This window comes from Streptomyces sp. NPDC053367 (assembly GCF_044545925.1).
Lineage (GTDB): Bacteria > Actinomycetota > Actinomycetes > Streptomycetales > Streptomycetaceae > Streptomyces.
Genome location: NZ_JBITYN010000002.1, coordinates 26,870 through 139,353, shown reverse-complemented (window position 1 = coordinate 139,353; position 112,484 = coordinate 26,870). Strand labels below are relative to the sequence as shown.

General features: G+C 73.9%; 99 protein-coding genes, 4 pseudogenes and 1 riboswitch (1 of these 104 cut by a window edge). Of the genes and pseudogenes, 49 read left to right on the top strand and 54 right to left on the bottom strand.

The features are described 5' to 3' along the window. A protein-coding gene (locus tag ACIGXJ_RS07105) for a protein kinase (RefSeq protein WP_399642279.1) crosses the window boundary here: on the top strand, positions 1-559 show its final stretch. 911 nt of this gene lie to the left of the window's left edge; the window shows 559 of its 1,470 coding nt (coding positions 912-1,470); its start codon lies beyond the left edge, outside the window; its stop codon occupies positions 557-559. 22 nt (positions 560-581) lie between these two features. Here ACIGXJ_RS07105 and ACIGXJ_RS07100 read toward each other — a convergent pair whose 3' ends face one another. Both ACIGXJ_RS07100 and ACIGXJ_RS07095 read right to left on the bottom strand, forming a co-directional pair. Beyond that, positions 582-1,370 carry an aquaporin gene (locus ACIGXJ_RS07100; RefSeq protein ID WP_399642781.1) on the bottom strand — a complete coding sequence of 263 codons (789 nt, stop codon included), beginning with the start codon at positions 1,368-1,370 and terminating at the stop codon, positions 582-584. Positions 1,371-1,625: 255 nt separating this feature from the next. Then, the gene (locus ACIGXJ_RS07095) at positions 1,626-2,813 is read right to left on the bottom strand and encodes a CaiB/BaiF CoA transferase family protein (RefSeq protein WP_399642278.1); all 1,188 of its coding nucleotides are present in this window, start codon (positions 2,811-2,813) and stop codon (positions 1,626-1,628) included. 154 nt (positions 2,814-2,967) lie between these two features. Here ACIGXJ_RS07095 and ACIGXJ_RS07090 point away from each other — a divergent pair, with 154 nt between their 5' ends. Next, entirely contained in the window at positions 2,968-3,375 is a 408-nt protein-coding gene (locus ACIGXJ_RS07090; RefSeq protein WP_399642277.1) for a DUF6336 family protein, read from the top strand. Between the two features lie 607 nt (positions 3,376-3,982). On the opposite strand, the gene ACIGXJ_RS07085 is transcribed toward ACIGXJ_RS07090, so the two are convergent. The 4 genes from ACIGXJ_RS07085 to ACIGXJ_RS07070 form a co-directional block, all read right to left on the bottom strand. After that, positions 3,983-4,456, bottom strand: coding sequence for a carboxymuconolactone decarboxylase family protein (locus ACIGXJ_RS07085; protein WP_399642276.1), 474 nt, complete (start codon positions 4,454-4,456; stop codon positions 3,983-3,985). Positions 4,457-4,587: 131 nt separating this feature from the next. Further along, positions 4,588-4,911, bottom strand: a complete 324-nt coding sequence (locus tag ACIGXJ_RS07080; RefSeq protein ID WP_399642275.1) for a hypothetical protein — start codon at positions 4,909-4,911, stop codon at positions 4,588-4,590. A gap of 97 nt (positions 4,912-5,008) precedes the next feature. Continuing rightward, complete coding sequence (locus tag ACIGXJ_RS07075; RefSeq protein WP_399642274.1) at positions 5,009-5,332, bottom strand: DMT family transporter; 324 nt, start codon at positions 5,330-5,332, stop codon at positions 5,009-5,011. Further along, positions 5,329-5,982, bottom strand: coding sequence for an FMN-dependent NADH-azoreductase (locus ACIGXJ_RS07070; RefSeq protein ID WP_399642273.1), 654 nt, complete (start codon positions 5,980-5,982; stop codon positions 5,329-5,331). Before ACIGXJ_RS07070 ends, ACIGXJ_RS07075 begins: the two co-directional genes overlap by 4 nt. A 310-nt stretch (positions 5,983-6,292) precedes the next feature. Between ACIGXJ_RS07070 and ACIGXJ_RS07065 the strand changes: the two genes are divergently transcribed. Both ACIGXJ_RS07065 and ACIGXJ_RS07060 read left to right on the top strand, forming a co-directional pair. Next, positions 6,293-6,808 carry a TetR/AcrR family transcriptional regulator gene (locus ACIGXJ_RS07065; protein ID WP_399642780.1) on the top strand — a complete coding sequence of 172 codons (516 nt, stop codon included), beginning with the start codon at positions 6,293-6,295 and terminating at the stop codon, positions 6,806-6,808. Positions 6,809-7,062: 254 nt separating this feature from the next. Beyond that, positions 7,063-7,626 (top strand): YciI family protein, encoded by a 564-nt coding sequence (locus tag ACIGXJ_RS07060; protein WP_399642272.1) that lies wholly within the window; start codon positions 7,063-7,065, stop codon positions 7,624-7,626. Between the two features lie 106 nt (positions 7,627-7,732). Here ACIGXJ_RS07060 and ACIGXJ_RS07055 read toward each other — a convergent pair whose 3' ends face one another. Continuing rightward, positions 7,733-8,656: an RNA polymerase sigma-70 factor gene (locus ACIGXJ_RS07055; protein ID WP_399642271.1), complete on the bottom strand. Its 924-nt coding sequence runs from the start codon at positions 8,654-8,656 to the stop codon at positions 7,733-7,735. Positions 8,657-8,853: 197 nt separating this feature from the next. On the opposite strand from ACIGXJ_RS07055, the gene ACIGXJ_RS07050 reads away from it, so the two are divergent. The 5 genes from ACIGXJ_RS07050 (at position 8,854) to ACIGXJ_RS07030 (ending at position 14,614) form a co-directional block, all read left to right on the top strand. Next, positions 8,854-10,602, top strand: a complete 1,749-nt coding sequence (locus tag ACIGXJ_RS07050; protein ID WP_399642270.1) for a sigma-70 family RNA polymerase sigma factor — start codon at positions 8,854-8,856, stop codon at positions 10,600-10,602. 88 nt (positions 10,603-10,690) lie between these two features. Further along, a complete protein-coding gene (locus tag ACIGXJ_RS07045; protein ID WP_399642269.1) occupies positions 10,691-11,953 on the top strand; it encodes a glycosyltransferase family 4 protein in 1,263 nt (420 codons plus the stop codon). Next, the gene (locus ACIGXJ_RS07040) at positions 11,950-12,756 is read left to right on the top strand and encodes a transferase (protein WP_399642268.1); all 807 of its coding nucleotides are present in this window, start codon (positions 11,950-11,952) and stop codon (positions 12,754-12,756) included. The genes ACIGXJ_RS07045 and ACIGXJ_RS07040 overlap by 4 nt, the downstream gene beginning before the upstream one ends. Before the next feature lie 80 nt (positions 12,757-12,836). After that, positions 12,837-13,538 (top strand): RNA polymerase sigma factor, encoded by a 702-nt coding sequence (locus tag ACIGXJ_RS07035; protein WP_399642267.1) that lies wholly within the window; start codon positions 12,837-12,839, stop codon positions 13,536-13,538. Next, a complete protein-coding gene (locus ACIGXJ_RS07030) occupies positions 13,535-14,614 on the top strand; it encodes a CU044_5270 family protein (protein WP_399642266.1) in 1,080 nt (359 codons plus the stop codon). The genes ACIGXJ_RS07035 and ACIGXJ_RS07030 overlap by 4 nt, the downstream gene beginning before the upstream one ends. Before the next feature lie 50 nt (positions 14,615-14,664). On the opposite strand, the gene ACIGXJ_RS07025 is transcribed toward ACIGXJ_RS07030, so the two are convergent. The 5 genes from ACIGXJ_RS07025 to ACIGXJ_RS07005 all read right to left on the bottom strand — a co-directional run bounded on the left by ACIGXJ_RS07025 (position 14,665) and on the right by ACIGXJ_RS07005 (position 21,266). Then, entirely contained in the window at positions 14,665-15,504 is an 840-nt protein-coding gene (locus ACIGXJ_RS07025; protein WP_399642265.1) for a carbohydrate ABC transporter permease, read from the bottom strand. Further along, positions 15,501-16,847 (bottom strand): ABC transporter permease subunit, encoded by a 1,347-nt coding sequence (locus ACIGXJ_RS07020; protein WP_399642264.1) that lies wholly within the window; start codon positions 16,845-16,847, stop codon positions 15,501-15,503. Before ACIGXJ_RS07020 ends, ACIGXJ_RS07025 begins: the two co-directional genes overlap by 4 nt. Positions 16,848-16,852: 5 nt before the next feature. Then, positions 16,853-18,175, bottom strand: coding sequence for an ABC transporter substrate-binding protein (locus ACIGXJ_RS07015; RefSeq protein ID WP_399642263.1), 1,323 nt, complete (start codon positions 18,173-18,175; stop codon positions 16,853-16,855). Between the two features lie 67 nt (positions 18,176-18,242). Then, entirely contained in the window at positions 18,243-19,859 is a 1,617-nt protein-coding gene (locus ACIGXJ_RS07010; RefSeq protein ID WP_399642262.1) for a glycoside hydrolase family 13 protein, read from the bottom strand. Between the two features lie 138 nt (positions 19,860-19,997). After that, positions 19,998-21,266, bottom strand: a complete 1,269-nt coding sequence (locus ACIGXJ_RS07005) for an ABC transporter substrate-binding protein (protein ID WP_399642261.1) — start codon at positions 21,264-21,266, stop codon at positions 19,998-20,000. Positions 21,267-21,387: 121 nt separating this feature from the next. Here ACIGXJ_RS07005 and ACIGXJ_RS07000 point away from each other — a divergent pair, with 121 nt between their 5' ends. The 3 genes from ACIGXJ_RS07000 to ACIGXJ_RS06990 are packed head-to-tail and all read left to right on the top strand — an operon-like array spanning position 21,388 to position 25,001. After that, complete coding sequence (locus tag ACIGXJ_RS07000) at positions 21,388-21,903, top strand: PadR family transcriptional regulator (RefSeq protein ID WP_399642260.1); 516 nt, start codon at positions 21,388-21,390, stop codon at positions 21,901-21,903. Further along, positions 21,900-22,655 carry an ABC transporter ATP-binding protein gene (locus ACIGXJ_RS06995; RefSeq protein ID WP_399642259.1) on the top strand — a complete coding sequence of 252 codons (756 nt, stop codon included), beginning with the start codon at positions 21,900-21,902 and terminating at the stop codon, positions 22,653-22,655. Before ACIGXJ_RS07000 ends, ACIGXJ_RS06995 begins: the two co-directional genes overlap by 4 nt. A 48-nt stretch (positions 22,656-22,703) precedes the next feature. Then, a complete protein-coding gene (locus tag ACIGXJ_RS06990; RefSeq protein WP_399642258.1) occupies positions 22,704-25,001 on the top strand; it encodes an FtsX-like permease family protein in 2,298 nt (765 codons plus the stop codon). A 118-nt stretch (positions 25,002-25,119) separates the two neighbouring features. On the opposite strand, the gene ACIGXJ_RS06985 is transcribed toward ACIGXJ_RS06990, so the two are convergent. Then, positions 25,120-25,680, bottom strand: a complete 561-nt coding sequence (locus ACIGXJ_RS06985; protein ID WP_399642257.1) for a TetR/AcrR family transcriptional regulator — start codon at positions 25,678-25,680, stop codon at positions 25,120-25,122. Between the two features lie 98 nt (positions 25,681-25,778). Here ACIGXJ_RS06985 and ACIGXJ_RS06980 point away from each other — a divergent pair, with 98 nt between their 5' ends. Next, entirely contained in the window at positions 25,779-26,381 is a 603-nt protein-coding gene (locus ACIGXJ_RS06980; protein ID WP_399642256.1) for a DUF2867 domain-containing protein, read from the top strand. Positions 26,382-26,438: 57 nt separating this feature from the next. After that, entirely contained in the window at positions 26,439-26,768 is a 330-nt protein-coding gene (locus ACIGXJ_RS06975; RefSeq protein WP_399642255.1) for an antibiotic biosynthesis monooxygenase family protein, read from the top strand. A gap of 512 nt (positions 26,769-27,280) precedes the next feature. Here ACIGXJ_RS06975 and ACIGXJ_RS06970 read toward each other — a convergent pair. The 3 genes from ACIGXJ_RS06970 to ACIGXJ_RS06960 form a co-directional block, all read right to left on the bottom strand. Beyond that, complete coding sequence (locus tag ACIGXJ_RS06970) at positions 27,281-27,883, bottom strand: discoidin domain-containing protein (protein WP_399642254.1); 603 nt, start codon at positions 27,881-27,883, stop codon at positions 27,281-27,283. Positions 27,884-28,168: 285 nt separating this feature from the next. Next, a complete protein-coding gene (locus tag ACIGXJ_RS06965) occupies positions 28,169-29,179 on the bottom strand; it encodes a LacI family DNA-binding transcriptional regulator (protein WP_399642253.1) in 1,011 nt (336 codons plus the stop codon). Between the two features lie 150 nt (positions 29,180-29,329). Further along, positions 29,330-30,250, bottom strand: a complete 921-nt coding sequence (locus tag ACIGXJ_RS06960) for a zinc-binding dehydrogenase (RefSeq protein WP_399642252.1) — start codon at positions 30,248-30,250, stop codon at positions 29,330-29,332. A gap of 213 nt (positions 30,251-30,463) precedes the next feature. On the opposite strand from ACIGXJ_RS06960, the gene ACIGXJ_RS06955 reads away from it, so the two are divergent. Both ACIGXJ_RS06955 and ACIGXJ_RS06950 read left to right on the top strand, forming a co-directional pair. After that, positions 30,464-30,856 carry a winged helix-turn-helix transcriptional regulator gene (locus tag ACIGXJ_RS06955; protein ID WP_399642251.1) on the top strand — a complete coding sequence of 131 codons (393 nt, stop codon included), beginning with the start codon at positions 30,464-30,466 and terminating at the stop codon, positions 30,854-30,856. Beyond that, positions 30,856-31,434, top strand: coding sequence for a hypothetical protein (locus tag ACIGXJ_RS06950; protein WP_399642250.1), 579 nt, complete (start codon positions 30,856-30,858; stop codon positions 31,432-31,434). The genes ACIGXJ_RS06955 and ACIGXJ_RS06950 overlap by 1 nt, the downstream gene beginning before the upstream one ends. Before the next feature lie 23 nt (positions 31,435-31,457). Here the strand turns inward: ACIGXJ_RS06950 and ACIGXJ_RS06945 are convergent, their stop codons facing one another. After that, positions 31,458-31,901, bottom strand: coding sequence for an Lrp/AsnC family transcriptional regulator (locus ACIGXJ_RS06945; RefSeq protein ID WP_399642249.1), 444 nt, complete (start codon positions 31,899-31,901; stop codon positions 31,458-31,460). 102 nt (positions 31,902-32,003) lie between these two features. Between ACIGXJ_RS06945 and ACIGXJ_RS06940 the strand changes: the two genes are divergently transcribed. Beyond that, the gene (locus tag ACIGXJ_RS06940; protein WP_399642248.1) at positions 32,004-32,942 is read left to right on the top strand and encodes an SMP-30/gluconolactonase/LRE family protein; all 939 of its coding nucleotides are present in this window, start codon (positions 32,004-32,006) and stop codon (positions 32,940-32,942) included. A gap of 123 nt (positions 32,943-33,065) precedes the next feature. Further along, positions 33,066-34,310 (top strand): cytochrome P450, encoded by a 1,245-nt coding sequence (locus tag ACIGXJ_RS06935; RefSeq protein ID WP_399642247.1) that lies wholly within the window; start codon positions 33,066-33,068, stop codon positions 34,308-34,310. 156 nt (positions 34,311-34,466) lie between these two features. Here the strand turns inward: ACIGXJ_RS06935 and ACIGXJ_RS06930 are convergent, their stop codons facing one another. Next, positions 34,467-35,429: a D-2-hydroxyacid dehydrogenase family protein gene (locus ACIGXJ_RS06930; protein WP_399642246.1), complete on the bottom strand. Its 963-nt coding sequence runs from the start codon at positions 35,427-35,429 to the stop codon at positions 34,467-34,469. 102 nt (positions 35,430-35,531) lie between these two features. Between ACIGXJ_RS06930 and ACIGXJ_RS06925 the strand changes: the two genes are divergently transcribed. Next, positions 35,532-36,326, top strand: coding sequence for a class I SAM-dependent methyltransferase (locus tag ACIGXJ_RS06925; RefSeq protein ID WP_399642245.1), 795 nt, complete (start codon positions 35,532-35,534; stop codon positions 36,324-36,326). Positions 36,327-36,372: 46 nt separating this feature from the next. Here the strand turns inward: ACIGXJ_RS06925 and ACIGXJ_RS06920 are convergent, their stop codons facing one another. Continuing rightward, on the bottom strand, positions 36,373-37,062 hold the full coding sequence (locus tag ACIGXJ_RS06920) for an HAD family hydrolase (RefSeq protein WP_399642244.1): 690 nt from the start codon (positions 37,060-37,062) through the stop codon (positions 36,373-36,375). A 169-nt stretch (positions 37,063-37,231) separates the two neighbouring features. On the opposite strand from ACIGXJ_RS06920, the gene ACIGXJ_RS06915 reads away from it, so the two are divergent. After that, positions 37,232-38,818 carry a carbohydrate-binding protein gene (locus tag ACIGXJ_RS06915; RefSeq protein WP_399642243.1) on the top strand — a complete coding sequence of 529 codons (1,587 nt, stop codon included), beginning with the start codon at positions 37,232-37,234 and terminating at the stop codon, positions 38,816-38,818. Between the two features lie 102 nt (positions 38,819-38,920). Next, entirely contained in the window at positions 38,921-39,649 is a 729-nt protein-coding gene (locus tag ACIGXJ_RS06910; RefSeq protein ID WP_399642242.1) for a hypothetical protein, read from the top strand. Between the two features lie 9 nt (positions 39,650-39,658). On the opposite strand, the gene ACIGXJ_RS06905 is transcribed toward ACIGXJ_RS06910, so the two are convergent. Then, positions 39,659-42,001 carry a collagenase gene (locus ACIGXJ_RS06905; protein ID WP_399642241.1) on the bottom strand — a complete coding sequence of 781 codons (2,343 nt, stop codon included), beginning with the start codon at positions 41,999-42,001 and terminating at the stop codon, positions 39,659-39,661. Between the two features lie 220 nt (positions 42,002-42,221). On the opposite strand from ACIGXJ_RS06905, the gene ACIGXJ_RS06900 reads away from it, so the two are divergent. From ACIGXJ_RS06900 to ACIGXJ_RS06850, 11 genes are all read left to right on the top strand, one after another. Then, the gene (locus ACIGXJ_RS06900) at positions 42,222-43,367 is read left to right on the top strand and encodes an NAD(P)/FAD-dependent oxidoreductase (RefSeq protein WP_399642240.1); all 1,146 of its coding nucleotides are present in this window, start codon (positions 42,222-42,224) and stop codon (positions 43,365-43,367) included. A gap of 148 nt (positions 43,368-43,515) precedes the next feature. Then, a complete protein-coding gene (locus tag ACIGXJ_RS06895; protein WP_399642239.1) occupies positions 43,516-43,836 on the top strand; it encodes a (2Fe-2S)-binding protein in 321 nt (106 codons plus the stop codon). Then, positions 43,817-45,244: an FAD-dependent oxidoreductase gene (locus ACIGXJ_RS06890; RefSeq protein WP_399642238.1), complete on the top strand. Its 1,428-nt coding sequence runs from the start codon at positions 43,817-43,819 to the stop codon at positions 45,242-45,244. The genes ACIGXJ_RS06895 and ACIGXJ_RS06890 overlap by 20 nt, the downstream gene beginning before the upstream one ends. Positions 45,245-45,346: 102 nt before the next feature. Continuing rightward, entirely contained in the window at positions 45,347-46,258 is a 912-nt protein-coding gene (locus tag ACIGXJ_RS06885; RefSeq protein ID WP_399642237.1) for a dihydrodipicolinate synthase family protein, read from the top strand. 32 nt (positions 46,259-46,290) lie between these two features. Then, positions 46,291-47,295 (top strand): proline racemase family protein, encoded by a 1,005-nt coding sequence (locus tag ACIGXJ_RS06880; protein WP_399642236.1) that lies wholly within the window; start codon positions 46,291-46,293, stop codon positions 47,293-47,295. Between the two features lie 90 nt (positions 47,296-47,385). Beyond that, positions 47,386-48,126, top strand: a complete 741-nt coding sequence (locus tag ACIGXJ_RS06875) for a GntR family transcriptional regulator (protein ID WP_399642235.1) — start codon at positions 47,386-47,388, stop codon at positions 48,124-48,126. Positions 48,127-48,386: 260 nt separating this feature from the next. Then, positions 48,387-48,574: riboswitch (cobalamin riboswitch) on the top strand. Between the two features lie 29 nt (positions 48,575-48,603). Continuing rightward, the gene (locus tag ACIGXJ_RS06870; protein ID WP_399642779.1) at positions 48,604-49,293 is read left to right on the top strand and encodes an energy-coupling factor ABC transporter permease; all 690 of its coding nucleotides are present in this window, start codon (positions 48,604-48,606) and stop codon (positions 49,291-49,293) included. Continuing rightward, positions 49,290-49,694 carry an energy-coupling factor ABC transporter substrate-binding protein gene (locus tag ACIGXJ_RS06865; RefSeq protein ID WP_399642234.1) on the top strand — a complete coding sequence of 135 codons (405 nt, stop codon included), beginning with the start codon at positions 49,290-49,292 and terminating at the stop codon, positions 49,692-49,694. The genes ACIGXJ_RS06870 and ACIGXJ_RS06865 overlap by 4 nt, the downstream gene beginning before the upstream one ends. Before the next feature lie 6 nt (positions 49,695-49,700). After that, a complete protein-coding gene (cbiQ, locus tag ACIGXJ_RS06860; protein ID WP_399642233.1) occupies positions 49,701-50,450 on the top strand; it encodes a cobalt ECF transporter T component CbiQ in 750 nt (249 codons plus the stop codon). Next, positions 50,447-51,331, top strand: coding sequence for an energy-coupling factor ABC transporter ATP-binding protein (locus ACIGXJ_RS06855; RefSeq protein ID WP_399642232.1), 885 nt, complete (start codon positions 50,447-50,449; stop codon positions 51,329-51,331). Before cbiQ ends, ACIGXJ_RS06855 begins: the two co-directional genes overlap by 4 nt. Before the next feature lie 206 nt (positions 51,332-51,537). Continuing rightward, positions 51,538-52,434, top strand: a complete 897-nt coding sequence (locus tag ACIGXJ_RS06850; RefSeq protein WP_399642231.1) for a S1 family peptidase — start codon at positions 51,538-51,540, stop codon at positions 52,432-52,434. 40 nt (positions 52,435-52,474) lie between these two features. Here the strand turns inward: ACIGXJ_RS06850 and ACIGXJ_RS06845 are convergent, their stop codons facing one another. From ACIGXJ_RS06845 to ACIGXJ_RS06810, 8 genes and pseudogenes are all read right to left on the bottom strand, one after another. Next, positions 52,475-52,984 carry a GNAT family N-acetyltransferase gene (locus tag ACIGXJ_RS06845; RefSeq protein WP_399642230.1) on the bottom strand — a complete coding sequence of 170 codons (510 nt, stop codon included), beginning with the start codon at positions 52,982-52,984 and terminating at the stop codon, positions 52,475-52,477. Between the two features lie 100 nt (positions 52,985-53,084). Next, on the bottom strand, positions 53,085-53,807 hold the full coding sequence (locus ACIGXJ_RS06840; RefSeq protein ID WP_399642229.1) for an alpha/beta fold hydrolase: 723 nt from the start codon (positions 53,805-53,807) through the stop codon (positions 53,085-53,087). A gap of 18 nt (positions 53,808-53,825) precedes the next feature. Then, entirely contained in the window at positions 53,826-54,797 is a 972-nt protein-coding gene (locus ACIGXJ_RS06835) for an alpha/beta hydrolase (RefSeq protein WP_399642228.1), read from the bottom strand. 156 nt (positions 54,798-54,953) lie between these two features. Then, positions 54,954-55,874: a helix-turn-helix domain-containing protein gene (locus tag ACIGXJ_RS06830; protein WP_399642227.1), complete on the bottom strand. Its 921-nt coding sequence runs from the start codon at positions 55,872-55,874 to the stop codon at positions 54,954-54,956. Positions 55,875-55,976: 102 nt separating this feature from the next. Next, a complete protein-coding gene (locus tag ACIGXJ_RS06825) occupies positions 55,977-57,827 on the bottom strand; it encodes a BTAD domain-containing putative transcriptional regulator (RefSeq protein WP_399642226.1) in 1,851 nt (616 codons plus the stop codon). Next, on the bottom strand, positions 57,824-61,210 hold the full coding sequence (locus tag ACIGXJ_RS06820) for a BTAD domain-containing putative transcriptional regulator (protein ID WP_399642225.1): 3,387 nt from the start codon (positions 61,208-61,210) through the stop codon (positions 57,824-57,826). The genes ACIGXJ_RS06825 and ACIGXJ_RS06820 overlap by 4 nt, the downstream gene beginning before the upstream one ends. A 128-nt stretch (positions 61,211-61,338) precedes the next feature. Further along, complete coding sequence (locus ACIGXJ_RS06815; protein ID WP_399642224.1) at positions 61,339-61,677, bottom strand: GNAT family N-acetyltransferase; 339 nt, start codon at positions 61,675-61,677, stop codon at positions 61,339-61,341. 83 nt (positions 61,678-61,760) lie between these two features. Next, positions 61,761-62,419, bottom strand: a pseudogene (locus ACIGXJ_RS06810) (pirin family protein); the annotation flags it as partial. A gap of 99 nt (positions 62,420-62,518) precedes the next feature. Here ACIGXJ_RS06810 and ACIGXJ_RS06805 point away from each other — a divergent pair. The 3 genes from ACIGXJ_RS06805 (at position 62,519) to ACIGXJ_RS06795 (ending at position 66,550) form a co-directional block, all read left to right on the top strand. Beyond that, positions 62,519-62,992, top strand: a complete 474-nt coding sequence (locus tag ACIGXJ_RS06805; RefSeq protein WP_399642223.1) for a carboxymuconolactone decarboxylase family protein — start codon at positions 62,519-62,521, stop codon at positions 62,990-62,992. A 142-nt stretch (positions 62,993-63,134) separates the two neighbouring features. Next, positions 63,135-65,390 (top strand): ATP-binding protein, encoded by a 2,256-nt coding sequence (locus ACIGXJ_RS06800; protein WP_399642222.1) that lies wholly within the window; start codon positions 63,135-63,137, stop codon positions 65,388-65,390. Positions 65,391-65,581: 191 nt separating this feature from the next. Further along, entirely contained in the window at positions 65,582-66,550 is a 969-nt protein-coding gene (locus tag ACIGXJ_RS06795; RefSeq protein ID WP_399642221.1) for a helix-turn-helix domain-containing protein, read from the top strand. Between the two features lie 21 nt (positions 66,551-66,571). Here ACIGXJ_RS06795 and ACIGXJ_RS06790 read toward each other — a convergent pair whose 3' ends face one another. Further along, entirely contained in the window at positions 66,572-67,135 is a 564-nt protein-coding gene (locus tag ACIGXJ_RS06790; RefSeq protein WP_399642778.1) for a chloramphenicol phosphotransferase CPT family protein, read from the bottom strand. 517 nt (positions 67,136-67,652) lie between these two features. Here ACIGXJ_RS06790 and ACIGXJ_RS06785 point away from each other — a divergent pair. From ACIGXJ_RS06785 to ACIGXJ_RS06775, 3 genes are all read left to right on the top strand, one after another. Continuing rightward, the gene (locus tag ACIGXJ_RS06785; protein ID WP_399642220.1) at positions 67,653-68,108 is read left to right on the top strand and encodes a Fur family transcriptional regulator; all 456 of its coding nucleotides are present in this window, start codon (positions 67,653-67,655) and stop codon (positions 68,106-68,108) included. A gap of 32 nt (positions 68,109-68,140) precedes the next feature. After that, positions 68,141-70,369 (top strand): catalase/peroxidase HPI, encoded by a 2,229-nt coding sequence (katG, locus tag ACIGXJ_RS06780; protein ID WP_399642219.1) that lies wholly within the window; start codon positions 68,141-68,143, stop codon positions 70,367-70,369. Positions 70,370-70,657: 288 nt separating this feature from the next. After that, a complete protein-coding gene (locus tag ACIGXJ_RS06775) occupies positions 70,658-71,155 on the top strand; it encodes a lamin tail domain-containing protein (RefSeq protein ID WP_399642218.1) in 498 nt (165 codons plus the stop codon). Between the two features lie 150 nt (positions 71,156-71,305). Here the strand turns inward: ACIGXJ_RS06775 and ACIGXJ_RS06770 are convergent, their stop codons facing one another. Beyond that, a complete protein-coding gene (locus tag ACIGXJ_RS06770) occupies positions 71,306-75,235 on the bottom strand; it encodes a CHAT domain-containing protein (protein ID WP_399642217.1) in 3,930 nt (1,309 codons plus the stop codon). 296 nt (positions 75,236-75,531) lie between these two features. On the opposite strand from ACIGXJ_RS06770, the gene ACIGXJ_RS06765 reads away from it, so the two are divergent. Continuing rightward, positions 75,532-75,921, top strand: a complete 390-nt coding sequence (locus tag ACIGXJ_RS06765; protein WP_399642216.1) for a hypothetical protein — start codon at positions 75,532-75,534, stop codon at positions 75,919-75,921. Beyond that, the gene (locus ACIGXJ_RS06760; protein WP_399642215.1) at positions 75,918-76,835 is read left to right on the top strand and encodes a hypothetical protein; all 918 of its coding nucleotides are present in this window, start codon (positions 75,918-75,920) and stop codon (positions 76,833-76,835) included. The genes ACIGXJ_RS06765 and ACIGXJ_RS06760 overlap by 4 nt, the downstream gene beginning before the upstream one ends. A gap of 171 nt (positions 76,836-77,006) precedes the next feature. On the opposite strand, the gene ACIGXJ_RS06755 is transcribed toward ACIGXJ_RS06760, so the two are convergent. From ACIGXJ_RS06755 to rpmG, 4 genes are all read right to left on the bottom strand, one after another. Beyond that, positions 77,007-78,188, bottom strand: a complete 1,182-nt coding sequence (locus ACIGXJ_RS06755; protein WP_399642214.1) for a tetratricopeptide repeat protein — start codon at positions 78,186-78,188, stop codon at positions 77,007-77,009. Between the two features lie 141 nt (positions 78,189-78,329). Then, a complete protein-coding gene (locus ACIGXJ_RS06750; RefSeq protein WP_399642213.1) occupies positions 78,330-80,009 on the bottom strand; it encodes a lysyl oxidase family protein in 1,680 nt (559 codons plus the stop codon). A gap of 306 nt (positions 80,010-80,315) precedes the next feature. After that, the gene (locus ACIGXJ_RS06745; protein WP_399642212.1) at positions 80,316-80,576 is read right to left on the bottom strand and encodes a type B 50S ribosomal protein L31; all 261 of its coding nucleotides are present in this window, start codon (positions 80,574-80,576) and stop codon (positions 80,316-80,318) included. 43 nt (positions 80,577-80,619) lie between these two features. Then, positions 80,620-80,787: a 50S ribosomal protein L33 gene (gene rpmG, locus ACIGXJ_RS06740; RefSeq protein WP_399642211.1), complete on the bottom strand. Its 168-nt coding sequence runs from the start codon at positions 80,785-80,787 to the stop codon at positions 80,620-80,622. Between the two features lie 413 nt (positions 80,788-81,200). On the opposite strand from rpmG, the gene mgrA reads away from it, so the two are divergent. Further along, complete coding sequence (mgrA, locus tag ACIGXJ_RS06735) at positions 81,201-82,244, top strand: L-glyceraldehyde 3-phosphate reductase (protein WP_399642210.1); 1,044 nt, start codon at positions 81,201-81,203, stop codon at positions 82,242-82,244. 4 nt (positions 82,245-82,248) lie between these two features. On the opposite strand, the gene ACIGXJ_RS06730 is transcribed toward mgrA, so the two are convergent. Continuing rightward, the gene (locus tag ACIGXJ_RS06730) at positions 82,249-82,704 is read right to left on the bottom strand and encodes a hypothetical protein (RefSeq protein ID WP_399642209.1); all 456 of its coding nucleotides are present in this window, start codon (positions 82,702-82,704) and stop codon (positions 82,249-82,251) included. Positions 82,705-82,798: 94 nt separating this feature from the next. Between ACIGXJ_RS06730 and ACIGXJ_RS06725 the strand changes: the two genes are divergently transcribed. Next, a complete protein-coding gene (locus tag ACIGXJ_RS06725; RefSeq protein WP_399642208.1) occupies positions 82,799-83,191 on the top strand; it encodes a MerR family transcriptional regulator in 393 nt (130 codons plus the stop codon). On the opposite strand, the gene ACIGXJ_RS06720 is transcribed toward ACIGXJ_RS06725, so the two are convergent. The 8 genes and pseudogenes from ACIGXJ_RS06720 to ACIGXJ_RS06685 all read right to left on the bottom strand — a co-directional run bounded on the left by ACIGXJ_RS06720 (position 83,149) and on the right by ACIGXJ_RS06685 (position 93,291). Next, complete coding sequence (locus ACIGXJ_RS06720) at positions 83,149-83,742, bottom strand: hypothetical protein (protein WP_399642207.1); 594 nt, start codon at positions 83,740-83,742, stop codon at positions 83,149-83,151. The genes ACIGXJ_RS06725 and ACIGXJ_RS06720 overlap by 43 nt on opposite strands. A gap of 62 nt (positions 83,743-83,804) precedes the next feature. Then, positions 83,805-86,564 (bottom strand): hypothetical protein, encoded by a 2,760-nt coding sequence (locus tag ACIGXJ_RS06715; protein ID WP_399642206.1) that lies wholly within the window; start codon positions 86,562-86,564, stop codon positions 83,805-83,807. Beyond that, positions 86,561-87,673 (bottom strand): AAA family ATPase, encoded by a 1,113-nt coding sequence (locus ACIGXJ_RS06710; RefSeq protein WP_399642205.1) that lies wholly within the window; start codon positions 87,671-87,673, stop codon positions 86,561-86,563. The genes ACIGXJ_RS06715 and ACIGXJ_RS06710 overlap by 4 nt, the downstream gene beginning before the upstream one ends. A 22-nt stretch (positions 87,674-87,695) precedes the next feature. Then, positions 87,696-89,273, bottom strand: coding sequence for a VWA domain-containing protein (locus tag ACIGXJ_RS06705; protein WP_399642204.1), 1,578 nt, complete (start codon positions 89,271-89,273; stop codon positions 87,696-87,698). 44 nt (positions 89,274-89,317) lie between these two features. Next, on the bottom strand, positions 89,318-90,754 hold the full coding sequence (locus ACIGXJ_RS06700; RefSeq protein WP_399642777.1) for a hypothetical protein: 1,437 nt from the start codon (positions 90,752-90,754) through the stop codon (positions 89,318-89,320). After that, positions 90,731-91,240: pseudogene (locus tag ACIGXJ_RS06695) on the bottom strand (hypothetical protein); the annotation flags it as partial. The gene ACIGXJ_RS06700 and the pseudogene ACIGXJ_RS06695, both read right to left, overlap by 24 nt. Before the next feature lie 246 nt (positions 91,241-91,486). Next, positions 91,487-92,191 (bottom strand): type 1 glutamine amidotransferase domain-containing protein, encoded by a 705-nt coding sequence (locus ACIGXJ_RS06690; RefSeq protein ID WP_399642203.1) that lies wholly within the window; start codon positions 92,189-92,191, stop codon positions 91,487-91,489. 167 nt (positions 92,192-92,358) lie between these two features. Continuing rightward, positions 92,359-93,291, bottom strand: a complete 933-nt coding sequence (locus tag ACIGXJ_RS06685; RefSeq protein ID WP_399642202.1) for a LysR family transcriptional regulator — start codon at positions 93,289-93,291, stop codon at positions 92,359-92,361. A gap of 278 nt (positions 93,292-93,569) precedes the next feature. Here ACIGXJ_RS06685 and ACIGXJ_RS06680 point away from each other — a divergent pair, with 278 nt between their 5' ends. Next, positions 93,570-93,992: a heme-binding protein gene (locus ACIGXJ_RS06680; RefSeq protein ID WP_399642201.1), complete on the top strand. Its 423-nt coding sequence runs from the start codon at positions 93,570-93,572 to the stop codon at positions 93,990-93,992. A gap of 292 nt (positions 93,993-94,284) precedes the next feature. Next, positions 94,285-95,022, top strand: coding sequence for a carbonic anhydrase (locus tag ACIGXJ_RS06675; RefSeq protein WP_399642200.1), 738 nt, complete (start codon positions 94,285-94,287; stop codon positions 95,020-95,022). Positions 95,023-95,079: 57 nt separating this feature from the next. On the opposite strand, the gene ACIGXJ_RS06670 is transcribed toward ACIGXJ_RS06675, so the two are convergent. The 8 genes and pseudogenes from ACIGXJ_RS06670 to ACIGXJ_RS06635 all read right to left on the bottom strand — a co-directional run bounded on the left by ACIGXJ_RS06670 (position 95,080) and on the right by ACIGXJ_RS06635 (position 102,067). Continuing rightward, positions 95,080-95,532, bottom strand: coding sequence for a flavodoxin family protein (locus tag ACIGXJ_RS06670; RefSeq protein ID WP_399642199.1), 453 nt, complete (start codon positions 95,530-95,532; stop codon positions 95,080-95,082). A gap of 175 nt (positions 95,533-95,707) precedes the next feature. Then, positions 95,708-95,821: pseudogene (locus ACIGXJ_RS06665) on the bottom strand (SGNH/GDSL hydrolase family protein); the annotation flags it as partial. A 75-nt stretch (positions 95,822-95,896) separates the two neighbouring features. Continuing rightward, on the bottom strand, positions 95,897-96,757 hold the full coding sequence (locus tag ACIGXJ_RS06660; protein ID WP_399642198.1) for an STM4011 family radical SAM protein: 861 nt from the start codon (positions 96,755-96,757) through the stop codon (positions 95,897-95,899). 10 nt (positions 96,758-96,767) lie between these two features. Next, positions 96,768-98,090, bottom strand: coding sequence for an STM4012 family radical SAM protein (locus ACIGXJ_RS06655; protein ID WP_399642197.1), 1,323 nt, complete (start codon positions 98,088-98,090; stop codon positions 96,768-96,770). Next, complete coding sequence (locus ACIGXJ_RS06650) at positions 98,087-98,899, bottom strand: STM4013/SEN3800 family hydrolase (protein ID WP_399642776.1); 813 nt, start codon at positions 98,897-98,899, stop codon at positions 98,087-98,089. The genes ACIGXJ_RS06655 and ACIGXJ_RS06650 overlap by 4 nt, the downstream gene beginning before the upstream one ends. A gap of 106 nt (positions 98,900-99,005) precedes the next feature. Beyond that, a complete protein-coding gene (locus ACIGXJ_RS06645; protein WP_399642196.1) occupies positions 99,006-100,169 on the bottom strand; it encodes an STM4014 family protein in 1,164 nt (387 codons plus the stop codon). Next, positions 100,150-101,097: an STM4015 family protein gene (locus tag ACIGXJ_RS06640; RefSeq protein ID WP_399642775.1), complete on the bottom strand. Its 948-nt coding sequence runs from the start codon at positions 101,095-101,097 to the stop codon at positions 100,150-100,152. The genes ACIGXJ_RS06645 and ACIGXJ_RS06640 overlap by 20 nt, the downstream gene beginning before the upstream one ends. A 10-nt stretch (positions 101,098-101,107) precedes the next feature. Continuing rightward, the gene (locus ACIGXJ_RS06635; protein WP_399642195.1) at positions 101,108-102,067 is read right to left on the bottom strand and encodes an STM4015 family protein; all 960 of its coding nucleotides are present in this window, start codon (positions 102,065-102,067) and stop codon (positions 101,108-101,110) included. Between the two features lie 173 nt (positions 102,068-102,240). On the opposite strand from ACIGXJ_RS06635, the gene ACIGXJ_RS06630 reads away from it, so the two are divergent. Together ACIGXJ_RS06630 and ACIGXJ_RS06625 are read left to right on the top strand one after the other, a co-directional pair. Further along, positions 102,241-102,567 (top strand): hypothetical protein, encoded by a 327-nt coding sequence (locus ACIGXJ_RS06630; RefSeq protein WP_399642194.1) that lies wholly within the window; start codon positions 102,241-102,243, stop codon positions 102,565-102,567. 54 nt (positions 102,568-102,621) lie between these two features. Continuing rightward, positions 102,622-103,665: a DUF6745 domain-containing protein gene (locus ACIGXJ_RS06625; protein WP_399642774.1), complete on the top strand. Its 1,044-nt coding sequence runs from the start codon at positions 102,622-102,624 to the stop codon at positions 103,663-103,665. A gap of 15 nt (positions 103,666-103,680) precedes the next feature. On the opposite strand, the gene ACIGXJ_RS06620 is transcribed toward ACIGXJ_RS06625, so the two are convergent. Beyond that, a complete protein-coding gene (locus ACIGXJ_RS06620; protein WP_399642193.1) occupies positions 103,681-104,970 on the bottom strand; it encodes a phytase in 1,290 nt (429 codons plus the stop codon). Positions 104,971-105,144: 174 nt separating this feature from the next. On the opposite strand from ACIGXJ_RS06620, the gene ACIGXJ_RS06615 reads away from it, so the two are divergent. Continuing rightward, positions 105,145-105,558, top strand: coding sequence for a DUF4440 domain-containing protein (locus ACIGXJ_RS06615; protein WP_399642192.1), 414 nt, complete (start codon positions 105,145-105,147; stop codon positions 105,556-105,558). A 15-nt stretch (positions 105,559-105,573) separates the two neighbouring features. On the opposite strand, the gene ACIGXJ_RS06610 is transcribed toward ACIGXJ_RS06615, so the two are convergent. Then, entirely contained in the window at positions 105,574-106,953 is a 1,380-nt protein-coding gene (locus tag ACIGXJ_RS06610) for an FAD-binding oxidoreductase (RefSeq protein WP_399642191.1), read from the bottom strand. A 133-nt stretch (positions 106,954-107,086) separates the two neighbouring features. Then, positions 107,087-107,659 (bottom strand): annotated as a pseudogene (locus ACIGXJ_RS06605) (hypothetical protein). Positions 107,660-107,856: 197 nt separating this feature from the next. Between ACIGXJ_RS06605 and ACIGXJ_RS06600 the strand changes: the two are divergent. After that, positions 107,857-108,732: a fructosamine kinase family protein gene (locus ACIGXJ_RS06600; RefSeq protein ID WP_399642190.1), complete on the top strand. Its 876-nt coding sequence runs from the start codon at positions 107,857-107,859 to the stop codon at positions 108,730-108,732. A gap of 639 nt (positions 108,733-109,371) precedes the next feature. Continuing rightward, entirely contained in the window at positions 109,372-112,095 is a 2,724-nt protein-coding gene (locus ACIGXJ_RS06595) for a SpoIIE family protein phosphatase (protein ID WP_399642189.1), read from the top strand. Positions 112,096-112,484 lie beyond the last annotated feature (389 nt).

Here is a 112,484-nt window from a genome sequence, read left to right as displayed (position 1 = left end):
GTTCGCCGCCGCCCCGCCGGAGCGGGGGTTCGCCGCCGCCCCGCCGGAGCAGGGGTTCGCCGCCGCCCCGCCGGAGCAGGGGTACGCCGCCGCACGGCAGGCGCGTGGGTTCGGCGGCACGCCACCGGCTCACACCCTCCCTGCCGCCGCCTCGGCGCACACCCTCCCCGCGGCCTCGCCGGAGCCCGCCTCCGGTGCGGTCCCGCCCGTGCCGTCACCGGGGGACCGGTCGGCCCGGCCGGCCGGGGGGCGACGGCGTCCCGCCCGGCCGCGCGCGGGCCTCTCCCCCAAGGTGCTGTTCGCCGTCGGCGGCGTCCTGGTGTTCGGCGCGTCGGCGGCTCTGGGTGCCAGCCTGTCCTCCGGTGACAGCGACGACGCCTCCCCCGCCGGCCCGTCCGCGTCATCCTCCCCCTCCTCCCCGGACCGGCCCGCCGCCGAGACCCCGGAGCCGACGCCGACGGCGTCCGTCGTCATGAGCGACGAGAAGGACACGGAGGACGGCAAGGAGGACGGCAAGAAGCACAAGAAGTCCGAGGAGGAGGACCGGGAGGACGACTGAGGCCGTCAGGGCCCGGCCGGGCTCACCCCGAGGTGCGGTTGCGCCCCGGAGTGAAGACCAGGGCCACCAGGGCGAGTCCTACGACGGTCCCCGCCAGCTGCATACCGACGAACCCGGCGACCGAGCCGGGCGCGATGCCCGCCGGGGTGTCGGTGAAGGCGCGGCCGATCGTCACCGCCGGGTTGGCGAAGGACGTGGACGAGGTGAACCAGTACGCGGCGCCGATGTAGGAGGCGACGGCGACCGGGGCGAAGCGCAGCCGGCCGGTACGGGCCAGGCCGAAGACCAGCAGGATCAGGCCCGCGGTGGCGACGGCCTCGCCGAGGAGCACGGGCCCGCCGGAACGGTCGTGCGTGGACGCTCTCACCAGCGGCTCGCCGAACATCGCGTCGGCCAGCACACTGCCCGCGAAGGCGCCGGCGACCTGCGCCGTGACGTACACGGCCGTCTCCCGCAGCGTGACCCCGACGCCGAGGCTGCGGCCGGTCCACCACTCGGCGAGGGTGACGGCGGGGTTCAGGTGCGCTCCGGAGACCGGCCCGAACAGGGTGATGAGGACGCCGAGGCCGAACGCGGTCGCGAGCGAGCAGGCCAGCAGTTGCAGACCCGCGTCGTCGGTCAGCCGGCCGGCCTGGATGCCGGCCCCCACGGCGACCGCCACGAGGGCGGCGGTGCCGAGGAGTTCGGCCGCCGCTCTCGCACGCAGCGGCGGGGGGACGGGCAGGGCCGGCCGCGGCGCGTGCGGCGTCTCGGCACCGGTCGGGGCGGCGGTCACGGACTCCCCGGCTCTCTCGTGCCGGGTGGCCTCCATGGACGTCAACAGTTCTCCTCGACAGAGTTCGCCACGAGGGCGATGGGACAGGGCAGAACCGCTGGACGTTGGTCCGGCGGTGGTGCGCACGGTCTCCGCGAGGTCTGCGAACCGACCGGCAGGTGAGGAAGGACGTCCACCTCGCGCGGGGTACGGGCGTGGGACCGACGTCGTCCGCACCGATAGTGGCACATTGCCGGTGACGCCTAAGCCCCTGGTGGCCGCGGCCACCGGCCAGGCCCGGTGCCGTGGCCGTCAGGAGTCCAGCCAGGCCCTGAGGTCGTCGGTGTGCTCCCCGAGCGCGGGCGGGCGGCGGGTGTGGTGCGGGGGTGTGGCGGACAGGCCGATCGGGTTGGCGACGAGGTCCATCGGCCTCCCGTCGGCCGCGGGGACGGTGGCGCGGGGCGCGAGCCCGAGCCGTTCGGCGAGTTCGAAGGCCTGGGCCAGGTCGTTCACCGGGCCGCAGGGCACGCCCAGCGGGGTGAGCAGGTCGAACCACTCGGACGCGGTGCGCCGCGCCAGCAGCGCGCCGATGAGCCGGGCCAGGTCCTCGACGTGCGCCACGCGGTCGGTGTTCGTGGCGAACCGCGGGTCGCCGGCGAGCTCGGGCGCGTCCAGGCCGCGGCACAGCGCGGCGAACTGCCGGTCGTTGCCGACCGCGAGCACGAACGGCCGGTCCCGCGCCTGGAACACCTCGTACGGCGCGATCGACGGGTGCCGGTTGCCGAGGATGCCGGGCACGCGTCCGGTCAGGGTGTGGGCGGCGGCCTGGTTGACGAGGCTGGACAGCAGACAGGACAGCAGGTCGACCTGGACGTGCTGGCCCTGCCCGGTCGCGTCGCGGTGCCGCAGCGCGGCGAGCGCGCCGACGACGGCGTGCAGTCCGGTGAGCACGTCCACCACGGCGACGCCGGTCTTCACCGGCTGCCCGGGGGCCGGGCCGGTCACGCTCATCAGCCCGCCGACCGCCTGGATCAGCAGGTCGTAGCCGGACAGCGCGGCCCCCGCGCCGGCCCCGAAGCCGGTCACCGAGCAGTAGACGAGACCGGGGTTGAGTTCCCGCGCGGACGCGTAGCCGATTCCGTACTTGTCCATCGTGCCGGGCCGGAAGTTCTCGAACAGCACATCGGCGCGGCGCACCAGCTCCCTGGCCCGCCGCAGGTCGTCGGTGTTGCGCAGATCGAGCGTCAGGGAGCGCTTGTTGCGGTTCACGGACAGGTAGTAGGTGGCCTCACCGTGGGCGTACGGCGGCCCCCACGCGCGCGCGTCGTCGCCGGTGCCGGGCTGCTCCACCTTGATCACGTCGGCGCCCAGATCGGCGAGCAGCATCGTCGCGTACGGGGCGGCCAGCACGCGGCCGAAGTCGGCGACGAGCACCCCCTCCAGCGGCAGGCGCACCGCCGGGGTCCCGCCGTCCCGCGCGTCGCCGCTTCCCGGGCTCATCCGCATCGCGTGTCCCCTTCAAGCCGTTCCCGCCTGCCAGGGACGTCATTGTGGGGACGACCCGCGGCACGGGACATTGGACACGGTGTACAGGCGCCACCCCCGCGGGCAGGCCGTTTCGTCCATGGTGTCGGGGCGGCGCTACTGTGCCCGCATGCGACGGGACGACGAAGGTGTGCTGTCGCCGCGTCTGCGGCTGGGAAGCGTGGTGCTGCGCGGGGCGATGTTCGGGGTGGTCGGCGCGACGGTGGCGGCCGTGGCGGCGCTGGCCGAGGGCGACCACGACGAGCGTCTTGAGTTCCTGGCCGGCGTCAGCGGGATGTGCCTCATCGGCGGGGGCTTCCTGCTGCTCATCGGCCTGTACTTCTGGTCCGCGTGCGACGGTGACCTCCGGCGGGTGAGGGACTGGCGCAGCGTCACGAGCCAGTGGGAGGGCCCCACCGTGGTCACCCCGGTCTTCGTGCGGCTCGGCGCGCTCGCCCTGGTCGTCGCGCCCGCCGCGATCGGGCTGTACCAGCTGGTGGACGGGGCGCCGTACGGCAGTTGGCTGTACAGCCACTGACCCTGCGGGCCGGTCCTCGGGTGGGAAGGCCGTGGGGTTCTTCGGCGGTGGCCCGTCGGCGAGGGCTGGGCGGCGGACGGGCTGGAGGAGCAACCGTCCGGCGGTGGTGGCCGAGTTACCGGGCGCTTCCCGCACGGCTTCGAGGGGGTGCCCGGGGGGGGTGCCCCTGGCCGGCCCGTGGCCGGCCATGAGGCGTCGCCGGGCCGGACTCACGGTCCGGTCGGTGCGCCTCCCGTCCAGGTCTCCGCCGGGCGGTGCTGCTGCTGGTGGTGGTGATGGGGAGGGCCCGCGGGGGGCGCGGGTGGTATCACTCGCGCCAACTCACGGCGCAGCCGGTCGGCTTCACCGCTCACCTGGGCGGGGATGTCGCCGCGTTCGGCCACGAGGCGGCTGTAGATGGGAGTTTCGAGGAACACGGTGGGATCTGCCTGCCTTCTCGGTCAACGGGAACCAGCGGGGTCGGACGGCGCTGCAGGACAGCGTAGGGACCACCACTGACAACCACCGACTCCCCCGTCCACAGATAGTGCCAGGCCGCCGCGCGCGCCACGCCGCCGGGAGGGGATCAGTCGTGAACCGTCCCCTCCCGGCCGGATCCGTCTGTAGGTCAGCCGAACTGGCCGGGCCGGTAGTCGCCGGCCGGCTGCCGGACGATGACGTTCATCCGGTTGTAGGCGTTGATCAGCGCGATCAGCGACACCAGGGCCGCCAGCTGGTCCTCGTCGAAGTGCTTCGCCGCGTCCGCCCACGCCTCGTCGCTCACCCCGCCCGCCGCGTCGGCGATCCGGGTCCCCTGCTCGGTCAGCTCCAGCGCGGCCCGCTCGGCCTCCGTGAACACCTTCGCCTCCCGCCACGCCGCGACCAGGTTCAGCCGCGTCTGCGTCTCCCCCGCGTGCGCCGCGTCCTTGGTGTGCATGTCCGTGCAGAAACCACAGCCGTTGATCTGGCTCGCACGGATCTTCACCAGCTCCTGCACCGCCCCCGGCAGCGCCGAGTCGGAGACGGCCTTGCCCGCCGAGTTGACGTACTTCGCGAACTTCTGCGCGACCGCGTTGCCGTAGTAGCCGAAACGGGCTTCCATCGTGATCTCCCTCGCATGCCGTCGTTTGCCTCACCTCACTGACGCGCCGCGGAGGAACGATGTGACAGACACCGGCATGTGACCCGCGTCACCCGAGGGGGGCGGCGTCACCGGGACCGGCAGGCCGGCCGCTACTGCGCGGCCCGTACCGCCGCGCCCGCCGCCGCGATGTCCAGGTCGACCAGGACGGCCCCGCCCTCGCGGCGGCCCCGCTCGGAGATGGCGAGGCCGATCAGCGCCAGCTCGGCGGCGTGATCGCGCAGCCGGTGCCGTTCGGGCGTCTCCCGGACGGGCGCCCGCCGTTCGTCGCGCTCCCACGCGGCGACCGCCGCGTCGGCGAGGTCCTGGGGAAGTCGCACGGTGACCCGGGCGGTCTGCGCTTCGACACGCGCCCCGATCGCTGCGAGCACCGCCGCGTCGTCGCGGTACCGGCCGTATGGCGAAAGGTCGTTCACGCGTCGAGGGTAGCGGCGCCGCCGAGAGCGCCGAGGCCCGGCTCGCGGGTGTGTCGGGGCACTCGGACGGCGCGCACCCGGGCCGGCGCCCGGCCCCTCACTCGGCCGGGGCCGTCGCGTGGGACAGCGCCACCCCGCCGATGATCAGGGCGAGGGCGAGGAGGCGGCCGAGGGTCACCGGGTCCTTGTGGACGACGACGCCCAGCGTGATGGCGCCGGCCGCGCCGATGCCGGTGAAGACCGCGTAGGCCGTGCCCACCGGCAGTCCCCGCATCGCCAGGGACAGCAGATAGACGGCGACGGCGGCGAGCGCGAAGCAGAGCAGGGTGGGCAGCGGACGGGTGAAGCCTGCCGTGGGCCTGATGCTCTGCGACCAGCCGACCTCCACCAGGCCGGCGGCGATGAGGAGCAGCCAGTTCACAGGGACTCTCCTGTCTTGCGGGCGGCCTCCAGCGCGGCCGCGCGGGACGCTTCGTGCGCGCCGCGCCGGTCGGCGAGGGCCGGATCGACGAGGGAGTTGACCAGTTCGGTGCCGAGGAAGGTCATGTCCTCCTCGGGCACGGCGAAGTGGCCGGCGAAGAAGTCGCGCAGATAGCGCTCCTGGTGGTCGTACGGGTGGCGCGGGGCGCCCGGGCCGTACGCCCCGCCGCGCGCGTACGCCACGGCGAACCGCCGCCCGGCCAGGGACATCCGCGGGAAGGTGACCTGGTCGATCCATGCCTTGAGGGACGCCGGGATCGAGTAGTTGTACATCGGCGTGGCGATCAACACGGCGTCGGCGGCGACGAGTTCGGACAGCAGCGGCTCGACGACCGCCCAGGCCGCCTCCTGCGCGGGCGTGCGCACGGCCTCCCGGTAGCGCGCGGTGTCGGTGATCCCGTGCTCCAGCACGTAGTCGCACAGCTCGGTCCACGCCTCGCCGATCTGCGGGACGGGCGTACGGGCGAGGTCGCGGTGGACGTAGGTGCCGCCGGGGTGGGACGCGCGCCAGGCGGCGGCGACGGCGTCGCCCACCTCCCGGCTGAAGGACTGGCGGCGGGCACTGGCGTCGATGTGCAGCAGCGTGGTCATGACGGGGTCCTCTCGGAATCGGCCGGAACAGTAACCGGACACAGCGTCCAGTTATACCGGACGAGAGGCTCAACCGGACAGGGCGTCCAGTTATTCCGGTAGGCTGTACCCCATGGACACGAAGGGCGGTCACGAAGAGAAGCAGGGCCGCATCGAGATCACGAGCCGCACGGAGACGGCCGCGGACGCGTCGTCGGCCGGGCAGGGGTTGCCCACCGGGCCCGGGTACGAGCCGCCGACCGGGCACGGGGAGACGGCCGGGCGCGGGAAGGGTAAGGAGCGCGCGGACGCCGCCCGGAACCGGGCCAAAGTGCTTTCCGCCGCCGCGGAGCTGTTCGCCGCCAGTGATCCACGGTCGGTCACGATGGAGGACGTCGCCCGCGCGGCGGGCATCGGCCGGGGCACGCTCTACCGCCGCTACCCGGACGTCGCCTCCATCGCGGCGGCCCTCCTCGACGAGCACGAACACCGCCTCCAGGAGGAGTTGCTGCGCGGCGCTCCCCCGCTGGGCCCCGGCGCGCCCGCCCCGGAGCGGCTCGCCGCGTTCTACGCCGCCATGGTCGACCTGCTCGACGCCCACAGCCATCTGGTCCTGGGCGCCGAGACCGGCGAGAAGCGCTTCACCGTCGGCGCGTACGGCTTCTGGCGGGCGCACGTCCTGGTCCTGCTGCGCGAGTCCCGTGCCGCGGACCCGGAGGCGCTGGTGGACGGCCTGCTCGCGCCGCTGGCTCCGGAGGTGTTCCTCCAGCAGCGGGCGCAGGGAGTGGCACCGGACCGGATCAAGGCCGCGCTGGGACGGCTGGCGAGGGCGGCGACGGCCGGCTGAAGCGGCCGGCCGCGCGGTGACGGGAAGCCTCCGGGAACCGCGCGGCAGGCCACGGACGCCTCCCCCCAGCCGCCGTACGGGCAGCCCCTCATGGGTCCCCCGGCGCCGTCGCCCGGGTCCGCCGCCGCGACGGCGGACCGAGGTTGCGGGGAGCGGGTGGCGCGGTTCGAGTGGGTCCGCCCCCCTCCCGCGTCCAGGAGCAACTGGCGAAAACCCGTTGAGCCCGGGCCGCGAGTGGGCGAGGGTCCGGGCCTATGGAGTTCTTCTGCTTCCACCGTGACCGGCCCGGATCCCTCCCCCTGCGCGAGAGACTGCTGGAGGAGCACTGGTCCTACATGGACCGCTACGCCGACCGCATGATCGCCCGCGGCCCGCTCTTCGCCGGGGACGGCGACGACGACCCGCTCGTCGGCAGCGTGCACATCCTCGACCTGCCGGACCCCGCGGCGGCGCGCGCGTTCGCGTTCGACGAGCCGACGTACCAGGCCGGCGGATACCGGGACGTCATGCTGCGGCGGTGGCGCGATCGGCTGGGCCGGACGATGTGGGAGTTCCCGGGCGGCCGTGCCGGCGGCAACCGCTACCTGGTCCTCGGGCTCGGCTCCGGACAGGGCGAGGCCGCCGACCTCGCCGTACCGCCCGGCCGGGAGGACGACCTGATCGCGTACGGACCGCTGCTGTCCGACGACGGCACGGCGTGGCTGGGCACGGCGGCGCTGCTGCGCGCACCGGACGCCGCCGCGGCACGCGCCCTGCTCACCGCCGACGGCTACGCCGCGATCGAGGTGTACTCCTGGGAGTTCGGCGGGCGCAGGTAACACCCACGCCCCCTCCACGGAAAGGCGACCGCGTCGGCCGTCGCGCCACGCGGACCGCCCCATGGGAACCCCGCCCGCAGGGCACGGCCGATCACGCGGGCACCGTTCACTCCCGGCCCCGCCACGCGCGGTGCAGCTCGTGGAAGACGGCCCACGGGTCGGCCACCGGGCCGACGTGGTGGAGCTTCTCCGGGTTGCTGACCGCGCGGACGGTCTGGATGCGGCCGTCGAGGACGTCGAGGGCCCAGGTGCCGAGGACCTTGCCGTCGCGGTCGCGGAAGACCGCGCCGGGCTGGCCGTTGATCTCGCGCTGTTCGCCCGTGACGCCGATCCGTACCAGCGCGGGGAAGAGGAAGGCGAAGTGGCGGGCCACCCGCTCGGCACCGAGGACGCCCGCGCCGGCCTGCGGGGCCCGGCCGCCGCCGTCGCCGACGACCTGCACATCGGCGGCGAGCAGTTCGCGCAGCGCGTCCACGTCGCCCTCGCGGACCGCGTCGAAGAAGCGGGCGGCGAGTTCCTCGCGCTCACGGCGGTCCGCCTCGAAGCGGGGGCGCCCGGCCTCCATGTGCCGGCGGGCACGCACCGCGAGCTGGCGGCAGGCGGCCTCGGAGCGGCCCACCGCGGAGGCGACCTCGGAGAAGCCGAAGCCGAACACCTCGCGCAGCACGAACACGGCCCGCTCCAGCGGGCTGAGCCGCTCCAGCAGCAACAGGGCCGCCATCGACACCGAGTCGGCCAGCTCCGCCGAGCGCACCGGGTCCTCGTAGGTGTCGGTCAGCAGCGGCTCGGGCAGCCACGGGCCGACGTACGCCTCCCGGCGCACGCGCGCCGAGCGCAGTACGTCGATGGAGATCCGGGTGACCACCGCCGACAGGAACGCCCGGGCCGAGGCGGGCCGGGTCGTGGAGGCGTCCCAGCGCAGCCAGGTCTCCTGGACGGCGTCCTCGGCCTCGCTGACGCTGCCCAGGATGCGGTAGGCGATGGAGAACAGCAGGGGCCGCAGCTCCTCGAACTCCTCGGTCCGGTTCATGCCGGTTCCTCCTCGACGTCCCTACGAAATCGGCTCTCCTGTCAAGGACGAGACAGCACCCCTCCGTTGTGACATGCACCATCCGTACCGTCGAAAAATTGTGTTATTCCCGCGCCCGGCGCAGGGTCTCCCCTGTGACGGGCCGCGCGCGGTGGGAGCCGCACGCGGGCAGGAGCGAGGAAAAGAGTGGTCGTAGCGTGAGCAGCCGAGGCGAAGCGGCGCTGGTGAAGGCGGCGCAGCAGGGGGACCGACGGGCCCAGCAGGAACTCGTCACCGCCTACCTGCCGCTGGTCTACAACATCGTCGGCCGGGCCCTGGACGGGCACGCCGACGTGGACGACGTGGTCCAGGAGACGATGATCCGCGCCCTGGGCGGGCTCGGCTCGCTGCGCGACCCCGCGGGTTTCCGCTCCTGGCTGGTCGCCATCGCCATGAACCGCGTCCGCAGCCGGCACCGGGACCACCACGCCGCGCTGCACGAGGCGTACGACGTGCCCGACCCCGGCGCCGACTTCGAGGCGCTGACCATCCTGCGGCTCGGCCTGTCCGGGCAGCGCCGCGAGGTCGCGGAGGCGGCCCGCTGGCTGGACCCCGACGACCGGGAACTGCTCGCGCTGTGGTGGCTGGAGGCGGCCGGGCGGCTCACCCGGGCCGAGGTCGCTGCCGCGATGGAGCTGACCCCGCAGCACACGGCCGTGCGCGTGCAGCGGATGAAGGAACGGCTCGAGGCGGCCCGCCTGGTGGTGCGCGCCCTGGCGACCGTGCCCCGCTGTGTGCTGCTGGACGACCTGGTGGCCTCCTGGGACGGGGTGCCGTCGGCGCTGTGGCGCAAGCGGCTGGCCCGGCACACCCGTGACTGCACGGTCTGCGGCGGCCTGGGCACGGGCCTCGCCCCCGCGGAGGGACTCCTCGTCGGCCTGGCCCTGGTCCCGCTCGGCGCCACCCTGGCGGCGATGCGGCCCGAGGAGTACGTGGCGCCGGCAGCGAACGCCTGGACGCCCGGGTCGTACGGCGACCCGCACGGCCCCGCCGGGTACTCCACCGACGCGCACGGAACCACCGCGTACGGCGACCCGCATGACGCCACCGCGTACGGCGACCCGCACGACACCGCCGTACAGCCCGCCCACGGCGCCGGCGACCCCCTCGTGACCTCCGCCCCCGCCGACGCGGCCGGCCCGCACACCAGCCGTGTCCACCAGCGCCACAGTCTGCGCCGCAGGCGTCGGCGGCGGGTCGCGGTCGCGGCCGTGGCGGCGCTGGTCGCGGGCGGCGGCAGTGCGGCGCTGCTGATACCGGGCGACGGCGACGACGTACGGCGGACGCCGACCGCGCTGGAGACCTCCGAGCGCACCACCGCGCTCGCCGCCCCCGCCCCCTCGGCGACGAGCGCCTCCCCCTCCCCCAGCGCGTCCCCCTCGCGCAAGGTCTCCGCGTCGCCCAGCGCGAAGCCGAGCCCCTCCCGGAAGCCCACGTCCCAGCCGCGGCCCACGCGCACCACCGCACGCCCCACCCCCACGCCGACCCCCACCCCGACCGAGGTGGAGACGACGGCGCCGGCCGGGTCGACCGCCGAGCAGGTACTGGCGCTGGTCAACGCCGAGCGGGCGAAGGCGGGTTGCTCGCCGGTCCGGCAGAACGCCACGCTGGACACCGCGGCGCAGCGGCACTCCGACGACATGGCCGCCCGGGACTTCTTCGACCACACCAACCCCGACGGCCAGGACCCGGGCGACCGCATCACGGCGGCGGGCTACCGGTGGAGCACGTACGGGGAGAACATAGCCCGCGGCCAGCAGACGGCCGCCGAGGTGATGCAGTCCTGGATGAACAGCCCCGGACACCGCGCGAACATCCTCAACTGCTCGGTCGAGGAGACCGGTCTCGGCGTCCATCGGGGCGCGGGCGGCCCGTGGTGGACACAGGTGTTCGGCACCCAGATGTGAGCCGTGCCCGCCGGCCGGGCGAGAACGATCACGCCACGATGCGGTAACGGCGGGCAACCGGCGCGGGGGTCCCGCAATCTGAACCCTCATGAAGATCTCTTTCCTCCTGCACAACGCCTATGGCATCGGAGGCACGATCACCACGACGTTCAATCTGGCCCAGGCCCTGGCTGACCGGCACGAGGTGGAGATCGTCTCCGTGCTGCGGCACCGCGAGCGCCCCAACTTCGCGCTGGACCCCCGGGTCTCGCTCAGGCCACTGGTGGACCTGCGGAAGGAGAGAGACCATCCGCTGCACAGGAGACCGGCGCGCGTGTTCCCGGTGGCCGAGTACCGCTACCGGCAGTACAGCGAGCTGACGGACCAGCGGATCGCCGAGGCGCTCGCGGACACGGACGCCGACGTGCTCATCGGCACCCGGCCGGGCCTCAATGTGCATCTCGCGTCGCAGGGCCCGGACCGTGCGCTGCGGGTCGGGCAGGAACACCTGACCCTGGACAACCACCCGCCCCGGCTGCGGACCGCGCTGCGCCGGGCCTACCGCAGGCTGGACGTGCTGACCACGGTCACGGAGGCCGACGCGGCCGCGTACCGGCGCAAGATGCGGCTGCCCGGGGTGCGGGTGGCGGCGCTGCCGAACAGCGTCCCGGACCCGGCGCTCCCGGTCGCCGACGGCAGCGCGAAGGTGGTGATCGCGGCGGGCCGGCTCGTCCCGGTCAAGCGCTACGACCTGCTGATCGAGGCGTTCGCGCTGGTGGCGGCCGAGCGTCCGGACTGGCGGCTGCGGATCTACGGCAAGGGGGACGAACAGCCCCGGCTGCGGCGGCTGGTCGAGGAGCTCGGGCTGTACGAGAACGTCCTGCTGATGGGTGCGGCGGCCCCGATGGAGGCCGAGTGGGTGAAGGGCTCGATCGGCGTGGCCACGTCCGACTTCGAGCCGTTCGGCATGACCATCGTCGAGGCGATGCGGTGCGGCCTGCCCGTGGTGAGCACCGACTGTCCCTTCGGGCCCGGTGAGATCATCCGGGACGGACAGGACGGCCGGCTGGTGCCGGTCGGCGACCGCGACGCGCTGGCCGCGGCCCTGCTGGAGCTGGTCCGCGACGACGAGCGGCGCCGCCGCATGGGCCGTACGGCGGTCGAGAACGCGCACCGGTTCGCGCCCGGGCCCGTCGTCGCGAGGGCGGAGCGGCTGTTCGAGGAGGCGCTCGCGGCCCGCGGCGGCGGGTCGGGGGCGGTGGACGCCGGCGGACTCGGCCGCGTCCTGGTCAGTCAGGGATTCGCCGTACGGGACGTCGCGTACGGTGCCGCGGGCCGGGCCCGTCAGATGGTGCGCAGGGGGCAGCGATGAGCCGGGACCACATCAGCGAGCCGCGGGTCGACTGCACGGTCGACAGCGCGGGGCGGATCGACTTCGTCGTCACGGCGCCGCCGGCCGAGCACCCCCGGCTGCTGCTGCGGCTGCGCCCGCCGAAGGGCCGGCCGGAGACGGCCGTACGGCAGCTGGAGCTGGAGCCCGGGGGCGACGGGCGGTTGGGCGCCGTGCTGGAGGAGGCGCCCGCGCTGGAGGACGGGCGCTGGGATCTGTACCTGGTCGCCGGGCCGGGTGACGAGCGGCAGCGGCTGCGGCACGGGCTGCGGGATCTGCGGGCGCTGGTCGACGGGGAGACCCGTGACCGGCCGTCACCGGTGGCGGTCCGGGTGCCCTACGCGACCACCGACGGCTTCCTCGCCGTACGGGCCTGGCTGCGCACCGCGCACGCGGAGGCCGGCCGCGTCGAGGTGACGGACCGCTCGACGCGGGTCACGGCCCGGCTGCACGGGGCGTCGCTGGCCGAGGGCGCGGCCGTGGTGGCGCGTCTGCGGGGCGGGGCGGGCACCGAGCGGACGGTGGGCCTGCGCGCGGAGGCCGACGGGCGGGGGTTCGCCTTCGATGTGGAGCACGCGGAGGTGAGCGGCGGGCGCGGCATGTGGGACCTGTTCGTACGGCCCGCCGCGGACGGCCCGTCGGTGCGGGTCGGGCGGCTGCTGGACGACGTGGCCGGGCGCAAGGAGATCTGCGTGTACCCGGCGGCCGCGGTGGGCGCCGCCACGGTGCGCCCGTACTTCACCGTGGACAACGACCTCGCGCTGGAGGTCGGCCGCGCCGGGTGACGGCCCGGCCGCCGTCATGTGACACAGGTCACGGGAAGGCGGTGCCGGGTGCCGGACAGCTCGAAGAGGTGAGCACTCAATTGCGTACCCGGATACGGGCCGGGGATCCGAGCGCGTTCGCGGAGCTGTTCGACGGCTATGCGCGCGCGGTGTACAACCACGCCTTCCGGCTGACCGCCGACTGGGCGACGGCCGAGGACGTGATGGCCGCGACGTTCATGGAGGCGTGGCGGCTGCGGGACAGGGTCGACGCCGAGGGCGGGTCGCTGCGGCCGTGGCTGCTCGGCATCGCCACGAACACCGCGCGCAACCAGTACCGCAGCAACCGCCGTTACCGGGCGGCGGCCGTCGCCGCGGCGGCCGCCGAGCTGTCGGTGCCCGACCACGCCGACGCGGTGGCCGATCGGGTCGACGACCGCCGCCGCCTGGCCAGGGCCCTGACGGCGCTCGCGACGCTGCGCCGCACCGAGCGCGAGGTGGTGGCCCTGTGTCTGGGTGAGGGCCTGGAGTACGAGGCCGCCGCGGAGGCCCTCGGCATCCCCGTCGGCACGGTCGCCTCCCGGCTGTCGCGGGCCCGCGGGAAGCTGCGCCGGCTCGCGGCGGACGAGCCGGCGGAGGCGCCCGGCGGGACGTCCTCGGCGCCCGGCGGGGCGTCCGCCGCGGGCGGAACCGGCGGGCCCGCGGAAAAAGTCGCCGGAAACCGGGAAGCCGGCCGCCTCACCCGACAGACAAAGGGTGATCACACACCTGTGGTCCGGCCCGCGCAGGGAGGAAACCGATGAACGCGCACTCGTCCCGGAGGCGTCCCGCCGAGCAGGAGGACGGCACCGAGCTGTTCTCCGGTACGGCACGCGACCTGCCGGCGGGCCGTCACCAGTTCCACAAGGAGCGTCTGATGGCCCAGATCCAGCAGGAACGGCACGACCGTCACGTCCCGGCGAAGCCCCGGCGCGGCCGGCTGACCCGCCCGGCCGTGCTGCTGCCGGCGCTCGCCGCCACGCTCGCCGGCACGGTCGTCGCCGTGTCGGCGCTGCACGGCAGGGAGCAGACCGGCGACGGGGTCGGCACGGGACCGGTGCTGACCACCCCGGTGGGCGCCGCGAGCACACGGGGCGTGCCCCAGCTGCTCGACCGGATCTCACTGGCGGCGGCAGGCACCGGCCACCCGGACCTGAAGCCCGGCCAGTACGTCTACATCGAGTCGCAGACAGCTGAGACGTTCGTGCGGACCGTCGGCGACGAGAGCAGTCTGGCCAGCCACGAGCTGCACCGCCGGCAGGTCTGGCAGTCGGCCGACGGCACCGAGGGCTGGCTGATCGACCCGGCCGTCAACGACAGCCCCGAGGGCGAGACCCTCAGCCTGCCCGACGAGCAGGGCAACACCCCGAAGGCCACCCTCAACGCCCCGTCGTACGACTATCTGGCCAAGCTGACCACGGACCCCGACCAGTTGCTCGCCACGATCTACAAGGAGACGGCGGGCATGGGCAATTCGCCCGACCAGGAGGCGTTCACCACCATCGGGGACCTGCTGGGCGAGAGCTATCCGCCGGCCGGCCTCTACCCGGCGCTGTTCAAGGCGGCCGCGAAGATCCCGGGTGTCGTGGTGGTGAACGACGCGGTGGACGCGGTGGGCCGGCACGGCGTGGCGGTGGCCCGGCTGGACGAGACCAGCGGGCAGCGCGAGGAGTGGATCTTCGACCGCAAGACCCATGTGTTCCTCGGCGAGCGCACCGTGCAGGTGAAGCGGGTCAGCGGTGAGGAGCCGGTGATCGAGCCGGGCACGGTCATGTACACCAGCGCCGTGCTGCGGCGGGCGATCGTGGACGGCCTCCGGCAGACGCCCTCGGACGGCTGAGCGGACGGACGGCCGGCCCCGTGACGCACGGGACCGGCCGTCCGGCGGGCTCACTTGACCGAGCCCGCCATCACGCCCTGCACGAAGTGCCGCTGGAAGGCGAAGAACACCGCCACGGGCACGATCAGGGACAGGAACGCCCCGGGTGCCAGGACGTCGATGTTGCTGCCGAACTGGCGGATCTGCGACTGGAGTTCCACGGTCAGCGGCTGCGAGGCGCTGTCCGCGAACAGCAGGGCGACCAGCATGTCGTTCCACACCCACAGGAACTGGAAGATGGCCAGGCTCGCGATGGCCGGGCGGCCCACCGGAAGGACGAGCCGGGTGAAGATGCGCCACTCGGTGCCCCCGTCCATCCGGGCCGCCTCCAGCATCTCCTTCGGGATCTCGGCGAAGTAGTTGCGCAGCAGGAACACCGCGAACGGCAGGCCGTACGCCACGTGGAAGAGCACCACTCCGGGGATCGTGCCGAACAGGCCCAGCTGGCCGAAGAGTTTGGCGACCGGCAGCAGGCCGATCTGCACCGGCACCACCAGCAGGGCGACCACCAGCAGGAAGACGGCGTCCCGCCCGGGGAAGTCCAGCCAGGCGAAGGCGTATCCGGCGAGTGCCGCGATGACGACGACCAGCAGGGTGGCGGGCACCGAGATCAGTACGGTGTTCCAGAAGGCGCGGGTGATGCCGGCGTTGTCCAGCAGCGCCGAGTAGTTGTCGAAGGACAGCTGGCCGGGACTGGTGAACACGGTCCACCAGCCGCCCTTCGCGGTGTCCTCGGCGGACCGCAGCGAGGACAGCAGCAGTCCGGCCAGCGGTGTCATCCAGACCAGGCCGACGATCAGCAGGAAGGCCTGGACCGCTCCGTTGCCCAGGTAGCGGCGGGCGGCGTTCATCGCTGACTCCTTCGGAAGCGGCGTACGTTGAAGACCATCGCGGGGACCACGAGCAGCAGGAGCAGCACCCCGAGCGCGCTGCCGAGGCCCTGGTCGTTGCCGCCGCCGAACGACACCAGCCACATCTGGGTGGCGAGCACGGTCGCGTCCTCCTGCACCGGTCCGGGCGCGATGATGTAGACGAGGTCGAAGACCTTCATCACGTTGATCACCAGCGTCACGAACACGACCGTCAGGACGGGCGCGAGCAGCGGCACGGTGATGCGCCGGAAGATCTGCCACTCGTTCGCCCCGTCGATGCGGGCCGCCTCCAGCGCGTCGCGGGGCAGGGTGGCGAGGCCCGCGCCGATGAGGACCATGGCGAAGCCGGTCCAGATCCACAGGTAGGCGCCGATGATCGCGGGGGTGACGAGGGCGGGGCCGAGCCAGGAGACGCCCTCGTAGGGTGCGGAGAAGTTGGCGGCGGGCAGCCGCACCGTGTACGGGCCGTCGGCGAGGTCCGTGAATCGGAAGGAGCCGTCGGATGCGGTCGTCGTCGAGGCGACCGTCCTTCCGTCGCGGACCGCCTCGACGCTCATCTCGGGCAGGCCGTTCTCCTTGGGGTCGACCCGGCCCTGCCGCCCTCCGCCGCCGGGGGTGAAGTCCAGGTAGACGACACCGCGCAGTTCACCGGGCGCGGCCGTGGCCGCCCGGGCGGGCTCGGCCCCCTCGGGCAGGTCCTTCGGCTGGACGCCGACCAGGCCGAGGGTCAGGGTGTCGCCGGGCGAGACGGCCGCGGTGGTGCGGTAGCCGCCGTCCGACTCGGCGAGGCCCTGTCCGTCGCGGGCGCGGGCCGTCGGGTAGGAGGAGGTGCCGGTGAAGGCGTCGTGGACGGTGACGGCCGCGGCGTTGAGGACGCCCTTGTCGGGGTCCTCGTCGTAGGCGAGGCGGAAGATGATGCCGGCGGCGAGGAAGGACACGGCCATCGGCATGAACAGCAGCAGCTTGAAGGCGGTGGCCCAGCGGATCTTCTCGACCAGCACGGCCAGGATCAGGCCGAGGCCGGTGAGCAGGGTGGGGGCGACGACGACCCAGATGGCGGTGTTGCGCACGGCCTTGAGGGTGGCGGGGTCGCGGAACATCTCGGTGTAGTTGTCGGCGCCCACGAAGCGCGTGCCGGAGGCGTCGAAGAAGCTGCGGCCGACCGAGAACAGCACCGGGTAGACGACCAGGGCGCCCAGCAGGAGCAGCGCGGGCAGGACGAAGAGCAGGGCGACGGTCCGGCCGCGCCGCCGCGGGCGCCGGGCGGGCCCGGCACCTGCGGCGGACGGGGGGCTCGTCTCTTTCACGAGCGTGGCGGTCATGTCCGTCAGTCCTTGTAGGCCTTGGCCGCGGCGGCTTCCAGCTGCTCCGCCGTCTTCTTCGGGTTGGACGGGTCGCGCAGGAAGTCCTGGAGGATCTTCCACTCACCGGCCCCCTTGGTGCCGCCGAAGGCGGCGGGGGCCTGGTCGGACATGTCGAAGCGGACGGAATCACCGGCGGCGATCAGCGACTTGGCGGTGGCGCGGGTCGTGACGTCGCTGTAGGCGTTGGGGTCGACCTTCTTGTTCGGCGACAGGAAGCCGCCCGCCCCGGCCCAGACCTCCGCGGCCTCGGGGGTGGCGAGGTACTCCACGAACGCCATCGCCGCCTCGGCGTTCTTGCCGTCCTTCAGGACCACGGCCGCGTCGCCGCCGCTGACCACGGGCGCGGTGCCGCCGTCGACCGCGGGGAACGGGTAGAACTTGGCGTCCTCGCCGATGGCCTTGCCGTACTGGTCCTTGGCGACACCGGCCACGAAGTCGCCCTCGTAGACCATGGCGGCCTCGGGTTCGGGTCCGAAGACCTTCTCCACCGAGCCGGGGAAGTCGGTGTTCAGGGCGCCCTTCTGGCCGCCGGCGAGCAGCTGCTTGTCCTTGAACAGCTCGCCGAGCGTGGTGAGCGCCTTCACCACCGACGGGTCCGTCCACTTCAGCTCGTGGGCGGCGAGGGCGTCGTACTTGTCGGGTCCGGCCTGGGAGAGGTAGACGTTCTCGAACCAGTCGGTGAGGGTCCAGCCGTCCTGGCCGGCGACGGAGAACGCGGCGAGCCCGGAGTCGGCGACGGTCTGCCCGGCCTCCAGCATCTCCTGATAGGTCGAGGGCTGGCCGACCCCGGCCTGGGCGAGTGCGTCGGGGCTGTACCAGACCGTCGACTTGTGGGCGGCCTTGAAGTACAGGCCGTAGAGCTTGCCGTCGACGCTGCCGTAGTTCTTCCACACCGGCGCGAAGTTGGCGTCGACGGACTTCTGCGCGGCCGGCGACAGCGGCTTGAGCCAGCCGCTCTGCGCGAACTGCTTCAGCACGCCGACCTGCGGGACCATCACCACGTCGGGTGCGTTGCCGCCCTCGATCTTGCTGCCGACGACGGTGGAGACGTTGTCGCCGGTCGAGACGAACTGCGCCTTGGCGCCGGTCTGTTCGGCGAAGGCGTCGAGCACCTTCTGGAAGTTCTTCTGCTCGCTGCCGGTCCACACACCGGCGACGGTGAGGGTCTTGCCGCCGAGCGCCTTGTCGCCGCCGCCGGCCGTGACGTCGCCGCCGCCGCAGGCGGTGGCGCCGAGGGCGAGGACCAGGGCCGTGCAGCTGAGCAGGGTGGTACGTCGTCGCATCATCGTTGATGTCCTCTTCAGTCAGGTTCAGTCAGGTCTAGTCAGGTTCGGTCAGGTTCGTCGGTCGGGTTCAGTCGGTGAGTGAGTCGTCGATCCACCAGGCCGCCGTCGAGCCGGGGAGCATCCCGGGCGGACAGGCGCCACTGGCGAGCAGCGGGGTGCCGGAGACCGGCGCGGGTACGGGCGCGGTGCCGAAGTTGACCGCGCAGACCAGGTCGTCGCGGGTGAAGGCGAGCACCCCCGGCGGGGCGTCCAGCCAGCGCAGGCCGCCCTCGCCCAACTGGGGCAGCGCGGCCCGCAGTTGGAGGCCGTCGCGGTACAGGTGCCAGAAGGAGCGGGTGTCGGCGAGGGCGCGGTCGGTGGCGTACTCGGCGAAGTACTCCGGCTGGGGCAGCCAGGGCTTGGCGCTCTCGGCCCCGGAGGTGAAGCCGAACGGGGAGGCCTGCCCCGACCAGGGCAGCGGCACCCGGCAGCCGTCACGGATGCGGGCGCGGTCGCCGGTGCGGCGGAAGATCGGGTCGGTGAGGACGTCGTCGGGCAGGTCGACGACCTCCGGCAGGCCCAGTTCCTCGCCCTGGTAGATGTACGCGGCTCCGGGCAGGGCCAGCATCAGCAGGGCCGCGGCACGGGCGCGGGCGGCGCCGAGGCCGCTGCCGTGCGGGTCGTGCTCGCCGTAGCGGGTGACGGTGCGGACCTGGTCGTGGTTGTTGAGGACCCAGGTGACCGTGGAGCCGGTGCCGGCGATGTCCTGCATGGCCTCGGAGATGACCTTGCGGAAGGCGTCCGCGTCCCAGGGCGCCCCGAGCAGGTCGAAGAAGAACGCCTGGTGCAGTTCGTCGGGGCGGACGTACTGCGCGTGCTCACGGGCGGTGGGCACGGACACCTCGCCGACCAGGAGGCGCTCGCGGCCGTCGCGTTCGGCGTACTCCTCGCACACGGCCCGCCACCGGCGCCACACGTCGTGCACCTCGGGCTGGTTCCAGGCGAGCGGGTTGACCGAGTCGCGGGTGCGGGCGTCGGCCTCCGGGTCGTCGGAGTCGGGCAGCTCGGGGTGCTTGAACAGGCCCGCGGCGACGTCGATGCGGAAGCCGTCGACGCCCCGGTCGAGCCAGAAGCGCAGGATGCGGTCGAACTCGGCGGCGATCTCCGGGTTGCGCCAGTTCCAGTCGGGCTGCTCGGGCGTGAACATGTGCAGGTACCACTGGCCGTCGGGGAGACGCGTCCAGGCCGGGCCGCCGAACATGGCGTGCCAGTTGTTGGGCGGCTCGGCGCCGTCGGGGCCGCGCCCGTCGGCGAAGTGAAAGCGGGCCCGGGCCGGGCTGCCGGGCGCCGCGGCGAGCGCCTCGCGGAACCACGGGTGCTCGCTGGAGCAGTGGTTCGGGACGATGTCCAGCAGCACCTTGATGCCCAGGCTGCGGGCGGCGAGCACGAGCCGGTCGAACTCGGCGAGGTCGCCGAAGAGCGGGTCGACGTCGCAGTAGTCGGCCACGTCGTAGCCGTGGTCGTGCTGCGGCGAGGGATAGAAGGGGCTCAGCCAGATCCCGTCGACGCCCAGTTTCTTCAGATACGGCAGCCCGGCGCGGACCCCGGCGAGATCGCCGACCCCGTCACCGGTGCTGTCCAGGAAGCTGCGGACGTAGACCTGGTAGATCACCGCGTCCCGCCACCAGCGGTACTTACTCAACATGCATGCATGTTAGGTATCTGTTTCCAGGGGGTGTCAATGAACTGGACACAAGCTACTGAGGAGTTGGCACACTAAATCGGGACACACAGGGGCATGCCGAAGGCAGATGAGACGTTGGCGTTACTTAACAGGTAACTATCAGCCGGTGAGGGCGTCGAGCTCGCGCGCCAGCCGGCGCACGGCGGCCTCGGGCGTCTGCCGCCCGGTCATCGCGTCGTGCACCACCGCCTGCACGACCAGGCTGACCTGGTCGTAGCGCGCGCTCTTGGGCCGCGGCGCGGCGGCCAGCACGCTCTCGCGCAGGGTGGGCAGATACGGGAACCGCCTGATCAGACCGGGGTCCCGGTAGAGGTCGGCGCGCACCGGGGGCAGCGCGCCGCGGGTGAGGACCTGGCGCTGCACGCGCTCGCCGGTGAGGTAGGCGAGCAGGCGCGCGGCCGTGTCGGGGTGCCGGGCGTGGGTGCTGACGGCCAGGTTGGAGCCGCCCAGGACGCTGGTGGCCGGGCCGTCGGGGCCCGGCAGGGGCACGGCGCCGACCCGTCCGGCGACCCGTGAGCCCGGCTGTGAAGCGGCGACATAGGCGTAGGGCCAGTTCCGCAGGAAGAGCAGCCGGCCGTCCTGGAACGCCTGCTTGGACTCCTCCTCCTTGTACGTCAGCGCCTCGCGCGGTATCCAGCCCTCCCGTACGCCGCGCACCAGGAAGCCGATGCCCTCGCGGGCCGCGGCCGAGTCGACGGTGACGCGGGCGCCCTCGTCGCCGAGGATCGTGCCGCCCGCCGAGTAGACGGCCTCGGCGGCGTTCACCGTCAGGCCCTCGTAGGGCAGGAACTGTCCGGCGTACCCGTCGAGCCCGTACTCCGGGGCGATCGTCTCGGCGTACTTCTCCAGCTCCGCCCAGGTGCGCGGGGGCGCCACACCCTCCTTGTCCAGGATGTCCTTGCGGTACAGCAGCAGTCCGGCGTTGGTGACGTAGGGGACGGCGTACAGGCGGCCGTCGTAGGTCGCCGTGTCCACGACCGGCGGCAGGAAGGTGCCGAGCGGGAAGCGGGAGCGCTCCAGCGGGCGGATCCAGCCGGCCGCGGCGAACTCGGACGTCCAGTTGACGTCGATGTTCAGCACGTCGAACCGGCCGCGGCCCGAGCCGCTGAGGTCGGTGATCATCTGCGCGCGGGACTCGTCGGTGGAGTCGGGCAGTTCGACGAGCGTGACCCGCTCGCGGGGGTGCGCGCGGTTCCAGCCCTCCAGGAGCGGGCCGAGATAGCCGGTGAGGTCGCCCGCGGTGGCGAGGGTCAGCGGACCGCGCCCGCCCGCGCCGGCCTCCCGCGCCTGCACTCCGGAGGTGACATATCCGGTCAGGACGATCAGCAGAACGAGGAGGCCCCTACCCGCGGCATGTGTCCACCGCATAGGTTCCTCCCTGTACACCGGCACCGGGCACCCTCGCCCGGGGACAAAGGCCATGTATACCTGTTAGGCATGGGCGATACTAGGGCCTGGCACACATCACCAGGACAGGAGGACAGCACGCGTGCGCCTGCCCCTCCTGGCACTCCTCGCCCGAGGCCCCGCCCACGGCTACGAGCTGAAGCAGGGCCTTGAGCAACTGCTGGGCTCCGCGTACCCTCAGCCGAACGTCGGCCAGATCTACGTCACCCTCGGCCGCCTGGAGAAGCAGGGGCTGATCGAGGGCGAGGACGTCGAGCAGTCGAGCCGGCCCAACAAGAAGGTCTACCACCTCACCGAGGACGGGCGTGAGGCGCTGCGCGCCTGGTTCGCGGAGCCCGAGGACGAGCCGCGGGTACGGGACGAGTTCTTCATGAAGCTGGCCCTCGCCCCGCAGACCGGACTCGCCGACCAGATAGCCCTGATCAACACCCAGCGGCGCCAGTATCTGAACACCATGCGCCAGCTGTCGAAGCTGGCCGCCGCCGAAGACCGCGACAACCGCATCGCCCACCTGCTGATAGAGGGCGCGATGCTGCACCTGCAGGCCGACCTCGACTGGCTGGAGCGGTGCCAGGAAGAGCTGGAGGAGCTGGAGTGAGCGACCGTCCCGCTCCCGTGCTGCGCGCCGAGGGCCTGGCCAAGACCCACCACGGCGAGGGCGCGCCCGCCCGTGCCGTGCGCGGAGTGGACCTGAGCGTCACCCCGGGCGAGTTCGTCGCGATCACCGGCCCGTCCGGCGCCGGGAAGTCGACCCTGCTGCATCTGCTGGGCGGACTGCAGCGGCCCGACGCGGGCAGCGTCTGGCTGGACGGGGAGCGCACGGACGCGTGGAGCGAGGCCCGCTGGGCGGTGGAGCGGCGCAAGCGGATCGGGATCGTGTTCCAGTTCTTCAACCTGGTGTCGAACCTGTCCGTCGCCGACAACGTCGAGCTGCCCGCGCTGCTCGCCGGGGTCGCGCCGAAGCGGGCGCGCGCCGAGCGGGAGGAGCTGCTGGCCGAGCTGGGCCTCACGGGCAAGGAGCGCAGCATGCCGGGCGAACTGTCCGGTGGCGAGCAGCAGCGCGTCGCGCTGGCCCGCGCGCTGGTCAACCAGCCGCCGCTGCTGCTCGCCGACGAACCCGCCGGCAGCCTCGACAGCAAGGGCACCCGCGAGGTGATGCGGCTGCTGTCCCGCTTCCATCAGCGCGGCCAGACGATCCTGCTGGTCACGCACGACGCCCGGCTGGCGAGCGCCGCGGACCGGGTGATCAGCTTCTTCGACGGGCGGATCGCCGACGACGCCGAGCTCGGCGGCGACACCCGGCCGCCGCGGCGCACCGGGACCTCCGGGGTGCTGGAGCTGAGGGACTGACATGCGGCGGGACGACGTACGCAGGCGCGCGAGGAAGGGCTGACGTCCGTGCGAGCGACTCTGCGCTGGGCGCACTCCGATCTGCGCACGCACCGCGGCGAGGCGCTGTTCCTGGTCCTCGCGACCGCGGGCGTCGTCCTGTCGCTGCTGCTGGCCGCCGCCCTGTTCGGCTACGCCACCAACCCCTGGCAGCGGGTGTTCGCGCAGGGCGGCGGGGCCCATGTCTGGCTGCACACCTCCAGGTCCGCGGACCCGGGGAAGCTGTCCTCGCTGGACGGCGTGGACGCGGTCGCGGGCCCCTATCCGGCGGCCTCCGCGACCGTCGCCACGCGTGGCGCCCGTGCCTCGGTGGAGCTGCGCGGCACCCCGGAGCGGCCCGAGGTGGGCCGGCCACTGCTGACCTCGGGGAACTGGCTGGACGCGGCGACGCCCGACGGTGTCGTCCTGGAGACCCGGCTCGCCCGGTCCCTGCTGGCCGAGCCCGGTGACACGCTGACCGTGCCCGGCGGCACGCGCCGCTTCACCGTCGTCGGTGTCGCCGACAGTGCCGAACCGCCCTACCGTGCGGGCGAGCGGCCGGGGCTGGTGTGGGCGTTGCCGTCCGCGCTGCCCGACGCCGACAGCCAGGTCGTCGGGCTGCGGCTGCGGGACCCGGACGACACCGGGTACGCCGTCCAGCGCGCGGTGACCGTGCTGGGGGCCGGCGCCATCGGCGAGGTGTCCACCTGGCAGCAGGCCCGGGCGGAGGCGCAGGGCGAGAACCGGCTGCTCGGGCAGGTCCTCGGCCTGTTCGGGCTGGGCGCGCTGCTGGCCGCGGGCTTCGCCGTGCACGGGGCGATCGGCACCCGTATCCGCGGACATCTGCGGGACATCTCCGTACTGAAGGCGATCGGGTTCACCCCCGCCCAGGTCGTGCGCCTGTTCCTGCTCCAGCATCTCGCCTACGCGCTGCTGGGCGCGGTGGCCGCCGCCGCGCTCACCGGGGCGCTGGGCAGCCGCTTCCCGGGGCGGCTCGGGGACGCGGTGGGGGTGTGGCAGGGGCTGCCCGGGCAGACGGTGACACTGTTCGTGGTACCGGTCGCGGCGGTGCTGTTCATCGGTGCGACCACGGGTCTCGCCGCCTGGCGCGCGGGGCGGGTGCCGCCGGTGCCGGTGCCCAGGCCCGCCGCGTCACGGGGCGGCCGGCTGTCCGGGGCGGCCCGCTGGGCGCTGGGGCCGGGCGTGCGCGGGGTGCGGGTGCCGCCCCCGCTGGTCCTGGGCTGGCACCGGGCGTTCGCGCGCGGTCCGCGTTCGCTCACGGCGGTCGGCCGGCTGGCGCTGCCGCTGCTGCTGATCGTGGTCGCGATGAGCGCGTGGACCACCATGGACCGCTTCCACAGCAGGCCCGAGCAGATCGGCCTGCCCGCCGCGCTCACCGTCCACGCCGACGCCTCCCTCGACGCCCGCGGCACCCGGACGGTCCTCGACGGGGACCCGCAGGTCGCGGCCGCGTACCCCGGTGTGGAGGTGGCCGCGCTGGTGCCGGGCCAGACGGAGACGATCGCCCTGCGCGGCCTCGGCACCCGCCGGGAGCCGTACCCGTACGCCCTCGCCGAGGGGCGCGCGGCCCGCGGGGCCGACGAGGCGGTTGCCGGGCAGGGGCTGCTCGACCTGCTGGACGTGCGGGTCGGCGACTGGGTGCGGATGACGGTCGGCGACCAGCCGCAGATCCTGCACATCGTCGGCCGCAGCATCGAGCCGGACAACGCCGGCCGGGTCATCTCCACGTCCCTCGACACGCTGCGCGAGAACGACCCCGGCCTGCGTCCGTCCCTCTATCAGGTCCGCCTCACCCCGGGCGCCGATCCGCACGAGGTCGCCGACCGGCTCGCCGGGGCCGGGCACGGCCGGCTGGACGTGCACGCGGTGACGAACCCGGTCGACGGCCTCTCCCCGCTGCGCGCCGTCGTCCTCGGCCTGATCGCCGTGCTCGCCCTGATCGGTCTGGTCGAGCTGCTCACCGCGATCGGCGGCACGGTGCGGGAGTCCGAGCGGGACCTGCTCGCCTGGAAGGCGATCGGCCTCTCCCCCCGCCAGATCACCGCGATCACCGTCGTCGCGACCGGCTGCACGGCGCTGACGGCCGTCCTCCTCGCCCTGGTGCTCGGCCTGCCGCTCGCCCACTGGCTGATCGACGCGCAGGGCCGTTCCAGCGGCATCGGCGCCGGCATCGCCCAGGGCCCCTCCCCCGTCCTGCTGCTGCTCCTCGGGGCGGGCGCCGTGCTCGGTGCGGCGGCCCTCGCGACGCTGCCCGCGACCCGCGCGACCCGGCGTCGCCTCGCGGACACGCTGAGCGCGGTGGCGTGAGGGGACGCGCCGCTCAGGCCGCGTGGCAGGCCAGTTCCCAGGGGTCACCTGCGCCCGCCGGGCCGGCTTCTCCCTCGCCGAGACCGTCCGGACGCCCACACGAGGCGAACGACAGGTCCTAGCGCAGGAGCCACTTGCGGGTCAGTTCCAGTACCTCGGCGCGTGACCGGGTGCCGTGTTCGGCGGCGATGTGGTGGTTGCCGATGCGCAGCGAGAAGGTGATGAAGCAGCGGACCTCGACGTCGTCCTCGTCGGCGCAGATCTCGCCGTAGAGGGAACGCAGGTACGCCATACGGCGGTTGTCGACGCGGCGCAGGCGTTCGGCGACGGAGGCGTCGCGGCGGGCCCAGTCGCGGACGGCGAGTTCGGCGGCCGTGCCGGTCATGGGCGTGTCCCCGGAGCCGGCGAGGGTGAAGAGGGTGCCGAGCTTGGTGCGGGCGTCTCCCCCGGCGCTCTCGACGCGCTCGATGACGGCCTCGGTGACCTCGCGCTCCCAGGTGTCGAGGATCTCCTCGAGCAGCGCGCCCCGGTTGGCGAAGTAGCCGTAGAAGCCGCCCTTGGTGACGCCGAGCGCCTGGGCCAGCGACTCGATCCTGACGGCTTCCGGGCCTCCGGCCGACAGGGCGCGCAGGCCCTCCTCGATCCACTTGCCGCGCGGGGTCCGGGGCGTGGCCGCCATGGTGTGTCTCCTGTCACGTCCGCGTGTCCATCTATACGCCACCGTATAACGGGTCTACGCTCGATCTGTACGGCATCGTATAGAACAGGGGCTTGCTCATGAGACTCCCCCGCACGGCACACACCTCCCGCCCGTGGCGCATCCACGAGATCGCGGGGGACTTCCACGTCGAGGACGTCTGGGACCTGCCGACCCCCGGCGGTCCGGACGACCTCCGGCACCTGGTCCGGCAGATCACCGAGGGCGCAGGCGACGGCATCGCGGCCGACGCGCCCGCGTATCGCGCGCTGTTCGCGATCCGATGGAAGCTGGGCGCCCTGCTCGGCTGGGACAAGCCCGGCGCGGGCGTCGGCGGCCGGGTGCGCTCGCTGCGCGACCGGATGCCGCCGGACCTGCGCGAGGCACCTCGGGGCCCCGACCCGCGCGCCATCCCGTTCCGCTCGCTCTACCAGCTGCACGACGAGTGGGCCGCCGAGATGGCCAACCGGACCGTGCACGCGGTCATGCACATCGGCTGGGTCCCGGACGGGAAGGGCGGCCACCACGGCCGGATGGCCGTCCTGGTGAAGCCCAACGGCCCGTTCGGCGCCGTCTACATGGCCGGCATCAAGCCCTTCCGGTACGTCGGCGTCTACCCGGCGCTGCTGCGCGGGATCGGCCGGGCCTGGCAGGCGAACGCCGCCGCGCGCAGCGCCGGATGAGGGCCGTGGCCCCATGTCGGCCACGGGCTCGCGGCCGGCGTACGGCAGGATGAGGACATGAGCGTAGTCAAGATCAACGTACTGACCGTGCCCGCCGAGCAGCGCGAGACGCTGGAGAAGCGCTTCGCCTCCCGCGCCCACGCCGTGGAGAACTCCGACGGCTTCGAGTGGTTCGAGCTGCTGCGGCCGGTGGAGGGCACCGACACCTACCTCGTCTACACGCGCTGGCGGGACGAGGAGTCCTTCCAGGCCTGGATGGAGGGCCCGATGAAGTCCGCCCACCAGGGCGGGGGCGGCGAGGGCGGGGAGCGTCCCAAGCCCGCCGCCAGCGGCTCCACGCTGTGGTCGTTCGAGGTCGTCCAGCAGGCGGCACCGAAGGGCGAGTAACGGCACAGCCGTTGGTGATCATCTTGTGTGGTCGTGGTGTCCCCCGCCCGGGCCGCTGCCGTAGCTTGGCGCACGGCAGAGACCAGCCGTTTCAGGGGAGAGCCGTGTCGCGTCAGGACACCGCCACGACCGCGCCACCGCACAGCGCCGAGCGTCCCGCTCCGCCCGCCCGGTCGCGGGGCGCCGCGATCGCCGGCTGGACCCTCACCCTCGCGTTCAACGTCGTCGCGCCGATCCTGACGTACAACGCGCTGCGGGATCACGGCTGGAGCGAGTTCACCGCGCTGCTGGTGAGCGGCGCGTGGCCGGTGCTCGACAGCGCCGTGCACGTGGTGTGGCGGCGCCGCCTGGACGAATTCGCCGTCGTGACCCTGATGTTCCTCCTCATCACGGCCGTGGCGTCACTCGTCGGGGCGCACTCCGCGCGCCCTGCTGATCAAGGACTCGGGCATCACGGGCCTGTTCGGCCTGCTGTGCCTGGGGACGCTGCTCACGCCGCGCCCCCTGATGTTCTACTTCGGGCGCAAGTTCGCCACCGACGGCACCCCGGAGAGCACCGCGTGGTGGAACGGCAGGGAGAAGGCGTAGTCGGTCCGGGCCCTGAGGGAGGTGAAGCCGGACGCGGTATGCGCGCGGCCGAGCACCTCGACGGGCTTGTTGCACGCGAGGTTGGTGCCCTGGGTGGGCGGGTCACCCGGGCCGCCGTCGCCGTAGACCTCCAGCTCGGACAACTGGGCGGCGCTCCAGCCGGAGTTGGCGCTCACCTGTACACGCAGGCAGCGGGTCGTGGGGCCGTCGAGGGTGAGGGTGACGGTGCTGGCCTGGGCCGGGGTGAAGGTGCGGTCGGCAGGGGCGGCGAGTGCGGTGAAGGCGCTGCCGTCCGTGCTGCCGAGCACGGCGAGGCGCTGGGTGCTGGCCTCCCAGGTGGTGGGGAGCTTGAGCACCACACGGCCGACGCGCACGCCTGTGCCGAGGTCGACCTGCACGAGGTTGGTGTCCTGCGCCGCGGCCGCGCCCGGTTCCTCGGCGGCGTGGGCGCCGAGGGGCAGCAGGGCCAGCAGTACGGATATCAGTACGCCGACGGACAGCCGTCGGCCCGGATGGTTACCTCTCATGGTGGACTCACCTGACACTGTGCACGAGTTTTTGAGTGATGCCGTCCATCTTTTGCGTCGCTGGGGGACAGGCTTCCGCCGGCTCACGGCTTTGTAACGGACGTGACCGCACGGGAAGTCGAGGATCAAGGGACGCGGGCGCCGGGACGGACGCTGGGCGGGGAAGCGCGGCGGCCGGGAAAACAGCCCCCGGGGAAAAGCGATCGGCACCGGCCGGGGTGACCCGGTGCCGGTGCCGATGAAGGGATGCGAGAATGCGGGGCTGCGGGGCTGCGGGGCTGACGGTCAGCCGGCGGGCGCCTGGGCGGTGGAGCCGCGCACCACCAGCTCGGGCTCGAACAGCAGCTCGCCCGGGTGTGCCTGGGTGCCCTGGATCTGGGCGCACAGCAGCTCGACGACGGCGCGGCCCATCGCCTCGATGGGCTGGCGGACGGTCGACAGGGGAGGCTCGGTGCAGCTCATGAACGCCGAGTCGTCGAAGCCGACGACCGACACGTCCGCGGGCACGGACAGCCCCCGCCGGCGCGCGGCCCGGATCGCGCCGAGCGCGAGGGGGTCGCTCGCGCACACGATGCCGGTGACGCCCCGCTCCAGCAGCCGCGCGGCCGCGGCCTGGCCGCCCTCCAGCGAGAAGATCGACCGTACGACGAACTCCTCCGGCAGGCTCCCGCCGGACGCCTCCGCCACGGCCCGCGCCGCCTCGAGCTTGCGGCCCGAGGGGACGTGGTCGCCGGGGCCGAGGACCAGGCCGATGCGCTCGTGGCCCAGGGAGGCCAGGTGCCGCCAGGCCTGCTCGACGGCCACGGCGTCGTCGCAGGCGACGCACGGGAAGTCGAGGCCGTCGATGGAGGCGTTGATCAGCACCACGGGGATGTTGCGCTCGGCCAGCTGCCGGTAGTGGTCGTGCGGCGCGTCGGCCTGGGCGAACAGACCGCCGGCGAACACCACGCCGGACACCTGCTGCTGGAGCAGGAGCTCCACGTAGTCGGCCTCGGAGACCCCGCCCTGCGTCTGGGTGCACAGCACCGGCGTCAGCCCCTGCTGGGCCAGCGCGCCGCCGATCACCTCCGCGAACGCCGGGAAGATCGGGTTCTGCAGCTCCGGCAGCACCAGGCCCACCAGTCGGGCGCGCTCACCGCGCAGCTGGGTCGGCCGCTCGTACCCCAGCACGTCCAGCGCGGTCAGCACGGACTGCCGGGTCGCCTCGGAGACACCGGGCTTGCCGTTGAGGACGCGGCTGACCGTGGCTTCGCTGACTCCCACCTTCTTGGCCACCTGGGCAAGTCGTCGTGTCATGCACGCAAGGCTAGCGCAAGTCACGCAAGCGGGTTGCGTGAATGCCCGCCCGGTCCGGGGCCGGCTACGCAAGCCGTTGCAATGGAGCGCAAGCCGTGGGCCGCGTTGCCCGCGTCTGTTCGGCGGGCCGTTCCCCCACGGGCGCTCCGCTCAGCCGCCGGTGACCTCCAGCACCGCCTTCCCCGGGACCCGGCGGCCGTGCAGTGCCTCGGCGGCCTCGGCGAAGCGGTCCCAGGAGCCCTGCCAGCCGATGTCGACGGTGAGGGCGCCCTCGGCCGCGAGGCCGGCGAGGGTGGCGAGGTCGGCTCCGGCCGGGCTGTCGATGACGAAGGACGTCAGGGACTTGGCCGGGCCGACCGTGACGTACGGGGGCAGGACGGCGGGCTCGCCGGAGGTCCAGCCGACGCTCTGGAGGCTGCCCCCGGGGGCCAGGAGCTGCCATGCGGCGACCAGCTGAGGGCCGCCGACGCTGTCGATGACGATGTCGACCGGCTGCTCGAGCCCCTCCAGACCGACGAGCACCTCGTCGGCACCCGCCTGGCGAAGTCCCGCTCCCCGCGCGGCGGACCCCACGGACGCGATTACCCGCGCGCCGGCCCGGGCCGCCAACTGCACGGCGAACCGGCCGACTCCGCCGGAGGCGCCGGTGATCAGCACGCGCTTGCCCGCGGCCAGTCCGGCCGCGCGCAGCGAGCGCAGCGCAGCGACTCCGGCGACGGGCAGACCGACCGCACGAGCGGGGTCCAGCTCCTCGGGAAGTTCGGCCAGTTCGGTCACGCCGACGGCGACCCGCTCGGCGAACGCCCCCGACGTGAGGGCCACGACCCGGGCGCCCACCGCGGGTCCGGTGCCGTCCGCGGCGGCCTGGACGACCACCCCCGCGGCGTCCGAGCCGAGCACCGCTCCGGGCGGCACCCGGCCGGATCGGGCGTCGTTGAGGTCACCGTGGTTCAGCGAGGCGTGCGACACCTCCACGAGCACCTGATCAGCAGCGGCCACCGGCCCGGGGACGTCCGCGAGGCGCACGGCGGCCGGGGCGGACGGGTCGACGACGAGGGCACGGACGGACATGGCATCTCCCTTGAGGGCACGGGTCGTTGCGGTATGCGAGGCACGGTCGTCACCTCGCCGGGTGCACGGTTCGTCACAGCGCCCGGTGCGCAGTCACGGCGACCCGTGCACAGTCACGGCGGCCGGCGCACGGTTGTCCACGGCGTCCGGAGCGCGGTGCGTCACGGCATCCATGATCGGTAACCTTGCCGGTCGGCGGAAGGAGGCACATTGATGTCACGGAGTCACACCCGTGTCACCGACGCGGTCCGGGACGAGGCGTGCCCGGTCACCGAGGTACTCGACCGAGTCGCGGGGAAGTGGAGCGTCGGCATCCTGATCGCCGCCGCCCACGGTCCGGTCCGCTTCACCGAGCTGGAGCGCGCCGTCCGGGGGATCAGCCGCCGCATGCTCACCCTGAACCTGCGCCGGCTGGAGCGGGACGGACTGCTGGTGCGCACCGTGTATCCCACGGTTCCCCCCAAGGTCGAGTACACCATCACGCCCATGGCCCGGGAGCTGTACGTGTCGCTGACCGGCCTGGTGGACTGGGCCGAGCGCCATCGCTCCGCGATCAGCGAGGCGCGGGCGGCGTACGACGCCGAGGCGCGGACGGAAGGGTCCTGATGCCGTCTCCGTACCAGCGGGAGCTGCGCGACCGGCTGCTGTCGGTGCCGGAGGTCGAGGCGCCCGCCCCGTGGCGGCGGGTGTGGGACCGCGGTACGGCGGTCGGCGGTCTGCTGGGCGTCGGCTTCGCCACCGGTCCGGCCGATGGCCGGGACCTCGTGCTGGTGGAGTCCACGGCGGGGCTGGGGCTGTTCGACGCGGAGACCGGGGAGAGGCTGGCGCGTGACCGTGACCCCGACCACGACGGCCCGGAGTGGGAGCGGGACCTGACCTGCCCGGGCATCGGGCCGCTCGCCGGGACCCCGGTGCGGATGGCGGGTCTCTACGGCGGCGGCCTGCACTCCGGTGCGTCCGGCGGCTGGGTGGTGGAGGTCGTCGGCCCGGAGTGGCCGCATCACCGGGTGCTGCTCTCCCGCGGCACCTCGATGCCCTACCGCGTACCGCACGGCGAGGGCTGGTGGCACGTCTTCGACGCGAACCGCTCCGAGCTGCGCGCCGCCGGCTTCTCCCCCTCGGGCCGCACCCTCGCCGTCGCCACGAGCAGCGACCTCATCCTGTGGACCCGCCCGGCACCGTAGGCCGGGGCCCGGCTCCGGCCCGGTCACGGCTCCAGCGGTGCGACCGGCCGCTCGAAGAACGTCTCCAGGACGACCGTGGCCTCGGTGCCGCTCACTCCGTCGATCGCGTGCAGGCGCCGCAGCACGTCCTGGAGTCCGCGGGTGGTGGCCGTCCTGACCTTGACGAGCACCGAGGCGCTGCCCGCGATGACGTGGGCCTCCTGGATCTCGGGCAGCGCGGCGAACCGGTCGGCGGAGTCGCCGATCCAGGCGGTGGAACGGACCTGGACGTAGGCGAGGACGCCGCCGCCGACGGCCTCGGGGTCCACGTCGACGGTGGTCCGGCGAATCACGCCCCGCTCGCGCAGCTTGCGCACCCGCTCGTGCGCGGCGCCCGCCGAAAGGCCGACGGCCCGGCCGAGGGCGGCGTACGACTGGGCGGCGTCCTGCTGGAGCAGGGCGATCAGCTGTCGGTCGATGTGATCCACATCCCATCCTTTCATTCAGTCGATCAGGGTCAAGACCATACAGCGTCCTGCCATACTCCATTCCGACCGAACAGCATTCACCGTTCCGGGATGTGACGCTCCATGACCTTCACCGAGCCGTACGAGATCCTCGACGACCGTTTCCGCACCGGCCGCTGCACGGCGGGCGACTCACGCCTCGAAATCCTCCACGACGGCTGCCGCTGGGCGGAGGGCCCGCTCTACGTGCCGGCCTGGCGGCAGCTGATCTGGAGCGACATTCCCAACGACCGCATGCTGCGCTGGGACGAGGCCACCGGGGCCGTGAGCGTCTTCCGCTCCCCCGCCGGCTACCCCAACGGCAACACCCTCGACGGCCAGGGCCGGTTGGTCACCTGCGAGCAGGGCAACCGCAGGGTGACCCGTACCGAGCACGACGGCACGGTCACCGTGCTCGCCTCCCACTGGCGGGGCAAGCGGCTCAACAGCCCCAACGACGCCGCCGTGAAGTCGGACGGGGCGATCTACTTCTCCGACCCGGACTTCGGCATCACCAGCGACTACGAGGGCCACCGCGCCGAGTCGGAGATCGGCTCCTGCAACGTGTACCGGATCGACCCGGTGACCGGTGACGTCGACCTGGTCGCCGACGACGTCGAGGCCCCCAACGGGCTGGTGTTCTCCGCCGACGAGCGGCAGTTGTACGTCTCGGACACCCGCGGCGGCAGGATCCGCGTGTACGACGTGCGGCCCGACGGCACGCTGTCGCGCGGGGACGTCTTCGCGGAGATCCCGCCCGGCGGAACCGGCCGTTTCGACAACCTCCGCTTCGACGACGGCGGACGGCTGTGGGCCGCCGCGATGGCGGACGGGGTGCACTGCTACGACCCGGACGGCACACTCATCGGCCGGTTGAACGTGCCGGGTGTGGTGGCGAACATCGCGTGGGGCGGCGCCAAGCGCAACCGGCTGTTCATCGCCGCCGACACCACCCTCTACTCGATCGTCATGGGTGTCACGGGCACCCACCCGGCCGGTCCGGGCCACCGCCCCTGGCGGTGACCCCCAGCCTCTCCGCGTGCGGGCGGCCGGATCCTTGCGCTCCGGCCCGAGGCGCCCTCGTCACGCGCGCCGGCTCCCCGTAGCGTGACGGGGCCACGGCCCTTCGAGCCTCCGGGAGCCCTGATGGACCACGCGCGACCTCTGGTGATCGACCCCACCGGCCGCGACATCCACGGCGAGGCCGCCCGTATCCGCGCCCGCGGCCCCGCCGCCCTCGTCGAACTCCCCGACGGCGTCGAGGCCTGGGCGGTCGGCAGCCCCGAACTGCTCCGGCGGCTGCTCACCGACCCACGGGTGTCGAAGAACCCGCGGCTGCACTGGAAGCGCTGGATCGACGGCGAAGTGTCGCCGGAATGGCCGCTGTTCACCTGGGTCGCGGTGCAGAGCATGTTCACCGCGTACGGCAGCGAGCACAAGCGGCTGCGCCGGCTGGTCGCCAAGGCGTTCACCGCCCGCCGCACCGCGGCGCTCCAGCCCCGCGTCGAGCAGATCACCAAGACGCTGCTCGACGCGGTCGGGGAAGCCGGCCGGCGCAGTGAGGTGGTCGATCTGCGCGAGGAGTTCTGCTATCCGCTGCCGATCCAGGTGATCAGCGAGCTGCTGGGACTGCCGGAGGAACTCGGCGCGGAGCTGCGGGCCGTGGTGGACGGCGTCTTCCACACCTCGGCGTCCCCGGAGGAAGTCACCGACATCTACCAGCGGTTCTACGCCGTACTGGGCGAACTCGTCGCGCTGAAAAGGCGCCTGCCGGGCGACGACCTCACCTCGGCGCTGATCTCCGCCCGCGACGACGAGGACGCGTCCCGCCTGAGCGAGCAGGAACTGCTGGACACTCTGATGCTGGTGATCGGCGCGGGGCACGAGACCACCGTCAACCTCATCGACAACGCCATCCACCTGCTGCTCACCCATCCCGGCCAGCTCGACCACGTGCGCTCCGGGCGGGCCGGCTGGCAGGACGTCGTCGAGGAGGCGCTGCGCGTGGAGGCGCCGGTGGCCAGCCTGCCGCTGCGGTACGCCGTGGAGGACCTGGTGCTGAGCGAGTTCGGCGGCCCGGAGGGGGTGGTCATCGCCGAGGGAGAGGCCATCCTCGCCTCGTACGCCGCCGCCGGGCGGGATCCGGGCCGCTACGGCGCCGACGCCGACGCCTTCGACGTCACCCGGGCCGACAAGGAGCACCTCGCGTTCGGGTACGGCGTGCACTACTGCCTGGGCGCGCCGCTGGGCCGGCTGGAGGCGACCGTCGCGCTGCCCGCCCTGTTCGGCCGCTTCCCCGGCCTGCGGCTCGCCGTGCCGGCCGGGGAACTCCGGCCGGTGGACTCCTTCATCTCCAACGGTCACCGCAGTCTGCCGGTCCGCCTGGCCTGATCAGCGCTCACGGCCCTCGCGGCCCGCGGGGGCGCGGGCCGCGAGGGCCTCGAGGAGCAGGTCCACCGCGTCCTCGAAGGAGCTCTCCGCCATCGCGGGCAGCTCACCTCGTGCGGCGGTCAGGGCCGGGTGGGTGGCGGTGACGTCGGGGCCGGTCTATGGCGTGAGCCGCCGGACCGGGCTGCCCGCGAGGAACGCGGTGATGTCCTCCACGGCCTCGGTGAAGAAGGTGCGGTAGTTGCCCTCGGTGACATAGCCGAGGTGCGGGGTGGCGAGGACGTTCGGCAGGGTGCGCAGGGGGTCGTCGGCGGGCAGCGGCTCGATGTCGAAGACGTCGAGTCCGGCGCCGGCGATCCAGCCCTCGCGCAGGGCGCGCAGCAGCGCGCTCCGGTCGACGAGGGCGGCGCGGGAGGTGTTGACGAGGTACGCGTGCGGGCGCATGGCCCGCAGTTCGGGCTCGCCGAGCAGCCCGCGGGTGCGGTCCGACAGCACGAGGTGGATCGACACGAAGTCGCTGCGGCGCAGCAGGTCGTCCTTGCCGGCGGCGAGTTCGGCGTCCGCCCCGGCGGCCCGCTCGGCGGTGAGGTGCGGGCTCCAGGCGAGCACCTCCATGCCGAAGGCGCGGGCGACGCGGGCCACGCGGCTGCCGATCCTGCCGAGCCCCAGCAGGCCGAGGGTGCGGCCGTGCAGGTCCTGGCCGACGGTGGACTGCCAGGGGCCGCCCTCGCGCAGGGCGCGGTTCTCCGCGGTCAACCGCCGGGCCAGGCCCAGCAGGAGCGCCCAGGTCAGCTCGACCGGCGGGGTCGGGCTGCTCGCCGTACCGCAGACGGTCACGCCCGCGGCGGCCGCGGCGGTGACGTCGATGGAGGCGTTGCGCCGGCCGGTGGTCACCAGCAGCCGCAGTGCGGGCAGCCGGCTCAGCAGCTCGGCGTCGAAGGGGGTGCGCTCGCGCATGGCGACGACGATCTCGCAGTCCGCCAGCGCGGCGACCAGCTCGTCCCGGTCCGCGAGGTGCTCGCGCACCGTGCGGACCTCGACCTTCCCGTCGAGCGGGCTCCAGTCGGCCATGCGCAGGGCGGCGTCCTGGTAGTCGTCCAGTACCGCGCAGCGGAGCGTCATACGGGTTTCCTGTCCATGCTCGGTCCGCCCGTGCGCGGACGGGCGGAGGTGAACGGATGTGCGGGCACGACAGGGGCGTGCCCGGGGTGCACGATAGGTGACGTGGCCGACTATCTGCTGTCCTTGAGCGAACCGGAGATCGTGCGCTACCGGCTGATGGCCGAGGCCGCCGAGCGCCGGGAGAAGGATCTGTGGCGGGCCGCCGGGGCGGTTGCCGGCGCGCGGATCGCCGATGTGGGGTGCGGTCCGGGTGCGATCTCCGTACGGCTGGCCGGCCTGGCCGGTCCGGAGGGTGCCGTGTGGGCCGTCGACCGGGACGAGGGCGCCCTCGCGACCGCCTCGGCGCTGGCCGGCCGGGCCGGGGCCGCGGTGCACACGCTCGCCGGTTCCGCCGACGCCACCGGGCTGCCCGCCGGGACGTTCGACCTGGTGATGCTGCGGCATGTGCTCGCGCACAACGGCGGCCGGGAGCAGGCCGTGGTGGACCATCTGGCCTCGCTGGCGCGGCCGGGCGGCGGCTGCGTGTACCTGGTCGACGTCGACATGCGCTGCTTCCGCCTGCGTGGAGCCCCCGACGCCCTCGTGGACCTCCAGGACCGTTACGCCGAACTCCACCGGCGGCGCGGCAACGACCTCGCCGTCGGCAGCCGCCTCGACCAGCTCCTCACCGCGGCCGGCCTCGAGGTCGCGGCGTACGAGGGGCACATCGAGGTCGTCGTGCCCCCGCCCGGCATGCGCGGCCCCGCCTGGGCGGCCCGCGACGCCCTTGTCGCCGAGGGCCTGGCCGAGCCGGCGGACCTCACCCGCTGGGACGAGGCCTTCCGCCGTCTTGAGCAGGACCCCGGTGGCACCCGCGTCTTCGCCGCCCATTTCGTGGCGTACGGCCGCCGCCCCTGACGCTCCGGACGCCCGCTGCCCGGGGCCCCCTCCCGGCGGCCACGCCTCAGGGGCCCGGGGCGAGCGCCTCCGCCGGCGGCCCCGCGGCGGGCAGCCCGGCGAAGTCCAGGATGTGCGGCACCGCCTCCCGCAGGGAGTCGAAGTGGCGGTGCACCCCCGCCACCGGCTCGGCGGTGTTGACGCCCCACACCGTCATGCCGGCCGCCAGCCCGGAGCGCACCCCGGACGGGGCGTCCTCGACGACGAGGCAGTCCCGCGGGTCGGCGCCCAGCAGGGCGGCCGCGCGGAGGTAGGGGACGGGTGACGGCTTGCCCTCCTCGACGGCGGCCGCGTCGACGATCAGGCCGGGGTCGGGCAGGCCGGTCCGGCGGAAGCGGCCGCGGACCCGGTGTGCGTAGTTGGAGGTGACGAGGGCCCAGGAGCCGGGCGGGAGGGCGCGCAGCAGTTCCGGGGCGCCCTCGAAGGCCGAGTAGCTGCCGTGGCGGACGTCCTCGTCCTCCAGCTCGTGGAGGGCGGTGAGGCACTCGGCGGGGGCGCGGTCCGGGGCGACCCGCGCGAAGGTCTCGGTCGGGCGGGTGCGCAGGGCCACCGCGTGGACCTCGTCGGGGTCGAGGCCGTACCGCAGCGCCCAAGTACGCCAGACCTGGCGCTGGTTGGCGACGGCGTCGATCAGGGTGCCGTCGACGTCGAACAGTACGTACCTCGGACGGTCGCCCGGGATGGATGCGTCTCTCACCCGCCGATCATGTCAGGCGCCCTCTCCGGCGGATCTCCCCACGCCCACCTATTGACGTGCCCACGGCGACCTTTCTAGCGTAGCAAGCGCTTTCCCTCTCGTGTGTCATGAGCCCGCACCTCAATCGCCTGCACCCCAGGCGACCACGGAGAAGGACGAGGACCCCCCAATGAAAACGATATCTTCGCTGTCCCTGCTGGCCTGCGCCGGCCTGGCGTTCGGCGCCGTCGTCGCGCTGCCCGGCGCCGCCGCGACGGCCGCGCCGACCCGCTACGAGGCCGAGAGCGCGCCCGCCGTCTGCGACGGCACCGTCGACACCGAGCACGCCGGATACTCCGGCACCGGCTTCTGCAACGGCCGCAACGCCACCGGTGCCGCGCTGCAGTTCACGGTGAACGCCGCCCAGGCGGGCACCGCGACGCTGTCGGTCCGCTACGCCAACGGCACCACCACCGCCCGCCCCGCGACCCTCACGGTGAACGGCACGTCCGCCGGCTCACCGTCGTTCGGGGGCACCGGCACCTGGACGGGATGGACCACGCAGACCTTCAGCGTGCCGGTCGTGCAGGGCGGCAACACCGTCCGGTTCAGCCCGACGACCGCGGGCGGCCTGCCCAACATCGACTATCTGGAGGCCGAGACCGGCGGCACCACCACGCCCCCGCCGACGGGCAGCGCACTGTACGTCGCCCCTGGCGGCACCGACGGCGCGGCCGGCACGGTGGACGCCCCGACGACGCTCACCTCGGCGATCAGCCGCGTCGCCGCGGGCGGCACGATCTACCTGCGCGGAGGCACGTACCGCCAGGCCTCCACGGTGACGATCCCGGCCGGCAGGAACGGCACGTCCGCCGCGCGCACCACGCTGGCCGCCTACCCCGGCGAGACGCCGGTGCTCAACTTCGCGGCACAGACCGAGAGTTCGGCGAACCGCGGGCTCCAGCTGAACGCGTCGTACTGGCACATCCGCGGCATCGTCGTCGAGCGCGCCGGCGACAACGGCATCTATGTCGGCGGCAGCGGCAACGTCATCGAGCGCACGGTCACCCGCTTCAACCGGGACACCGGTCTGCAGCTGGGGCGGATGGCCTCGACCACGCCGAGCAGCGAGTGGCCGGCGAACAACCTGATCGTGAGCGCGGAGTCGCACGACAACGCCGACTCCGACGGCGAGGACGCCGACGGGTTCGCCGCCAAGCTCACCACCGGCCCCGGGAACGTGTTCCGCTACGCCGTCGCGCACCACAACATCGACGACGGCTGGGACCTGTACACCAAGCCCGACACCGGCCCGATCGGCCCGGTGACCATCGAGGACTCGCTGTCCTACGACAACGGCACCCTCAGCGACGGCTCGCAGGCCGGCGCCGGCGACCGCAACGGCTACAAGCTCGGCGGCGAGGACATCGCCGTCAACCACGTCGTGCGCCGCAGCATCGCCTACCACAACGGCAAGCACGGCTTCACGTACAACAGCAACCCCGGCTCGATGGCGATCTCCAGCAACGTCAGCGTCGACAACGCCCAGCGCAACTTCAACTTCGACGCCGGCACCTCGGTGTTCCGCGGCAACACCTCCTGCCGCAGCGGCAGCGGCACGAACGACCGGATCATCGGCGACGCCGACGGCTCGAACCAGTTCTGGTCCGGCTCCAACGGCTCCCGGTGCGCGACCTACTCCGGTGCCCTCGGCTGGTCCTACGCCTCGGACGGCCGGCTGGCGGTGACCTTCGGCGGCCGCCCGGTCACGCTGTAGCGCCCGCGCACGGCACCCTCCGCTCCCGGGCGGCGCCTCCACCCCACAGGGCGGCGCCGCCCGGGAGCTCGGAGACACCCCCTGAACAGGCAGACTGTAGGGATGAACGACTACCCCATGGTCCACCGGGACCCCGCCCCCGAACGCTACGGCCGGCTGCGTGTCCGGGCCGACGACCTGGGCCCCGCCGGCTGGCTGGCGAAGGAGCCCGGCGGCCAGGGGGCGATGGGGACGGTCGCGGGTGTCGCCGCGCCCGGGTTCGCCGCGTACGCGCGGGTGCTGCATCCCGCGCAACTGGACGGCCGGCCCGTGCGGTGGGACACCGTGGCCGCGGCGTACGGGCGCCGGGTGGGGGCGCTCACCGACTGGCACGAGGTGCTCGGGGTGGACCGCGACCACCCCCATGCCGGTGCGGACGGGCTGCCCGGCGTCTGGGACGAGCAGGCCTGGGAGGGGCCGACCCCGCCCGTCGTCGCCCAGGCCCTGATTCCCGTCCTGGCGCGGCACACTTCCACCCCCCAGCAGTGCTGGTTCGGGCTGTGGGACGGCTACGGGCAATGGGACTGGGACGGCGTGCCGACCTTCCCGACGCCCGGACGTGACGAGGTGCTGCTGTCCGGTGCGCTCGCGGACGCCGTCTCCCCGGTGTCCATGGGCGAGTTCGCCGAGCTGCCCGACCTGTGGTGGCCGCAGGACCGGGCCTGGTGCGTGGGCGGTGACGTCGACCTGGTCAGCACCTACGTAGGCGGCACCCCGGAACTCGTCGCGGACCTGCTGGCCTCACCCGGCCTTGAGGCCCACCCGGTCGGGCCGGACGACCGGGTGGGCTGACCGCGGACGTCAGGGCCGCAGCGGCCCCTCGCAGCGGTAGTCGGAGGTGCCCGCCCGGCCGGTGGACCACAGGGTGACCTCACCGAACGAGCAGTTCATGTCGGCGAGGTTGTTCACCCCGCGCAGGCTCCGGTCGAGGATGAAGTAGTCGACGGTCTCGGCCATGTCCGCGAAGACCCGGCCGGCGTCGCCCGCGTCCGTGAGGTTCGCGGTGATCCGGCCGGTGCAGACGAACCGCGGCCGGTCCGTGCCGCCGCCGGCGGTGCACTCCGGCGTCATATAGGTGCCGGCCGCGAACGACGCCCGTACGTCCGCGACGCCGGCGGCGCTCAGCTCCCCGAGCGGGATGTGCCGGGTGGCGGGCACGTACAGGTCGTCGACCCGGGCGATCTGCTCGTCGAGGAAGGCGTCGTACTCCCGCTGGAGCGCCGTGTCCCGGCCCGTCCGGTCACGCCAGGCGTCGAAGGCGGCGGGGTCGTCGGCGCGCAGGTGGCGGTACATCTCCTTGAGCAGGCCGGGGTGTTCGAGCCACAGGAAGCTGAAGAACGTGCCCGCGTAGGAGTAGAAGCGGAAGCCGTCGCCGTCGTAGGTGGCGTGCAGGAGCCGGTCGACGCTCATGCGCGGGCCGCCGTTCGCGGTGTCCCGCATGATGCTTCTGACCAGCGAGGCGCGCACCTTGACGCCGTCGTCGCGGGTGGCGCCCGCGAAGAACTCGGCGGTGCCCTCGTCCATGGCCGTGGTGCGGTCGCCCTGGTACCAGGGTCCCTCGCCGAACAGTCCGGGCACGGCCCAGCGGCCGTTGAGGTAGTGGGTGTACTCGTGGCGGAACAGCTCCTCCAGGGTGAGCGAGGAGTCCTGCGGCACACGGCGCTGGTAGGTGTAGAAGGTGGCGCCGCGTTCGATGTAGATGCCGCCGTTGTCGGTGCCCATGCCGGTGAGCAGCGGGTGGAAGTTCTCGTAGTCGGCGCGCGAGGCGTACAGGACGACGTTCAGAGCGGTGTTGGTGTCGCCCGGCAGGGGCTGCAGGGTGCCGAGGACGCGGTGGAACTGGGCCTTGACCTGCTTGCTCGCGTAGTACAGCTGGTCGACGGTGGCCCGGTCCAGGCCGGTGCGCACCCGTATGGCGTCGCCGCGGCCGTCGGTGTCGTAGGCGAACGTGCTCGGGAAGAGGCGGCGTTCGATGTCGTCGCGGCAGACGCGGTACGGCGCGCAGGCGCCGAACTCGATCAGCCAGCTCGCGACCTTGGCCCAAGGGGCGCTGCTGTCGCCGAAGTTGCGGGCGGCTGTGTCGAGGAGGGAGCCGAGCCCGGTGACGGTCTCGGTGCGGAGGCGGTCGATCTGCCCGAAGCGGCCGTACTCGCCGAGCGCGTCACGCACCACCCAGGCGTTGGGCCGGTCCTTGAGATGGGTGTACGTCGCGAAGGCGCGGAACGCGGCCCGGTAGGAGGGGTCCGCGACGACGGCGTCGTGGAAGGCGGTGTCCCGGTTGCCGGGGTAGACGCCGAGGTAGTTCAGGGACAGCGCGGCGAGCGCGGCGCCGGCCCACGCGGTGTCCTGGGCGGTGCCGCGGCCGGGGCCCATGGTGGCCAGGACCCGCTTGACGAGGGGGAGTTGATATTGGCGCAGCCCCGGGGCGCCGGCGGCGTAGAGGGCCTCGCGGAGCGTCTCGGCGTTGGCGCGGGTGGCGTCGAAGGTGCGCGGGGCGGCACCGAGGGCGTCGACGGCCTGGCGCATGGCGGCGACGGTCGGGGCGTCGGTGACGTCGATCTCGGGGCGCGAGAAGTCGTGGTAGGCCACCGCGTGGAGATAGGTGAACAGTTCCAGCAGATGGCTGCCGTCGGCGCCGTCGTGGGCCGGGGCGAGGGTCGCCGCCCGCCGGGAGACCGCCTGCACGTGCGCGTCGGACATCACGGGCGCCAGGCGTCCGTCCCAGGACCAGATCAGCGTGCGCAGGCATCCGTCGGCGGTCACGGCCGGGTCGGTGAGGAAGTCCGCGAACCGCTCGGGCGTCAGCCCGGTCACACCGTCGAGGGTGCAGGGCGCGAGGGTCCGCGCGGAGTCCCCGCGCAGGGGCGTCGCGGCCCCGCGGAGGCGTCCGTCGGCCCGGGTTCCGCCGGGGGCGGGCAGCCGTGGGGCGGTGGTACGGGGTGCTGCGGCCAGGTGCTCGACGTGGTCGCGGTCGCTTCCCCCGCCGCCGTAAGGGGCCTTCGCGAGTGGGGAGTTGGCGGTGGCCGGGTGTGCTCCGGGCAGGCCCGTGAGGCCGACGGCCAGGGCCGTCGCGACCGTGAGCAGGGATATGCGCCGCCGTCCGGCGAGGGCGCGGGAGTGGTGCCGGGTTCTCGTGAGGAACACCGATGACTCCTGTGGGGAGTGGGGTGAATGGGGGGTTGCGAGGCGCCGCCGCGGAAAGGGATCGCCGCGCTGAACCGGGCGGCGCCATGTGATACGTAACGTAGTAATGTGAAATTGCACTGACAACCCCCCTGCACCGACCGGCTACATGACGGAGCGTCAGCGGACTCGGACCCTCATCTCTCTTGGCAGCCCCAGTGCAATGTGAAATATTACTGGGGTGCCCACGAGACACTCTGCGGATCTCATCGTGGTCGGGGCGGGTGTGGTCGGCGCTGCCTGCGCCTTCTACGCCGCCCGCGCCGGCCTCAGCGTCACCGTCGTCGACCGTGGCCCCGTCGCGGGCGGGACCACCGGGGCGGGCGAGGGGAACCTCCTGGTCTCCGACAAGGAACCCGGCCCCGAGCTCGAACTGGCCCTGCACTCCTCCCGGTTGTGGCGCGAGCTCGCCGGCCTGCTGCCGCCGGCCGTCGAGTACGAGCCCAAGGGCGGCCTGGTCGTCGCCGACGCCGACAAGGGCCTGGCCGCGCTGCGGGAGTTCACCGACCGGCAGCGCGCCGCGGGTGTCGTCGCCGAGGACGTCCCGGCCGACCGGCTCGCCGAGCTGGAACCGCATCTGGCCCCCGATCTCGCGGGAGGCGTCCACTACCCCCAGGACGCCCAGGTACAGCCCGCCCTCGCCGCGGCCCATCTGCTGCGCGCGGGTGGGGACCGGGTGCGGCTCCGGCTCGGCGAGGAGGTCACCGCCGTCCTCACCGGCCCAAGCGGCGAGGTGCGGGGCGTGCGGACACCCTCCGGTGAACTCCACGCCCCGTACCTCGTGAACGCGGCCGGCACCTGGGGCGGGGAGGTGGCCCGGCTGGCGGGTGTCGCCCTGCCGGTGCGGCCGCGGCGCGGGTTCGTCCTGGTCACCGAGCCGCTGCCGCGCGTGGTGCGGCGCAAGGTGTACGCGGCCGACTACGTCGCCGACGTGGCCAGCGACTCGGCGGCGCTGCAGACCTCGGCCGTCGTCGAGGGCACCCCGGCGGGTCCGGTGCTGATCGGCGCGAGCCGGGAGCGGGTCGGCTTCGACCGCACCCTCTCCGTGGAGGCACTCGGGCGGCTCGCCGCGCAGGCGGTACGGCTCTTCCCGGTCCTCGCCCCGGTCCGCGCGATGCGCACCTACTCCGGGTTCCGGCCCTACCTCCCCGACCATCTGCCCGCCATCGGCGCCGACCCCCGCCGGCCCGGCCTGCTGCACGCCTGCGGCCACGAGGGAGCGGGGATCGGGCTGGCCCCGGCGACGGGACAGATCATCGCCGCGTTGGTCTCCGGAGGCGAACTCCCTCTGAACATCCGTCCGTTCGGTCCGGAGCGGTTCGAGTGAGGCCATGTCGCCACCGGAGCTCGCACAACAGCTCACCCCGGAGCTCGCACCGGCACTCGCCCCGCAACCGGTACCGGTATCGGCACCGGCACCGGCACCGGCACCGGCACCCGGGTGGTACCCGTATCGCATCCGAAGGAGGCACGTGATGGCGCGCGACCGCAGTCCCGCCGAACTCGTCGGCGCGGCACCGGAGTCCGCGTTCGAGATCAGCTTCGACGGCCGGCCCCTCGCGGCGCTCCCCGGCCAGTCCGTGGCCGCGGTGCTCTGGGCGGCGGGGGTGCTCGCCTGGCGCACCACGCGGGTGGGCGGCCGGCCGCGGGGCGCGTTCTGCGGCATCGGGCACTGCTACGACTGCCTGGTGACGGTCAACGGCCGCCCGAACCGCCGGGCCTGTCTGGTCCCGGCCCGCCCCGGTGACACCGTCACCACCCAGGAGGGACACGGTCATGCCGACCTCGCCGTCTGACCCGGTGTACGACCTGGCGGTGATCGGAGCGGGCCCAGCGGGTCTGGCGGGCGCGGTCACGGCGGCCCAACTCGGCCTGCGGGTAGCCCTGTTGGACGCGAGCGTGCAGACCGGCGGGCAGTACTACCGGCACCCCTCCCCCGGCCTCGGCGCCGCCCGCCCCGAGGCGCTCCACCACGGCTGGCGGGCCTACGCCGGCCTCCGGGACCGCCTCGCCGACAGCGCGGCGGACCATCTCCCCGCACACCAGGTGTGGACCGTGGCCCGTGAGCCGGACGCCTTCACCGTGCACGCGGTCGCCGACGACGACCGCCCGGTCACCGTCCGCGCCCGGACCGTGCTGCTCGCCACCGGGGCGTACGAGCGCCAACTCCCCTTTCCCGGCTGGACGCTGCCCGGCGTCGTCGGGGCGGGCGGGGCGCAGGCCCTGCTGAAGTCGGGGCTCGTGCTGCCCGGCCGCCGGGTCGTCGTCGCGGGCAGCGGCCCGCTGCTGCTCGCCGTCGCGGCGTCGCTCGCCTCGGCCGGGGCGCGGGTTCCGGCGCTGGTCGAGGCCTCCGGTTACCTGGGCTACGCCCGGCGGCCGTACGTCCTCGCAGCGGGCAAGCTGTCCGAGGCCGCGCCGCACGCCCTGGCCCTGCTCCGGCACCGGGTCCGGGTGCGCACCCGCAGCGCGGTCACCCGCGTGCACGGCACGGACCGGGTGGAGGCCGTCACGGTGTCGCGGCTGGACCGCGACTGGCGGCCCGTACGGGGGTCGGGCCGCCGTATCGACTGCGACGCCCTCGCGGTGGGGCACGGCCTGGTCCCGCAGGTCGACCTGGCCACGGCACTGGGCTGCGCGACCCGCCGCACCCCGGACGGCACCCACGCGCTGGCCGTCGACGGCGACCAGGAGACCTCGGTGCCCGGTCTGTGGGCCGCGGGCGAGACCGGCGGCGTGGGCGGGGTGCGCCTCGCCCTGCTGGAGGGCGAGCTCGCCGGAGCCGCTGCCGCCGCCCGGCTCGGGGGGCGGGCGCTTCCCGAGTCCCGGCTCCGGCGGCTGCGGCGCGAACGGGCCCGGCTGCGGGACTTCGCCGGCCTGATGGCCGCGGTGCACGCGCCGCGGCCCGGCTGGACGGGCTGGCTCGACGACGCGACGGACGTGTGCCGCTGCGAGGAGGTCACCGCCGGCCGCGTCCGCGAGGCCGTCGCCGGGCAGGGGGCCGGTGACGCCCGGACCGTCAAACTGCTCACCCGCGCGGGCATGGGCTGGTGCCAGGGCCGTATGTGCGGCACGGCGGTCGCCTGCCTCGCGGCCGGCTCGGGCCTGCCGGCCTCACCGGAACGCCGTCCGCTGGCGGCGCCCGTGCCGCTCGGCGCGCTGGCCTCGCTCGCCGAGCGGCCCGCGCAGGACGAACCGGGGCCGTGAACCGGACGCGCCCGCCCGGCCACCGCAAGCCGGCCCTCTCGCGGGCCGCCCGACCGCACCACCGCACTCTCACCTCCCTCCCACCACAGAAGGGTTCTCCCGATGAGCACCACCGGCTCCTGGAACGCCGAACGTCCCTGGCGCGGCATCATGGTCGCCACCGCGCTGCCGCTGCGCGAGGACCTCTCCGTCGACTACGACGCCTACGCCGAGCACGTGAGCCGGCTCGTGGCGAGCGGCTGCGACGGTGTCGTGCCCAACGGCTCGCTCGGCGAGTACCAGACCCTGACCGACCGGGAGCGCGCCCAGGTGGTCCGTACGGCCGTGGAGGCCGCGGGCGACGGGGCGCGGGTGATGCCGGGCGTCTCCGCGTACGGCAGCGCCGAGGCGCGGCGCTGGGCCGATCAGGCCGCCGAGGCGGGCTGCGGCAGCGTGCTGCTCCTGCCGCCGAACGCCTACCGGGCCGACGAGGGGGCGGTGACCGCCCACTACGCCGAGGTCGCGCGCGCCGGACTGCCCGTCGTCGCGTACAACAACCCCATCGACACCAAGGTCGACCTGACTCCGGAGCTGCTGGCCCGGCTGCACGCCGAGACGGGGATCGTGGCGGTGAAGGAGTTCTCCGGCGATGTGCGCCGGGCCTACCGGATCGCCGAACTCGCCCCGGAGCTGGACCTGTTGATCGGCGCGGACGACGTGCTGCTGGAACTGGCCGTGGCCGGCGCGGTCGGCTGGATCGCCGGCTACCCCAACGCCTTCCCGGAGGCGTGCGCCCAGCTCTACGACGCGGCCGTGGCCCGCGACCTGGACACCGCGCTGCCGCTGTACCGGTCCCTGCACCCGCTGCTGCGCTGGGACTCCCGCACCGAGTTCGTGCAGGCGATCAAGCTGTCCATGGATGTCGTCGGGGTCTTCGGCGGACCCAGCCGGCCGCCGCGGACGCCGCTGCCCGAGGCGTACGAGGCCGAGATCCGCGCGGCCACCGAGAAGGCCGTCGCCGACGGCCACCGCTGAGAAACCGATCCGGCCCACCGAAAGGGGCGTTCGTGCGCACGCGTCATGTCTTCCACGCCGTCGACTCGCACACCGAGGGCATGCCCACCCGGGTCGTCACCGGCGGTGTCGGGGTGGTGCCCGGTGCCACCATGGCCGAGCGGCGCCGCCACTTCGCCGAGCACCTGGACCATCTGCGCACCCTGCTGATGTACGAGCCGCGCGGGCACGCCGCGATGAGCGGGGCGATCCTGCAGCCGCCGACCCGGCCGGACGCCGACTACGGAGTGCTGTACATCGAGGTCTCCGGGCTGCTGCCGATGTGCGGGCACGGCACCATCGGGGTGGCGACCGTGCTGGTGGAGACCGGCATGGTGCAGGTCACCGAGCCCGTCACCACCGTACGGCTGGACACTCCGGCGGGACTGGTCAGCGTGGACGTGACCGTCGAGGACGGGGCCGCGAAGTCGGTCACGCTCACCAACGTGCCGTCCTTCTGCGTCGCGCTCGACCGCAAGGTGGAGGTGCCCGGGTACGGGCCGGTGCGCTACGACCTCGCGTACGGCGGGAACTTCTACGTGTTCGTCGAACTGGACGCGCTGGGGCTGCCGTTCGACCGGACCCGCAAGGAGGACCTGCTGGCCGCGGGGCTGGCGGTCATGGAGGCGGTGAACGCGTCGCCGGACCGGCCCGTGCATCCGGCGCAGCCGGAGATCGCCGGGGTCAAGCACGTGTATCTCGCGGCCCCCGGCTCCGACGCGCGGCACTCCCGGCACGCGATGGCCATCCACCCGGGCTGGTTCGACCGTTCGCCCTGCGGCACGGGGACGTCGGCGCGGATGGCGCAGTTGCACGCGCGCGGGGAGCTGCCGCTGCACCAGGACTTCGTCAACGAGTCGTTCATCGGCACCCGGTTCACCGGGCGTCTGGTGGAGGAGACGGAGGTGGGCGGGGTGCCGGCGGTGGTGCCGCGGATCACGGGGCGGGCCTGGATCACGGGGACGGCGCAGTACTTCCTCGACCCGGACGACCCGTTCCCCGCGGGGTTCCTGCTGTGAGGCCCCGGCCGGCCGCAACTGCCGCACAAGGGCCGCGAAAACAACGTGACATTGTACTCTGGTGATCCGCAGCGGCACGAAGGGAACACCATGGGGCACCTCCAACGCAACCTCGCCACCACCCGCGAGCGGCTGCGCGACCAGGTCGCCCACGCGCTGCGTGCCGCGCTGATCTCCGGTGAACTCAAGCCCGGGCAGGTCTACTCGGCGCCCGGGCTCGCGGAGGACTTCGGCATCTCCGCGACGCCCGTGCGCGAGGCCATGCTCGACCTCGCCCGCGAGGGGCTGGTCGAACCGGTGCGCAACAAGGGGTTCCGGGTCACCGAGGTCGACGAGCGCGACCTCGACCAGTACAGCGAGATCCGTATGCTCATCGAGGTCCCGACGGTCGGCCGGATCACCCGCAGTGCCTCCCGCGAGGAGCTCGAGGCGCTGCGGCCCGTCGCCGAGCAGATCGTCGCCGCGGCCCGCGCGCACGACCTGATCGGCTACCTGGAGGCCGACCGGCGGTTCCACCTCTCGCTTCTCGCGCTCGCCGGCAACGACCGGCTCGTCGAGACCGTCGGGGACCTGCGCAAGCGGTCCCGGCTGTACGGGCTCACCGCGCTGGACGAGAGCGACCGGCTGATCCCGTCGGCCGAGGAGCACATCGAGCTGCTCGACCTGATGGCGGCCGGGGACGCGGAGGGTGCCGAGCGCTGCATGAGCCGCCACCTCGGCCATGTGCGCTCGCTGTGGGCGGAGGGCGGGCAGAAGCCCCTCGCAGCGCAGCAGACCCGGGCGCGGAAGACCGCCGGGACGGCGGGGCGTGACCTGGGGGCCGTGTCCTGAGGAATCAGGGCTGAGGGCCGGGGGCCGGGCGCGCCGCGTGCCCTCCCGCTGGAGCCGTCCCCTCGCGTCGGTCCCGCCCGGACCGTCCGAGGGCCCGGGCAGCGCCACCCGACGCACCCCGGGGAGCGCCGGCGCGCAGTGACGATGATCACGAGGCGTCCCCGGCGGGATGCGCCGGGGCGCAGAGGTGGCGCGGCGGAGGCCCGCCGGAGGCGTTGTGCGCCCCCCGGGGGCCGCTTGTCACCGTCGCGGTCAGGGCACTAGTGTCACCACGCCTTGGTGAACGGGAAATCCGGTGCGAAACCGGTGCGGCCCTCGCCACTGTGATCGGGAAGTCCGGCTCCGGCCCTCACGGGCAGCCACTGGGTCCGTCCGCGGACCCGGGAAGGCGGAGTTCGGGCGGTGGTACCCGTCAGCCAGGAGACCGGCCAAGGCGTGTCAACCATCCACGAGGTGCTGGAGAGGGTCTGCCGGGCCATGCACATAGCCGAGGGTTTTCTTCCTCCGGCGCACGCGATCGCCTGGGGCGTCGCGTCCGCGCCCTTCGTCGTCCACGGAGTGCGCTCACTCACCCGTGAGGTCAGGGAGCACCCGGAGAGCACCCTGCTCCTCGGCGCCTCCGGAGCCTTCACGTTCGTGCTGTCCGCCCTCAAGCTGCCTTCGGTGACCGGGAGTTGCTCCCACCCCACCGGGACCGGGCTGGGCGCCATCCTGTTCCGGCCGCCGATCATGACCGTCCTGGGCACCATCACCCTGCTGTTCCAGGCCCTGTTGCTGGCGCACGGCGGCCTGACCACGCTCGGCGCCAACGCCTTCTCCATGGCGATCGCGGGCCCCTGGGTCGGATACGGCGTCTACCGGCTGCTGCGCCGCTACGACGTGCCGCTGATGGTCGCCGTGTTCTTCGGGGCGTTCCTGGCCGACCTGTCCACGTACTGCGTGACCAGCGTGCAGCTGGCGCTCGCCTTCCCCGACCCGGGCAGCGGGTTCCTGGGCGCGCTCGGCAAGTTCGGCTCCATCTTCGCCGTGACGCAGATCCCGCTCGCGGTCAGCGAGGGCCTGCTGACCGTGCTGGTGATGCGGTTGCTCGCCCAGTCCAGCAAGGGCGAACTGACCCGGCTCGGCGTGCTGGTGGACGACCGCGAGGACGAGGCGGTGGCCCGGTGAAGCGCGGCACGAAGATCAACCTGCTGCTGCTCGCGCTCGTCGCCGCCCTCGCGGTGCTGCCGCTCGCCCTGGGCCTCGGCGACCACAAGGAGCAGCCGTTCACCGGCTCCGACGGCGAGGCGGAGACGGCCGTCACCGAACTCGACCCCGGCTACGAGCCCTGGTTCTCGCCGCTGTACGAGCCGCCGTCCGGGGAGATCGAGTCGGCGCTGTTCTCCCTCCAGGCGGCCCTCGGCGCGGGGGTCCTCGCGTACTATTTCGGGCTGCGCCGCGGCCGCAGACAGGGCGAGGAGCGTGCGCGGGCGCGGGCGCGGCTGGAGGACCCGAAGGATCGGTCCGAGGGGGAATCCGGCGAGGACACCCCCGCCGCGGACAGCCGCTCGGGCGCCGGGCAGGGCTGAGCACGCGTGCTGCCCATCGACGTGGCGGCGCACAGCAGCCGCTGGCGCCACCGCCACCCCGTGGACAAGGCCGTGCTCGGTCTGGGCCTGACCGTGCTGGCGATCTCCCTGCCGCCGTGGCCCGGCGCGGCCCTGGTGCTGGTCACGGCCCTCGTCGTGCTGCTGGGGCCGGCGGGTGTGCCCGGCCTCAGGCTGTGGCGTGCGTACCGGGTGCCGCTCGGCTTCTGCGCGAGCGGCGCGGTGACGCTGCTGGTGCAGGTCGGCGGGCCGGACGGCTGGATCACGCTCGCCGACGGGGGCGCCGTACGGGCCGGGGAGCTGATGCTGCGGACCTCGGCGGCCTCGCTCGGTGTGCTGCTGTTCGCTTTCACCACGCCCATGTCGGATCTGCTGCCGCGCCTGGTGCGGGCCGGCGTGCCGGCGCCCGTCGTGGACGTGGCGATGGTGACGTACCGGATGAGCTTCCTGCTCCTGGACTCCGTACGGCGGATCCGTGAGGCGCAGGCGGCGCGGCTCGGGCACACCACCCGGGCCGCCACCTGGCGTTCGCTGGCCGGGCTCGGCGCGACCGCGTTCGTGCGCTCCTTCGACCGGGCGGCCCGGCTGCAGTCGGGGCTCGCCGGGCGCGGCTACGACGGCACCCTGCGGGTGCTGGTGCCCGAGGCCCGTGTCTCCGTCCCCTTCACGGCCGGCGCCGTCGCGCTGCTGACCGCCGTCACCGTCCTCACCTTCGTCCTGGAAAGGGTCCTGCCGTGAGCGAGGCCGTACGCGACGCCCTGAGCGGGGCCGTCGGCGAGCCCCCCGTCGTCGCCCTGCACGGCGTGTCCTTCGCCTACGAGGACGGCCCCGATGTGCTCGACGGCCTGGACTTCGCGGTGCGCGAGGGCCGGGCGCTGGCGCTGCTGGGCCGCAACGGCACCGGAAAGACGACCCTGATGCGGCTGCTGAGCGGCGGACTGCGGCCGCGTGCGGGGCGGCTCACGGTCGAGGGCGAGCCGGTGTCGTACAGCCGTGACGGGCTGACCCGGCTGCGCACGACGGTCCAGCTGGTGGTGCAGGACCCCGACGACCAGCTCTTCGCCGCGTCCGTCGCGCAGGACGTGTCCTTCGGGCCGCTGAACCTCGGGCTGCCCGACGCCGAGGTGCGGGCGCGGGTGACGGAGGCGCTGGCCGCGCTGGACATCACCGCGCTGGCCGACCGGCCCACGCACCTGCTGTCGTACGGGCAGCGCAAGCGCACCGCGATCGCGGGCGCGGTGGCGATGCGGCCGCGGGTGCTGATCCTCGACGAGCCGACCGCGGGGCTCGACCCGGACGGCCAGGAGCGGCTGCTGAAGACGCTCGACGGGCTGCGCGCGGGCGGCACCACGGTGGTGATGGCCACCCATGACGTGGACCTCGCGCTGCGCTGGGCCGACGACGCGGCGCTGCTCACCCCGGCCGGGGTCCGCACCGGCCCCGTCGCCGCGACGCTGGCCCGCGCCGACCTCCTCGCCCAGGCCGGTCTGCGGCTGCCGTGGGGCATCGCCGCGGCCGGACTGCTGCGCGCCCAGGGCCTGCTGGACGAGACGCAGCCGGGGCCGCGGACCCCGGAGGAACTGGCCGCGCTCACGCCCCGGCCGGCGACGGGCGGCTGAGCCGCCGGAGCAGGGTGTACGGCCTGGTGCAACGGCTGACATCTCGGCCTGATCTTGAGTGAACCTCCGTTCCGCGGATCCCGTCTGGCTGTACGACATCGGCCCCCGCGGCCGGCGACTCCCCCGGCGCGCACCGCAGTTGCGGCGCCGGGCCGGGGCCGTCCGGCGGGTGGCCGCGAAGACACGGAGAACGGAGAAGACCCTCCATGCGTCTGTCCACCCCCCACAGAGCGACGGCCCGGCGGATCGCCGCGACCGCGGCCGCGACCGGTGCGGCCCTCGCTCTGACCGCCGCGTCCGTCGGCACCTCGCACGCCGCCGGCACCTCGGCGGACGACGGCCGTCCGACCGCCCAGATCATCGGCGGCGTCGCCCAGCCGGACGGCAGGCACCCGTTCATGGCCGCGCTGCTGCAGAAGGGCACGGGCAGCCCCTACGACCGCCAGTTCTGCGGCGGCAGCCTGCTCTCGCCGGACCTCGTCATGACGGCCGCGCACTGCGTGCTGGGCACCCAGCCCAAGGAGATCGAGACGGTCGTCGGCCGGACCGTGCTGTCCAAGAAGAACCAGGGCCATCTGCGCCAGGTGACCGACATCGTCGTCCACCCGCGCTACGCCCGGGGCCAGGAGGCGTACGACGTCGCCTTCCTGTTCCTCGACAAGCCCGTCCGGGGCATCGCGCCCGTCCACCTGCCCACCGAGGGCACGGACGCGCTGATCCGGCCCGGCGCCCAGGCCACGGTCATCGGCTGGGGCAACACCAACACCGAGGTGACCAGGTACGCCGACCGGCTGCGCGCGGTGAACGTGCCGATCGTGTCGCACATCGAGTGCAAGGCCACCTACGCGGAGTACGACAAGAAGGTCAACGTCTGCGCGGGTGTCGAGGGCAAGGACTCCTGCCAGGGAGACAGCGGCGGCCCGCTGTTCCGCAAGCTGGCGGGCCGTCAGGGCGTCTACCAGATAGGCGTGGTGTCCTACGGCGACGGCTGCGCCGAGCAGGGCGCCCCGGGCGTGTACACGTACACCGGCTCCCACGAGCTGTGGAGGACGATGGACGAGTCGGCCAAGGGCAAGCGCGTGAAGCGGCTGCTCGGCCGCTGAGCCCCGGCACCGGGCGGGGCGCTGCCGCCCCGCCCGGTGTTCAGATGCCGAACGGCGCCGCGTACCGCACGGTGCCGGCGGGCAGGGGGTGGCCAGGGTCGAGGGCGAGGGCCATCAGGGCCTCGTCGGGGACGTCGATGGTCACCCCGATGCCGTGCGCGGAGGCCCGGGTGAAGCCGAACCTGGGGTAGTACGAGGGGTGGCCGAGGACGACGACGTACTTCTCGCCCCGGTCCGCGGCCGCCCGCAGCGCCGCACGGACGGCCGCCGCGCCCGCGCCGGTCCCCTGGTGCTCGGGCAGCACGGCCACCGGGCCCAGGCACAGGGCCGGTACGTCGCCGATGTGGCAGCGGGTCAGCAGGGCATGGCCGGCCGGCGTGCCGTCGGGCCGCGCGGCCACGACGGACAGTCCGTCGATCCATGCCTCGTCGGCCCGCAGCGCGTCGACGAGGTCGGCCTCCAGCGGGGTGTCGAAGGCGGCGAGCTCGATCGCGCGGACGGCGGGGATGTCGGCGCGGGTCTCGGCGCGCGTGGTCCAGTCATTGCTCATGGCAGCTGAGGTTACGGCGCGGGGCGGCCGGGGCTCACCCGTTTTCTCCGTCGTCGTGGCCGCTCGCGCCCCTCGGCCGGAGGGGCGCGTGTCCGAGACCTCAGCGGGTGGCGCGTACCGCGTCGCGGATGAGGCCGGCGACCTCCTTGGGCCGGGAGACGGCCACCGCGTGGGAGGCGTCCTCCAGTTCGACGACGGTCGCCCCGGCGCGCTCGGCGCCGAAGCGCTGCACCTCGGGGTTGATGGCCCGGTCGGCTCCGGCGACCAGCGCCCAGGACGGCTTGGTCCGCCAGGCGGCCGCGGCGGCGGTCTCCTCGAACGCGGCGGCGGCGAGGGGGCGCTGGGCGGTGGCGAGGACCTCGGTGACGTGCGCGGGAACGTCGGCGGCGAAGACCGAGGGGAAGGCGTCCCGGTCGATGGTGACCTCGACGGCCGGCTCCGCGCCGGGCACCGGGTACGTCCACTGCTTGAGGTTGTCCACCAGCGGGGAGAGCGGGAAGCGGCCCTGGAGCTCCCCGAGGCTCTCGCCCTCCTCCAGGACGTACGCGGCGACGTACACCAGGCCGACGACGTTCTCGGTGGTGCCGGCGACGGTGATGAGGGCACCCCCGTAGGAATGGCCGACGAGCACGACGGGGCCGTCGATCTGGGCGGCCACGGAGGCGATGTAGGCGGCGTCGGCGGCGAGGCCGCGCAGCGGGTTGGGCGGGGCGATCACGGGGACGCCGTGCGACTGGAGCTCGGCGATGACGCCGGACCAGCTGCCGGCGTCGGCGAAGGCGCCGTGCACGAGGAGGACGGTGGGCGTGGTGGGCTGGGTCATGGCGGGTCTCCCGTGGTCTCAGGCGCCGTGCAGGGCGGTGCGCAGTGTGTGGGCGGCCAGGGTGATGGCGGCCTCGGCGGCGTGGGTCTCGCGCAGGGCGTTGAGCATCACGAAGTCGTGGATGATGCCCTGGAAGCGCACGGCGGTGACGGCGACGCCGGCCTGGCGGAGCTTGCCCGCGTAGGCCTCGCCCTCGTCGCGCAGGACGTCGGCCTCGGCGGTGATGACGAGGGCCGGGGGCAGCCCGGTGAGCTGCTCGGTCGTTGCGCGCAGCGGCGAGGCGGTGATCTGGGCGCGGTCGGCCTCGTCGGTCGTGTACTGGTCCCAGAACCACTGCATGCCGTCGCGGCGCAGGAAGTAGCCGGTGGCGAACTGGTGGTAGGAGCCGGTGTCGAAGGAGGCGTCGGTGACCGGGTAGAACAGCACCTGGTGGCGCAGCGGGACGCCGCCGCGCTGCTTGGCGAGCAGGGTCAGGGCGGCGGCCATGTTGCCGCCGACGGAGTCACCGGCGACGGCGAGCCGCGCGCCGTCCAGGCCGCCGGCCGGGTCCTGGTCGGCGATCCAGCGGGCGACGGTGAAGTTCTGCTCGACGGCGACGGGGTAGCGGGCCTCGGGCGAGAGGTCGTACTCGGGGAAGACGACGGCTGCCTCGGCTCCCACGGCGAGTTCGCGCACGAGCCGGTCGTGGGTGTGGGCGTTGCCGAAGACCCAGCCGGCGCCGTGGATGTAGAGGATGACCGGCAGCGGGCCCCTCGCGCCGGCGGGCCGGACGATCCGGGCGCGGACACTTCCGGTGGGGCCGCCCGGGACGGTGATCCACTCCTCGTCGACCGCAGGCTCGGCGATGGCGCCGGACTGCACCTCGTCGACGGCCTTGCGGCCCTCCGCGGGCGGCAGGTCGAACAGGTAGGGCGGATTGGCGGTGGCCTCCGCGAACGCGGCTGCGGCGGGTTCCAGAACCGGTTCGACCGGTCGGACGGCATCGGACATGGACAGCTCCAGGTGTTTCCGTGGTGTCTCGCCGATCACGCTATTTCCGTCGGCCGGGCAGGAGTTGCCCCGCAGCGCACGGGCACCTGTCCGGCAGTGCACTGCCGGAGAAACCGCAGGCTGAAGGGGGATTCCCTGGCCCTGGCCGACCGGTGGTCATACGCCCTGCGGTCCGGCCGCCGTATCCCGCCACTCGCGCGGGGACATCCCGTACGCGGTGCGGAAGACCCGGCTGAAGTGGGTGGCGCTCAGAAAGCCCCAGCGGCCGGCGACCGCGGCGATCGTGCGGTTGCCGTGGCCGCGCAGCACCAGTTCGCGACGGCACTCCTCCAGCCTGCGGCGCTGGACCCAGCGGCCGACGCTCGTGCCCTGTTCCTGGAACAGCTTGTGCAGATAGCGCACCGAGATGTGATGGGCCCGGGCGATGACCTCCGGGGTCAGCTCCGGTTCTCCCAGGTGCAGTTCGACGTACTCCAGGATCTTGGCGACCAGGGGCGAGCGGGGCCGGTCCGGCCGCGCGCCCTCCTCCAGGCGTTCCGCGGCGAGGGTGGCCAGCACGTTCACGGCGTTGCGGGCGAGCATCTCGTCCACCGGGCTGCGGGCGACCGCGACGGCGTGGGCGAGGTCGGACAGCAGAGGGGACAGCAGGGCGCCGAGCCGGGACGTCCGCGACACGGGCGCTGCCGTCAGCCTCGGCACGTCCGCGTCCGCGAGCCCCAGCAGGGCGCAGGGCACCAGGAACACCTTGGCGCGGGCGCCCGCCGGGAAGTCCGTGAGGGGCGGGCGCCGTGCGTCGTAGAAGCAGACGTCTCCGGGTGCGAGGGCGGTCTCGGCGGGCTGCCCGGTCGTCGCGGCGGGGTCACCGGTGGTGCCGCGCAGGCCCACGAACAGGTACTCGCCGGCGTCGCGGACGAGCAGCCGGCGGCGTGATCCCGTCGTGCCCTTCCGGGACTCCGCGGGCAGGGCGGCCGGCGCCGGGCCGGTGAGGACGAGGCCGACGCCCAGGGGCAGACGCCTGACCGGCATCCGGCGGTGGCCGGGCTCGGCCTCGATCGTGCAGGGGGTGGACGTCATCATCCGTCGTCGCCTCCGGGCCGTGCGTGGGTCGGTACCCGCTGGACCGTAGGCCGGTGTCTGTGCAAAAAGAGTGACACGGCAGTGACAGCGCCCCGGAAGCCCTTACTCCGCTCCGGCCGCGAACGCGCGCACCAGCTCGTGCAGGGTGTACCGGCCCGGGGTGCGCTCGGTCAGCAGATGGGTGTCCGCCAGCTCGCCGAGGGCGCGCCGGGCCCGGCGCTGCGGCAGACCGGCCAGGGCGGCGGCCTCGTGCGCCGCGATGCCGGCGCCGGGGTGCCGGGGCAGCAGGCGGAGCAGGCCGGCGGCCTCCGGGGTCAGGCCGCGGCACGCGGCGAGGAGGGCCTCCCGGACGGCGCCGGTCCCGGCGAGGGGGTCGGCGCGCAGTGCGGCGGCCAGTGCCTCCAGCGGGGCGTCCGGCCGGCCGGAGGCGGCGAGCGCGGTCAGTGCCAGCGGGAGGCGTCCGCACCGGGCGACGATCTCCTCGGCCGCGCGGGGCTCGGCGGCCGTCCGCGCGGGGCCGAGCCGCTCGGCCAGCAGCGCCAAGGCGTCCTCGGCGTCCGGGGGTTCCAGCCGCAGGGGGCGGGCACCGGAGGCGACCAGACCGGGCAGGGCCCGCCGACTGGTGACCAGGGCGACCGAGCCGGGCGCCGGCGGCAGCAGCGGACGCACCTGCTCGGAGTCGGCGGCGTCGTCGAGCACCACCAGCACCCGCAGCCCCTCCACCAGGGTCCGGTACAGCCCCGTCCGCGCCTCGGCCCCCTCGGGGACACGGTCAGGCGGCATCCCCAGCGAGGCGAGCAGCCCGGCCAGGACGTCGGCGGGCGCGGCCGGCACGCGCCCGGTGGACGCGCCGAGGTCCGCGTGGAGCAGGCCGCCGGGGAACCGCGCGGACGCGGTGTCCGCCCAGTGCGCGGCGAGCGTGCTCTTGCCGACACCGGGCATTCCGGTGAGCAGGACCGTGACGGGCGCGGCGGTGGCCTCCGTGAGCGCGGCCAGTGCGGCGAGTTCGGGCGCGCGTCCTACGAACGCGGTGCGGGGAGAGGGCAGTTGTGCGGTGGGAAGGGCCCGGTGCCGGCCTGGAGTGTCCGGTCGTACGGCCGGGTGGCCCGGGGCGGCGCGGCGACGTGGGGCTGCCGGGTGGCCTGGGGCTGCGGAGTGCCTTGGGGCGGCCGGGTGCGTCGTCTCGTGGAGGACCGCCGCGTGGGCGGCGGCCAGTTCGGGGCCGGGGGGCACGGACAGGTCGCGGGCGAGGGCGAGGCGGATCGTCTCGTACGCCGTGAGGGCCTCGGCGCGGCGGCCGCAGGCGGTGAGCGCGTGGACGAGACGGGCGTGCAGGGGCTCGTCGAGGGGTTCGAGGGCGGTGGCGCGGCGCAGGGCGGGCAGGACGTCCTCGGCCCGGCCGCAGCGCAGGGCCGCGTCGGCCGCCATCCGGACGGTACGGACGAACTCGCCCTCCAGGGCGGTGAATTCGACGTGCGCCCGGACGCCCTCGGGTATGCCCATGGCGACGGGACCGCGCCATTGGGCGAGCGCGGCGGTGAAGCCGCGTACCGCCTCCTCGGAGCGGCCAGTGGCGGCGGCGCGGGCGCCCCGGCGGGCGAGGTCACGGAAGCGCAGCAGGTCCACCTCGTCCCGGTCGGCCTCCAGAAGATAGCCGCCGTTGCGCGGCAGCAGGCGCCGTCCGGGGGCGCGTGGCGGCAGTCCCGGCTCCAGGAGCCGCCGCAGTTCACCGGCGTACCGGCGGACGGCGTTGCGGGCGCTGACGGGGGCCTGGGCCGGCCACAGGACGTCGATGACGTGGTGCGTGGGTACGGGACGGCCGGAGTGCAGCAGGAGAAGGGCCAGCAGGGCGCGTCGCTGCGGGAAGCCGAGGCCGAGCTCGCGGTCGCCGGTGTGTACGCGCAGCGGGCCGAGCACCTCGAACCGCAGGGCGCCGGGGATAGGCTGCTTCATCGCTGCCCGGCGCGGTGGTCGTGCGGCACCTCGGCGGACCTGCCGGCCAGGCGGGCTGCGGCCTGTTCGGCGTCGGGGTGGCCGAGCCGGGTGAGCAGGGCGAGGGCCTGTTCCCAACAGGTGCGGGCGCCGTCGGGGTCGCCGGTGGCGAGGTGGGTGTCGCCGAGGCGCAGCAGGGTGACGCCTTCGAGGTACGGCACGCCCAGTTCACGCAGGAGGGCGAGGCAGTTGCGGTAGCCGAGCAGGGCGTGCGGATGCCGGCCGAGGTGGTGGTAGGCGTAGGCGATGCTGTCCCAGGTGGCGGCCTGGCCGTAGCGGTCGCCGAGTTCCTGGAGCTTGGTGAGGGCTTCGAAGCAGTGCCTCAGGGCGTCGCGGTACTCGCCGCGCAGCGCGTGGTACCAGCCCACCGAGTTCAGCACGCCGGCCTCGGCGGCGTGGGCGCCGGCGGAGCGGAACAGGGCGAGGGCGAGCCGGTTGTGGCGCAGGGCGCCGTCGAGGTCGCCGTCCTGTTCGGCCTCCCAGCCCAGGCTGCGGTGGGTGTCGGCCCGCCCGACGTCGTCGCCGAGGGAGGTGAACAGCTCCAGGGCGCGCGCAAGACGGGGCCGGGCCCGTTCGTGCAGTCCCAGTCGGCCCTCCGCGCGGGCCAGGCCGCGCAGGCCGCGGGCCTCCATGGCGGGCTCGGCCAGGCGCAGGGCGGCGTCGAGGGCGGTGCGCTGGGCCGCCGCCCCGTCGTGCCAGTGGCCCCGCCGGTCGAAGAACGGCTCCAGCGCCCAGGCCAGCAGACAGGCGACCCGGTCGTCCCCGGACGCGGCGGCCGTGTCGAGGACGGCGAGCAGAACTGCGTACTCGGCGGTCAGCCAGGCCAGCGCGCGGGTGTCGTCGGCGAGCGGCTCGGGGACCGCCCCCTCGGGCGCCGGCGGGAGGGGCGTCTGCTCGGCGTACGGGGCGAGCAGCAGGCCGGCGGCGTGGGCGCTGCGCAGGTAGTGGTGGCGCAGCCTGCTCGTGGCCTCGCGGCGTTCGGTGTCGGTGTGCCGCTCGTGGAGGAGTTCGGTGGCGTGGGCGCGGAGCAGGTCGTGGAAGGCGTAGCGGCCGGGGACGGGTTCGCTCAGCAGGTGCACCCCCGCCAGTTCGGCGAGCAGGGGCCGGACGCGGCGCGGCGGCAGCGCGGACAGGGCGGCCGCGGCCGGTGCGGTGAGGTCGGGGCCGGGGTGCAGGGCGAGCAGGCGGAAGAGGCGCGCCGCCTCGGGCGTCACGGCCCGGCTGGACCAGGAGAACACCGTGCCGACGTCGAGGGTGGCGTCCGGCCGGGCGAAGGCGTCCAGGCTGCCGTCCGCTTCGCGCAGTTCGGCGGCGATCGCCCCGAGCGGGAAGGCCGGGTGCAGGGCGGCGCGCGCGGCGACGCAGGCCAGCGCGAGGGGCAGGCCCGCGCACCGCCCGACGATCTCGTCCGCGGCCGCCCGCTCGGCCTCGACCCGCTCGGCCCCGAGCCTGCGCACCAGGAACTCGCGTCCCTCGCCGGCGCCGAAGGGGCGCAGCGTGATCGCCCGGGCGCCGTGCCCCGCGATCAGCGCCGACAGGGCGTCGCGGCTGGTGACGAGCGTGAGGCAGCCGGGCACACCCGGCAGCAACGGCCGTACGTGGTCGGTGTCGCGGGCGTTGTCCAGCAGGATCAGCACCCGTCGGCCCGCGAGCAGGCCGCGGTACAGGGCCGTCTGCGCGTCCAGCCCGTGCGGGACACGGTCGGGCGGCACACCGAGGGCGTGCAGGAAGCCGCGGACCGCCTCGCCGGGTTCCAGCACCGCGCCCGAGGGGTCGAAGCCGCGCAGATCGACGTAGAGCCTGCCGTCGGGGAAGCGGTCCGCGAGCAGGTGCGCGCAGTGCACGGCGAGGGTGGTCTTGCCGACACCTGCCATGCCGCCCACGGCTCCGATGACGACCGTTCCTGCGGGGGTGTCCGTGTCGGTGAGCAGGGCTCGTACGTCCGCGAGTTCGGCGGCGCGGCCGGTGAAGGCGGGCAGGGCGTGGGGCAGTTGGGAGGGCACCACGGTGGGCAGGGCGGGCGCCTCTGGGTTGGGGGTGGGGAGGGTGGGGGCCGCGGGTTGTGGAGTGGCGGGGGCCCGGGGTTGCCGGGTGGCCGGTGCGGGCGGACCGTCGGACGCGTCAGGTCCTGACGGGTTGGGCGCGGCGGTGACTCGCGGTCCCTGCGCGCCGGCGGGCCGCGGGTCGGCGGAAGGGCGCCTGCTGGACACCCCGTTGGGTCGCGGGTCCGGTGAGACGGAGCCCTGGCCGCCGGACGGGGCAGGGGTGCGGGAGGTCGGGAGGTACGGGGTCGGGAGGTCCGAGGTCGGGAAGTACGGGGTCGGGAGGTCCGAAGTCGGGAGGTCCGAGGTCGGGAAGTACGGGGTCGGGAGGTCCGAGGTCGGGAGGTCCGAGGTCGGGAGGTACGAGGTCGGGAGGTACGGGGTCGGGATGCCGGGGAGGTGCGGAGCCGCCGTGTCGGACGCCCGGGGACGCGGCGCGTCCGGCCCGGCCGGGCCCGTCGCAGCAGGGGCGTCAGGGTCCGGCGCGGCGGAAGCGCCGGGGGGTGCCGTGCCGGGCGGCCCGCCCGGGAGGTGCACGCCTGGCCCGCCCGTCGCCCTCTCGCCTTTCGCCGCCTCCCAGGCGGCACGCAGTTCCGCCCCCGGGTCGATGCCCAGGTCGTCGGCGAGGCGTGCGCGGGCGCAGGCGTAGGCGGTGAGGGCCTCGGCGCGGCGGCCGGTGGCGGTGAGGAGGAGGATCAGCCGGGACAGGACGGGTTCGTCGAGGGGGTGGTCGGCGGCGGCGCGGCGCAGGCCGGGCAGTACGGGGTCGGGGGTGCCGGTGCGCAGGGCGGTGTCGGCGGCGTCGCGGGCCGCGGAGAGACGTTCCGCCTCCAGGGCGGTGAACGCCGGGTGCGCGCGGGCGCCCGGGCCGAGGCCGGCGGCGACGCGGCCCTGCCACAACTCCAGAGCGGCCACGAGGAGTTCGACAGCCGTACGAGGTTCCGCCCGGCGGGCCTCCTCGTACATCTCGCGGAAGCGCAGCAGGTCGGACGTGGCGCTGTCGGCCCGCAGCCGGTATCCCCCGGCCGCGCGCAGCAGCCATGCGCCCGTGGCGCGCGGGGCGAGCTCCGGCTCCAGCAGGCGGCGCAGGGAGCCGACATGACGGCGGATCACGTTCAGGGCGCTGCGCGGGGGCTGTGGCCCCCACAGCACGTCCACGATCTCGCTCAGGGCGACGGGCTGTCCAGCCCGGGCGAGCAGCAGGGCGAGCAGGGCGCGTTCCTGCGGTCCGCCCGGGTCCAGTTCGGTGTCCCCGCGCCAGACCCGTACGGGACCGAGTACCGCGAACCGTACGCGTTCCACCGGCACCCCCTCCCCCTTCCGGTGTCCCCCACCGGTCCCGACTCTACGTCACCGAGGGTGTTACCCCGAGTCACTATCCGCAGGTCGGACGAGGGGTGGGGGTTGCACCGGAGGGAGGGGCGGTGGTGTCAGCCGAGTTCCTTCTCCAGCCAGGCGAGCACGTCCGGGGTCACGGGGTCGGTGATGTCGGCGAACTCGGTGTGCTTCTTGAGGAACTTGGCGACGTAGGGGCAGACCGGCACGATACGCAGGCCCTGCGCGCGGACGTCCGTGAGGGCCTCCTCGACCAGCTTTCCGGCGAGCCCCTGTCCGGCGAAGGCGTCGTCGACCTCGGTGTGGAAGAAGACGCGCTGCGTGCCGCGGTCACGGTAGGCGGTGAGGCCGGCGCGGGTGGCGCCGACGTGGATCTCGTAGCGGTGGCGGTCGTCGGCGCGACGGACGGTGGGGGTGGTTCCGGTCTCGCTCATGGGGCGGGTCCTCTCTGGTCGGGTCAGGCGCGCGGCGGGTTGCGGCGCGGGGTGAGGGTGGCGTGGGGCAGGGCGGGGGCGGGGAGGCGGTCGTGCTCGAAGCCGGGGTCCACGTCGAGGGTGAGCGTGGTGTGCGGGGCGAGGACGATCTCGGCGCCGAGAAGGGGGGGGTGAAGGTCGGCACGGGTGACGTGGAGCCGGCGAGGGAGCCGAGGAAGACACGGATCTCGGCGCCTTCGATGTGCACCGGTTCGGGGGCGTAGTGCCGAAAGTCCCGGCGAGTGTGGCGGTGTTTCTCGGGCAGGGCGACCCAGAGCTGGACGCCGTGCAGGACGGTGGTGTCCGGGGTGGAGACCTCGGAGTGGGCGATGCCGTGGCCGCCGGTCATGCGGTTCAGCTCGCCGGGGCGCACACGGGCGTGGCTGCCGAGGCTGTCGCGGTGCTCGATCTCGCCGCTGAACAGCCACCGGTGCGGCGCGACCACCATGCCGCCGGTGTCGGCGACGGGGTCGGGGCCGATGGGGGTCCCCCCGCGCGAGCGAAGCCGGGCGTGCGGGAGGTCGGCGAAGCACCAGGCGCCGACCAGGATGCGGGACCGCTGGGGCAGGGTGCGCCGTACGGTCATGGCCCGGGGGCCGCCGAGGGGCACGTCGCGCGGGGTGCGCACCTCCACGCGGGGCCCGTCCGCCGCCGGCTCCGTCGCACGGCGCACCGCTACGGGGGCGGTTTCGACGTCGCCCATCGGAAGACCTCCACACCCATGATAGTTTATGCTTCAACAATAGTGGAACGGGTAGCGTAGCGCAGCCCGAACCGCCGACGGCCCCCGAAGGAGCCGAGATTGAACAGCACCCCCGACGCCGAGCGGATCTTCGTGGACAAGCAGAGCCCGAAGGCCTACCACGCGCTGGTGCAGACCGCCGAGGCCGTGCGCTCGGTCGCCGCCGAGGCCGGACTCGACCGGCGGCTGGTGGAGCTGGTCAACCTCCGCGTGTCGCAGCTCAACGGCTGCGCCTACTGTCTGCACACCCACACCCGGGCCGCCCTGCGCGCCGGTGAGACGCCCCAGCGCCTGGGTGTGCTCGCGGGCTGGCGCGACGCGGACCTGTACACCCCGGCCGAGCGGGCCGCGCTCGCCCTGGCCGAGGCGACGACCGCGCCGGCCGACCTCTCCGCGCGGGACACCGCCTACGCCGCCGCCCGCGAGGCGCTCACCGAGGACCAGATCTCCGCCGTGATCTGGGTGGCGATCACCATCAACGCCTTCAACCGGGTCTCGATCCTCAGCGGCCACCCCGTACGCCCCGAACACTGACCCACCCTCGCACGCCTGCCGCACTCCCGGCCCGCCCGGTGCGCTCCCGGGCAGCAACTGTGCACCCTAGATCAACTTCCGCCGCGGACCGGCCCCGGCCCTCTAGGATTCCTGTCGATCATGCACGGAGGCAGGGGCGCACATGACCGGTGGACGGGACGTCTTCGGAACGCTGCTGCGGGAGTTGCGCGTGGCCGCGTCCCTGACCATCGAGGCGCTCGCGGAGCGCTCCGGCGTCAGCGTGCGCGGCATCGGCGACCTGGAGCGCGGGCGGCGGGCCGCCCCCCAGCGGCGTACGGTGGCCGCGCTCGCGGACGGCCTGGCCCTCTCCGAGGCGGACCGCGAACGGCTGCTCGCCGCCGCCCGGGCCGGGCGCTCTCCCGGCTACAGCCCGGCGGGCGTACGGGCGTTCCCGCGCGGGATCGCCGACTTCACCGGCCGCGAGGCGGAGTTGGCGCACCTGGAGCGACTCGCGGACGACGAGCCGGCCGCGCCGGTGGTGGTGGCGGTGTCCGGGGCGCCGGGGACCGGCAAGACCACGTTCGCCCTGCATGCCGCCCGGCGGCTCGCCGACCGGTTCCCGGACGGGCAGTTCGTCCTCGAACTGCGCGGCACCCAGGACGGCCCGCCCGAACCGGCGGAACTCGTGCTCGGCGTCCTCAAGGCTCTCCAGGTCTCCGACAAGGACCTCGCGCACGCCGGCCCGCAGGGCCATCCGGCGCTCTACCGGCGGCTGTTGGCGGAGCGGCGGTGTCTGCTGGTGCTGGACGACGCCCGCGACGAGCGGCAGGTGCGTCCGCTGCTGCCCGGCGCCGGGACGGCCCTGGTGGTGGTCACCAGCCGGCGCATGCTCACCGGTCTGGAGAGCGTGCGCCGCCTGCCGCTCGGGGAGTTGACGGGCAGCGAGGCCGCCGCCTTCCTCACCGGTCTCGTCGGTGCCGAGCGCGCCGCGGCCGACCCGGCCGCCCTCGAGGACGTCGCCCGGCGCTGCGGGCACCTGCCGCTCGCCCTGCGCATCGCGGGCAACTGGCTCGCCACCCGCACCGGCTGGACCGTACGCCGGCTCGCGGACCGGCTCGCGCGGGAGGAGCGGCGGCTGGACGCGCTGTCCGCCGGGGACATGCGGGTGACGGCCGCCTTCGACCTGTCGTACCGGCAGCTGACGCCGTCGGCGGCCCGGCTGTTCCGGCGTCTGGCGCTGATACCGGGGCCCGACACGGCCGCTCCGGCCGCCGCCGAGCTGACCGGGCAGGAGCCGTTCGACGCCGAGGACACGCTGGAGGAACTGGTCGAGGCGGGGCTGCTGGGCACGGACGGGGAGCGCTACCGGCTGCACGACCTGCTGCGGCTGTTCGCCCGGGACCGGCTGGCCGCCGACGAGAAAGCCGCGGACGTGGAGGCGGCGCGGGCCGCGCTGTACCGCATGCTGCTGGAGACCGCGGTGGTCGCGGGCCGCTGGTTCGAACCAGATCACGGAGCACCGCCCGCCTCCTGGTGCGGCACCGTCGACCTGTCGGACGCGGGCCGGGCCCGGCGGTGGTTGCAGGCCGAAGGCCCCAACTGGCTGGCCGCGCTGCGCGCCGCGGCGGTGGCCGGGGAGCACGCCTCGGTGGTACGGCTGGCCGAGGCCCTGCACTGGTTCTCCGACCAGTGGATCTTCTGGGGGCACTGGCCGGAGGTCTTCGGCTCCGCCGCGCGCGCCGCCCGGGCGCTGGGCGACCCGGTCCTGGAGGCCACGCAGCTCAACTACCACGCCTGGGCGGTGCTGCTGTGCGAGGGCCGCCCCCGCGACAGCCTCGCCCTGTCCGCCGAGGCGCTGCGGGCGGCGCGGCTCGCGCACGACACGGCCCAGCAGGCCTGGGCCCACTACTACCAGGCCTGGGCGCACCGGCTGCTGGAGGCGTACGGCCGGGCCGCCGAGCACAACAGGCTGGCCGCCGGCCTGTTCAGGTCGTCCGGCGATCTGCACGGGTTCGTCCAGTCCGAGTACGCGCGCGCCGTCAACCTCAGCGACCAGGGCGATCACGAGGCCGCCGTGGACGGCTTCCTCGGCGGGCTCGCCCTGCTCGACGAACTGGGCGACCGGATCGCCCCGCACGTGGCCGACTTCACCCGGCGCGGGCTGCACGCGGGGCTCGGCAAGGCCCTGGGGAAGCTGGGGCGTTGGGACGAGGCCGTCGGGCGACTGCGGACCGCCGTCGGGATCTCCCGCGACAGCGGCAACACGGCCATGGAGAGCATCCACCTCGTCCAGCTCGGCGACGCCCTGCTGTCCGCCGGGGAGCCGGCCGCGGCCCGGGAGGCCTTCGCCCGCTGTGCCGGACTCGGCCCGGACGCCGAGCCGCAGCGGGTCGCCACGGCCCGGGCGCGCCTGGCCGGCCTGGACGCCGCCCCTTAGGGGAGTCTCAGCGCCCCCTCTCGACAGCGCTCCCCGCGCCTCGCCGCCGCGCGCACCCGGCCGCCCCGCGCTTTCTGCCTGTGTTGTGCCTGGTCCCCGTGACGGCCCGTTGATTGGCTGGCCGGGCGGTCGACGGCCCTTCGAGCCGGTGGTGGCCGCGCACGCTCGCGGTACGGCGGTGAGGGGGCCGGGTGGACTCGGTGTGGACGACGGACGCGGTGCCCGCCGCCCAGCGGGTGGGGTACTGGCGAGCCGCGTTGAGCGAGGCCGTCGTACCGATGCGGGTCACCCCGCGCGAGCGGGGCGGCCCCTTCCGCGGCCGGATCACCGCGGGACGGCTGGGCGGCGTGCGGACCGCGTCCATCGAGGCCGACGCCCACCGGGCGGCCCGTACACCGACGCTGATCTCCGGCTCGGACGAGGCGTATCTGACGGCGGCCGTGCAGACTTCCGGCACGGCGACCCTCGTCCAGGACGGCCGCCACACCGTCGTGGGCGAGGGCGATCTGGTGGTGTACGACACGGCCCGCCCGTACGCCCTCGACTACCCGGAGCGGTTCAGCAGCCGGCAGGTGCAGGTGCCGCGGCGTGCGCTGGCGCTGCCGGAGGAGAAGGTCCGCCGGGTCTGCGGCATGGTGCTCGACACGATGGGGGGTCCGGGAGCGGTGCTCCGGCCGTTCCTCACCCGCCTCACCGCCTCGGCGCACGCGTACACGCCGACGGAGGCGGGGCGGATCGCCTCCGGTGTCGTCGACCTGTTCACCACACTGGTCGCATCCGCGGGCACGGCCACCGCGGCGGAGACCTCGCGTGCGGAGCTGGTCCAGCGCGTCCGCGACCACATCGACCGGTGCCTGGGCGACCCCGGGCTCTCCCCCGAGTCCGTGGCGCGGGCGCACCACATCTCCGTGCGCTATCTGCACCGCCTCTTCGAGGAGGAGGGCACGACCGTGGCCCGGCTGATCCGGCGCCGGCGTCTGGAGGAGTGCGCCCGCGAGCTCACCGTCCCCGGCCGCCCGGCAGCCACCGTCTCGGAGGTCGCCCGGCGCTGGGGGTTCGCCAACCCGGGCCATTTCAGCAGGGTGTTCCGTGGCGCGTACGGCTTCACGCCCCGGCAGTGGCGGGCCATGCGCGACCTCGGCCGCGGCGCGCGCGGCTGAGCGGCGTCCCGGCGCGCGGGGTCAGCGGGTGCGCAGGGAGCGCCGCAGGGTCTCGAAAGCCGTCGGGCGCGGGCGGTGCGGCAGGAAGTCGTGGATGCGGCGGGCGCATTCGGCGGGGCTGTGCCGGCCGGTGTCGACGTCGAGGTCGTGCGGGCCGTGGGAGTGGATGTGGGGGAACTGCGTCGCGGCGAGCCCGCGCTCGCGGTCTCCGCGCAGGGCCTCGCGGCGCACCAGCTCCGGCAGGGGGCAGCGGACCGCGACCAGCACGGTGTCCTCGGGGACCAGGACGTCGAGGAGGTCAAGGAGCCGCCAGCGCCGGCTCAGGGGGTAGTCCACGACGAGGTTGTTCCCGCCCGCGGCCATGCCGGCGACGGCCCGGTGGAAGCCCTTGCAGGTGCGGTCGATCTCGGCCTGGAGGTCACCGTCGACGATCACGCCGCCGCGCATGCCGTGGAAGGCGTCCACCGGCACGTGGAACCAGGTGCCCTCCAGGACGCGCAGCAGCTCGCGGGCGATGCTGGACTTGCCCGAGCTGGACGTGCCGTTGAGCAGGATGACCGTTCCGCCGACGCCCGTGTCCGGGATGCGCGCGTCAGCCGGGTCGCCCGGGGCGGTCGGGGTGCTCGGGGTGCTCGGAGCGGTCGGGGTGCTTGGAGCGGTCGGAGCGGTCGGGGTGCTTGGAGCGGTCGGGGTGCTCGGAGCGGTCCGGTCAGTCCGGTGAGTCGGGTTGCCCAGATCGGTCGGGTTGCTCGGGTCGGTCGGGTCGGTCGGGTCGCTCACCGTCTCGGCCGTCATGCGGTGGTCCTCTCGCGCGGGTTCCGGTCGCGGAGCACCCTCCGCGCCACCGGCATGATCATCGCATCCGGCGCCGTGCGGGGGCCGACTCCGGAGAACACACGCCCGACGTCCACGACCTCCACGCCGCACACACGGGGCCGACATGATCACGCGGCGGGGCCCGGCGGTGCACCCACGACCGAGCGAGGGCACCCGATCTGTACGCATGTGCAAATGTCGACCTAGCGGCATTTTGGACCTGGACTAAAACTTGCCTGGATCGTTTCCTTGAACCATTCGTGTTTATGAGGGTAGGTTCGGCGTCATGACCGCATCGGGGACACCGGACACCGCCGACGAGCTGCGCGGCGCGGGCCTGCGGGTGACGGCCGCCCGGGTCGCCCTGCTGGAGACCGTCCGCCACGGTGATCACCTGGGCGCCGACGCGATCGCGGCGGGCGTCCGCGACCGAGTGGGTCACATCTCCGTCCAGGCCGTCTACGAAGGCCTGCACGCGCTGACCGGGGCGGGGCTGATCCGCCGGATCGAACCGGCCGGCAGCCCGGCCCGCTTCGAGGGGCGCGTCGGTGACAACCACCACCACGTCGTCTGCCGGTCGTGCGGGGCCGTCGCCGATGTCGACTGCGCGGTCGACGAGACGCCCTGCCTGGCCGCCTCCGACGACCACGGCTTCACCATCGACGAGGCCGAGGTCATCTACTGGGGCCTGTGCCCCGACTGCTCTCCCACCCGCAGTTCCCGCAGTCCCCGCAGTTCCTGAGCACGTGATCCGCCTAGTCCGGAAGGATTCCCATGTCTGAGAACCACGATGCAATCGTCACAGACGCGAAGACCGAGGCGTCTTCCGGCGGCTGCCCGGTAGCGCATGGGCGCGCTCCGCACCCCACCCAGGGCGGCGGCAACCGGCAGTGGTGGCCGGACCGGCTCAACCTGAAGATCCTCGCCAAGAACCCCGCCGTGGCGAACCCCCTCGGCGAGGAGTTCGACTACGCCGAGGCCTTCCAGAGCCTCGACCTCACGGCCGTGAAGCGGGACATCGCCGAGGTGCTCACCACCTCGCAGGAGTGGTGGCCGGCCGACTTCGGGCACTACGGCCCCTTCATGGTCCGTATGGCCTGGCACAGCGCGGGCACCTACCGCATCAGCGACGGCCGCGGTGGCGCCGGCGCCGGCCAGCAGCGCTTCGCGCCGCTGAACAGCTGGCCCGACAACGCCAACCTCGACAAGGCCCGCCGCCTGCTGTGGCCGGTGAAGAAGAAGTACGGCCAGAAGATCTCCTGGGCCGACCTGATGATCCTCGCCGGCAATGTCGCCCTGGAGTCGATGGGCTTCGAGACCTTCGGCTTCGCCGGCGGCCGCGAGGACGTCTGGGAGGCGGAGGAGGACGTCTACTGGGGTCCCGAGACCACCTGGCTGGACGACCGGCGCTACTCCGGCGACCGCGAGCTGGAGAACCCGCTCGGCGCGGTCCAGATGGGCCTCATCTACGTCAACCCCGAGGGCCCCAACGGCAACCCGGACCCGATCGCCGCCGCCCGCGACATCCGCGAGACGTTCCACCGGATGGCGATGAACGACGAGGAGACCGTCGCCCTCATCGCCGGCGGCCACACCTTCGGCAAGACCCATGGCGCGGGCCCCGCCGACCACGTCGGCGCCGACCCCGAGGCCGCCGGCCTGGAGGACCAGGGCCTCGGCTGGAAGAGCAGCTACGGCACCGGCAAGGGCGCGGACACCATCACCTCCGGCCTCGAGGTCACCTGGACCGCCACCCCCACCCGGTGGAGCAACGGCTTCTTCAAGAACCTCTTCGAGTACGACTACGAACTGACCACCAGCCCCGCCGGCGCCCACCAGTGGGTCGCCAAGGACGCCGAGGCGATCATCCCCGACGCCTACGACCCGGCGAAGAAGCACCTGCCGACGATGCTCACCACCGACCTGGCGCTGCGCTTCGACCCGGTCTACGAGCAGATCTCGCGCCGCTTCTACGAGCACCCGGAGCAGTTCGCCGACGCATTCGCCCGTGCCTGGTTCAAGCTGACCCACCGCGACATGGGCCCGGTCGTGCGCTATCTCGGCCCGGAGGTGCCCTCCGAGACCCTGCTGTGGCAGGACCCGCTGCCCGAGCGCACGTTCGAGCTGATCGACGCCGAGGACGTCTCCGTGCTCAAGGCGAAGATCCTCGAGTCCGGCCTGACGGTGTCCCAGCTGGTGTCGGCCGCCTGGGCGTCCGCCTCCTCCTTCCGCGGCAGCGACAAGCGCGGCGGCGCCAACGGCGCCCGGATCCGGCTGCAGCCGCAGGCCAGCTGGGAGGTCAACGAACCCGACCAGCTGGCGACCGTGCTGCGCACCCTGGAGGGCATCCAGGAGTCCTTCAACTCCGCCCAGGACGGCGGGAAGCGGGTCTCCATCGCCGACCTGATCGTGCTCGGCGGCGGCGCCGCGATCGAGAAGGCGGCCAAGGACGGCGGCTTCGACATCGAGGTGCCCTTCACCCCGGGCCGTGTGGACGCCTCCCAGGAGCAGACCGACGTCGAGTCGTTCGCCGCGCTGGAGCCCGCCGCCGACGGCTTCCGCAACTACCTCGGCAAGGGCAACCGTCTGCCCGCCGAGTACCTGCTGCTCGACAAGGCGAACCTGCTCACCCTGAGCGCCCCCGAGATGACCGTCCTCGTCGGTGGTCTGCGTGTCCTGGGCGCCAACCACCAGGGCTCGCCGCTCGGTGTCCTCACCACGACGCCCGGCGCGCTGACCAACGACTTCTTCGTCAACCTGCTCGACCTGGGCACGACATGGAAGGCGACCTCCGAGGACGCCAACACCTTCGAGGGCCGCGACGCGGCCACCGGCGAGGTCAAGTGGGCGGGCAGCCGCGCCGACCTCGTCTTCGGCTCCAACTCCGAGCTGCGCGCCCTCGCCGAGGTCTACGCGAGCGACGACGCGAAGGAGAAGTTCGTCGGCGACTTCGTCGCGGCCTGGACCAAGGTCATGGAGCTGGACCGCTTCGACCTCGTCTGACACCGGCTCCCGTCCGACCAACGGTCCTCGCCTGACCAACGGTTGTCGCCTGACCAACGGTCATCGCCTGACCAACGGCCCTGGTCCGACCACCACCTCGTCCGACCACCGGTCATGGTCCGGCGTTCGGTTCTGACGGCCCTGACGCCCGGGTCGGCCCCTCGCGGGCCGGCCCGGGCGTTCCCATGTGCACGGTCTTCACCGGTTCCTCACTCAACGCCCACCGCTGCTCCACGGTCTGTGTATGCTCCAGCTCTCGTTCGTACCAATGGGGAGAGAACACACCTCATGCGCATACGCATCACCGTGGCCGCGTCCCTCGCCGCCGCCGGAGCCCTCACCCTCACCACGGCCGGCTCCGCCCACGCCACCGAGTACGCGTCGGTCCTGAAGATCAAGGGCATTCAGTACGACGCTCCCGGCAGCGACTCCAACAACTGCACCACCGGCAACACCAGGGCCGAGTACCTGACGCTCAAGAACTATTCGCGGACCGGAACCGTCAACCTGCGCGGCTACAAGGTCAGGGATGCGGCGGGCCACACCTTCACGTTCCCGTCGAACCACTACCTCGAGCCCGGCGACTACGTGAAGCTGCGCGGCGGCCGGGGCACCGACTCCGACGCGAACAACGTCGTCTACCGCCAGAACTGCAACTTCATGTGGAACAACGACAGGGACACGATCTACGTGTACAAGTCGAACGGCAGCCGCGCCGACGTCCACTCGTACACCAAGTCCGCCAACGACCCGGACCGCAACGGCTACATCAGCTTCCACGGCTGACATCGCCCCGCGGTGCCGCCGACTCCTTCTCGCCCGGCCCCGTTGCGTGGTCTCGGGCCGGGCGAGGAGGAGGCCCACCCGCCCCGCCGTCCCTCGGCCTCGGGTCGCTGTCCCTCGCCGCGGGCACGGCCCAGTCGGCCGCCCGCCGCCTCACGCGCCGACGTGCAGGTAGGCCGCCCAGCGGGTAGGTGAGGCCAGGTATCTGGCGCGCAGGGTGCGTATCGCGGTGGTGAGGGCCTGCGCGGTCCGGGTCGTGTCGGGCGGGCGGGTGCCGTCGGCGGTCAGGGCGCGGTAGAACGCGCCCGATATCGCGGGGGTGTCCGGGGCCCGCCAGAGTGTGCCGATCACACTGCGGAAGCCCGCCAGTTGGAAGGCCGCGGCCAGATGCATGGGCTCGTCGGGCAGCTCGGGGTGCGGCTCGGCCGTGCTGCACGCGGACAGAAACGCCACGGCTCCGTGCGCGAGGGCGGTGTCCTGGATGTGGGAGGCGGTGAGGGTCTCACTGGTGTCGAGGTGCAGGCCACCGCCGCGCAGGATCCCGAGCGAGGAGTCGTTGTCCCCGTGGCAGGCGAAGTGCACCAGGGCGTACTCGCGCAGGGCCGCGTCCAGCACCTCCAGGCGGGACCCGTCCCCGCTGAGCACCCGCGAACCGGGTACCGCCGCCCGCACGGTCTCGGCCTCCTTTCCCGCCTCCGGCAACGGCGGCAACCGCGGGCACTCGGCACCGGTGACGACCAGGACACCCTTGTGGTGTGCGGGCGGAGTGTCGGGTGTGGTGGGGCGAAGGACCTCGGGTGAGGGGTCGCGCGGGGTCTCGGGCCGTGACCCGGGCGGGGCGTCGCGCAGGGAGTGGGCCAGCGCGGCGAGGGTCGGGGTGTAGGAGGGGGCCACGCGGTCGATGACCGTACGGGGCGTGTGGCCGCCGGTGTCCCGGTGATGCCCGGCCGCGTGCAACGGCAGCCGGACCAGGTCCCCCACGGGGCACCACCACAGACGCGGCAGGACTTGGTCGGCGGGGCGGTCACCGGCTGGGGCACCGGACTTGCAGCCGGGCCTCTCACTCGGCTCCAGGTCGCCGGCCGAGCCCCCGGACGTGGAGCCGGGCCTCTCGCCGGGCTCCTCACGCTCCACCCGGTCCAGCACCGGCCCCGCCACCTCGTCCCACAGCCACTCCAGTACCGCGTGGACCTGGGTCTGGGCCGCCTCCCTGGTGTCGAAGGAGGCCGTCAGGTCGAGTGCCTGTGCCAGGGCGCGCTCCAGCAGGGTGCTCCGCTCACGGACGGCGGCCTCGGTCAGGCCCGGCAGGGGGACGTGCTCGACGTGACGCGCCGGGTCGGCGGGGACCAGCAGGGCGTCGCCGCGGTCGGCATGGGCGAGGACGAACACGACGGTGGCGCCGGCGATGCGGGCTCGCAGCTCGGGCAGGGAGGCGGGACGGGTCACCGCAGCGACCTCCGGATGCTCGGAGAGGCGGCGCAGGATGCGCTGCTGCTCGGCGGCGAGCCGGCGGGTGGTGGCCGCCCAGCCGGGGCGTGGATCCCTGCGGCTGGAGGTCTCCTTGAGGACTCGGCCGGACGCGTCCCGGTCGACGGTCCTCGTCTCGATGGACCGGACGTTGGCGTAGAAGTCGGCCGTGGTCAGCTCCACGTCGATCTCGGCGAGGCGCTGCGCGGCCTCGGGGTCGATCCGCTCGATCGCCTCCCGGTACCGGCGGGCGGCGAGGCTCTGGCCGTAGAGGATCGCGCGGCCGTTCTCCAGCAGGTGCACGGCCCTGTCGGCGTCGCCCGTGTCGATGGCGGCCCGGGCCGCGCGGGCGGCCAGGACGGGCGCGACGGCCGCGATGCCCTTGCGCACCGGCCCGGGCCGGGACCGCTGGGCCAACTGCGGGACATCGTCGTCCAGCAGGCTCTCCAGTACGCGCAGGGCGAGCCGTGGGTCACCGGCGCCCTGGGCGAGTATCGCGCGCTTCTCCTGGGCCTCGCGCCGGTACCTGGGGCCCGTACGAGCGTCCTCGGCGACCGCTTCCCAGGCCCGCAGCGCCTCCGTGCGCAGCGCCTCGGCCTCCGGAGAGTCGGGGTCGGTCAGCTTGTGCAGGGCGGTGCAGGGGCGGGCGAGCAGAATGTGGCGCTCGACCCAGTAGGGGTCGTCCGGCAGGGTGCGCTCCACTGCCTCGCGGGCCAGCCGCACGGCGTCGGCCAGTGTCTTCCGGTCCCCGGTCCTCTGGTACGCGGCATGGCGGACCTGGCTGATCGAGCTGAGGAAGCGTCCCTGGTCGGGGTGGTCCGGGGGCAGTGCGGCCAGACCGCGCCGGTAGAGCTGCTCGGCCTCGGCCAGGTGTTCCAGCCGGTCCTCGTCGCTCTGGCCGCCGCGGATCAGATGGCCGGCCAGATTGAGGAGCAGCTCGTGTTTGCGCGGATGGTCCTCGGGGAGCGCGTCGGCCGCCATGCGGGCCAGCTCCAGACCCTCGGCGCCGGCCGCGTCGTCCGCCTCGTGCTCGGCGAAGTCGCGCAACGCGCCGGCGAGGTTGGACATGCGGAAGGGGCGGAACGGATCGTCCTGCGGTGTGCGCGCCAGGGCCTCCCTGCGCATCTCCAGCGACTCGGGCAGCAGCGTGCCGTCGGACAGGACGTTGGCGACGGCGATCAGGACCCTGGACAGCCGCTCCAGGTTCCGGGGCGTGTCCGGGTCGTCGTCCGGCAGCTCCTTCCTGGCTTTGCGCGCGGCGCTCAACGCCTCGTCGGCGAACGGGGCGTCGGCCGCGGAGGAACCCGCGTGATGGACGGTGGCCTCGGCGAGCGCGACCAGCGCCCGCCCTGCGAGCCGATGCCCGGGCGGTGCGGCGTCCACCGCCTGAAGGGCCCAGGCGCGGGCCCGCCACGGCGAGGCTTCGTCGCCGCCGGACTTCCAGTGCCGGAACTCGGCCTCGGCGGCCAGCAGCAGGACTGCCGGCCGGTCCTCGTGCCCGCCCGGCACCGCTTCGACCAGGAGAAGGGCGGCGCGGCGACGCTCGGCCGGGGTGGCGTCGGGGTCGTCGGCCGTCCGCCAGGCCTGTGCGAGACGTGCCCCGTCGTCCGGGGAGTGTGCCGGTGCGGGCCGGTTCAGGACCGACCGGGCCGCCCGCGCGCCGGTCCGCGCGACGGTCTGCTCCTCCAACAGCTCGCGCCACCCGCGGTGTTCGTCAACTCGTCGGTCCTCGGGGCTGGTGGCCCGGACCAGGTCGTCGGCGGCCTGGAGTGCCTCGAGCAGCAGCTCCGCCGAACCCGTCTCCTCCGCACGGCGCCTGAGCACGCCGACCAGTTCGCGCGCCGGGTGCAGATGCACGGGGGTGCCTTGCCGTGCCGCCTCCACGGCCCGGCGCAGATCGGCCGTCGCGCGCTCCAGGGCGCCGGGGTCCAGCCGCTCGTGGTGGAGGTGGGCCGCGCACCGCGCCTTGAGCGTCAGCCGGTTGGCCAGATGCGGGTCGTCCCGCTCCGGGTGCCGCACGGTGGCCTGGACAGCGAGTTCGGCACCTCGCTCCCCCGCCTCCGTCCAACTGCGGTGCGCGTCCAGCTCCGCCAGCCGCAGCCGCAGCCGGGCGCTGTCGCTGAGCAGGGCCGCCTTCTCGCGCAGGGACGTCCCGTCCTCCCGCAGCCAGCGGATCTGCAGGTCGATGACGGTGTCCAGCGCCTTGAAGTCGTCCTCCTCCTCGAAACGTGCCATGAGGAAGAGCAGTTGGTCGATCCTGGCCGGCCCGAGGGTGCCCCTCTCCTCCTCCGGAGGGGCGGCGGCCGGTGTGGAACGCCTGAGGAACCGAGGGCGGCGGGGAGCGGTGCGGGTCCGGCCCAGATGGGCGCGCAGCGTAGAAGGCAGGGGCGGCAGTTCCGGCGGAAGCTCGGTGACGAGGCCCGCCAGTTCCACCGCGGCGCGGTACTCCTGCAGTCCGCGCACTCCGGGCAGGTGGCGATAGCGGTACCAGCGGATCAGTGCGAGCCGTGCCGTCTCGGCCGGGTCGGTCCCGGGCTCCGGCGGCAGGACTGCGTCGGGCAGCGGCGGCAGGTCCCGTCCGTCGCCGGTGCGTGTGTAGCGTCGCAGATCTTCCATGGTTTCACCCCCGTGTCCCGCCCAACGTCCCGCCTCAGCGGATGGTTCCCGTACGTATCGAGTTCGTCACGATGCGTGTACGGCAGCCGGTATCCGTGCAACGCTCGGCCTCGCTCGGCGGTTCCCGTGACCCTGGTGCCCGCCACCGTCGTACTGACCGCCACCACCGTCACCACCCCCGTCGCCGGCTCAGCCCTTTCGTCCGGGCCCCGCTGTCGGCAGCCGGTAGTAGCGTGACGGAGGTTCATGTGACAGGACATGCGTGTGAAGGCGGCGCGGTGCCGGGAGGGGCCGGGATGGACGCGATCGGGGAGCGGCTGGCGCGGCTGTGTCCGCAGACGGACGGGGACGCGCTGCGGGAGCGGGCGGTGCGGTACGGGGTGGGCGACGAGCTGGAGCGACTGCGGGACGCCGTGTCCTCGGGCGAGCGGGGGCCCTCGGTCACCGCGGATCTCGACGCGCTGGACGACGCGTTCGCCCGGCAGGGCATCGACGGGCTCACCAACGGGGCCCGCGACTACGACACGCTGCGGGGAACGACGGCCCATCCCGGCGTGTCCCTGTGGGCCTGCCCGGCGCCGGTCGCGTGCCCGCGCCTCGTGCCTCAGGAGGGGGCGCAGGCCGATGCGGCGCCCCGGTGCGGGCTGACCGGGACTCCGCTCGTCTCCCGTACGTTCCGTCTGTGAGCGTCGTACTGGCCGAACTGGGAAGGCAGTTGGCGGGCCGCTGGGCCACGCTGCTGCTTCTGCCCGGCGCCTTCTACGTGTGTACCGCGGCTGTCGCCGTCCTGCTCGGCCACGGTCATGCCTTCGAGCTGGGGCCGCTGACCGCGTGGCTGGACTCGGTGGCGGCGGCCCCGGCCAGCGGGCGGTTCGGGACGGTGCTGATCGGTGCGGCCGCGTTCACCGCGGCGGCGGCCGCCGCCGGTCTGGGCGCCTCCGCCGCCGCGCGGTTGGTGGAGCGGGTGTGGTGGGCGTCCGGTGAGGAGCCGGTGCTGCGGCGGCTCACGGCCCGGCGCAGGCGGCGCTGGGAGCGTGCGGAGGCGGCGGTGGCCGAGGCGGTGCGGGAGTTCGCCGCCTCCGGTGGCGGTCCGGAGGCCGGGCGGCGGCTGCGGTCGGCGATCGTACGCCGGGACGCCATGAGTCCCGAGCCCGCCGCCCGCCCGACCTGGATCGGGGACCGGCTGCATGCCGTGGACCAGCGGGTGCACGCCAGTTACCACCTCGACCTGTCGGCGGCCTGGCCCCGGCTGTGGCTGCTGATGCCCGATGCCGCGCGCGCGGAGCTCGTGAAGGCCATGGCGGCCTGCACGGCGGCGGCCCGGCTCGCCGGATGGGGGGCGCTGTATCTGCCGCTGGCGTTGGTGTGGTGGCCGGCCGCGCTTCCGGCGGCGGGGGTGCTGCTCACCGCACGGCATCGGATACGCGACGCGGTCGCCGTGCAGGCGGACCTGGTGGAGGCGGCCGTCGACCTGTACGGGCGTGACCTGATCGTGCAGTTGGGGCTGGAGTGCGAGGGGCCGCTCACCCGCGAGGCGGGAGCGCGGGCCACGTCCCTGATGCGCAAGGACCGCACCGACCGCTCACACCTCCATGGGTGAGGGGAACCAAGGTCTCACGCCGCAAAGGGTAAGGGGCCAACGGTAACGGGGGCCGAGGGCGGCTCACGCCTCGAAGGGTGAAGGGGCCGAAGGCTCACGCCTCGACGGACGACGAACCCAGCCGAGCCCGGGCGCACAGCCTCCAGGGGCCCCCGAACCGTCGGACGAGGCTCACGCCTCGAAAGGCGACGGCCCGGGCCTGCTCTCCAGGCCGATGACCGTGGACACGATCACGACCGGCGCCCCGGTCAGCCGACCGGAGAAGCCACCCACCGTGCGCCGGAATCCACGCCGTCCGGTGGGCGGAAGCTCCACGGGCTCGTGGTCGGTGGCCCGCAGCAGCCGGTCGTGGCGGGCCCGGTCCCGGGCCGACATCAGACGGCGGTCCAGGGTCAGGATCGGCGGCGAGCTGAGCCGGGGCCAGTGCGTGTGATGGACGAACACCCGGACCCGCAGCCGTTCGCCCAGTTCCCGCCCGGCCGGCGCGAGGTGCTCGGCCAGGGCGCCGATCGCGTCGGCGACCTGGTCGGAGGGGGCGAGGAGGTCCAGGCCGGGGCTGTAGGGCACCTCCAGATCGTGCGGCCCGACGACCTCGCAGACGATGTCCAGCTCGTCGTCCCGCAGCACCTCACCCGGCGTGTGTTCGGTACGGGCCGCGCCGTGGGTGCCGAGGCGCAGCTCGGCGCCGTAGCGGGAGGCCGTGAGGGCCACCGGGAACAGGCCCGTGTAACGCAGCAGCCGGGCGCACCCGAGCAGCACCTCCGCCACCGGCCGCACGGCCCGCTCGCCGAGCACTTCGACGGCCTCGCGGTGGCGTCCGAGGCGGCGCAGGAGGTGGGCGTGGTCGAGGCGGATGGCATGTGTGGTCCCGTCGTCCGGACCGAACGCCTCCTCGCACGCGCCGACCAGCGCCGGGTACTCGCGTGCCGCGGCCTCCAGGTCGCCCTGCATCACTTGGGTGATCAGGAAGTTGTTGGCGGCGTTGAGGGTCAGCGGGTGCGTCGGCCCGACCATGGCGGCGCGCAACTGGTGGACTTCGGCGAGCAGTTCGAGGGCGGGCTGCCACTTCCGGCGGTCGCGCAGCACGAGCGCGAGGTTGTTCATGCAGGTGAGCGTGAACAGGTGGGTGCGGCCGCAGCTGTGGACGAATGCCTGGTACGCGCGCGCGTACTGCTCCTCCGCCTCTGCCGGCCGACCCGCGGAGTGCAGGGCGGCCGCGAAGTCGTGCCGGGCCGCAGCGGTCTCCAGCGAGAGGGGGCCCTGCCGGGCCTCGTGCCACTCCACACGCTCGGCCAGATCGGCCAACGACTCGTCCGGCACGGGTGGTTCCCCCTTCGGCAGGATGGAGTCCATTGTGCCGAGCGGGCGCCGCCGTGCCTCCACTCGTGCGGGTGGAGGTTCGGCCGAGGGAGCGACGCACAGGAGCGACACGAGCGACCGGGGACCCGCGGACCGCCGCCGGACGACGACGGCGGCCCCGGGTTCAGAGGTGTGTCACCTGGCGTCGATCAGCTGGTGCGGCGGAACCTTCACCGTGCGGTGGCCCGGGGTGCCGCCCAGGATCACCTTGCGCAGGGCGACGTTGTTGTTGAGGTTGGTCTCCTTCAGGCGCTTCGAGGGGTTGGCGACGACCTGGATGTAGTACGTGCCGTTCGGCAGGTCGGTGATGTCGAAGGACTGGCCGGGACGGTACTGGGTGTAGGTGTCGCCGGAGCCGACGTCCAGGACCTCACGCACGGACAGCGAGTTCTGCTCGCCGCAGGCGGTCGACAGATCGGTGTTGTACGGGTGCCAGTTGGCGTTCTTCACGGTGTAGTTCACGGCGTCCGTGTTGGCCAGGCAGAACGCCTCCTTGCCGCTGCGCACCGCCTCGGTGCGGTCCGCGCTCAGCAGTCGGTAGCTGGCGAAGTCGGTGAAGTGCCAGTGCTCGTGCCCGATGCGCGGGTCCCACTCCATGGTGCCGGTGGGGGTGTAGCCGACCTGCCTGCCGTTCGCGTCGTAGAAGTACTGGTACGCGTCCATCAGGTCCGCGCCCGGGGTGCGGAAGCCGTCCACCACGAGGGGGGCCGGGCCCGCGTTCCAGACGTTGGCGCTGAAGGCGAGGTAGTCCTTGCCGGGTACGTCGCCGTCCTCGCCGTCGGTGATGGCGATGTCCCAGGCCGGCAGGGACCGCAGGTCGGGCTTGGGCACGTTCGCCGGGGCGCCGGCGCGGCCGGTGGGCCGCTCGGCGTTGGCCTTCAGGGCGGGCGCGATGCGCGAGCCGTCGGTGTGGCCGGGGCCGTCGCCGAGGTGGTGGGCGGCGCCGCGGTCCTCCAGGGCGTGGGACAGGGCCGGCGGGGTGGGCGCGTCGGCGCCGCGCGGTCCGTAGTGGTGGGACACGGGGCCGGCGGGGGCCTCGTGGCCGCCGTGTCCGGCGGCGTGGTGCGCGCCCGACCGCTCGGCGGCCACGCCCTCGCCGCCGCCCTCGTCCGTGGCCTGCCGTACGGTCACCTTGACGGTGGGACGGTCGTCGGGGATGCCGAACATGTCCCGGTACTTCTTCGCCACGGCCACCTTGGCCGTGTACTCGCCGACCGGGAGGTCGAGCGGCTTGTCGTAGTCGAAGGCGCTGGAGTTGGACGCCCAGCCCTTCTCCACGCCCCACACCGATCCGAGGGTGAACGGGTTGGTGGGGCAGCTCTCCGGGTAGTGCGACTTGGCCGGGGCGTCCGGGCGGATGCGGCCGGAGGCGTTGTTCGGGCAGAAGGTGCCCCTCGTCTTCGCCGCGACGTGCCCGGCGGCGTCGGTGATGGTCACCTCCAGGAAGCCGGGAAGGCCGGAGAAGTCCTTCACCGTTCCGGCGGGCAGCGTCTTGGTGCGTGTGGTGGTGCCGTCGCGGAGGATCTGCTGGGCGACGACGGGGTCCTTGTAGGACTTCCGGGTCACCTTGAACTCCAGCGGAGCCTTGTCGACGGTGATGTACGTGCCGAGGTCCAGATAGACCCCGGATTCCCCCTCCCACCGGTCGACGGTGACGGCCTTCGACGCGGCCACCAGCTTGAGCTTGGGCGTGCCGGCCGGGCTCGACGGGCCGGCGCCGGGTGCGGCGCCGGCCGCCACGACGACGACGGTGAGCGACGCGGCCGCGGCGAGCGACGCACGCGTGATGCGCTTGCGGTGTTGCTGACTGGTCATCGGTTCCTCGTCTGCGAGTGCCATGGTCAGTGGCATCGGACTCGACAGCTCACTCGCCTGACCGGTGTGGCCGGACGCACCCCACGCGTCCAGGGCAGGCCTGTGAGCACCCTGTGAGACCGCAAACGGGCGCAGCCGGTTGCCTGTTGATGCGCAATTCAGCTCATCGGGTGAGAGCCGGGCCGTGCGGACCCGGCGGTGAGCGAACGCGATCGGGCACCTGTCCGAGGGCAGGAAGAAGGCGAGCCCCCTGCGGCAGGGGGCTCGCCTTCGTACGTCAGCGGCGGCGGTGCGGAACGCCCGGCGTCAGCGCCGCACGCCGCCCCGGTCGCCGTAACGGCGCTCGAAGCGCTCCACGCGGCCCGCGCTGTCGACGATGCGGGCCGTCCCGGTGTAGAAGGGGTGGCTCGCCGACGACGTCTCGACGTCGACGACGGGGTGGAAGGTGCCGTCCTCCCACTCGATCGTGCGCGTCGAGTCCGCGGTAGACCGGGTGAGGAAGGAGACGCCGGCCGCGCGGTCACGGAAGACGACGGGGCGGGTCACGGGGTGGATGCCGTGCTTCACGGGGGTGTGCCTCCTCATGGCTGTCTGCGGGTGAGGGCGTGGTTCAGCGCTCCTCGCGGAACTCCACGTGACGGCCGGCGACCGGGTCGTACTTGCGCAGGATCATCCGGTCGGGGTCGTTGAGACGGTTCTTGCGGGTGACGTAGGTGACGCCGGTCCCGGCCGTCGACCTCAGGGTGACGACGGGACGCGCGGTGGCGGTGCGTGCCATGGGGTGGTCCTCCTTCCGCCGGCCGCTCCGGGCCTTTGGCCTGTGCATGCCAGCGATGTGCACAACCACACCCTCGGCCCCGGCATTCCCGGAGGGCACGGCCGCATGCGGAAGGTCGACCGCTCGGACCGCCGCCGTGTTAAGGCCCGCCACCTTGAGACCCCCGTGTTTAGGCCCGCCACCTTGAGACCCCCGCGTTCAGACCCGCCCCCCTGGACCCGCCGCGTTCAGACCCACCTCCCCGAGACCCCGTCACGGGGAGACCCGCCACCGTGAGACCCGACGCATTCAGAAGCGACACCGCTCAATGCGATGAACCGGGACGGTTGGACTTCGGGATCACCCGGGGGCAGGGTGGGCACATACCCCGCCCCCCGACGGGGCCCCTCACCGCACCACCCGGAGATCACCCGATGAACCACGTCGCGGACCCCGAGCGCTACGACGGCACCATGCGCTACCGGCGCACCGGACGCTCAGGACTGGACCTCCCGCTGCTGTCGCTCGGCTACTGGCACAACTTCGGCGACGACAAGCCCTTCGAGACCCAGCGCGAGATCGCCCTGCGCGCCTTCGACCTCGGCATCACCCACCACGACCTGGCGAACAACTACGGCCCGCCCTACGGCTCCGCCGAGATCAACTTCGGGCGCCTGATGAAGCAGGACCTCGCGCCGTACCGGGACGAGCTGGTGATCTCCACCAAGGCCGGCTGGGACATGTGGCCGGGCCCCTACGGTCAGGGCGGCGGCTCCCGCAAGTACCTGCTCGCCTCGCTCGACCAGTCGCTCACCCGGATGGGGCTGGACTACGTCGACATCTTCTACTCCCACCGGCTCGACGCGAGCACGCCGCTGGAGGAGACGATGGGCGCGCTCGACACGGCCGTCCGCCAGGGCAAGGCCCTCTACGTCGGCATCTCCTCCTACGACGCCGAGCGCACCCGCGAGGCCGTCGGCATCCTGCGTGAGCTGGGCACGCCGCTGCTCATCCACCAGCCGTCGTACAACATGCTGAACCGCTGGATCGAGACGGACGGGCTGCTGGACGCCGCCGAGGAGGAGGGCTTCGGCGTCATCGGCTTCACCGCCCTGGCCCAGGGCCTGCTCACCGGCCGCTACCTCGACGGCGTGCCCGAGGACTCGCGGGCCGCCCAGGGCAAGTCCTTCGACTCGAGCTGGCTGACGGAGGACATGCTGCGGCGGCTGCGCGCCCTGAACGACATCGCGGCCCGCCGCGGCCAGACCCTCGCCCAGATGGCGCTCGCCTGGGCGCTGCGCGACGAGCGGGTCACCTCCGTGGTCATCGGCGCCTCGCGCGTCGAGCAGCTGGAGCAGAACGTGGCCGCGCTGGAGAACCTCGACTTCAGCGCCGAGGAGCTGGCCGAGATCGACAAGTACGCCACCGACGGCGGCGTCGACCTGTGGCAGGACGCCCGCCTGGGCAACCTCGGCTGACCCGCTACACCCCCTCCCCCGCCGCCGGACGGCCCGTACGACGCCGTCCGGCGGCACCTGCCCGCGTCCGCCACCAGGGCGCCAGCTGTACGACGCCCCAGGCCGCCTCGACGACCAGGAACGGCCACAGCACACCCGAGGCGCCGGCGGCCAGCGCGTACGCCATCCACAGGGAGAACAGGGCGCGCGCGACACCGTCGTACAGCCCGTGCGCCGGCAGGGGCGCCCGCAGCCTCAGCAGGGACCACACGATCACCACCGATCCCATCAGGTCGGCGTACAGCACCTGCATCGGCTCCCGGGCGGGCAGCGCGCCCAGCCCGAGTGTCTCGCCGGTCCAGGACAGGGCCGTGTGCAGCAGAGCGTACGTCCACGGGGTGACGAACCCCGCCGTGACGACGAGGTCGTACCAGGCGCTCGCGCGCACGAGCCGCAGGTAGGCGGGCTGGGAAGGGGTCATGACGGGCCTCTCGGGTTCTGGGGGGGGACGACGAGGCCTCATGCTCGACGGTGGAGTACGGTCCAAGGTCAAGTCCACATGGGGGGAAGACGGCATGCGCATCGGGGAGCTGGCCGCACGGACCGGCCTGAGCAGGGACGCCATCCGCTTCTACGAGCGCCTGGGCCTGGTCACCGGCCGACGGCTGGGCAACGGCTACCGCGACTTCCCCGAGGAGGCCGTGCCCTGGCTCTTCTACGTCCGCACCGCGCAGGCCCTGGGCTTCACGCTGGCGGAGATCCGCGACCACGGGGAGGAGCTGCGGGACGCCCCCGACTGCGCCGAGGCCCTGTCCGCGCTGTTCGAGGACAAGATCCGGGTCATCGACGACCGGATGTCCGAACTGGCCGCGCTGCGAGCCGAGTTGCACGAGCGCGTCGGCACGGGCTGCCCCTTGCGGGCCGGTCAGTCGTCGTCGTCCACGCCGAGGTCGCGGCGCAGGGCCTGACGCAGCGCGGACAGCGCGGCCCAGGTCCGCTCCACTTCCACGGAGGTGAACTCGTCGAGGGCCGCCGCGTCCGGCCGGGGCGTGCTGTCGTCGAGGAACTGCTTGAGGATGCCGTAGCAGTGACCGATCTGGTGGCCGGCGGCGCTGATGGTCCGCCGCACCGGCTCCGGCGCGATCATCTGTGCCTGGGCGTAGCTCGCGCGCTGGGCGGCACGGCTCTCCTCCAGGCGTTCGGCGCACGCAGCGATGCCGTCCGAGGAACGCAGCGCGTGCAGCAGGTCGATCTGCGCGCTCTGGTACTGCCTGAAGGCGCTGTTGAGGTCGATGTAGCAGGCGCGGCGCAGCTCCAGCCGCTCGCGGCGCCGGGCCTCGGCGGCCTCCGACTGCCGTACCCGCTCGGCGTGCTCACGATCCTCCCGCTGCTGCCGGGCCAGCGCCTCCAGTTCGAGCCGTTTGATCCGGTCGGCCCGGCTCTGCGTCAGCTGTGCGGCCCCCAGCGTGCCGGCGACGCCGACCACGGCGACGGCCAGCGCGACCCATGACTCCCCCACGTCGGCCCCCGGCTCGGTGACAGTTGCGCCCAGTATGCCGGGCCGGGAGCCGCTGTGATCGGTCAGGGTCTGCTCAGCAGGGCCTCCAGCGCGGTCGCCGTCCGCGGGTGACGGTCCAGCAGGGCGGCGCCGCCCGGAGCCGCCGTGTCCCAGGGGCCTTCGCAGCCCAGCAGCCCGGCGAGGGCGTCGCAGGTGGCGGGGTGGGAGGGCAGGAGCGCGGCGCCGCCGGCCCGGGAGTTCCGCGGGGCGGGGGCCTGCTGTGCCGGAGTCCGCCACGGCGGCACCCAGGTGTCCAGGGCCTCGAGGCGTCCGGGGAAGATCCGCCCGGCCTCGCGTATGAGCAGCGGGGCGAGTTCGGTCCCGCCGGACCGCAGGGTGGTGATCAGGGCCGGCAGCCAGGGCAGCAGTACCGGGTCCGGCAGCTCGGCGAAGGCGTGGGAGACGGCCTCCACGACGAAGTCCGTCAGCTGCGGCACCGGCTCCAGCGCGTGCAGGAAGCCGCTGAGATAGCGCGGGTAGGCGGGCACGACCAGCGGGTTGCCCAGCAGCTCGGCGCAGCGGGCGCGCAGTTCGGCGCGGGAGAGCCGGCCCAGCTGGGTCTGGGCCGCCCACAGCAGGGCGGTGCGGTCCGGTTCCCGCGGGTGCGACTGGGCGACGGCCAGTTCGAGCTGGGTGCGGTCGCAGCCGAGGGACAGCGCCAGGCTCTCCATGCCGAACAGGAAGCCCAGCATGGCCGCGACCTGGCGGACGGTGGCGTCCTCGTCGGTGAAGGCCGTCGGCAGCAGCGTGCAGTAGTGGGCGTAGCCGGTCTTGACGAAGGCCTCGATCCAGCCGGGCAGCGTGGGCTCGCTGGTGCGGTAGTAGGCCAGCAGCCGGCGCACCCGGCGCAGCACCTCGGGCGCGCCGTCGACGCTGCGCTCGGCCGCGAGTGCCTCCAGGGCACGGGTGCCGAGTTCGTCGGCGAGACGGCGGCTGCGCAGGTAGAGGACCGCGTCCTCGACGGTCTCCAGCACGGTCGCGGCCGTGGCCTTGGGATCGTAGGCCGTGCGCCGCAGGCGTTGTTCCAGGACCTGTTCGACGCTGACGCCCTCGTAGCCGAGCTCGATGAGCGCCCGCTGGTGGGTGCCGAGGGCGAGGTCCCAGGACTCCTGGATGGGCTTCTCGCCGAGGCGTCGTTCGCCCATGATCGGGCGGGCGGCGCCGTGCGGCATCAGGTACTTCAGCATCCACAGCACGTCGGAGCACTTCTCCAGCTCCGGCTGTGCGGCGATGTCGAGCAGGGCCCGCCGGACGCCGCGCTGCTGGAGCCTGAGGTTCAGCGGGGCGAGACGGTCGTGGACGTCGCGGGCGAGCGGTGGCAGGGCGTCGTAGCCGACCTGGCCGACGCGGTCGCCGCCCATCATGATCTCGACGAGCCTGCGCACATCGCGCCGCCCGGGCACGCTGTCCTTCTCGATGCAGGTGACCGCCGCGTCCTGGAAGTCGTACGGCGTCGGCTTGGCGCGGTCGCGCATCCGGGCCAGCAGGATGGACGTCTCGAACACGGCGATGGCGTCGGCGGTGGAGGCGAGGTAGCCGTTGCGGCGGGCGGCGCGCACGATCTCCACGGACCAGCCGAGCAGTTCGGCCTCGTCGAGGGAGTCGAGCACGGGCGGGCGTCGCAGGAAGCCGGTCAGCCGGTCGGCGGGCGGGGCGTCGGCGACCGGGGCGAGTGGTGCGGCGGGCTTCGCTGCCTTCTTGGTGCCCGCCTGTCCCGCCAGCCGGTACGGCTTCACACGGGTGCGTCTGACGTTCTTCGCCCATTCCGTGGCGGCGATGGACACCGAGCCGGCGGCGAGGCCGAACTGCGCCTCGATCGCCGCGTGGCTGGACGGGATCAGGCCGTACTGCCATGTGGTGGCGGTGCGCGGGCTGATCTCGAAGGTGTCGCTGCCGTGGACGCCGAACTCCTCGACGCGGCTGGCGGCGTGGAAGGCTCCGCAGACGTAGAGGCAGTCGGCGGGGTCGGTGCCGGTGGCGGCGAGGTGCTCGCGCATCCGGGTCCACATGTAGCGCTCGCGGTCCTCGTCGACGCGGACCCGGCGGGTGTCGCCGGGCGCGAGGCGGCGGAAGAGGCTGCCGATGAGGAACATCACCTGGCGGTAGGTGTCGTGGTCGCTGTCGCCGAGCGGCAGCTCGACGTACTGGTGCCACCACTCCGACCAGTGCCGCACCTTGCCGTGCCGCAGCAGGTGTTCCTCCAGTTCGGCGAACCGGGGCCTGAGGTCGCCGATCTCGACGCCGACGGCGTCGCCGTGCAGCGCTGCCTCCTCCTCGGCCGGGGTGTCCGCCCCGGTGGTGTCCTCTTCGGGCTCGCGCCACTGGAAGACGTGGTCGGAGGACCGGTCGACGAGGACGAGTTCGACGCCCGGGGTGTCCAGGGCGTACGCGATGGCCTGGTACTCGGCGGATGCCTCGGTGACCGGGGCGACGACCGACAGCGGAGCCCAGTCCGCGGGGAAGCCGTCGATCTGGCTGGCGAAGGCCTGCACGGCCACCGGGAGCCGACAGTTGCGCAGCTCGGTGAGGAGCGGGGCCATGTCCTCGCACAGCTCCAGGTAGACCACCTTGGGCTGCTTCTCGCGCAGCCGGCGGGCCATGGCGAGGGCGGAGGCGGGCGAGTGGTGGCAGACGGGGAAGATCTCCAGGGGCTCGCGGATCGCCCGGTCGACGTCGTCGACCATGCCCAGGAGGATGCCCTCCAGGGCGCGGGGCCCGTCTGCGAACGTCTTGGCCGCCTCTTCCAGTTGGGAGCGCAGCCCGGTGAAGGTGGCCTCGCTCACGACAGGGTCGCGATCGCGTCGCGGCCGCCCTCGAGGAACTCCGGCCAGGAACCGCCCTCTTCCTTGCTGCGCGGCTCGACCACGCCGTGCAGGTACTTGTTGAGGATGGCGAGGTCCTCGGGTTCGCGCCGGGCGAGGGAGCCGACGAGGGACGAGGCGAGGGTGTGGGCGGTCAGGGTGCGCTCGCCGAAGAAGTTGCTGTGCAGGATGGCGTCCTCCAGGACACCGATCTGCTCGGCGGTGGACAGCGCTGACTCCAGCTTCTCGTCGTCGCTGCCGGCCGCCGCGGCGGAGGCGCGCAGATCGGCGAAGCTCCGCAGCAGCACGTCCAGCAGGGTGGGCGGCACGTCCAGTTCGATCTGGTGGCGGCGCAGCAGTTCCTCGGTGCGGAAGCGGACGATCTCCGCCTCCGCCTTCTTGTTCCCGACCACGGGGATGCGGACGAAGTTGAAGCGGCGCTTCAGCGCGGAGGAGAGGTCGTTGACGCCCCGGTCGCGGCTGTTGGCGGTGGCGATGATCGAGAAGCCGGGTTTGGCGAACACGATGTTGTCGCTGTCGAGTTCGGGCACGGAGATGTACTTCTCGGACAGGATCGAGATGAGCGCGTCCTGGACGTCGCTGGTGGAGCGGGTGAGCTCCTCGAAGCGGCCGATGGCGCCGGACTCCATGGCGGTCATGATCGGCGACGGGATCATGGACTCGCGGGACTGGCCCTTGGCGATGACCATGGACACGTTCCACGAGTACTTGATGTGGTCCTCGGTGGTGCCCGCGGTGCCCTGCACGACCAGCGTGGAGTTGCGGCAGACGGCGGCGGCGAGCAGTTCGGCGAGCCAGCTCTTGCCGGTGCCGGGGTCGCCGATGAGGAGCAGGCCGCGGTCGGAGGCGAGGGTGACGATGGACCGCTCGACGAAGCTGCGGTCTCCGAACCACTTCTGCGGGATCTCGCGGTCCAGGCCGTCGGCGCGCTCGGAGCCGAGGATGAACAGGCGGACCATCTTCGGCGACAACCGCCAGGAGAACGGCTTGGGGTTGTCGTCGATCGACTCCAGCCAGTCCAGCTCCTCGGCGTACTTGATCTCGGCGGGGGCGCGCAGCAGGTCGGACATGTCGTGGGCCTTTCTCTGGTGATTAAGCGAGGAACGTCTTCAGCTCGTCGACGAGCTTGCGTATGTGCCCGGAGATCACCGGGGTGCCCTGGTCCTTGAACCGCTCGCGGAACCAGGGGTTGACGCTGCCGCGGCCGGAGCTGGTCACCGAGCCGACGGGGATGAACTTCACGCCCGAGCGGTGCAGGGCGGACATGGACTCGAAGAGCTGCTCGCCGCGCCACTCGTAGTAGTCGGAGATCCACACCACGACGGTGTTGCGCGGCTCGGCGATCTTCGGCTGGGCGAGGGCCATGGCGGCCGTGCCGTCGGTGCCGCCGCCGAGCTGGGTGCGCAGCAGGGTCTCGAACGGGTCGTGCACCCATGGGGTGAGGTCGAGCGCCTGGGTGTCGTACGCGATGAGGTGGACGTCGACCTTCGGCAGTCCGGCGAAGATGGACGCGAGGATGGTGCAGTTGACCATGGAGTCGACCATCGAGCCCGACTGGTCGACGACCACGATGAGCCGCTGGGGCGTCGTCCTGCGGGCGGTGTGCCGGTAGTAGAGGCGGTCGACGTAGAGCCGCTCCTCCTCCGGGCTCCAGTTGGTGAGGTTCTTCCAGATGGTGCGGTCCAGGTCGAGGTTGCGGAACACCCGCTTGGGCGGCACGGAGCGGTCCAGGGGGCCGACCGTGCTCTTCTCCACCTGGGTGCGCAGCACCTGGGCGACCTCGTCGACGAAGCGCCGGATCAGCGCCTTGGCGTTGGCGAGGGCGACGCCGGAGAGGTTGTCCTTGTCGCGCAGCAGCTGCTCGATGAGGGACATGCTGGGGGTGAGCGCGGCTGCCAGCTGCGGGTCGGCGAGGACCTCGCGCAGGTGCATGCGCTTGACCAGGTCGGCCTCGATGGCGCCGAGTTCGGGTCCGATCTCGGGGATCAGCCGGCTCAGGTCGGGGGTGTGGCGGTTTCCTCCGGTGCCGGTGGGGCCGACTCCCGCGCCGGCCGCGCCGCGCGCGCCGGGGCTCTGCGCCGGGGCCCGGCCGGCCCGCAGCTCGCCGGGCTTGCAGCCGAGGGCGCGCTCCAGCCATGCGGCGTCCGACTGCCAGCGCGCGAGCCGGCCGGCGGAGACGGTGCCGGAGCCGCGGGCGAAGACGTTCAGCAGCACTTTCGACACCAGGGCCGCGCGGCGTACCTCGGCGGCACGGTCCCGGTCCTCGCCGGACTCCTCGGGAACCATCAGGCCGTCGAACTCGGCGGCGAGCTCCGGGTGGCGCTGGACGAGGGAGTCGACCGAGGTCTGCGGGTCGAGCAGCGCGGCGGGCAGGCCGATGTCCTCGACGACGGCGAGGGAGACGGACTCCAGGGCCGGCTGCTCCTCCTGGTCGAAGAGGCGGGCGAGCAGTCGCCAGTAGAGGACCTGGCGGCGGTTGACGTCGGAGTCGTCATCGACCCGGGGAGCGAGAGCCTCCCGCCCGGCAGCGGGGGCCTCCGGCGTGGGCGCGGGTGCCTCCGGCGTGGCCGCAGGGGCCTCCTGCGTGGGCGCGGGGGCCTCTTGCGTGGGCGCGGGTGCCTGCTGCGCGGGCGCGGGGGCCTCCTGCGCGGGCGCTTCCAACGTGGGCATAGGCGCCCCCTGCTTGGGCGCGGGCGCTTCCTGCGTGGGTTCGGTCATTTCCGCAGCAGCCTTCCGGCGCGCTCGCGCAGCACCCTGACGGCGTCGGTGGCGGCCTTCTCGGCCTTGACGCCGGCCTTGTCGGTGGTGCCGCCTGCCCAGGCACCCGCGTGCAGGGCGACGGTCTTCTTGCGTACGGTCGTCTCGACGGCGAGCGGCTGCACGGTGAACGTCCCGGCGTCCCAGCGCAGCAGTCCGATGCAGGCGCTGGAGGCGGCGACGGACCCGGGGGTGAGCGGGCCGGCGGTCGGCACGCGGTCGGTGTCGACGGCCAGCGGCCCCGACGGCAGGTCGAACACCGTGGCGTCGCCCTCCTGTCGGGTGGTGTAGCCCTCCAGGAAGACGGGCACGGCGAGGCGTGCCGGGTGCCGGGCCAGAGGTGCGGTGGCCGGGAGGGTCGCGGTGGACAGGACCACGCGCGCGGTGGTGAACGCGTCGGCAGGCTCGCCGGACCGGGCGTGCTCCTCGCTCCAGATCAGGTCGCCCTCGGCGGTGACCGGCATGGCGTCGATCTCCATGGCGCGGCCCTCGCCGACGGCCGAGAGCAGCGACATATGGGGCCCCAGCAGCTGCCAGACGCCCGCCTCGACGACGGTGTCGGGCTTGGGCACCGAGACGGAGGCGCGCACCAGGCGGGGCGACTCCCCGCCGGCGGGCTCCAGTACGGCGTGCACCTGGGCCTGCACGGCGGTGGCGTGCTCGTGCACGTCGACGCCGAGCGGCAGCAGGCGTCCGGTGACCGTGCCGGGGGCGGGCGCGTCGGTGGCTCCGGGCACGGTGAGCAGCAGCGCACGCGCCCACAGGTCGCCCCAGCGGCGTGCCGGGACGCGCTCGAGGGAGGCGCCTGGGCAGGAGGCGGCGAGTTCGGCGGCGAAGCCGTCGAGGAGGGTGGCGAGGCGGCGCAGCGAGGTGTCCGGGAGCATGGCGGAGACGATCTGGGCCGCTTGGGACACCAGGTCGTGGTCGATGCCCTGCCAGCCGGTGCGGGCCAGGGCGGACAGCCAGGAGCGCGCTGCCACCAGGAGGTTGGGCGTCTGGTCCGCGCTCTGCGCGTTCGGGGCGGGGGCGTCCTGCGGGGTGCGGCCGGTCAGCTCCTCGATGCGTGCGGCCAGCGCATCGTGCGCGGAGCCGAGCAGGGCGGTCCGGGCGGCGGCGAGTGCGAGGAGCTGGTCCTCGTCGGCGGCTCCGGCCGCGGCCTTGCCGGCCGCCTCGGCCACCCGCACGGCCAGGGGTGTGCCGGACAGGGCGTCGGCGAGCGCGGTCAGATCGGCGGCACGGTCCGGGTGGGGCCGTAGCAGGCCCTCGGTCAGCGCACGGTCGAGGGCGTCGACGGCCGCGAGCGCCTCGTCGAGGCCGGCGATCGGTTCGGCGAGGAGGCCGGAGCTCTGGGGGGTGGCCGGCTCGGTGCCCCGGGTGGGCGCGAACCACTGCATCTCCGGGAGCGGCTCGGTCGCCGGGGCGAGTTCGAGGTAGGCGAGGTGGCGCAGGAAGCGGGCGAAGACGGGGGCCGCGGCGGCCTTTCCGTCGGCCGCGGACGGGCGGGTGACGCCCATGGAGTAGGCGAGCTCCGACCCGTCGGGCTCGGCGTCGGCGTCGGCCTGGACGATGTCGTCCACGCGCAGGTAGCGGGCGACACGGTGGCCGCCGTACTGGAGCACGGCCTCCTTGATCAGGGCGTGGATGTGGTTGCAGAACGAGCCGCGGGCGCCGCCGCAGGGGCGGTTGTTGTTGGTGCTGCACGCGAAGGCGTACGTCCCGGCCGCGACGGAGGACACATAGACCCGCTCGATGTCCGAGCCGCTGGACACGACCCCCTGCAGTCGTCCGTCGGCGAGTTCGACGAACGGCACCTTGGCGAGCTTGCGCGGCCGTGCCGGGCGGACCACCCGGGCCGTGCTCGACTTCTCCCAGTCGGACAACGCATCATCTCCTTTGCAGCGCACGCCACATGAGCACGTGAAAGATCACGTGCCAACACCTTCCGGCGGGAACACGACCGAACATAGCGGCGACCACTGACAACGCGATCTCCGTGCCGTGCCCGGCGGCTGGCCGCACTGCTTCGGCCAGCGGAAAGGCCCGTGGGCGAAGGACGTCCGACGACGTCTTCGCCCACGGGCCCTTCCGCACCGGCGTCCTCGCCGGCCGGCGCACATGTGCTCGGTTCAGCGGCCGGCGACCGCCTTGAGCACGGCCTGCGCGGTGGAGGTGCTGGACTGCGGGTTCTGCCCGGTGACGAGCGTGCCGTCGACGACGACGGTGTCGCTCCACGCGGGGCCCGTCTCGACGACGGCACCGCGCTCGCGCAGCCTGCTCTCCACGAAGTACGGCGTGTTCTCGCCGAGTCCGCCCTGGCGCTCCTCCTCGTCGGTGAACGAGGTCAGGTTGCGGCCCGCGAAGGCGAAGCCGCCGTCGGCGGTCCGGGCGCTCAGCAGACCGGCGACGCCGTGGCACAGGGCGGCGACGACCTTGCCCCGCGCGGCGAACTCACCGAGCAGCCGCCCCAGATCGGCGTCCTGGGCGAGGTCGGCCATCGGTGCGTGGCCGCCGGGGAGGTAGATCGCGTCGTAGTCGGCGGCGTCCACGTCGGCCAGGGCGAGCGGGGCGTCCAGCCGGTCGGCGATGCCGTCGAGGTAGGCGCGGTGGCGGTCGGCGTCTGCCGGGGCGACACCGCCGCGCTCGCTGAGGCTGAGGGCGTCCACGGTGGGTCGCGCGCCGCCCGGCGTGGCGATCACGACGTCGGCGCCGGCAGCGGTGAGGACCTGGTGCGAGGCGGCGACCTCCTCCGCCCAATAGCCGGTGGGGTGGGTGGAACCGTCGGCCAGTTCCAGGGTGTCGGCTGCGGAGAGGACCATCAGAATCTTCGACATCGGCTTGCCTGTTTCTTCCCTATCGAGGTGGCCGGGCCACCCGTCCCGCGGCGGTTCCGCGGTGTGCTGGACAACGTCAGCATCCATCAGGGTTCATCCGGGCTGCCGAGCTCAGCCATAAGCGTTCTTATGACTGCTGGGGAACAATCCACCGGCCCGGTGCAGCCCTACAGCCCACCCCACTCCCGCGCCGCCCGCTGGAGCCGGTCGCGGAGCACCGCCAGCGCCGGCCCGGCGGGGGCGCCCCGGCGGACGGCGAGGTAGAGGGTGTTCAGCGGGGCCGCCTCCGGATGGTGCAGCTGGACGACGTCGCCGGCGGCCAGGGCCGGGGCGGCGAGGTAGCGCGGCAGGACGGAGACGCCCGCGCCGGCCACCACCGCGGCCAGCACCGCCCGCAGGTCGGGCACGACCATGGCGACGGGGTTCGGCGGACGCCGCCCGAACTCGCTGCGCCAGTAGCGCCGTACGATCGGCAGCTCGTCGGCGTAGGCGACCAGGGGCAGATGCGCCAGGGCCGCCGACGGGTCCGCGGCGAGCCGCTCGCCGTCGACGGTGTGGGCGAGCGCCGGGGCGGCGACCAGCAAGAACTCCTCGTCCACGAGCGGCATCGCGAGGACGCCGTCCCGCGAGGGCCGCACCGCGGAGACAACCAGGTCGAGTGCACCGGACGCCAGCTGGGACAGCAGGTCGTCGGCGAGGCCGAGGGTCACCTGCACACGGACGCCGCGCCTGCCGAGGTCGGCCAGGACGGGCATCACCCGCAGGGTCATCAGCTCGGCCGCCCCGCCGACGCGCACGGTGCCGCTCAGCACCGGTTCCGCGCCTTCCGGGGTCAGGGCCCCGCGCAGGCCGTCCACATGGACGCCGATCCGCGAGGCGAGGACGGCCGCCCGCTGCGTAGGGGTGACGCCCTTGCGACTGCGCAGGAACAGCGGCTCGCCCACCTGTTCCTCCAGCCGGGCGAGCTGGCCGGTGACGGCCGGCTGGGTCACGCCGAGCCGCTGGGCGGCCGCGGAGAGGGAGCCCGCCCGGTAGATCTCCAGGAAGGTCAGCAACAGATCGAGACTCGGCGTGCCGCCGCGCTTGTCGTACTCCACCACAGGCAGAAGCAAACCATTCGCGGCCACAGGCAGCGGCAAACCATTCGCGGCCACAGGCGGAAGCGACCTTTCCCGGCCACGGGAGGAAGCGACCGTTCCCGGCCGCAGGCGGAAGCGACCGTTCCCGGCCGCAGGCAGAAGCAGACCGCCTCCAACCTCGTCGGCGTTTGCATGTATCCCGCGCATGCAACTATTGTTTTCGCATGTAAGCGCTGCACGCAATCAGTCGCCCTCAGTGGCGCGCGCAGCAGAATCACCGAGCAACGGAGTCATCCTCCATGAGCACCGCCACCGCCGTCACACCGCTGACCACCGCCGACGCGGAGGTCCTCGTCTCCGCCGCCCGGCGGGCCGCCGAGGCCGCGGGGGTCGCGGTCAGCATCACCGTCCTGGACGCCGGCGGGCATCTGCTGGCCTTCCGCCGCGACGACCGGGCCGTCCTGATCTCCGGCGAGACCAGCACCCGCAAGGCGTACACCGCGCTGCAGCTGAACGCCCCGACCGCCGACCTCGTCGACGCGGTCAAGCCGGACGGCCCCTTCCACAGCCTGCCCACCGCGCTCGACCGGCCGCTGCTGTTCATCGCCGGCGGCATCCCCGTCCACCGGGACGGACGTCTCGTCGGAGCCGTCGGCGTGGGCGGCGGCGCGCCGGAGCAGGACCACGCCTTCGCGGCGGAGGCCATGACGACGCTGGGCTGACCCCTGCGGCCCGGATCAGCTCTCTCCCCGGCCATCGGCAGTGCACGCAGCATCACCAGCCCGTCCTCCCGCCCGGCGACCACCGCGAGGGAGAAGCGGTCCGCCGCGAGGCACAGGGCGATGCCGTCGGGGTGGATGCCCCGGTAGCCGCGGCACCTTCGTCCAACGGGACGGACGTCACCTGCTCACGGTATGGCCGGGGAAACGATCCGCCCAAGGGCGGTTCAACCCCTGATCATCATTCGGCAAGGGCCGGCGGGCAGCCGCTGCGGCCGTCGTACGTTCGTTCGCCGTGACCTCACATGCCGATTCCCCCGCCGCCTCCGGCGCTCTTCCGCCCGCCCGGCGCACGCTCCTGTGGGCCGGGCTGAGCGGGGCCGCCGTCCTCGCCTCCGGTGCCGCGCCCGCGTCCGCCGCCGGCCCCGCGACGCCCGAGCAGCCGCGTCCCTCCACCCCCGCCGAGGCCCTGCGGGCGCTGGCCGCGGGCAACCTGCGCTGGCGCACGTACCGGGAACGGCACCCCGACGAGACTCCCGCGGTGCGCAGGTCACTGACGGCCGGTCAGCACCCGTTCGCCCTGGTGCTGGGGTGTGTGGACTCCCGGGTGCCGCCGGAGCTGGTGTTCGACCAGGGCCTCGGCGATCTGCTCACCGTGCGCTCGGCGGGCGAGGTGCTGGACGAAGCCGTGCTGGGCAGCGTGGCCTACGGGGTGCTGGAGCTGGCGATACCCCTGGTCGTGGTGCTGGGCCACCAGTCCTGCGGGGCGGTGCGCGCCGCCGTGGAGGCGGACCGGACCGGTGAACCGCTGCCGGACCACATCCAGTACCTGGCCGACCAGATCCGCCCGGCCATCGACCACGGCGTGGACGGCGACGCCCGTGTCGACGTCACGATCGACGCCCAGGTGCGGCTCGTCCGCTCGCGGCTCGCCGCTCAGCCCGACCTCGCGGACAGGATCACCCGGGGGCGGCTCGCCGTGGTGGGCGCCCGCTACGAGCTGGGCAGCCAGCTGGTGCACCGGGTCGACTGAGCCGTCACACCCCGCCCGGCGCGCGGCGAGCTGGACAACGAGCCCGCGGAAACGGGCTCAGTCCATCAGGCCGGCGGCCACCGTGGCGCCGAGTTCCCAGCACGCCTCGGCGTCCGCCTTCGACGGCTCGCCGGTCACCGTCACCGCCTCCGCGGCGCGCCGCCAGCCCAGGCCGGTGGTGACGGCCTCGATGCCCCGCACGGCACCGGTGACGTCGTTGCCGCCGTGGACGTAGTAGCCGAAGGGCCGGCCGCGGGTCTCGTCGAGGCAGGGGTAGTACACCTGGTCGAAGAAATGCTTGAGCGCGCCGGACATGTAGCCCAGGTTCGCCGGTGTACCCAGCAGGTACGCGTCGGCCGCGAGCACGTCGGAGACGGTCGCGGCCAGCGCAGCCCGCCGTACGACCGTGACTCCCTCGATCTCCGGTGCCGTGGCACCGGCGACGACGGCTTCGAGCATCGCCTGGCAGTTGGGCGAGGGCGTGTGATGGACGATCAGCAAGGTGGCCACGCCCGAACCCTGCCCCGCAGCCCACCGCCCGCGCAAGCGGCTCCCGTGTCAGGGTGATCACCATGGGCGCGCGCGTCGAACGGGTGGACGAACTGGGCGCCTCCGGCGGATCTACGGTGTCCAGACCGGCGTGACGGGCAGCAGCGCGGGGCGTTTCGCCGCGCGCCCGTCCCCGGTCGAGCCGCTCGGCGAGGCGGTCGGCCCAGCCGCGCAGCCCGCCGAGGTCGTCTCCGTCGCCCACGCCCTCGGTCTGGCTGTCCCCGAGGGCGACGTACCGCGTGCAGATCATGCGCCCGTGCTACTCATAAAGTTGAGTAGTCTGGGGGGTTGAATACTCTGGGGGGGGCCTTCGGGACGAGCGCTGCTACCGCGGGCGGAGCCGGGCGCGCGCGGGTATCCGCTCCAGGACACCACCGGCGAACACGTCGTACAGCGGGAGCGTCTCCAGATGGACGTAGCCGATGTGGCAGTCGCACACCGCCAGCGGACAGGGGCGCGGGCGCAGTGCCTCGCGGTACGAGCCGTCGTAGAGGTTGCCGAGTTCGGCGCGCACGAAGTGGCAGCGGCGGACCGTGCCGTCGCCGTCGACGGAGATCACCGACTCGCCAGTACGGCAGGGCAGGCCCGCGCTGGGGTGCGGGCGGCGGCTGTACGGGAAGAGGGGGTCCAGGTCGGTCCAGGTGGCCGCCTCGACGTCGTCGTAGAGGTGCCCCTCGGCGGCGTTGACCCACAGGTACACATGCCCGGGCAGGTCCGCGCGCAGTCGGCGGGCGTGCTCCAGGTGCTCGGGCAGGCCGACGACGCCGACGCTGAACCGGACGCCCTGCCCCGCGAGTTCACGGCACTTGCCGAGGAAGCGGTCGTACGGCGTCTGCCCCGGGTGGTAGGTGCACCACAGGGCGAGGGTGTCGCGGTCGGTGTCGGCGAGCCAGTCGGTGCGGCAGCTGAGGTTGGTCTGGATCGCCACCCGGCGGATGTGCGGCAGATGGGACAGCTCGGTGAGGGTGCGCCGGTACCAGGAGCGGACCAGGCCCTCGCCCCACGGCGTGAACAGCACCGACAGCCGGTCGCCCGTCTGTCCGGCGGCCCAGTCGGCGAACCTCTCCAGACAGGCCCGGTCGGTGCGCAACTGCTCCGGGCTGTCGCGCCGCTTGGCGAACGGGCAGTACGGGCAGTCGTAGTCGCAGGACGCCAGCGGGCCGCGGTAGAGCAGGGTCAGGTCCATCGCGGGGCGCTCACTTCCGCTCGTAGGCGGCCATCGCCGCGCGGACGGCCGGGGAGAACAGCTCCGGTCCGATCGCGTCGGAGTGGGCGAGGCCCTCGGGGGTCAGCCGCAGCACCGCCGTCCGCGGCTCCAGCCAGCCCCGGTGCGCGAACCGCTCCAGTTCGCGGCCGAAGTCGTCCATGGGCGTACGGCCGAACCGCGCGCGGTAGTCGGCTACCTGGAGCCCGTCCGCCTGGAGCAGCGACTGCAGCAGATGGCGGCGCCGCGACTCGTCCGCGTCGATACGGCGGCCGTACTCCGCGTGCGCGAAGTCGGCGGCCGGACGGGACACGTAGTCGTCGATGATGCCGCGTATCTCGTGCATGCCGACCGCGTAGTCGAAGGAGTAGTGCAGGCCGGCCGTGTAGGAGCGGGCGCCGCAGCCCAGGCCGATCATGCCGTCGGTCTGGCAGGCGTAGTCGTCGGCGCCCTGGGGCGGGGCGTCGGCGCGGCGGAACATGCGCATGGACCGCTGCTCGTAGCCCTGGCCGATGAGGTGGTCGCGGCCGAGACGGTACAGGCGCAGCCGCCGGGCGTCCCAGGCCGGGTCGTGCTCGCCCGCGCGGCGGCCCAGTCCGGTCAGCGGGCGGACGTACAGCGGGTAGAGGTACAGCTCCTCGGGCCGCCAGGCGAGGGCCGCGTCGAGGGACTTGAGCCAGCTGTCCTCGGTCTGGCCGTCGATGCCGTAGATCAGGTCGACGTTCAGGACGGGGATGCGGGTGTCGCGGACGCGGCCCAGCGCGGCCTCGACGTCGGCGCGGCGCTGCGGGCGTACGGCGGACCGGGCCTCGGTGTCGTCGAAGCTCTGCACGCCCAGGCTGAGCCGGGTGGTGCCGCGCTCGGCGAGGACGGCCAGCCGGTCGGCGGTGGCGGTGGCCGGGGAGGCCTCCACCGACAGGGGGACGGCCCTGAGGTCCGCGCCCATCCGCTGCTCGGCGATGTCGCACAGCCGCTCCAGCTCGGCGGCGGTGAGGAAGGTGGGGGTGCCGCCGCCGAAGGCCGCGGTCGCGAACCGCACCGGCCCGCCCAGCGCCTCCCGCACGGTGCTCGCCTGCCGGTCGAGGGCGTCGAGGTAGGCGCCGGTGAGGCCGTCGGGCGCGCCGATGCGGGTGAAGAGGTTGCAGAAGCCGCAGCGGATCTCGCAGAACGGGATGTGGAGGTAGAGGGACAGGGCGTCCTTCGACTCCGCCTCCCACTCGGTGCGCAGGAGCGGGCGATCGGGCAGTCTCCGGTAGGCGGTCTTGTGCGGGTAGGCGTAGACGTAGCTCTGGTAGGGGCGGACGGTTGTCGTCATCGGGCTGTCCCCTGCGCGAGGAAGAAGTGGGCGTACGGCACCGTCCACACGGACTCGTGGCCGATGCGGTGGCCGGTGTAGCCGTCGTCGCCGTAGGCGGTGCCGTGGTCGGAGCAGACGATGGCGAACGCGGGGCGTCTGCGGCTCACTGCCGCGAACAGGCGGCCGATGTGCCGGTCGACGTACTCCAGCGCGGCGGCGTGCGTCTCCCGGGAGTCGCCCGCCTCCCGGGTGGCGCCGGGCAGGTGGAACCAGTTGGGCTGGTGCAGCGCCGCCACGTTGACGAACAGGAACAGCCGCTGCTCGCGCGGCAGTCGGTGTACGACTTCCTCCGCGCGGGCGACCTGGGCCTCGAAGGAGATCGGTGAGGCGACGCCGAACTCCGGCTCCCAGTGGGACTCCTGGAACAGTCCGGGCAGCACCGAGCCGAGCGGGCCCTGCTTGTTGAAGAAGCCGACACCGCCTATGCAGACCGTGTGGTAGCCGTCCTGGGCCAGGGCGGAGACGAAGTCGGGCGTGTCGTGGACGTAGGTGCGCTCGGCCGTGGTCTCGCTGCCCGCGAAGCGCGCCGCGAACAGGCGCGGGTGCCGGCCCGGGGCGGCCGGGGTGGGCAGGAAGCCGGCGAACATCGCCTGGTGCGAGGCGTAGGTGAAGCTGCCCGGGGCGTGCCGCTTCTCCCACCGGCCGCCGGGCAGATGCCGGGCCAGGTTGGGGATGCGGCCCGCCGCGGCGAGCTCGGCGGCGACGTCGTGACGCAGGGTGTCGAGGGTGACCATGAGCAGGTCGTGCCTGCCGACGATCGCGTTCATGTCGATCGAATTCATGTCGAGCGCATTCATGTCGAGCGCATTCATGTCGAGCGGTTGCATGTCGAGCGGTTGCATGTCGAGCGCGATCTCGGCCTCTGGCGTCCTGTCAGGCGCCGGCATGGGCGTGTTCCGTTCTGTGCGGGTGGTGCGGTGCGCGGCGGGCGAGGGCGGCAACCTGCGCGGCGTACGTGTCGAGCCCCTCGGCACCGCTGCCGGGCAGGCCGGTGAGGCGGGGCAGGAGGTCGCCGAAGGCGTTGACCTCGCCGACCGCGGCCCGGCGCCAGCCGGTGGCGGGCAGCAGGTCGACGCCGACGCACAGGGTGCGCGGGAAGCAGGCGGCGGCCCGCTCGCACACTTCCAGCAGGTCCGCCCAGCGGGCGCCGGCCGCCTCGACGGCCTGCCGGACGAGACCGAGGTCGCCTCTCCTGCCGCCGAGGTGGAGGTTCGTCATCGGGGAGGCGCTGGTGCGCACCACCGCGTGGGTGGCGCGGCCGTCCACCACGACGACCCTGAGGTCGGTGGCGCGGCCCCGCTGGGAGGCCTTGGGCAGCCAGCGCTCCAGGTGCAGTCCGTCGGGGGCGAGCGCGTCGACGATCGCCGCGATGTCCCGCTCGCTCTCGTATCGGCGCACCTTCAGGGAGTTGAAGAGGGCCCCGTGGGGGTCGAGCTCGACGGAGGTGGTGGCTCTGATCCGGCCGCTCGCGGCCGACTCGACGGCGAGGACGCCGGACGCGGACGAGCCGTGCGCGAGCTTCACGAACAGCCGCGGCATACGGTGCTCGCGCATCAGGGCGCGTACGTCGTCCCAGCCGCGCACCGGGGCGCCCGCCGGGCCGGACGTGGGCGAGAACGGCACCGGGACGCCGGCCGCCCGCAGCACTCCGTGGCAGAGCCGCTTGTCGAACAGCTCGGCCAGTTCGTCCGGGTCGTCGAGCCGTACCCCGCCGCGCAGGCTGCGCACGGCCGCCGTGAAGGCGGTGTACCAGCGGGCCGAGCCCTCGACCCGCGTGGGGTCGCCGGTGCCGCGCAGCAGCCGGTCCACGTCCGGGTTCTCGCCGGGCGAGTCGAGTCGTACGGTCTCGTCCGCGGTGAAGTCGGCGCCGCCGTCGCGCAGCACCCGGGCCCAGGGCACGACCCGGGGCGCGGGCAGACCGGCCGCGCGGACCGCGTCGGCGAACAGGGTGACGCGCCGGTTCTCGGGGTTGCCGACGACGGCCAGGCGCGCGGAGGCACCGAGACGCGCGGGGACGTCACTCGCCGACGGCGACATACCGGGACTCCGAGTCGTACGGGTCGTCGACCGCGGCCAGCGCGAGGCGTACGCCGTGCGGTTCCAGTGCCGCGCGCAGGCGGCCGGTGAGCTCCTCGCTCATGTAGTGGTGGTCGAGGTTGAGCGAGCGCAGATGGGTGAGCGGCTGCCCGGCCAGCAGCGCGGCACCGCCCTCGTCGCCGAGCGTGCCCATGCTCAGGTTCAGCGACTCCAGCGCGGCGACCACGGGGGCGGCGGACACGGCGACGGCTATCTCGTCCTGGATGTCGCTGTTCTGCAGGCCCAGATGGCGCAGTTCGGGGCAGCGGCCGAGCATGGCCAGCAGCGGGTCGACGTCCTCGGGGGTGCACTCGCCGCCGTACCAGGAGGTGCCGAGCCACAGTTCGATCCGCTCCAGCGCGGGGAACTCGCAGGCGCCGAGCGCCCGTACGGGGGCGGCGGGCAGTCCTCCGGACTCGATCCACAGGTCGCGCAGGCCGTCGTGGCGCAGGGGCTCGACCGCCAGGTGCTCGCCGCCGCGTACGCCGAGTTCGCGCAGGCCGGGCCAGGCGCGCAGCAGCCGGGTGACCTCGCCCTGGATGATCCAGGACAGTTCGGTCTCCTCGGACTCCACGTCGGCCAGGAACACGCCCCGCAGGTGGGGGAGGCGATGGGCGTCGGAGGCGATCAGTTCCAGCACCGGGTCGATGCCGGAAGCGGACCAGTCCTCCCACCAGGGTCCGATGACGAGGGCGGTGACGTCCTCGGTGCGCACCCGGTCCAGGAAGCGGGCCCAGATCGGCTCGAAGGCGTACTCGCAGGCGGTGTCGAGCCGCCAGGCGACGGAGGCGGCGTCGGGCAGCGCCCGGCCGTCCTGCTCCTCGTCGGCCGGGAAGGTGTGGACGGGCAGGTCGTGGAAGTCCTTCAGATGCGAGGGGTAGTAGCTCAGCACGGCGTCCTCACTCCCCCACCGAGACGAAGCGCCAGACCGTGCCGTCCCCGTCCTCGTCCTGGTCGGCGTCGTCCGGGTCGAGGTCGAGGGCCACGCCCGCGGGTTCGAGGGTGTCGCGCAGACGCTGCCGTACGGGCTCGCTGAGGTAGTTGTGGTGCAGGTCCAGCGTCTTGAGGTGGGTGAGCGGCTGGCCGCCGAGGAGTGCGGCCGCGCCGTCGTCGGTGAGGACGCCCATGGACAGGTCCAGCGCCTCCAGCCGGGCGACGACCGGTGCGGCGGCGACGGCCGCGGCGATCTCGTCCTGGATCTCGCTGTTGCGCAGGGCGAGACGGCGCAGTCTCGGCAGGCGCGTGCCGGACAGCAGGGGCTCCAGGTCGGACACCTCGGCGTCGGCCCCGTACTCGGAGGTGCCGAGCCACAGGTCCAGGTGCTCCAGCGCGGGCAGGTCGCTCGCGGCGACGCCGCGCACGAATCCGGCGGGCAGGCCGCCGGTCTGGGCGGTGAGGCTGCGCAGCCGCTCGTGGCGTACGGCGCTCAGCCGCAGCCCTGAACCGCCGCGCACCCCGAACTCCTCCAGCTCAGGGAAGCCGGTCAGCAGGCCGGTGACGTCGCTCTGGTGGATCCAGGAGATCTCGCACTCCTCCATGACCATGTCGCCCAGGAACAGCGCCCGCAGGGCCGGCAGCCGGTCGCGGGCGGCCAGCAGCGCGGCGACCACGCCGGAGGAGTCGGTGTCGTACGCCTCCGACCAGGCGCCGACGATCAGGGCGCGGACCCTCGTGGTGTCGACCCGGGCGCAGAACCGGGCGAAGGCCGACTCCCACTCCTCCTCGGCGTCGTACACGTCGCCGCTGACCCGCCAGGCCACGGCGTGGGCGGCGGGCAGAACCGTCTCCTTGTCGTCCGGGTCGGGGAACGTGAACGCGGGCAGGCCGTACAGCTCCTGCAGGTAGTCGCCGATGGTCATGCGGGCTGCTCCTGACGTGTGGGTTCCGCGATCCGTGAGACGCCAGCAGTTGTATCAACCGGCACTGACAACGGCGGTCGCGGGGCCGCTCGCCGCAGGCCGTTGTCAGTGGCGGCTCGTACTGTCGGTCTCGTGGCCGGTGCGCCGTGCGCCGGCCGGGTCGGGGGTGAGCCATGTACCGGCAGGGAGACGTGTTGATCGTGCCCGTGGCGAAGGAGGCGGTGCCGTCGCATGTGGAGCGGGCGCCGCGGGAGCCGCGGGACGGGCGGGGGCGGCTGGTGCTCGCCCTGGGCGAGGTCACCGGGCACGCCCATGCGGTGGTGGGCCGGGGCGAACTGGTGCGGGAGCCGGGGCCGTTCGGGCCGCTGCTGTTGCATCTGCCCGAGGGCGGCCGGGTGGTGCACGAGGAGCATGCGGCGATCGTGCTGCCCAAGGGCTGGTTCCGGGTGGTGCGGCAGCGGGAGTACGTACCGGGGTCGGTGCGGATCGTGGCGGACTGAGGTTTCCCGAGAGGGATCGTGGAGGTGCGGGAGATGACGACGGGGGCAGGGACGATGGACACGCTCATCACCAGCGGGGCCGGCGCGCCGGATGCCGATGCGGTACGGCCGTGGCGGCAGTGGGCCGCGGCGGCGGTGCCGGCCGATCGCGCAGCGGCCGAGGAGGGCGTCCGGCTGGCCTATCGGCGGGCGGGGCTCGCCGGGCCGGAGCGGATCGTGTGGGCCGGGTCGCCGCGTGCGGGCGTCGAGGTGGTGCGGGGGCTCATGGACGCGGGGCCCTGTGTCCGTGAGGCGGTGCGGACGGCTCCCTGGGCCGCTGAAAGGGCCCGGATGCTGGCCGAGTTGGGGGCGGCGGGCTGGGCGGCCCACTGGTCGGCGACCGGCGGGCGGCTGTGGGGCGTCACGCAGGCGCTGGTGGACCGCATCCGGCGGGGCGTTCTGGAGGAGTCGGCCGGTGAGGACCGCCGGAGGGAGACCGAGACGCGGCTGATCCTGCTGGACGCGGTGCTGGGGCAGCACGACGCGCCGTGGCTCGCGGCGTTCCCCACCGGCCGGGCCCCGCTGGACGGACTGGCGGCGGTGTGCCGCAGCGCCGGCTGGTGGTGGCCGTTCGCGAAGGTGGCGGTGGTGTGCGAACGGCCCGTGGCGCTGCACCGGGACGAGGCGGGCCGCCTCGACCGCGGGGACGGACCGGCGCTCGCCTTCCCGGACGGGTTCGCGCTGTACGCCTGGCGGGGCATGCCCGTGCCGGCGGACTTCCTGGACGGGCTGGACACGCTGACACCCGAGCGGATCCGCGACGAGGAGAACGCCGAGCTGCGCCGGGTGATGCTGGAGCACTACGGCTACGAGCGCTATCTGGAGGACTCCGGCGCCCGCCCCGTCCACCAGGACGAGACGGGCACGCTGTGGCGGATCACGCTGGTCGGCGACGAGCCGGTGGTGATGGTGGAGGTCGTCAACTCCACGCCCGAGCCGGACGGCACGCACCGCACGTACTGGCTGCGTGTGCCGCCGACGACGATGACGGCGAGAGAGGGGGTCGCCTGGACGTTCGGCCTGGACGCGGCCGCGTACGCGCCGCTGCGGGAGACCTGAGCGAATTCCCGCGGGTCAGTCGTCGATGACGTCCAGGACGTCGCCGAGGTCGACGAACTTGAAGCCGGTGCTCTCCCGGTCGCCGTCGGCGGGGGTCTCCTGGCCGTCCTGGACGACGAGCAGGCCGTCGGGGTAGCGGCTGCCGAGCGGGGCGTTGAGGACGGCCGCGCCGTCGCAGACCTCGGAGCCGTCGAGGGTGGCCGACGCGGCGGCGACGCGGAAGCCGGCCTCGTACTCGTTGTCCTCGTCGGTCTCGCGGTCGTAGGCGGCGAAGGTGTCGTCGCCCTGGCTGGAGGCGAGCAGATAGCCGTCGCCGTCCGGCTCGGTGAGGAGGGTCAGGCCCTCGACGTCGGCGGTGAGGTGCTCGCCGCCGTAGCCGGGGTCGGCGCCGGGGGTGCACTCCTCCGTCTCCTCGTCGTAGGTGCCGGGGACGCCGTACTCGCGGACCTTGTCGACGAGTTCGGGCAGGCCGGTCAGGTCGGCGCGCAGGCGCCAGATGCCGACGTCCTCCTGTCCGGCGTAGAGGGTGCCGTCGGCCGGGTCGACGACCATGCCCTCGACCTGGGGGCGTTCGTCGGGCTCGCCGCAGGGGGTCCAGGAGGTGCCGTTCGGGAGGCGGAAGGAGGAGGGCAGGTCCAGGGTGCGGACGGTGCGGTAGCCGACGGTTCCGGCGGTGCCGGCGGTGAGTTCCAGGAGCGCGATACGGGTCTCGTTGCGGCGGCTGACCAGGGCGTAGGACCTTCCGGTGGCCTTGTCGGTCCAGGTGGCCAGGCCGTAGGCGGTGCGCTGGTCGTTGATCTCGGCCTGGTCGGCGGAGAAGACGGGGCGTGCGGCCGGGTCGGTGACGTCGGTGAGGGGGCCGCCGGGGCGGTCGCGGTCGATGCGGTAGATCCGCAGCCGGTCGTTGCCGCGGTCGCTGACGACGGCCAGGTCGGCGCGGCCGCCGGACAGGCGCATGCCCTGCACCAGGTCGACGTTGTTGAAGCGGCCCGGGGCGTCGTCCTCGCCGGGGCCTGCCGGGGCGGGGATCGACTGGACCTCGCGCGCGTCGAGGTCGTAGACGCGCAGGCCGCCCTTCTTGGCGGTGGCGATGACCAGGCTGCGGCCCGGGGCGGCGGCGTTGCGCCAGATGGCCGGGTCGTCGGCGTTGGCGTTGCCGCCTTCCTCGTCGTCGTAGAGGGCGGGGGTCTCGGCGCGCGGGTGCACGAGGGGCAGGGAGGCGGCCTCGGCCGGCACGGTGGTGGCCGCGGCCACCACCACTCCCAGCAGGTAGGTGGCAACCCGCAGCGTCTGACGCGTCGTCACAGTCTGTCCTTTCCAGGCGTGTTCTCGGACGGCTCGACCTTGTCCGGGAGCGGCTGACGGGTGGGGACGGTTCCTCGACGGGCCTGTGAACGGCAGCGTAACGCTGGGGGCGTGTCCGGCGGAGCCGGGCCATGCGGTTGCGGCGGGAGCGGGCGACGTGGTGAAGATCCCTCCATGACTGACGACGAAGATCACATCGCCGAGGCGATCGCCGGCGAGCTGCGGTTGATGGACCCGGCCGTGCGCACGTCGGCCGAGGAGACCGCGCGGCTGCTGGACCCGCGGTTCGTGGAGGTCGGTGCCTCGGGGCGGCGCTGGACGTACGAGGCGATGCTCGCCGCGCTGCCCGGTATGGCGGGCAGCGCGGCGGAGGGGCCGCGGTACGAGCCCTCGGACATCGAGGGGGTGCTGCTGGGTCCCGGCGTGGTGCACCTGACGTACGAGACGGTGCTGGACGGGCGTCGGGCGCGGCGCAGTTCGATCTGGTGCCGGGGCGAGGGCGGTGAGGGCTGGCGCCTGTACTACCACCAGGCCACGCCGGTGCCGGAGGGCGCCGCCCGTGTGCCGGCCCCGGCGGTGCCCGCGTGATCCGGCCGAGAGACCTCAGGAACCCGCGGGCAGCGGGCTGGCGGTGAAGACGCCGTCGGGGTCGTAGGTCCGCTTGGCGGCGAGCAGGCGGTCGCGGTTGGGGCCGTAGGCGTGGGCGATCTGGTCGTACTCGTCGGTGGCGAGCATGTTGACGTATCCGCCGGGCAGCGCTTCGGCGGACAGCGCGTCCGAGAGGGCGCGGGCCCAGTCGCGGTGCCGGGTGCCGGGTTCGCCCGGTGCCCAGGCGGCGACGCTCTCGACGAGCATGTGCGGGCTGCGCATGGCGAAGGCGGTGTCGGAGACGGGCACGCGGGCGGCGGCGCCGTGCAGACAGTGGGTGTAGACGGCGGACATCGGGGAGGTGACGGCGTCGCCGCCGGCGACGACGGCGTCGATGACCCCGTCGGTGAGGCCGGGCACCGTGCGCGGGCGGACCTCGACGTGCCGGCCGGCGGGGGCCATGGTGTCCGTGCCGGCGAGCGTGTCGGTCATGCGGGTCGGCCCCACCTGCGCCATGACGGGGTCGCCGAGCCGGGTGAAGGGCTCGACGGCCGCGCGGCCGGTGTCGGCGTCGCCGCACCAGGTGGGCGCGACGTAGACCAGCGGGCTGCCGGCCGGGCCGGTGAAGAGGCCGCAGGTCACGGTCAGTTCGTCGGGGAGGTCCGGCAGTCGCTCGCCGAGCGCCTTCAGCACGGAGCTCGCCTGGTCCCACGGGTACAGGATGGTGCCGGCCACCACGGTCGGGTCGGCGGGGCCACCGGGCAGCGGGTGGACCCGCACGCGTATGGAGGTGACCACGCCGAAGTTCCCGCCGCCGCCGCGCAGGGCCCACAGCAGCTCGGGTTCGTGCTCGGCGTCGGCCGTGACCGCGGTGCCGTCGGCGAGGACGAGGTCGGCGGCCACCACGTTGTCGATGCCGAGGCCGTACCGGCCGCCGAGCGGGCCGTAGCCGCCGGCGAGGGTGAAGCCGACGATGCCGACGCTGCCGGAGGTGCCGGTGACGGCGATCCGGCCGGCGGCTTCCGCGGCCCGGGCCACGTCCATGGCCCGGGCGCCGCCCTGGACGTCGGCCACGCCGGCGTCCTCGTCGAGGGTGACGCGCCGCATGCCGCTCACGTCGAGCAGCAGTCCGCCGTCGTTGATCGCGCCGCCGGTCCAGCCGTGGCCGCCGCCGCGCACGGACAGCGGTACCCCGAGCTCGCGGGCCGCCGTGACGCCCGCCTGGACGTCCGCGGCGTCGGCGCAGCGCAGGACGACGGCCGGGCGGTGGTCGACCGCGCCGTTCCAGACGGTTCGGGACGCCTCGTACTCGGGCCCGGCCGTCGCCACCCGCTCCGGCGCCGTTGTGCGCCGCAGGTGTTCGGCGAGTTGCGCGGTCTGGCGCGTAGCAGTCATGGCCACCCCTCGAAGAGTCTCCGCCGCCGGTCCCGCCCGCAGCGTCCTGTAGCGCAGAGTAGGGCTCCGGTCAGCGGTCGTAGGCGGTGCGGAAGGATTCGGCCAAGACTTTGGGAACTGGACAGCGCCGGGCTCACCGTGACGCGTCGGATCCGGGTTCCGCGGACCCGGTGAGGGCGTGGGCGAAGGCCGTCAGTGCGGCGAAGTCGCCCGCGCGCAGGCCGTGCCGGGCGTCGACGTGGTGCAGCAGGGCGCTGCCGGGGTGCCGGGCGGCCACGAACGCGCGGTCGGCGTCGCCGAGTTCGTCGTCCGCCCAGGCGAAGGGGCGTCCCGCGGCATGGGCGAGGACATGGCGGGTCTTCCAGAACGTGCCCTCGGGGCCTGCGTCGAACAAGCCGGGCCAGTCGACGACCGGCAGGTCGGGCAGGCCGAGGACGGGGGCGAGCAGGGTGTTGGCCTCCAGGCCCCAGGTGGTGGCCCACACCGGGTCGTGGAGGGTGCTCAACTACCGTTAGGTCTGCCCGTGTTCCGGGTTGAGCCACACCCGCAGGGGGCGCAGCCGTGGGCGGTCCGCCGCCGGGTGCCGGTTGAGCCGGCCCTCAGGGGTCATGCGGTGGGTCGTGCAGCCCGGCGGGCGGCGTTCGGGCTTGGCGGCGTACGGGTTGAAAGGGCCGTCGACGTCGAGGTGGAGCAGCGGTCCTCGCACGGAGCGGGCTCCTGTCCAGGAGGGTGCGGTACCGGGTCCATCCTGCCAAAGGGCGCCCGGCGCCGGTCGGTTCGCTCCGGACTGCCGGGACGGCGGCCGGGACGGCGGCCGTACTCTGGGCTCATGTGTCGTCGTAACGGCCGCGTGCGCGGGTGTCACCGCTCGTGGCGGCGCCTCGCGGGTGAAGGGGCGGTCGGATGAGCCGGCCTCCAGGGCCTGCCGAAGGCGCCGGGGACGCCGCCGCGCGGCTGACCGGACGGGCGGTCGCGGACGTGCGGGCGCTGTCCGGGACGCTCGCCGAGGTCGCGCTGCGGGACGGGCCGCTGGTGATGGTGAAGCGGGGCGACGGTCCTGATGCGGTACGGGCGGAGGCGGCCGGGCTGCGGTGGCTGGCCGAGGCGGGCGCCCTCAGGGTGCCGCGCGTGCACGGCGAGGACGGGACCTGGCTCGTCACCGAGCGCGTGCCGACCGGGCCCGCCTCCCGGGAGACGGCCGCCCGGCTCGGCCGGGGTCTCGCCGCGCTGCACGCCGCGGGTGCGCCCGCGTTCGGCGCGCCGCCGCCCGGAGGCCCGCGGGAGGCGTACATCGGCGCCGCGCCGATGCGCAACACCCCGGACACGGACTGGCCCCGCTGGTACGCCGGGCAGCGGGTGCTGCCGTATCTGCGCCGGGCGGTCGACGACGGCACCGTACGCCCGGCGGAGGCACGGGTCGTCGAGGCGGTGTGCGAGCGGCTGCCGGAGCTCGCCGGGCCGCCGGAGCCGCCCGCCCGGCTGCACGGCGACCTGTGGAACGGCAACGTCCTGTGGGGCGCCGACGGGGACGCCTGGCTGATCGACCCGGCCGCGCACGGCGGGCACCGCGAGACGGACCTGGCGATGCTGCGCCTGTTCGGCTGCCCGTACCTGGACGACGTACTGGAGGCGTACCGGCAGACCGCGCCGCTCGCCGACGGCTGGGCCGCGCGCGTCGGCCTGCACCAGCTCTTCCCGCTGCTGGTGCACGCCGTGCTGTTCGGCCGCGGTTACGCCGTACAGGCCGTCGAGACGGCCCGGGCGGCCCTGCGCTCCTGAGCCCATTGACGTCCTGAGGCTCCGAGGCTCCGAGGCCGTGAGCCCCGAGGCCGTGAGGCCGTGAGGCCGTGAGGCCGTGAGGCCGTGAGGCCGTGAGGCCGTGAGGCCGTGAGCCCCGAGGCCGTGAGGCGGGAGCCAGGCGCCGGCCCCGCCGGCCTGGCGCACATGCCCCAGGATCTCGTCGGCCAGGCGCCCGTCCAGTGCCGTCGGCAGGGTGTGCCCCAGCCCCTCGGCGAGGACGAGCCGGGCGCCGGGGATCGCGGCGGCCGTCGCCTCGCCGTGCGCGGGCGCGAACATAGGGGTCCTCGGTGCCGTGCAGGACGAGCGTCGGCGCCTTGACGGAGGCCAGGGAGGCGGTGGAGTCGCCGCCCGCCGCGCCGGCGAAGGTGTGGTTCAGCGGGGCGCAGGTCCCGGGCGCGGGCGTACACACGCCGTTCCATCGCCCGGTACTCCTCCTGGCTGCTCGACCCGGAGCGGATCGGCCTGGTCGCCGTCCACCGCAGCTGCTTCGACGGCCTGCTGGCGCGCCTGCGCCGCTGAACCGCCCTGCCCGGCCCCGCCAAAGGTGCGCCCTCGCGCCCGGAGGGCGCATTCTGGCTGTGTCGCCTGCGCGGCGGGGCACCGACGAGGTAAGGGCCGATGACTGGGAGCGACGAGAGCGGGAGCGGGATGCCGAGCCGGCTGGCCGTGCTGCTCACCGAGGTCGCGGCCGAGGCCATCAGCGCGGCCCGCGGCACCGTCGCGGGCGTGTACCTGCCCTCGGACGTGCCCGCCGTGCTGCGCCTCGGCGTGCTGGCGGGGCTGCCCGGACCGCTGTTCCGGCCCTGGTGGCGGGTGCATGTGGAGCGGCAGTTCCCGGTCGCGGACGCCTTCCGCTCGGGCGTGCAGGTGACGTTGCCGAACGCCACGGAGACGATGCGCCGCTACCCGCAGTTCGCCGCCGCGCTGCCCTTCCCGGTCGGCTCGATCACCGTGCCGGTCACCACCGGACGGACCCCGTCCGGTGTGCTGACGGTGCTGCGGCCCGCCGCCACCGACGTCACCGAGATGCTGCCCGAGCGCGACCGGCTGGTCGCCCTCGCGGCCGGGCTCGCCCTGCGGCTGGACGGGCTGGAGAAGGCCGGCAGCCGGGCCGTCTGGGAGGACGAGCCGCTGTGTCTGCGGCCCCCGTCGGCCCGGCTGGGCACGGCCCGCGTGGGCCGGTTCACCTGGGACCCTGCGGCCGACCTGGTCACCGCCGACGACGGCGCGCGCACCCTGCTGGACCTGGCGCCCGACGACCTGCCCGGCCCGGCCGGGACGCTGGCCCGGGCCGTGGACCGGGGCGACGCGCTGCGGCTGATGGCGCTGCTGCGGGAGACCGCCCGCGGGCGCACGCCCCTGCGCCCGCTGCCGGTGCGGGTCGCGCAGGGCGCGCTGCGCCTGGTGGACCTGCGGCCGGCCTCCGGCGCGCGGCTCGTCGCCGGGGTCGTGCTGGAGGCGGACCCGGTGGCCGACACCGCGGCCGAGCTGCTGCCGCAGGGCGTGTTCTGCCTGGACCGGCTGGGCATCACGGTGTACGCCAACCCGCGCGCCGCGCACCTGCTCGGCGCGGCCCGTGACCGGCTGGTGGGGCGGCCGCTGTGGGAGGCGGTGCCGTGGCTTCAGCAGCCGGTGTGCGAGGACCATCTGCGGGCGGCGCTGCTCGCCCCGGAGGCCGTGCACTTCCACGTCCGCCGGCCTCCCGGCCCGCATCCCTACGAGGGCGACTGGCTCGCGCTGTCCGTGCGTCCCGGGCCTGACGTCCTGACCTGCACGGTGGTGCCGGCCAACCGCATGGCCGACGCCCCCGCGCCGCCGCCCGCCGCGTCCCGTCTGCCGACGCACGCACCGGGGCCGGTCCCCGCCGTGGAGCCCCACCCGGGATCCGCGGTCCGCGGCGCGGAGCCCGGCCCGGCGGCAACGGCCCCGGGCTCGGAGGCACACCCCGGACCCACGACCCCCGGCACGGAGGCACACCCGGGACCCGCCGCCCACGCGGCCGCAGCGTCACCGGTGCACGGCACGGAAGCCCCCACGGCGGTCCCTGCCGCCGGACCCGCCGGGACGGCCGATGGCCCGCACTCCCCCGCCGACGCCCTGCGCTCGGCGTCCTTCTACCGCCCCATCACGCTCGCCATCGCCCTCACCGAGGCCGCCACCGCGCGGCAGGTGTCCGCCGTGGTGATGCAGGAGCTGCTGCCGGCCTTCGGCAGCCGGCGGCTGGCGATCTACCTGCTCCAGGACAGGCATCTGTACCTGGCGTGGGAGACCGGCTTCCCGGAGGGCTTCCTCAAGCCGTTCGACGGGGTGAGCCTGGACACCCGGCTGCCCGGGGTGGAGACGCTGACGACCGGTCAGCCGTTGTTCTTCGACTCGATGCAGCAGCTCGCGGCCGCCTACCCGGGCATCGCGCTGGACGCTCCCGAGGGGGCCCGCGCGTTCCTTCCGCTGATCGCGTCGGGCCGCCCGGTCGGCTCCTGCATCCTCGGTTTCGACGGCCCGCGCAGCTTCTCGCAGGAGGAGCGCAGCGTGCTGACGGCGCTCGCCGGGCTGATCGCGCACGCCTTGGAGAAGGCCCAGCGCTACGACACCGAGGCCGCACTCGCCCGCGGCCTGCAGCGCGCCCTGCTGCCGCGCCGGCTGTCGGTGCACCCCCGGCTGGAGACCGCGGGACGTTACCTGCCGGGGACCGAGGGCATGGACGTGGGCGGGGACTGGTACGACGTCGTGGAGGCCGGGGACGGGGTGGCGCTGGTGATCGGCGACGTCCAGGGACACGGCGTGCAGGCGGCCGCGACGATGGGTCAGCTGCGCAGCGCCGTCCGGGCGTTCGCGCTTGACGACCGGCCGCCCGAGCAGGTGCTGAGCGGCACCAACCGCCTGCTGATCGACCTCGACCCGGGCCAGTTCGCCAGTTGCTGCTACGTCTGGCTCGACCCTGCGACCGGCGTGGCCCGCATCGCCCGGGCCGGCCATCCCCCACCGCTGCTGCGCCACCCCGACGGCCGTACGGAGGTGGTGGAGACCCCGGTCGGAGTCGTCCTCGGGGTCGTCACCCATGCCCGGTACCCGGTGACGGAGATCCGTATGGAGCCGGGCGCGATCCTCGCCCTCTACACCGACGGCCTGGTGGAGCGGCAGGGCGTCGACATCGACGACGGCATCGGCGCGCTGCGGGTGGCCCTGGCCCGGGCGGGGGCCGTCTCAGTCCGGCCCGACGCGCGCGCCCTCACCTCCGTCGCCGACCGCCTCACCGCCACCATGCGCCACACCGCCGACCGGCCGGACGACATCGCCCTGCTGCTCGCGGCCCGCCGGGGAGGGGAAGGCGGTCCTGGATGAGGGGCGGGTGCGACCCTGCGGCAGGGGAGCCCGGCAGGGACGTACGACGGTCGCCCGGCAGGTTCCCGGCAGCGGCGCGCGACGCGGACCCCGCCCCGGTGCACGCAACGGACCCCGCCCCCGCGCACGACACGGATCCCGCCCCGGCGCGCGGCGCACGCTCGACCACGGCGCCCGCCACCCACCCGGCGCCGACGGCGGGCACAGCTACGACCCCGGCGCCCCGCAGGCCCCCGGCACCCCCGGAGAGCACAGCGCAGAGGCCGCCCCGCAGGCCCCCGGCACCCCCGGAAAGCACAGCGCAGAGGCCGCCCCGCAGGCCCCCGGCACCCCCGGAAAGCACAGCGCAGAGGCCGCCCCGCAGGCCCCCGGCACCCCCGGAAAGCACA

Bases quoted from the DNA above. Each gene is read 5' to 3' on its own strand.
- ACIGXJ_RS07100 (WP_399642781.1), bottom strand. From the start codon at position 1,370: ATGGAGGCCACCCGGCACGAGAGAGCCGGGGAGTCCGTGACCGCCGCC.
- ACIGXJ_RS07095 (WP_399642278.1), bottom strand. From the start codon at position 2,813: ATGAGCCCGGGAAGCGGCGACGCGCGGGACGGCGGGACCCCGGCGGTG.
- ACIGXJ_RS07090 (WP_399642277.1), top strand. From the start codon at position 2,968: ATGCGACGGGACGACGAAGGTGTGCTGTCGCCGCGTCTGCGGCTGGGA.
- ACIGXJ_RS07085 (WP_399642276.1), bottom strand. From the start codon at position 4,456: ATGGAAGCCCGTTTCGGCTACTACGGCAACGCGGTCGCGCAGAAGTTC.
- ACIGXJ_RS07070 (WP_399642273.1), bottom strand. From the start codon at position 5,982: ATGACCACGCTGCTGCACATCGACGCCAGTGCCCGCCGCCAGTCCTTC.
- ACIGXJ_RS07060 (WP_399642272.1), top strand. From the start codon at position 7,063: ATGGAGTTCTTCTGCTTCCACCGTGACCGGCCCGGATCCCTCCCCCTG.
- ACIGXJ_RS07055 (WP_399642271.1), bottom strand. From the start codon at position 8,656: ATGAACCGGACCGAGGAGTTCGAGGAGCTGCGGCCCCTGCTGTTCTCC.
- ACIGXJ_RS07045 (WP_399642269.1), top strand. From the start codon at position 10,691: ATGAAGATCTCTTTCCTCCTGCACAACGCCTATGGCATCGGAGGCACG.
- ACIGXJ_RS07040 (WP_399642268.1), top strand. From the start codon at position 11,950: ATGAGCCGGGACCACATCAGCGAGCCGCGGGTCGACTGCACGGTCGAC.
- ACIGXJ_RS07030 (WP_399642266.1), top strand. From the start codon at position 13,535: ATGAACGCGCACTCGTCCCGGAGGCGTCCCGCCGAGCAGGAGGACGGC.
- ACIGXJ_RS07025 (WP_399642265.1), bottom strand. From the start codon at position 15,504: ATGAACGCCGCCCGCCGCTACCTGGGCAACGGAGCGGTCCAGGCCTTC.
- ACIGXJ_RS07020 (WP_399642264.1), bottom strand. From the start codon at position 16,847: ATGACCGCCACGCTCGTGAAAGAGACGAGCCCCCCGTCCGCCGCAGGT.
- ACIGXJ_RS07015 (WP_399642263.1), bottom strand. From the start codon at position 18,175: ATGATGCGACGACGTACCACCCTGCTCAGCTGCACGGCCCTGGTCCTC.
- ACIGXJ_RS07010 (WP_399642262.1), bottom strand. From the start codon at position 19,859: ATGTTGAGTAAGTACCGCTGGTGGCGGGACGCGGTGATCTACCAGGTC.
- ACIGXJ_RS07005 (WP_399642261.1), bottom strand. From the start codon at position 21,266: ATGCGGTGGACACATGCCGCGGGTAGGGGCCTCCTCGTTCTGCTGATC.
- ACIGXJ_RS06985 (WP_399642257.1), bottom strand. From the start codon at position 25,680: ATGGCGGCCACGCCCCGGACCCCGCGCGGCAAGTGGATCGAGGAGGGC.
- ACIGXJ_RS06980 (WP_399642256.1), top strand. From the start codon at position 25,779: ATGAGACTCCCCCGCACGGCACACACCTCCCGCCCGTGGCGCATCCAC.
- ACIGXJ_RS06975 (WP_399642255.1), top strand. From the start codon at position 26,439: ATGAGCGTAGTCAAGATCAACGTACTGACCGTGCCCGCCGAGCAGCGC.
- ACIGXJ_RS06970 (WP_399642254.1), bottom strand. From the start codon at position 27,883: ATGAGAGGTAACCATCCGGGCCGACGGCTGTCCGTCGGCGTACTGATA.
- ACIGXJ_RS06965 (WP_399642253.1), bottom strand. From the start codon at position 29,179: ATGACACGACGACTTGCCCAGGTGGCCAAGAAGGTGGGAGTCAGCGAA.
- ACIGXJ_RS06960 (WP_399642252.1), bottom strand. From the start codon at position 30,250: ATGTCCGTCCGTGCCCTCGTCGTCGACCCGTCCGCCCCGGCCGCCGTG.
- ACIGXJ_RS06955 (WP_399642251.1), top strand. From the start codon at position 30,464: ATGTCACGGAGTCACACCCGTGTCACCGACGCGGTCCGGGACGAGGCG.
- ACIGXJ_RS06950 (WP_399642250.1), top strand. From the start codon at position 30,856: ATGCCGTCTCCGTACCAGCGGGAGCTGCGCGACCGGCTGCTGTCGGTG.
- ACIGXJ_RS06940 (WP_399642248.1), top strand. From the start codon at position 32,004: ATGACCTTCACCGAGCCGTACGAGATCCTCGACGACCGTTTCCGCACC.
- ACIGXJ_RS06935 (WP_399642247.1), top strand. From the start codon at position 33,066: ATGGACCACGCGCGACCTCTGGTGATCGACCCCACCGGCCGCGACATC.
- ACIGXJ_RS06930 (WP_399642246.1), bottom strand. From the start codon at position 35,429: ATGACGCTCCGCTGCGCGGTACTGGACGACTACCAGGACGCCGCCCTG.
- ACIGXJ_RS06915 (WP_399642243.1), top strand. From the start codon at position 37,232: ATGAAAACGATATCTTCGCTGTCCCTGCTGGCCTGCGCCGGCCTGGCG.
- ACIGXJ_RS06910 (WP_399642242.1), top strand. From the start codon at position 38,921: ATGAACGACTACCCCATGGTCCACCGGGACCCCGCCCCCGAACGCTAC.
- ACIGXJ_RS06895 (WP_399642239.1), top strand. From the start codon at position 43,516: ATGGCGCGCGACCGCAGTCCCGCCGAACTCGTCGGCGCGGCACCGGAG.
- ACIGXJ_RS06890 (WP_399642238.1), top strand. From the start codon at position 43,817: ATGCCGACCTCGCCGTCTGACCCGGTGTACGACCTGGCGGTGATCGGA.
- ACIGXJ_RS06885 (WP_399642237.1), top strand. From the start codon at position 45,347: ATGAGCACCACCGGCTCCTGGAACGCCGAACGTCCCTGGCGCGGCATC.
- ACIGXJ_RS06875 (WP_399642235.1), top strand. From the start codon at position 47,386: ATGGGGCACCTCCAACGCAACCTCGCCACCACCCGCGAGCGGCTGCGC.
- ACIGXJ_RS06870 (WP_399642779.1), top strand. From the start codon at position 48,604: ATGCACATAGCCGAGGGTTTTCTTCCTCCGGCGCACGCGATCGCCTGG.
- ACIGXJ_RS06850 (WP_399642231.1), top strand. From the start codon at position 51,538: ATGCGTCTGTCCACCCCCCACAGAGCGACGGCCCGGCGGATCGCCGCG.
- ACIGXJ_RS06845 (WP_399642230.1), bottom strand. From the start codon at position 52,984: ATGAGCAATGACTGGACCACGCGCGCCGAGACCCGCGCCGACATCCCC.
- ACIGXJ_RS06840 (WP_399642229.1), bottom strand. From the start codon at position 53,807: ATGACCCAGCCCACCACGCCCACCGTCCTCCTCGTGCACGGCGCCTTC.
- ACIGXJ_RS06835 (WP_399642228.1), bottom strand. From the start codon at position 54,797: ATGTCCGATGCCGTCCGACCGGTCGAACCGGTTCTGGAACCCGCCGCA.
- ACIGXJ_RS06830 (WP_399642227.1), bottom strand. From the start codon at position 55,874: ATGATGACGTCCACCCCCTGCACGATCGAGGCCGAGCCCGGCCACCGC.
- ACIGXJ_RS06825 (WP_399642226.1), bottom strand. From the start codon at position 57,827: ATGAAGCAGCCTATCCCCGGCGCCCTGCGGTTCGAGGTGCTCGGCCCG.
- ACIGXJ_RS06815 (WP_399642224.1), bottom strand. From the start codon at position 61,677: ATGAGCGAGACCGGAACCACCCCCACCGTCCGTCGCGCCGACGACCGC.
- ACIGXJ_RS06800 (WP_399642222.1), top strand. From the start codon at position 63,135: ATGACCGGTGGACGGGACGTCTTCGGAACGCTGCTGCGGGAGTTGCGC.
- ACIGXJ_RS06785 (WP_399642220.1), top strand. From the start codon at position 67,653: ATGACCGCATCGGGGACACCGGACACCGCCGACGAGCTGCGCGGCGCG.
- katG (WP_399642219.1), top strand. From the start codon at position 68,141: ATGTCTGAGAACCACGATGCAATCGTCACAGACGCGAAGACCGAGGCG.
- ACIGXJ_RS06775 (WP_399642218.1), top strand. From the start codon at position 70,658: ATGCGCATACGCATCACCGTGGCCGCGTCCCTCGCCGCCGCCGGAGCC.
- ACIGXJ_RS06770 (WP_399642217.1), bottom strand. From the start codon at position 75,235: ATGGAAGATCTGCGACGCTACACACGCACCGGCGACGGACGGGACCTG.
- ACIGXJ_RS06765 (WP_399642216.1), top strand. From the start codon at position 75,532: ATGGACGCGATCGGGGAGCGGCTGGCGCGGCTGTGTCCGCAGACGGAC.
- ACIGXJ_RS06755 (WP_399642214.1), bottom strand. From the start codon at position 78,188: ATGGACTCCATCCTGCCGAAGGGGGAACCACCCGTGCCGGACGAGTCG.
- ACIGXJ_RS06750 (WP_399642213.1), bottom strand. From the start codon at position 80,009: ATGACCAGTCAGCAACACCGCAAGCGCATCACGCGTGCGTCGCTCGCC.
- rpmG (WP_399642211.1), bottom strand. From the start codon at position 80,787: ATGGCACGCACCGCCACCGCGCGTCCCGTCGTCACCCTGAGGTCGACG.
- mgrA (WP_399642210.1), top strand. From the start codon at position 81,201: ATGAACCACGTCGCGGACCCCGAGCGCTACGACGGCACCATGCGCTAC.
- ACIGXJ_RS06730 (WP_399642209.1), bottom strand. From the start codon at position 82,704: ATGACCCCTTCCCAGCCCGCCTACCTGCGGCTCGTGCGCGCGAGCGCC.
- ACIGXJ_RS06725 (WP_399642208.1), top strand. From the start codon at position 82,799: ATGCGCATCGGGGAGCTGGCCGCACGGACCGGCCTGAGCAGGGACGCC.
- ACIGXJ_RS06710 (WP_399642205.1), bottom strand. From the start codon at position 87,673: ATGTCCGACCTGCTGCGCGCCCCCGCCGAGATCAAGTACGCCGAGGAG.
- ACIGXJ_RS06705 (WP_399642204.1), bottom strand. From the start codon at position 89,273: ATGCCCACGTTGGAAGCGCCCGCGCAGGAGGCCCCCGCGCCCGCGCAG.
- ACIGXJ_RS06700 (WP_399642777.1), bottom strand. From the start codon at position 90,754: ATGCAGTGGTTCGCGCCCACCCGGGGCACCGAGCCGGCCACCCCCCAG.
- ACIGXJ_RS06690 (WP_399642203.1), bottom strand. From the start codon at position 92,191: ATGTCGAAGATTCTGATGGTCCTCTCCGCAGCCGACACCCTGGAACTG.
- ACIGXJ_RS06680 (WP_399642201.1), top strand. From the start codon at position 93,570: ATGAGCACCGCCACCGCCGTCACACCGCTGACCACCGCCGACGCGGAG.
- ACIGXJ_RS06660 (WP_399642198.1), bottom strand. From the start codon at position 96,757: ATGGACCTGACCCTGCTCTACCGCGGCCCGCTGGCGTCCTGCGACTAC.
- ACIGXJ_RS06655 (WP_399642197.1), bottom strand. From the start codon at position 98,090: ATGACGACAACCGTCCGCCCCTACCAGAGCTACGTCTACGCCTACCCG.
- ACIGXJ_RS06650 (WP_399642776.1), bottom strand. From the start codon at position 98,899: ATGAACGCGATCGTCGGCAGGCACGACCTGCTCATGGTCACCCTCGAC.
- ACIGXJ_RS06645 (WP_399642196.1), bottom strand. From the start codon at position 100,169: ATGTCGCCGTCGGCGAGTGACGTCCCCGCGCGTCTCGGTGCCTCCGCG.
- ACIGXJ_RS06635 (WP_399642195.1), bottom strand. From the start codon at position 102,067: ATGACCATCGGCGACTACCTGCAGGAGCTGTACGGCCTGCCCGCGTTC.
- ACIGXJ_RS06630 (WP_399642194.1), top strand. From the start codon at position 102,241: ATGTACCGGCAGGGAGACGTGTTGATCGTGCCCGTGGCGAAGGAGGCG.
- ACIGXJ_RS06625 (WP_399642774.1), top strand. From the start codon at position 102,622: ATGGACACGCTCATCACCAGCGGGGCCGGCGCGCCGGATGCCGATGCG.
- ACIGXJ_RS06615 (WP_399642192.1), top strand. From the start codon at position 105,145: ATGACTGACGACGAAGATCACATCGCCGAGGCGATCGCCGGCGAGCTG.
- ACIGXJ_RS06610 (WP_399642191.1), bottom strand. From the start codon at position 106,953: ATGACTGCTACGCGCCAGACCGCGCAACTCGCCGAACACCTGCGGCGC.
- ACIGXJ_RS06600 (WP_399642190.1), top strand. From the start codon at position 107,857: ATGAGCCGGCCTCCAGGGCCTGCCGAAGGCGCCGGGGACGCCGCCGCG.
- ACIGXJ_RS06595 (WP_399642189.1), top strand. From the start codon at position 109,372: ATGACTGGGAGCGACGAGAGCGGGAGCGGGATGCCGAGCCGGCTGGCC.